The following is a 111878-nucleotide window of genomic DNA, read 5'->3' on the forward strand; positions in this document are numbered from 1 at the left end:
ACAGGACCGTGAAACGACTCTACGCCGATGATAGTGCGGATTGCCCGTGTGAAAGTAGGTAATCGTCAGGCTCCCCAGCAGTGAACAGAAACCCCACCCCCAAAAGGTGGGGTTTCTGCGTTTACGGAAGTGCTGAGATCACTATATAAGTGAGAACCTTGGGTTTGGGACGGTCAAGCAAGTCTTGACAACAAGCGGTTGTTCCCCCATAATCATCAGTTCTCTACGGAGGGGTGCCCGAGTGGCTAAAGGGGGCAGACTGTAAATCTGTTGGCTTACGCCTACGTTGGTTCGAATCCAACCTCCTCCACCATATATAAGTTGTAGCAGTTGTTGGGAATCCATGAATTCTTGCGGGTGTAGCTCAATGGTAGAGCAGAAGCCTTCCAAGCTTACGACGAGGGTTCGATTCCCTTCACCCGCTCCAGCAACGCAGAAGTAGCGCCCATGTGGCTCAGTGGTAGAGCACTCCCTTGGTAAGGGAGAGGTCGGCAGTTCGATCCTGCCCATGGGCACCAGAAGTACTCGGTGATTGTTTGCGCCCGGCGCAACGTACGGAAAAATCCTCTTAGGAGTCGAAAATGGCCAAGGGTAAGTTTGAGCGGACCAAGCCGCACGTGAACGTCGGCACGATCGGTCACGTTGACCACGGCAAGACCACGCTGACGGCAGCGATCACGACGGTTCTGACGCAGAAGTTTGGCGGCGAAGCGAAGGCATACGACCAGATCGACGCGGCGCCGGAAGAAAAGGCGCGTGGTATCACGATCAACACGGCACACGTCGAGTACGAAACGGCGAACCGCCACTACGCACACGTCGACTGCCCGGGCCACGCTGACTATGTGAAGAACATGATCACGGGCGCGGCGCAGATGGACGGCGCGATCCTGGTGTGCTCGGCAGCAGACGGCCCGATGCCGCAAACGCGTGAGCACATCCTGCTGGCGCGCCAGGTTGGCGTTCCGTACATCATCGTGTTCCTGAACAAGTGCGACATGGTGGACGACGCCGAGCTGCTGGAGCTGGTCGAGATGGAAGTTCGCGAACTTCTGTCGAAGTACGACTTCCCGGGCGACGACACGCCCATCATCAAGGGTTCGGCCAAGCTGGCGCTGGAAGGCGACAAGGGCGAGCTGGGCGAAGTGGCGATCATGAACCTGGCCGACGCGCTGGACACGTACATCCCGACGCCGGAGCGCGCCGTGGACGGTACGTTCCTGATGCCGGTGGAAGACGTGTTCTCGATCTCGGGTCGTGGCACGGTGGTGACGGGTCGCGTTGAGCGCGGCGTCGTCAAGGTCGGCGAAGAAATCGAAATCGTCGGTATCAAGCCGACGGTGAAGACGACCTGCACGGGCGTGGAAATGTTCCGCAAGCTGCTCGACCAGGGTCAGGCAGGCGACAACGTCGGTATCCTGTTGCGCGGCACGAAGCGTGAAGACGTGGAGCGTGGCCAGGTTCTGGCGAAGCCGGGTTCGATCAACCCGCACACGCACTTCACGGCTGAAGTGTACGTGCTGAGCAAGGACGAAGGTGGCCGTCACACGCCGTTCTTCAACAACTATCGTCCGCAGTTCTACTTCCGTACGACGGACGTGACGGGCTCGATCGAGTTGCCGAAGGACAAGGAAATGGTCATGCCGGGCGACAACGTGTCGATCACGGTGAAGCTGATTAACCCGATCGCGATGGAAGAAGGTCTGCGTTTCGCAATCCGCGAAGGCGGCCGTACGGTCGGCGCAGGTGTGGTTGCCAAGATTCTCGAGTAACGCCAGATAGTTCTCGTTAATCGGTAGTTTCGGGGTTGGCGGTGTGTCGTCAACCCTAAATGGTTTAGGGGCATAGCTCAACTGGCAGAGCGTCGGTCTCCAAAACCGAAGGTTGGGGGTTCGATTCCCTCTGCCCCTGCCAACTCTTGCGTCGTATGTGGCGCTTCGTTAAGGTGTTATGGCGAATCCTTCCGTCGAAACTGTAAATACATCCGGCGACAAGTTGATACTCGTTGCAGGCGTATTGTTGGTCTTGGCCGGGTTTGTGGGGTTCTTCTGGCTCAATGGCCAGGAATGGTACATCCGCGGAGCTGCCTTGGCTGTTGGTGCAATCGCGGGTGTTGCAGTCGGTCTTCTCTCTGCGCCTGGCAAGGGTTTCATCGCTTTCGCCAAAGACTCGTACAAAGAAGTCCGTAAGGTTGTTTGGCCTACTCGCAAAGAGGCTACCCAGACCACGCTCGTAGTGTTCGGCTTCGTGTTTGTTATGGCGATCTTTCTGTGGGTTAGTGATAAATCCATCGAATGGGCGATTTTCTCGGCGATTCTGGGTTGGAAATGATATGAGCGATACTCCGGCATCCCCGAGCGGCAAACGTTGGTACGTGGTGCACGCCTACTCCGGCATGGAGAAGAGCGTGCAACGTGCGCTTCAGGAGCGCATCGAGCGTGCTGGCATGCAAGATCAGTTTGGTCAAATCCTCGTTCCGACTGAAGAAGTGGTCGAGGTAAAAGGCGGTCATAAATCGGTGACCGAACGTCGCTTTTTCCCAGGCTACGTGCTTGTGGAAATGGAAATGACGGACGAAACGTGGCATCTCGTGAAGAACACGGCCAAGGTGACGGGCTTCGTTGGCGGTGCACGTAATCGCCCGAGCCCGATTTCCCCGCGGGAAGTCGAGAAAATCATGTCGCAAATGCAGGAAGGCGTGGAGAAGCCGCGCCCGAAGACCCTGTTTGAAGTAGGCGAGATGGTGCGGGTGAAGGACGGTCCATTCACGGATTTCAATGGCAGCGTCGAAGAAGTGAATTACGAAAAGTCGCGCGTCCGTGTTTCCGTTACAATTTTCGGCCGCGCAACGCCGGTCGAACTGGAATTCGGCCAAGTCGAAAAGTTGTAATCCAAAATTCTACGGGGCGCACCAACTGGTGCGTTCCGTATTTCGCGCTTACGGTCCGCGTAATGGCCGTTGAGGAGCGTCAGTAACCAATTTCCGGCGAACGCGCGCTACTACTCACTGAGCGTTCGCATGTACCCGTGTGACGTTCCAAAGAGGTTTTCCACATGGCAAAGAAAATCATCGGCTTTATCAAGCTGCAGATTCCTGCAGGTAAAGCCAACCCGTCGCCGCCGGTCGGTCCGGCGCTGGGCCAGCGCGGCCTGAACATCATGGAGTTCTGCAAGGCGTTCAACGCGCAGACTCAAGCACTGGAACCGGGTCTGCCGATTCCAGTCGTGATCACCGCGTTTGCTGACAAGAGCTTCACGTTTGTCCTGAAGACGCCGCCGGCTACGGTCCTGATCAAGAAGGCAGCGAAGATCGACAAGGGTTCGAGCAAGCCGCATACCGACAAGGTCGGCAAGATCACCCGCGCTCAAGCTGAAGACATCGCCAAGACCAAGATGCCCGATCTGACGGCAGCTGATCTGGACGCAGCGGTTCGTACGATTGCTGGTAGTGCCCGCTCGATGGGCATCACCGTGGAGGGCGTGTAAATGGCTAAGCTTTCGAAGCGTCTGCAAGCATTTGCAGCCAAAGTTGATCGTCAGAAGCTGTACCCGATCGATGACGCTCTGTCGCTCGTGAAGGAATGCGCAAGCGCGAAGTTTGACGAATCGATCGACGTCGCAGTGCAACTCGGCATCGACGCGAAGAAGTCGGACCAAGTAGTTCGTGGCTCGGTCGTGCTGCCGGCTGGTACCGGCAAGTCGGTCCGCGTCGCAGTGTTCGCGCAAGGCGAAAAGGCCGAGCAAGCTCGCGCAGCTGGCGCAGAAGTCGTCGGTATGGAAGACCTGGCTGAGCAGGTCAAGGCTGGCAAGCTGGACTTCGACATCGTGATTGCTTCGCCGGACACAATGCGCGTAGTCGGTACGCTGGGTCAGATCCTCGGCCCGCGCGGCCTGATGCCGAACCCGAAGGTCGGCACGGTTACGCCGGACGTCGCGACTGCAGTGAAGAACGCCAAGGCTGGTCAGGTGCAATTCCGTGTCGACAAGGCCGGTATCATCCACGCGACCATCGGCCGTGCTTCGTTCGAGCCGACGGCTCTGCGTAGCAACCTGAACGCTCTCGTCGAAGCGCTGCAAAAGGCAAAGCCGGCAACGAGCAAGGGTGTCTACCTGCGCAAAGTTGCGGTGTCGAGCACGATGGGTGTTGGCGTTCGCGTCGACCAGGCATCGATCGCAGCACAGTAAAAATTCATCGCCTCGACGAGCGTCGGGGCGGTTTTATGGGCTTTGGGCGGTTGCGAGGTGGCAGTTTGGATCGCGCAACCGGTTGTCAAAGACCGTTGGCGGGCACGCAGCAGGTAGGCGAGTCCTTAATGTAAAGCCAACGCAGATGGCGAACCCGAAAAGGTTTTGTAGTGATGAAACCGTTGGATGTCCGCAGTGATGTGGGCCTCGGACGGTCGAAATACTCCTGACTGGTCGGACGCCGTTATTGAACGCGGTACACAAGGCGCACGCTGCGTGTATCGAATCTGGAGGTTAACCGTGCCACTCAACAAAGAAAGCAAGCAGGCCGTCGTCGCTGAGGTTGCCGCGCAAGTCGCGAAAGCCCAGACCGTGGTTCTGGCTGAGTATCGTGGGATCACGGTTGGCGATCTGACCAAGCTGCGCGCGAAAGCGCGTGAGCAACAGGTTTACCTTCGCGTGTTGAAGAACACGCTGGCGCGCCGCGCTGTCGAAGGTACCCCGTTCGCTCCGCTGGCAGAGCAGATGACTGGCCCCCTGATCTACGGCATCTCGGAAGATGCAATTGCTGCTGCTAAGGTCGTCAATGACTTCAGCAAGAGCAATGACAAGTTGGTCATCAAGGCTGGCTCCTACGAAGGCAACGTGATGGACAAGGCAGGCGTGCAAGCGCTGGCCAACATCCCGAGCCGCGAGGAACTGCTCTCCAAGCTGTTGTTCGTTATGCAAGCTCCTGTTTCCGGCTTTGCGCGCGCTTTGGCCGCGCTGGCGGAAAAGAAGCAGGGCGAAGAGTCCGCTGCTTAACGTTCTTCAGCCGAGCGTAATTGATCGCTAGCTGTATCCGAATTCAATTTAGGAGTATTTCAAATGGCAATCGCAAAAGAAGACATCCTCGAAGCCGTAGGCTCGATGTCGGTTCTGGAACTGAACGAGCTGGTTAAGGCGTTCGAAGAAAAGTTTGGCGTGTCGGCAGCTGCTGTTGCAGTGGCAGGCCCGGCAGGCGGCGGCGCTGCCGCTGCTGCTGAAGAGCAAACCGAATTCACGGTCAACCTGACGGAAGTCGGCGCGAACAAGGTTTCGGTCATTAAGGCTGTTCGTGAACTGACGGGTCTCGGCCTGAAGGAAGCGAAGGACCTGGTCGACGGTGCACCGAAGCCTGTTAAGGAAGCGGTACCGAAGGCTGCTGCTGAAGAAGCCAAGAAGAAGCTGGAAGAAGCCGGCGCGAAGGCTGAAATCAAGTAAGTTTCAGCGCGCTGTGCGAAGGCTGGCGGTTTTGCACCGCCGGCCTTTTTGTGCTTTGTGGGAGCCGCGTTTATGCCGGGCTGTTTCGGCAAAAACGACTCCCAGAAGCCAAAGAAAACCGCCATCGGCAACATTGACCGGCGTTTCTCTTTGTCTTCTGAAGCGACTGCAGAAGGCAAGTTTGGTCGGGTAGCGGGCAACACAGGCATCCGCTGCCGTCAGCCAGCGGTTGGTAGAGGCCAACCACCAAGCTTCTAGGCTCGTTCAAGCCATCGGACGGCCATCGGGTCTCAGTCGGTGAACACTCGGGTTGTCTCATCTAGGTATCCTGCCTCGACAACAATGCCCGCCGTGATTCGGAGATCGTATGCAATATTCCTTCACCGAGAAGAAGCGTATTCGCAAGAGTTTTGCGAAGCGCCCCATCGTTCACCAAGTACCTTTCCTGCTGGCTACCCAGCTTGAATCATTCAGCACGTTTCTGCAAGCAGACACGTCGTCTACGCAACGTAAGCCGGAAGGCCTGCAAGCTGCGTTTACCTCCGTTTTCCCGATTGTTTCGCATAACGGGTTCGCTCGTCTAGAGTTCGTCAGCTACATGCTGTCGCCGCCGGCATTCAACATCAAGGAATGTCAGCAGCGTGGTTTGACGTACTGCTCGGCGCTGCGCGCGAAAGTGCGTCTGGTGCTGCTCGACAAGGAATCGCCGAGCAAGCCGGTCGTCAAGGAAGTGAAGGAACAGGAAGTGTACATGGGCGAAATTCCGCTCATGACGCCGACCGGTTCGTTCGTCATCAACGGCACTGAACGTGTGATCGTTTCGCAGCTGCACCGTTCGCCGGGCGTGTTCTTCGAGCACGACAAGGGCAAGACGCACAGCTCGGGCAAGCTGCTGTTCTCGGCACGTATCATTCCTTACCGCGGTTCGTGGCTCGACTTCGAGTTCGACCCGAAGGACGTGCTGTACTTCCGCGTCGACCGTCGCCGCAAGATGCCGGTCACGATTCTGCTGAAGGCAATCGGCCTCACGCCGGAACAGATCCTCGCAAACTTCTTCGTGTTCGACAATTTCACGCTGATGCCGGAAGGCGCACAGATGGAATTCGTGCCGGAGCGTCTGCGTGGTGAAGTCGCGCGTTTCGACATCACGGACCGTGATGGCAACGTGATCGTCCAGAAGGACAAGCGGATCAACGCGAAGCACATTCGCGACCTCGACAACGCGAAAACCAAGTTCATCTCAGTCCCGGAAGACTATTTGCTCGGCCGCGTGCTGGCGAAGAACGTCGTCGACGGCGACACCGGTGAAGTCATTGCCAACGCGAACGACGAAATCACCGAAACCGTCCTCGAGAAGCTGCGCGAAGCGAAGATCAAAGACATCCAGACGCTCTACACGAACGATCTGGATCAAGGTCCGTACATCTCGTCGACGCTGCGTATCGACGAAACCGCGGACAAGATGGCCGCTCGCATCGCGATCTACCGCATGATGCGTCCGGGCGAACCGCCGACCGAAGAAGCGGTCGAGGCGCTGTTCAACCGTCTGTTCTACAGCGAAGACGCATACGACCTGTCCAAGGTGGGTCGTATGAAGTTCAATCGTCGCGTGGGTCGCGACGAGATCGTCGGACCGATGACGCTGCAAGACGACGACATCCTCGCAACGATCAAGATTCTGGTCGAACTGCGTAACGGCAAGGGCGAAGTGGACGATATCGACCACTTGGGCAATCGCCGTGTGCGTTGCGTCGGCGAACTGGCGGAAAACCAGTTCCGCGCCGGTCTCGTGCGTGTCGAACGTGCTGTGAAGGAACGCCTCGGCCAGGCCGAAAGCGAAAACCTGATGCCGCACGACCTGATCAACTCGAAGCCGATTTCGTCGGCGATTCGCGAGTTCTTCGGTTCGTCGCAGCTGTCGCAGTTCATGGACCAAACGAACCCGCTGTCGGAAATCACCCACAAGCGCCGCGTGTCGGCACTTGGCCCGGGCGGTTTGACGCGTGAGCGCGCCGGCTTTGAAGTCCGCGACGTGCACCCGACTCACTACGGTCGTGTGTGCCCGATTGAAACGCCGGAAGGTCCGAACATCGGCCTGATCAACTCGCTCGCACTGTACGCGCACCTGAACGAATACGGCTTCCTCGAAACGCCGTATCGCAAGGTCGTGGACAGCAAGGTGACCGATCAGATCGACTACCTGTCGGCGATCGAAGAAGGTCGTTACGTGATCGCTCAGGCGAACGCGGCGGTCGCTGCCGACGGCTCGCTGACCGACGAACTGGTGTCGTCGCGTGAAGCTGGCGAAACGCTGATGGTCACGCCGGACCGCATCCAGTACATGGACGTGGCGCCGTCGCAGATCGTGTCGGTGGCTGCCTCGCTGATTCCGTTCCTCGAGCACGATGACGCGAACCGCGCGTTGATGGGTTCGAACATGCAGCGTCAGGCTGTGCCGTGTCTGCGCCCTGAAAAGGCCGTGGTCGGTACGGGTATCGAGCGCACGGTGGCGGTCGACTCGGGTACGACGGTTCAGGCGTTCCGCGGCGGTGTCGTGGATTACGTGGACGCAGGCCGTATCGTGATTCGCGTGAACGACGACGAAGCGGTTGCGGGCGAAGTCGGTGTCGACATCTACAACCTGATCAAGTACACGCGCTCGAACCAGAACACGAACATCAACCAGCGTCCGATCGTGAAGATGGGCGACAAGGTTGCGCGCGGCGACGTGCTGGCTGACGGCGCATCGACCGATCTGGGCGAACTCGCGCTCGGCCAGAACATGCTGATCGCGTTCATGCCGTGGAACGGCTACAACTTCGAAGACTCGATTTTGATCTCGGAGAAGGTAGTTGCTGACGACCGCTACACGTCGATCCACATCGAAGAACTGAACGTCGTGGCTCGTGACACGAAGCTCGGACCGGAAGAAATCACGCGCGACATTTCGAATCTCGCGGAAGTACAGCTCGGCCGTCTCGACGAGTCGGGCATCGTGTACATCGGCGCGGAAGTCGAAGCGGGCGACGTGCTCGTGGGCAAGGTCACGCCGAAGGGCGAAACCCAGCTCACGCCGGAAGAAAAGCTGCTGCGCGCGATCTTCGGCGAGAAGGCCTCGGACGTGAAGGACACGTCGCTGCGCGTGCCCTCGGGCATGAGCGGCACGGTCATCGACGTGCAAGTGTTCACGCGTGAAGGCATTCAGCGCGACAAGCGCGCGCAACAGATCATCGACGATGAACTGAAGCGCTATCGCCTCGACCTGAACGACCAGCTGCGCATCGTGGAAGGCGACGCGTTCCAGCGTCTCGCACGTATGCTCGACGGCAAGGTCGCGAACGGCGGTCCGAAGAAGCTCGCGAAGGGTACGAAGATCGAACAGGCTTACCTGGAAGATCTGGACCACTACCACTGGTTCGACATCCGCCTCGCGGACGAAGAAGCAGCGGCACAGCTCGAAGCGATCAAGAACTCGATCGAAGAGAAGCGTCACCAGTTCGATCTGGCGTTCGAAGAAAAGCGCAAGAAGCTCACGCAGGGCGACGAACTGCCGCCGGGCGTGCTGAAGATGGTCAAGGTGTATCTGGCAGTCAAGCGCCGTCTGCAACCTGGCGACAAGATGGCTGGCCGTCACGGTAACAAGGGTGTGGTGTCGAAGATCGTTCCGATCGAAGACATGCCGTATATGGCCGATGGCCGTCCGGCTGACGTCGTTCTGAACCCGCTCGGCGTGCCGTCGCGGATGAACGTGGGTCAGGTTCTCGAAGTGCATCTGGGTTGGGCCGCGAAGGGTCTGGGCTGGCGTATCGGCGAAATGCTGCAGCGTCAGGCGAAGATCGAAGAACTGCGCGAATTCCTGACGAAGATCTACAACGAGTCGGGCCGTGCCGAAGAGCTGGACAGCTTCACTGACGACGAAATCGTCGAACTGGCGAAGAACCTGCGCGAAGGCGTGCCGTTCGCCACGCCGGTGTTCGACGGTGCGACGGAAGAAGAAATGTCGCGCGCGCTGGATCTGGCATTCCCGGACGACATCGCGAAGAACCTCGGCATGACGCCGTCGAAGAATCAGGTGCGTCTGTACGACGGCCGCACGGGCGAGATGTTCGAACGTACGGTGACGGTCGGCTACATGCACTACCTGAAGCTGCACCACCTGGTCGACGACAAGATGCACGCGCGTTCTACGGGCCCGTACTCGCTCGTGACGCAGCAGCCGTTGGGCGGTAAGGCGCAGTTCGGTGGCCAGCGTTTCGGTGAAATGGAAGTGTGGGCGCTCGAAGCGTACGGCGCATCGTACGTGCTGCAGGAAATGCTGACGGTGAAGTCGGACGACGTGACGGGCCGGACCAAGGTGTACGAGAACCTAGTCAAGGGCGATCACGTGATCGATGCAGGCATGCCGGAATCCTTCAACGTGTTGGTGAAGGAAATCCGCTCGCTGGGTATCGACATCGACCTCGACCGCAACTAATCGGACTACTGGAGAGAAGCGATGAAAGCTTTGCTCGATCTATTCAAGCAAGTCCAACAACCTGAAGTTTTTGACGCGATCAAGATCGGTCTGGCCTCGCCGGACAAGATCCGTTCGTGGTCTTTCGGTGAAGTGAAGAAGCCGGAAACCATCAACTACCGGACGTTCAAGCCGGAACGCGATGGCCTGTTCTGCGCGAAGATTTTTGGTCCGATCAAGGACTACGAATGCCTTTGCGGCAAGTACAAGCGCCTGAAGCACCGTGGCGTGATCTGCGAGAAGTGCGGGGTCGAAGTGACGCTGGCGAAGGTGCGTCGCGAACGGATGGGCCACATCGAACTGGCCTCGCCGGTTGCGCACATCTGGTTCCTGAAGTCGCTGCCGTCGCGTCTGGGCATGGTGCTCGACATGACGCTGCGCGACATCGAACGCGTGCTGTACTTCGAAGCATATGTGGTGATCGATCCGGGCATGACGCCGCTGAAAGCGCGGCAGATCATGACCGAAGAGGATTACTACAACAAGGTCGAAGAGTACGGTGACGAATTCCGTGCCGAGATGGGCGCGGAAGGCGTTCGCGAGCTGCTGCGCGCGATCAACATCGACGAACAGGTCGAGATGCTGCGCACCGAACTCAAGAACACGGGCTCGGAAGCGAAGATCAAGAAGTACGCGAAGCGCCTGAAGGTGCTCGAGGCTTTCCAACGCTCGGGCATCAAGCCCGACTGGATGGTGCTCGAAGTGCTGCCGGTGCTGCCGCCGGAACTGCGTCCGCTCGTGCCGCTGGATGGCGGCCGCTTCGCGACGTCGGACCTGAACGACCTGTATCGCCGCGTGATCAACCGTAACAACCGGTTGAAGCGTCTGCTCGAACTGAAGGCGCCTGAAATTATCGTCCGCAACGAAAAGCGGATGCTGCAGGAAGCCGTCGATTCGCTGCTCGATAACGGCCGTCGCGGTAAGGCGATGACCGGTGCGAACAAGCGTCCGCTGAAGTCGCTCGCTGACATGATCAAGGGTAAGGGCGGTCGTTTCCGTCAGAACCTGTTGGGTAAGCGCGTGGACTACTCGGGCCGTTCGGTGATCGTGGTCGGCCCGACGCTCAAGCTGCATCAGTGCGGTCTGCCGAAGCTGATGGCGCTCGAACTGTTCAAACCGTTCATCTTCAACAAGCTGGAAGTGATGGGTGTGGCTACCACCATCAAGGCTGCGAAGAAGGAAGTCGAGAACCAGACGCCGGTGGTGTGGGACATCCTCGAAGAGGTGATCCGCGAGCATCCGGTCATGCTGAACCGTGCGCCGACGCTGCACCGTCTTGGCATTCAGGCTTTCGAGCCGGTGCTGATCGAAGGTAAGGCGATCCAGCTGCACCCGCTCGTTTGCGCGGCGTTCAACGCCGACTTCGACGGTGACCAGATGGCTGTTCACGTGCCGCTGTCGCTGGAAGCGCAGATGGAAGCGCGCACGCTGATGCTGGCGTCGAACAACGTGCTGTTCCCGGCCAACGGCGATCCGTCGATCGTGCCGTCGCAGGATATCGTGCTCGGTTTGTACTATGCGACCCGCGAGGCAGTGAACGGCAAGGGCGAAGGCCTGACGTTCACGGGCGTTTCGGAAGCGCTGCGAGCCTACGAGAACAAGGAAGTCGAGCTCGCCTCGCGCGTCAACGTGCGGATCACCGAAATGGTCCACAACGAAGACACGTCGGAAGGTGCGCCGGCATTCGTGCCGAAGATCACCCTGTACGCGACGACCGTCGGCCGCGCAATCCTGTCGGAAATTCTGCCGCCGGGCCTGCCGTTCTCGGTGCTGAACAAGCCGCTGAAGAAGAAGGAAATCTCGCGTCTGATCAACACCGCATTCCGCAAGTGCGGTCTGCGCGAAACGGTGATTTTCGCCGACCAGTTGATGCAATCGGGCTTCCGTCTGGCAACGCGCGCTGGCATCTCGATCTGCGTGGACGACATGCTCGTGCCGCCGCAGAAGGAAGTCATCGTCGGCGACGCCGCGAAGAAGGTGAAGGAATACGACCGTCAGTACATGTCCGGTCTCGTCACCGCGCAGGAACGCTACAACAACGTGGTTGACATCTGGTCGGCGACGTCGGAAGCGGTCGGCAAGGCGATGATGGAGCAGCTCTCGACGGAACCGGTAACGGACCGCGACGGCAACGAAACGCGTCAGGAATCGTTCAACTCGATTTACATGATGGCGGACTCGGGTGCGCGTGGTTCCGCGGTTCAGATTCGTCAGCTGGCCGGTATGCGTGGCCTGATGGCGAAGCCGGACGGCTCGATCATCGAGACGCCGATTACGGCGAACTTCCGCGAAGGCCTGAACGTGTTGCAGTACTTCATCTCGACCCACGGTGCACGTAAGGGTCTGGCTGATACGGCACTGAAGACGGCGAACTCGGGTTACCTGACGCGACGTCTGGTCGACGTGACGCAGGATCTGGTGGTGGTCGAGGACGATTGCGGTACGTCCAACGGCGTCGCCATGAAGGCGTTGGTCGAAGGCGGTGAAGTCGTCGAAGCTCTGCGTGACCGTATTCTCGGTCGCGTGGCGGTGGCTGACGTCGTTAATCCGGAATCGCAGGAAACGCTGTACGAATCGGGCTCCTTGCTCGACGAAGACGCGGTCGAAGAAATCGAACGCCTCGGCATCGACGAAGTGCGCGTGCGTACGCCGCTCACGTGCGAAACGCGTTACGGTCTGTGCGCAGCCTGCTATGGCCGCGACCTGGGCCGTGGCTCGCTGGTGAACGTCGGTGAGGCAGTCGGTGTGATCGCTGCTCAGTCGATCGGTGAACCGGGCACGCAGCTCACGATGCGTACGTTCCACATCGGTGGTGCGGCGTCGCGTGCGGCAGTGGCTTCGTCGGTTGAAGCTAAGTCGAACGGTACGGTGCGTTTCACGGCGACCATGCGTTACGTCACCAACGCGAAGGGCGAGCAGATCGTCATCTCGCGGTCGGGCGAAGCGATGATCACCGACGACCACGGCCGCGAGCGCGAACGTCACAAGGTGCCGTACGGCGCGACGCTGTTGCAACTGGACGGCGCGCAGATCAAGGCCGGCACGCAACTGGCGACGTGGGATCCGATGACGCGTCCGATCATCACCGAATACGGTGGCACGGTGAAGTTCGAAAACGTCGAGGAAGGCGTGACCGTGGCGAAGCAGATCGACGATGTGACCGGTCTGTCGACGCTGGTCGTGATCGACGTGAAGCGTCGCGGTTCGCAAGCTTCGAAGACGGTGCGTCCGCAGGTCAAGCTGCTCGATGCGAACGGCGAAGAAGTCAAGATCCCGAACACCGAGCATTCGGTGCAGATCGGCTTCCAGGTCGGGGCTCTGATCACCGTGAAGGACGGTCAGCAAGTGCAGGTCGGTGAAGTGCTCGCACGTATCCCGACTGAATCGCAGAAGACGCGTGACATTACCGGCGGTCTGCCGCGTGTGGCGGAACTGTTCGAAGCACGTTCGCCGAAGGACGCAGGTATCCTGGCGGAAGTCACGGGTACGACGTCGTTCGGTAAGGACACGAAGGGCAAGCAGCGTCTCGTTATCACGGACCTCGAGGGCAACCAGCACGAGTTCCTGATCGCGAAGGAAAAGCAGGTTCTGGTGCACGATGGTCAAGTCGTCAACAAGGGCGAAATGATCGTCGACGGGCCGGCGGATCCGCACGACATCCTGCGTTTGCAGGGCGTCGAAGCGCTGTCGCGTTACATCGTGGACGAAGTGCAGGACGTGTACCGTCTGCAAGGCGTGAAGATCAACGACAAGCACATCGAAGTGATTGTTCGTCAGATGCTGCGCCGCGTGCAGATTACGGACAACGGCGATACGCGTTTCATCCCGGGCGAACAGGTCGAGCGGTCGGATATGCTCGACGAAAACGACCGTATGATCGCGGAAGACAAGCGTCCGGCAACGTACGAAAACGTGTTGCTCGGTATCACGAAGGCGTCGCTGTCGACCGATTCGTTCATCTCCGCGGCGTCGTTCCAGGAAACGACCCGCGTGTTGACCGAAGCGGCGATCATGGGCAAGCGCGATGACCTGCGTGGTCTGAAGGAAAACGTGATTGTCGGCCGTCTGATTCCGGCCGGTACGGGTCTCGCGTTCCACAAGGCACGCAAGAGCAAGGAACTGTCCGACCGCGAGCGTTTCGATCAGATCGCAGCGGAAGAGTCGTTCGAATTCGGTACGCCGGAAACCCCGGCCGCCGAACAGCAGCACTCAGGCGAGTAAGTCCCGGCGGCGCAAGCCGCTTGGGGCGCTAGCCAGCGAAGCCGCTCAGTTTCGACTGAGCGGCTTTTTTTATGCGCCTCTTTCTTGCGCGACTTTGCGGATTCTTAGGCCGGATGGCTAACGTTGTCGTAAAGCGCGGGCGCAGCACGAATGCGTTGGTAAAATTCGTGTCACCGGCTTTTGGCTGCTTCTCTCAAATTCATGTCCCGTCCGCTCCAGATCCTCAACGAAGTCTTCGGCTATCCCGCATTCCGAGGGCAGCAGGGCGAAATTGTCGAGCACGTCGCCGGCGGCGGCGATTGCCTCGTGCTGATGCCGACGGGCGGCGGCAAGTCGTTGTGCTATCAGATTCCGTCACTGGTGCGGCGCGAAGGGGGCTTCGGCACCGGCATCGTCGTGTCGCCGCTGATCGCGCTGATGCAGGATCAGGTGGCCGCGCTCACCGAAGTCGGCGTGCGCGCGGCGTATCTGAACTCCACGCTGTCGAGCGCGGAGGCGATGGCCACCGAGCGGGCGCTGCGCGAGGGCGAGATCGACCTGCTTTATGTGGCGCCGGAACGTCTGATGACGCCGCGTTTCCAGGAGTTGCTGGAGCGCACGCGCATCGGCTTGTTCGCGATCGACGAGGCGCATTGCGTGTCGCAATGGGGGCACGATTTCCGGCCCGAATATATTCAACTGTCGGTGCTGCATGAGCGCTTTCCGAACGTGCCGCGCATCGCACTTACCGCTACCGCGGACGCGATCACGCGCGACGAAATCATCCATCGCCTGGCGCTTGATGACGCACGAATCTTCGTGTCGAGCTTCGACCGGCCGAACATCCGCTATCGCATCGCCGAAAAGGACAATGCGCGCGCGCAGTTGCTGGACTTCATTCGCGCCGAGCATTCGCGGCCGGACGGCACCACCGACGCCGGTGTCGTCTATTGCCTGTCGCGCCGCAAGGTGGAAGAAACCGCGGAGTGGCTTAAAGAAAAGGGGATGCGCGCGCTGCCGTATCACGCCGGCATGGAGTTCGAGATTCGCCAGAAACATCAGGAGATGTTCCAGCGCGAAGAGGGCATCGTGATGTGCGCGACCATCGCGTTCGGCATGGGCATCGACAAACCCGACGTGCGCTTTGTCGCTCACCTCGACTTGCCGAAGAGCGTCGAAGGCTACTACCAGGAAACCGGCCGTGCCGGCCGCGACGGCATGCCGGCGAACGCATGGATGGCCTACGGTCTCGGCGACGTCGTGCAGCAGCGCAAGATGATCGACGAGTCCGATGCCGACGACGCCCATAAGCGCGTCCAGACCAGCAAACTCGACGCGCTGCTCGGCCTGTGCGAGGCAGCGACTTGCCGGCGCGTTCGGCTGCTCGGCTATTTCGGCGAACCCAGCAAGCCGTGCGGCAACTGCGACAACTGTCTCGAACCGCCGGCAACCTGGGACGCGACGCGCGAGGCTCAAATGGCGCTGTCCTGTGTGTTCCGCGCGCAGCGGGCAAGCGGTTTCAACTTCGGCGCCGGCCATCTGATCGACATTCTGCGCGGCAATCGCAGTGAGAAGATCATGCAGCGCGGTCACGAGAAGCTGACCACGTTCGGCATCGGCGCGACGCTCGGAGAGCCGGAGTGGCGCGCGGTGTTTCGCCAGTTGGTGGCGTTCGGCTATTTGACGGTCGACCACGAAGGCTTTGGCTCACTCGTGCTGACCGAAGCGAGCAAGCCGGTGCTCAAAGGCGAGCAGAACGTGACGATGCGCCGCTACGTGAAGCCGACCCGCACCCGGCAATCGTCCGGCCGCACCAGCGAGCGCGCTGATCCGACAATCGGTATGGGGCCACGCGAACGGGCCCGCTGGGAGCGTCTGCGTGCCTGGCGCACCGAAACGGCGAAGAGCGACGGCGTGCCGGCCTACGTCATCTTCCACGATGCGACGCTGGCGGAAATTGCCCGCAATGGCCCCGATTCCATTGAGGATTTGCGCGGCATTCCGGGCATGGGCGCCCGTAAACTCGACCGTTTCGGCGACGAATTGCTGGAAGTGGTCGCTGCGGACTGAGCATTCCGGAAGTGCCGGGGAAGGTCGGCAGGGGTGCGAAACATCGCAAGCTGTTGACTCCCTTAGCATTTTCGGAATATTATGCTAGGTTCCGGTTCTTGGAATGCATGCGAGTGAATCCAATTCACGTACTTGCAACCCATCCGGAAGTTCGATGCGCAATGTTTCTGCTTTGCCCGGAAACAGATGCGTCGATTTTGTTCAATTTCAGGAATAAACAATGCCAACCATCAATCAACTGGTTCGCAAAGGCCGCGCGTCGGAAACGACGAAGAGCAAGAGCCCGGCTTTGCAGGACTGCCCCCAGCGTCGCGGCGTGTGCACCCGTGTGTACACCACGACGCCGAAGAAGCCGAACTCGGCACTCCGTAAGGTCGCAAAGGTGCGCCTGACGAACGGCTTCGAAGTCATTTCGTACATCGGTGGTGAAGGCCACAACCTGCAGGAACACTCGGTCGTGCTGATTCGCGGCGGCCGTGTGAAGGACTTGCCGGGTGTGCGTTACCACATGGTTCGCGGCTCGCTGGATACCCAGGGCGTCAAGGATCGTAAGCAGGCTCGCTCGAAGTACGGTGCGAAGCGTGCCAAGGCTGGCAAGTAATTAGCCGGTCAGTAGTTTCAGGTCGCCTGCAAAGGCGGTAATAGCGGTGGTGCCGGAATCGCCGGTGCTGTCGAGTAAGTGGTCACCCGACCAGGCTGGTAAGTCTTGAAGATGAATCGGGTTAGTTGGTGGCCGCGGGGCTAAAGTTAGCTCCAACTGAAAAGGTAAAGGAAGAAACATGCCGCGTCGTCGCGAAGTCCCCAAGCGGGAAGTGTTGCCGGATCCGAAGTTCGGTAACGTTGATGTAGCTAAGTTCATGAACGTGCTGATGCTCTCCGGCAAGAAGTCGGTTGCCGAGCGTATCGTGTACGGCGCTTTCGAACAGATCCAGACCAAGGGTGGCAAGGACCCGCTGGAAGTGTTCACGGTAGCGCTCAACAACGTCAAGCCGGTGGTCGAAGTGAAGAGCCGCCGCGTTGGTGGTGCGAACTATCAGGTTCCGGTCGAAGTGCGCCCGTCGCGTCGTATGGCATTGGCGATGCGTTGGCTGCGTGAAGCCGCGAAGAAGCGCAGCGAGAAGTCGATGGCCCTGCGTCTGGCAGGTGAACTCTCCGAAGCGGCCGAAGGCCGTGGCGGCGCAATGAAGAAGCGCGACGAAGTTCACCGGATGGCAGAAGCCAACAAGGCGTTCTCGCACTTCCGTTTCTAAGCTTCCCGAACCCGGGTTTAGCGGAGAAAACGGAAAGAAATTCCGGGCGGGTGCGCTTACAAAGCGCCTCGCCCGTTTGTGTTACAGCGCGATGGGTATTTTCTCGCATCGCGTCATCCCAATAGAGGATCAAAGTGGCTCGCAAGACACCTATCGAGCGCTACCGTAACATCGGTATTAGCGCTCACATCGACGCCGGCAAAACGACGACGACCGAGCGCATCCTGTTCTACACCGGCGTGAACCACAAGATTGGCGAAGTTCACGACGGCGCTGCCACCATGGACTGGATGGAGCAGGAGCAGGAACGCGGTATCACGATCACGTCCGCTGCTACCACGGCGTTCTGGAAAGGCATGGCCGGCGACCGCGCTGAGCACCGCATCAACATCATCGACACCCCGGGCCACGTCGACTTCACGATTGAAGTCGAGCGCTCGATGCGCGTGCTCGACGGCGCGTGCATGGTGTACTGTGCTGTGGGCGGCGTGCAGCCCCAGTCGGAAACCGTGTGGCGTCAGGCTAACAAGTACAAGGTTCCCCGCCTCGCGTTCATCAACAAGATGGACCGTACCGGCGCGAACTTCTTCAAGGTCTATGACCAGCTCAAGCTGCGTCTGAAGGCAAACCCGGTTCCGGTCGTGGTGCCTATCGGCGCTGAAGAAAACTTCACGGGTGTCGTCGATCTGCTGAAGATGAAGGCGATCATTTGGGACGACGCGTCTCAAGGCACGAAGTTCTCGTACGAAGAAATCCCGGCGGAACTGCTTGCCTCGTGCAACGAGTGGCGCGAAAAGATGGTCGAGGCGGCTGCTGAGTCGAGCGAAGACCTGATGAACAAGTACCTGGAAGAGGGCGAGCTCTCTGAAGCGGAAATCGTCAAGGGTCTGCGCGATCGTACGATCGCTTGCGAAATCCAGCCGATGCTGTGCGGCACCGCGTTCAAGAACAAGGGCGTGCAACGGATGCTGGACGCCGTGCTCGACTTCCTGCCGTCGCCGATCGACATCCCGCCGGTTACCGGCGAGCTGGAAAACGGCGAGCAAGGTGAGCGCCGCGCTGCTGACGACGAAAAATTCTCGGCACTGGCTTTCAAGATCATGACCGACCCGTTCGTCGGCCAGCTGATCTTCTTCCGCGTGTACTCTGGCGTTGTGAATTCGGGCGACACCGTGCTGAACGCGACCAAGGACAAGAAGGAACGTCTGGGTCGTATTCTGCAGATGCACGCGAACCAGCGCGAAGAAATCAAGGAAGTCCGCGCAGGCGACATCGCTGCTGCGGTCGGCCTGAAGGACGCAACGACTGGCGACACGCTGTGCGATCCGCAAAGCCCGATCGTGCTCGAACGCATGATTTTCCCGGAGCCGGTGATTTCGCAGGCTGTTGAGCCGAAGACGAAGCCTGACCAGGAAAAGATGGGTCTGGCGCTGAACCGTCTGGCACAGGAAGATCCGTCGTTCCGCGTTCAAACGGACGAAGAATCGGGTCAAACCATTATTTCGGGCATGGGCGAGCTCCATCTGGAAATTCTGGTTGACCGTATGAAGCGCGAATTCGGCGTGGAAGCGACCGTCGGCAAGCCGCAGGTTGCTTATCGCGAAACGATTCGCGGCAAGGCGGAAGACGTTGACGGCAAGTTCGTCAAGCAGTCGGGTGGTCGCGGCCAGTACGGTCACGCGGTCATCACGCTCGAGCCGAACGAGCAAGGCAAGGGCTACGAGTTCCTCGACGAGATCAAGGGCGGTGTGATTCCGCGTGAATACATCCCGGCAGTCGACAAGGGTATTCAGGAAACGCTGAAGGCTGGCGTACTGGCAGGTTTCCCGGTCGTTGACGTCAAGGTTCACCTGACGTTTGGTTCGTACCACGACGTCGACTCGAACGAAAATGCGTTCCGCATGGCCGGTTCAATGGCGTTCAAGGAAGCAATGCGTAAGGCTCAGCCGGTCATCCTCGAACCGATGATGGCCGTCGAAGTCGAAACGCCGGAAGACTACATGGGCAACGTGATGGGCGACCTGTCGGGTCGTCGCGGTATCGTTCAGGGCATGGACGATATGGTCGGCGGCGGCAAGATCGTTCGCGCCGAAGTGCCGCTGTCGGAAATGTTCGGTTACTCGACGTCGCTGCGTTCGCTGACCCAAGGTCGTGCAACGTACACGATGGAGTTCAAGCACTACTCCGAAGCACCGCGTAACGTGTCGGAAGCGATCATCAACGCCAAGTCGAAGTAATCGCGCGGCAAAGTCATTCAACGATTAACTTTTTGAAAGAAGAGAAACATGGCTAAAGGTAAATTCGAACGGACCAAGCCGCACGTGAACGTCGGCACGATCGGTCACGTTGACCACGGCAAGACCACGCTGACGGCAGCGATCACGACGGTTCTGACGCAGAAGTTCGGCGGTGAAGCGAAGGCATACGACCAGATCGACGCGGCGCCGGAAGAAAAGGCGCGTGGTATCACGATCAACACGGCGCACGTCGAGTACGAAACGGCGAACCGCCACTACGCACACGTCGACTGCCCGGGCCACGCTGACTATGTGAAGAACATGATCACGGGCGCGGCGCAGATGGACGGCGCGATCCTGGTGTGCTCGGCAGCAGACGGCCCGATGCCGCAAACGCGTGAGCACATCCTGCTGGCGCGCCAGGTTGGCGTTCCGTACATCATCGTGTTCCTGAACAAGTGCGACATGGTGGACGACGCCGAGCTGCTGGAGCTGGTCGAGATGGAAGTTCGCGAACTTCTGTCGAAGTACGACTTCCCGGGCGACGACACGCCCATCATCAAGGGTTCGGCCAAGCTGGCGCTGGAAGGCGACAAGGGCGAGCTGGGCGAAGTGGCGATCATGAACCTGGCCGACGCGCTGGACACGTACATCCCGACGCCGGAGCGCGCCGTGGACGGTACGTTCCTGATGCCGGTGGAAGACGTGTTCTCGATCTCGGGTCGTGGCACGGTGGTGACGGGTCGCGTTGAGCGCGGCGTCGTCAAGGTCGGCGAAGAAATCGAAATCGTCGGTATCAAGCCGACGGTGAAGACGACCTGCACGGGCGTGGAAATGTTCCGCAAGCTGCTCGACCAGGGTCAGGCAGGCGACAACGTCGGTATCCTGTTGCGCGGCACGAAGCGTGAAGACGTGGAGCGTGGCCAGGTTCTGGCGAAGCCGGGTTCGATCAACCCGCACACGCACTTCACGGCTGAAGTGTACGTGCTGAGCAAGGACGAAGGTGGCCGTCACACGCCGTTCTTCAACAACTATCGTCCGCAGTTCTACTTCCGTACGACGGACGTGACGGGCTCGATCGAGTTGCCGAAGGACAAGGAAATGGTCATGCCGGGCGACAACGTGTCGATCACGGTGAAGCTGATTAACCCGATCGCGATGGAAGAAGGTCTGCGTTTCGCAATCCGCGAAGGCGGCCGTACGGTTGGCGCAGGTGTTGTTGCCAAGATTCTCGAGTAAAATCGAGAATTGGACTTGCAGTAAGTGGTGCCCGGAGCCGGGCGCCGGCCCCGGCGGGCATCCGGCTCTACGTTCTTTTTCTATCTGGCGGCGCAATACCGCCTCGCTCTTTCCAAGGAATTGTCATGCAGAACCAGAAAATCCGCATTCGCCTGAAGGCTTTCGACTATCGCCTGATCGATCAATCGGCAGCTGAGATCGTCGATACGGCCAAGCGGACTGGCGCAATCGTTCGTGGTCCGGTGCCCCTGCCGACCCGGATTCAACGCTTCGACATCCTGCGTTCGCCGCACGTCAACAAGACGTCGCGCGATCAGCTCGAAATCCGTACGCACCAACGCCTGATGGACATCGTCGATCCGACGGACAAGACCGTCGACGCGCTGATGAAGCTCGATCTGCCGGCTGGCGTGGACGTTGAAATCAAGCTGCAGTAAGGCTTTCAAGGGTTGTCCGGGTCGCCGGACAACGCTAAGTCATTGATTGCTTGCGGAAAACGAAAAGCCTCGCTATAATGCAAGGCTTTTCGCGCATTTGCGCAAAAAAGTCGGTGTGCTGCAGCGTGATTTCACGCCAGAAACGGCACCGGCATTTTGTAAATTAGCCCCGACCAATCGCAGTCGGGAATGGAGAAAACGATGAGCCTTGGACTCGTAGGTCGCAAGGTTGGCATGACCCGTATCTTCACGGCAGAAGGGGATTCGATTCCCGTTACCGTGCTGGACGTGTCCGACAACCGCGTGACGCAGATCAAGACTGTTGAAACCGACGGCTACACGGCCGTGCAGGTTGCATTCGGTACGCGCCGTGCATCGCGCGTGACGAAGCCGTTGGCCGGTCATCTCGCCAAAGCCGGTGTTCAAGCCGGTGAAATCCTCAAAGAATTCCAGATCGATTCCGCCAAGGCTGCCGAGTTGTCGAACGGCACCGTGGTCGGTCCCGACCTGTTCGAAGTAGGCCAGAAGGTCGACGTGCAAGGCGTGTCGATCGGTAAGGGCTACGCCGGTACCATCAAGCGTTACAACTTTGCATCCGGCCGTGCATCGCACGGTAACTCGCGCTCGCACAACGTGCCGGGTTCGATCGGTATGGCGCAGGATCCGGGTCGTGTTTTCCCGGGTAAGCGCATGACCGGTCACATGGGTGACGAAACGGTAACGGTGCAAAACCTCGAAATCGCTCGTATCGACGCTGACCGCAAGCTGTTGCTGGTCAAGGGCGCCGTTCCGGGTGCGAAGGGTGGCAAGGTATTCGTTACGCCGGCCGTGAAGACGCGTGCCGTGAAAGGAGCGAAATAATGGAACTTAAGCTCCTGAATGCCAATGGTCAGGAAGGTGCAGGCGTTAGCGCGTCGGACGTCGTGTTCGGCCGCGATTACAACGAAGCCCTGATTCACCAGGTAGTGGTGGCGTATCAAGCGAATGCCCGTAGCGGCAACCGCGCGCAGAAGGATCGTGAGCAAGTCAAGCACACGACCAAGAAGCCGTGGCGCCAGAAGGGTACGGGCCGCGCCCGTGCCGGTATGTCGTCGAGCCCGTTGTGGCGCGGCGGTGGCCGGATCTTCCCGAATTCGCCGGAAGAAAACTTTTCGCACAAGGTCAACAAGAAGATGCATCGCGCAGGTCTCTGCTCGATCTTCTCGCAGCTGGCCCGCGAAGGCCGTATCTCGGTGGTCGACGAGCTGACGCTCGAAGCGCCGAAGACGAAGCTGCTGGCCGAAAAATTCAAGGCGATGGGTCTCGACTCCGTGCTGGTGATTACCGACACGGTTGACGAAAACCTGTACCTCGCGTCGCGCAACCTCGCCCATGTGGCGGTTGTCGAGCCGCGTTACGCCGACCCGCTGTCGCTGATCTACTTCAAGAAGATCCTGATCACGAAGGCTGCGGTCGCCCAGATCGAGGAGTTGCTGTCATGAGCGAGATTCGCAAGAACGATCATCGTTTGATGCAGGTCCTGCTCGCGCCGGTGATCTCCGAAAAGGCGACGCTGGTGGCCGACAAGAACGAGCAAGTTGTGTTCGAAGTCGCGCCCGATGCCACGAAGCAGGAAGTGAAAGCTGCAGTCGAGCTGCTGTTCAAGGTGGAAGTCAATTCCGTCAACGTGCTGGTCTCGAAGGGCAAAGCCAAGCGCTTTGGCCGCTTCATGGGCAAGCGCAAGGACGTGAAGAAGGCATACGTCTGCCTGAAGCCCGGCCAGGAAATCAACTTTGAAGCGGAGGCCAAGTAATCATGGCAATCGTTAAAGTTAAGCCGACTTCGCCGGGCCGCCGCGCGATGGTCAAGGTGGTCAACAAGGATCTGCATAAGGGCAAGCCGTTCGCAGCGCTGCTCGACTCGCAGTCCTCGACTGCCGGCCGTAACAACAACGGTCACATCACCACGCGTCACAAGGGTGGTGGTCATAAGCATCACTATCGTGTCGTCGATTTCCGTCGCACGAAGGATGGCATTCCGGCCAAGGTCGAACGTCTCGAGTACGATCCGAACCGTAGCGCGAACATCGCGCTGGTTCTGTACGCAGACGGCGAACGCCGTTACATCATCGCTCCGAAGGGTATTACCGTCGGTCAGCAACTGATGTCGGGTTCGGAAGCGCCGATCCGCGCAGGCAACACGCTGCCGATCCGCAACATTCCGGTCGGTACGACGATCCACTGCATCGAAATGCTGCCGGGCAAGGGCGCGCAAATGGCGCGTTCGGCTGGTACGTCGGCGATGTTGCTGGCTCGTGAAGGCATCTACGCACAGGTCCGCCTGCGCTCGGGTGAAATCCGCCGCGTTCACGTTGAGTGCCGCGCGACGATTGGTGAAGTTGGCAACGAAGAGCACAGCCTCCGTCAAATCGGTAAGGCTGGCGCGAACCGCTGGCGCGGTATCCGCCCGACGGTGCGTGGCGTTGCAATGAACCCGGTCGATCACCCGCACGGTGGTGGTGAAGGCAAGACGGCTGCAGGTCGCGATCCGGTGAGCCCGTGGGGCACGCCTGCTAAGGGTTATCGCACCCGCAGCAACAAGCGCACGACGAGCATGATCGTCCAGCGCCGTCACAAGCGTTAAGGAGTAGGCAATGGCACGTTCTGTAAAAAAAGGTCCGTTCTGCGACGCCCATTTGCTGAAGAAAGTTGAGGCGGCAGCAGCTTCGCGGGATAAGAAGCCGATCAAAACCTGGTCGCGTCGCTCGACGATCCTCCCGGATTTCATCGGTCTGACGATCGCCGTTCACAACGGCCGTCAACACGTTCCGGTGTACATCTCGGAAAACATGGTCGGCCACAAGCTTGGCGAGTTTGCATTGACCCGGACGTTCAAGGGTCACGCAGCCGACAAGAAGGCTAAGAAATAAGGGGCTCATGATGGAAGTGAAAGCAATTCATCGCGGTGCCCGCATCTCGGCGCAGAAAACGCGCCTTGTGGCTGACCAGATCCGCGGTTTGCCGGTCGACAAGGCGCTGAACGTTCTGACGTTCTCGCCGAAAAAGGCTGCGGGAATCGTGAAAAAGGTCGTGCTGTCGGCGATCGCGAATGCGGAGCATAACGAAGGCGCCGATATCGATGAGCTCAAGATCACGAGCATCTACATCGACAAGGCTGCGTCGCTCAAGCGTTTCACCGCTCGCGCAAAAGGCCGCGGTAACCGCATCGAGAAGCAATCCTGTCACATCACTGTGACGGTCGGGAATTAAGGGGTCATACGATGGGACAGAAAATTCATCCGACTGGCTTCCGTTTGGCCGTCAGCCGCAATTGGGCGTCGCGTTGGTACGCGAACAACAACAATTTCGCGGCGATGTTGCAGGAAGACATCGGTGTTCGTGAATACCTGAAGAAGAAGCTGAAGAACGCGTCCGTCGGCCGCGTTGTGATCGAGCGTCCCGCAAAGAACGCGCGCATCACGATTTTCAGCTCGCGTCCGGGTGTCGTGATCGGTAAGAAGGGTGAAGACATTGAACTGCTGAAGTCCGAGCTGCAAAAGCGCATGGGCGTTCCGGTTCACGTCAACATTGAAGAAATCCGCAAGCCGGAAACCGATGCGCAACTGATCGCTGATTCGATCACGCAACAGCTCGAGCGCCGGATCATGTTCCGCCGCGCGATGAAGCGTGCGATGCAAAACGCCATGCGTCTGGGTGCTCAAGGCATCAAGATCATGAGCGCCGGCCGCTTGAACGGTATCGAAATCGCCCGTACGGAATGGTATCGCGAAGGTCGCGTGCCGCTTCATACGCTGCGTGCGGATATCGACTACGCAACGTCGGAAGCAAAGACGACGTACGGCATCATCGGCGTGAAGGTGTGGGTCTACAAGGGCGACACGCTCGGCCGCAACGACGCACCGGTGGTTGAAGAAGTCGCCGAAGAAAAGCGTCCGCGCCGCAACGCACGTCCGGGTGGCGATCGTCGCCCGCGTCGCGATGGTGAAGGTGGTGGCCCGGCAGGTGCACGCCGCGGCGCTCCTCGTCGTGCTGGCGGTGCCGGCGGCGACGGGAAGACTGGAGAATAACGATGCTGCAACCGAAACGCAGAAAGTATCGCAAAGAGCAGAAGGGTCGTAACACCGGTATTGCTACCCGCGGCAACGCGGTGTCGTTCGGTGAGTTCGGCCTGAAGGCTGTCGGTCGTGGTCGCTTGACCGCGCGCCAGATTGAAGCGGCACGTCGTGCAATGACGCGTCACATCAAGCGTGGTGGCCGCATCTGGATCCGCATCTTCCCGGACAAGCCGATCTCGCACAAGCCGGCTGAAGTACGTATGGGTAACGGTAAGGGTAACCCTGAGTACTACGTCGCAGAGATTCAACCGGGCAAGATGCTGTACGAAATGGACGGCGTAACCGAAGAGCTGGCACGCGAAGCGTTCCGTCTGGCTGCAGCTAAGCTGCCGCTGAAGACGACGTTTATCGTGCGTCAGCTCGGCGCCTAAGGAGCAAATGATGAAGGCTTCCGAACTTCACCAGAAAGATCAGGCCGCGCTCAACAAGGAGCTGTCGGACCTGCTGAAGGCGCAATTCGGCCTGCGCATGCAACTCGCGACACAGCAGCTCACCAACACGAGCCAGCTGAAGAAGGTCCGTCGCGACATCGCACGTGTGCGGACCGTCCTGACTGAGAAGGCGAACCAGAAATGAACGATAGCGTAAAAACCTCGCTCAAGCGGACGCTGGTCGGCAAGGTCGTCAGCAACAAGATGGACAAGACGGTCACCGTGCTGGTCGAGCACCGCGTGAAGCACCCGATCTACGGCAAGTACGTTGTGCGTTCGAAGAAGTACCACGCGCACGACGATGCGAACACGTACAACGAGGGCGATCTCGTTGAAATCCAGGAAACGCGTCCGATTTCGAAGACGAAAGCTTGGGTTGTGGCTCGCCTGGTCGAGGCTGCTCGCGTCATCTGACGCCGCAAAGTTGTAGAAGTAATTGAAATCGCAGTAAGTTTCGCTTGCAAGACCGGGATTGTGTGATATGATCTCGGTCTTCCCTCTTTTATGGGAGCCCCGTCGCGGGCGAAGTTGGTGGGGGAAGCGGTTCGGGCGCCAGCCTGTTCCGAAGGATTCACCGGATTGCGATGGCGGGTTTCGTTTGCCGTCGCTGCTGTTCTAACCCAAGCAGCCGATTGGCTGACGGGACCAAGACTGACCGGGTACGCCATGGTGGTGTGACCGGATTAAGTTGGGAAAGATAAACCATGATCCAGACCGAAACTCGGCTTGAAGTGGCCGACAACACGGGTGCGCGTGAAGTCATGTGCATCAAGGTGCTCGGCGGCTCGAAGCGTCGTTATGCCAGCATTGGCGACATCATCAAGGTGACCGTCAAAGAAGCAACGCCGCGCGGGCGCGTGAAGAAGGGCGAAATTTATAACGCCGTGGTGGTTCGCACCGCCAAGGGCGTGCGCCGTCAGGACGGCTCGCTGATCAAGTTCGATGGCAACGCCGCTGTGTTGTTGAATGCGAAGCTCGAACCTATTGGCACCCGTATTTTCGGGCCTGTCACGCGCGAGTTGCGCAGCGAACGATTCATGAAGATCGTTTCGCTGGCACCTGAAGTGCTGTAAGGAGTCGCGATGAACAAGATTCGCAAAGGTGACGAAGTTATCGTCATCACCGGCAAAGATAAAGGCAAGCGCGGCGTCGTGCTGTCCGTAGGTGAGGGCAAGGTTGTTGTCGAGGGTATCAACCTCGTCAAGAAGCATGTCAAGCCGAACCCGATGAAGGGTACGACGGGCGGTGTGGAAGCCAAGACGATGCCGCTGCAAATTTCGAACGTCGCATTGGTCGACGCGAATGGCAAGGCGTCGCGTGTAGGCATCAAGGTCGAAGGAGACAAGAAGGTCCGTTTCCTTAAGACGACCGGTGCCGAGCTGAGCGCCTGACGCTGCGGAGTAAAAAAATGGCTCGTTTGCAAGAGTTTTACAAAGAAAAGGTTGTACCCGGCCTCATCGAGAAGTTCGGTTACAAGTCCGTGATGGAAGTGCCGCGTATCACCAAGATCACCCTGAACATGGGCCTTGGCGAAGCGATCGCTGACAAGAAGATCATCGAAAACGCCGTTGGCGACCTGACGAAGATCGCTGGCCAGAAGCCGGTGATCACGAAGGCACGCAAGGCAATCGCTGGCTTCAAGATCCGTCAGGGCTATCCGATCGGTGCAATGGTCACGTTGCGTGGTCAGGCAATGTACGAATTTCTGGACCGTTTCGTGACGGTTGCGCTCCCCCGTGTGCGCGACTTCCGTGGCGTGTCGGGTCGTGCGTTCGACGGTCGCGGCAACTACAACATCGGTGTGAAAGAGCAGATCATTTTCCCCGAAATCGACTACGACAAGATCGACGCACTGCGTGGGCTGAACATCAGCATCACGACGACTGCGAAGACCGACGACGAAGCAAAGGCTCTGCTCGCCAGCTTCAAGTTCCCGTTCAGAAACTGAGGTTACCGTGGCTAAACTGGCACTGATCGAACGTGAAAAGAAGCGTGCTCGCCTCGCTGCTAAATACGCTCCCAAGCGTGCAGAGTTGAAGGCGATCATTGGCGATATGAGCAAGTCGGACGAAGAGCATTACGCAGCACGTCTGGAACTGCAACAACTGCCGCGCAACTCTAACCCGACCCGTAAGCGCAACCGCTGCGCAATTACTGGTCGTCCGCGCGGTACGTTCCGTAAATTCGGGCTGGCGCGTAACAAGATTCGCGAAATCGCGTTCCGCGGCGAGATCCCTGGCCTGACCAAGGCGAGCTGGTAATAGGAGAAACGTAAATGAGTATGAGTGATCCTATCGCCGATATGCTGACTCGCATCCGCAATGCGCAGATGGTTGAGAAAGTTTCGGTGACTATGCCCTCGTCGAAAGTCAAGATTGCGATTGCGCAGGTCCTGAAGGACGAAGGCTATATCGATGATTTCGCAGTGAAGTCCGAAGGTGCGAAGTCTGAATTGAACATCGTGTTGAAGTACTACGCTGGCCGTCCGGTCATCGAACGCATTGAGCGCGTTTCGAAGCCTGGTCTGCGCGTGTACCGCGGCCGTAACGACATCCCCGTGGTCATGAATGGCCTCGGCGTGGCAATCGTGTCGACGCCGAAGGGCGTGATGACGGACCGCAAAGCGCGTGCAACGGGCGTTGGCGGCGAAGTCATCTGCTACGTCGCTTAAGGCCGAAAGGAGAGAAACATGTCTCGAGTAGGTAAAAGCCCGATCGCGCTGCAAGGCGCAGAAGTGGCCCTGAGCGACGAACGCATTACCGTCAAGGGCCCGCTGGGTACGATTTCGCAGGCTGCCAACAGCCTGGTGAAGGTGGTGAACGACAACGGCACGCTGAAGTTCGAGCCGGTTGACGAAAGCCGCGAAGCGAATGCGATGTCGGGCACGATGCGCGCACTGGTTGCGAACATGGTGAACGGCGTGACGAAGGGTTTCGAGCGCAAGCTGACGCTGGTTGGCGTCGGTTACCGCGCACAAGCGCAAGGCGACAAGCTGAACCTGTCGCTGGGTTTCTCGCACCCTGTGGTGCACCAGATGCCGGAAGGCGTGAAGGCTGAAACCCCGACGCAAACCGAAATCGTGATCAAGGGGATCAATAAGCAACAAGTTGGCCAGGTCGCTGCAGAAGTGCGCGGCTATCGTCCGCCGGAGCCCTACAAGGGCAAGGGTGTGCGTTACGCCAATGAGGTTGTGATCCTCAAAGAAACGAAGAAGAAGTAAGGGTGCGCAATCATGGATAAGACTCAATCTCGCCTGCGCCGCGCTCGTCAGACGCGTATCAAGATCGCTGAGCTGCAGGTCGCGCGTCTCGCCGTGCATCGCACGAACACGCACATCTATGCGCAAGTGTTCTCGCCGTGCGGCACCAAGGTGCTCGCCAGCGCGTCGACGCTCGAAGCCGAAGTGCGTGCGCAACTGGCTGATCAGACGGGCAAGGGCGGCAACGTCGCTGCAGCGACCCTGATCGGCAAGCGCATCGCAGAAAAGGCTAAGGCTGCCGGCATCGAATCCGTCGCCTTCGATCGTTCGGGTTTCCGTTACCACGGTCGCGTGAAAGCGCTGGCTGATGCGGCGCGCGAAGCCGGACTCAAGTTCTAAGGGAAGAATTCGTCATGGCAAAGATGCAAGCGAAAGTTCAGGCTGACGAACGCGACGACGGCCTTCGTGAAAAAATGATTTCGGTCAACCGCGTGACCAAGGTCGTGAAGGGTGGCCGGATTCTCGGCTTCGCCGCACTGACCGTGGTTGGCGACGGTGATGGCCGCGTCGGTATGGGCAAGGGCAAGGCGAAGGAAGTGCCGGTCGCTGTTCAGAAGGCGATGGAACAGGCTCGCCGCAACATGTTCAAGGTGCCGCTTAAGAACGGTACCCTGCAACACGAAGTGCATGGTAAGCACGGCGCATCGATGGTTCTCCTCGCTCCGGCGAAGGACGGTACCGGTGTGATCGCTGGCGGTCCGATGCGCGCAGTGTTCGACGTGATGGGCGTGCAGAACGTTGTGGCCAAGAGCCACGGTTCGACGAACCCGTACAACCTCGTTCGTGCAACGCTCGACGGTCTGCGCAAGCAGTCGACGCCGGGTGATATCGCGGCGAAGCGCGGCAAGTCCGTCGAAGATATTCTGGGCTAAGGTGGACACCATGTCTGATAAAACTGTCAAGGTCCAGCTCGTCAAGAGCCTGATCGGCACCCGTGATACGCACCGTGCAACAGTGCGTGGCTTGGGCCTGCGCCGACTCAACTCGGTTAGCGAGTTGCAGGACACGCCGGCTGTGCGCGGCATGATCAACAAGGTTTCGTACCTCGTTAAGGTCATCAGCTAAGCGGCTGACCAGGACTCAAGGAGTTGATAATGGAATTGAATAACCTGAAGCCGGCTGAAGGCGCGAAGCACGCTAAGCGTCGCGTTGGTCGCGGTATCGGCTCCGGCCTCGGCAAGACCGCTGGCCGTGGTCACAAGGGTCAGAAGTCGCGTTCGGGCGGCTTTCACAAGGTTGGCTTCGAAGGCGGTCAAATGCCGCTGCAACGTCGCCTGCCGAAGCGTGGCTTTACCTCGCTGACGAAGGAATTCGTCGGTGAAGTGCGTCTCTCGGATCTGGAAAAGCTGCCGGTCGACGAAATCGATCTGCTGGCTCTGAAGCAAGCCGGCCTGGTTGGCGAGCTGATCAGGAGCGCCAAGATCATCGCGACGGGCGAGCTGAAGCGCAAGGTCGTTGTGAAGGGTCTGGGTGCGACGAAGGGTGCGCGCGCTGCTATCGAAGCAGCCGGCGGCTCTTTTGCCGAGTAACGAGCAAGTTTTTTGCCGTCACTAGCATTTGCATCGGAGAAGGTACTTGGCTAACAGCCCGAGTCTCGCAAAACCCGGTCGCAGCGCGGCGAAGTTCGGCGATCTGCGTCGGCGGGCAGTGTTCCTGCTGCTGGCGCTGATCGTCTACCGAATCGGCGCGCACATTCCGGTGCCGGGTATTGACCCGGACCAACTGGCGAAGTTGTTCCAAAGCCAGTCGGGCGGCATCCTTGGCATGTTCAACATGTTTTCGGGTGGCGCACTTTCGCGGTTCACGATTTTCGCGCTGGGGATCATGCCGTATATTTCGGCGTCGATCATCATGCAGTTGCTGGCGATTGTTTCGCCGCAGCTGGAAGCGCTGAAAAAGGAAGGGCAGGCGGGTCAACGGAAGATTACGCAGTACACGCGTATCTTTACTGTCCTGCTGGCGACGTTCCAGGCATTCGGCATCGCCGTCGCACTGGAAAATCAGCCGGGCCTGGTGATTGATCCGGGGATGGTGTTTCGGTTGACGACGGTCGTGACGCTGGTGACCGGCACGATGTTCCTGATGTGGCTGGGTGAGCAGATCACGGAGCGCGGGCTTGGGAACGGTATCTCGATCATCATTTTCGGCGGTATTGCGGCGGGTTTCCCGAACGCAATCGGTGGGCTTTTCGAATTGGTGCGAACCGGGTCGATGAGCATCATCTCTGCAATTATCGTGGTCGCGCTGATTGCTGCTGTGACGTATCTGGTGGTGTTCATCGAACGCGGCCAGCGCAAGATCCTTGTGAACTACGCCAAGCGGCAAGTCGGTAACAAGATTTACGGCGGACAGTCTTCGCATCTGCCGCTGAAGTTGAACATGTCGGGCGTGATTCCGCCGATCTTTGCATCGTCGATCATTCTCTTCCCGGCAACCATCCTGAACTGGTTTAGTTCGGGGTCGCGTACCAGCTGGTTCGCAGACACGTTGCACAACGTGGCCGAAGCCATCAAGCCCGGTCAACCGGTGTACGTGTTGCTGTACGCGTTGGCGATCGTCTTCTTTTGCTTCTTCTACACCGCACTGGTGTTCAACAGCAGGGAAACGGCCGACAACCTGAAAAAGAGTGGCGCTTTCGTCCCAGGTATCCGCCCGGGCGATCAAACTGCGCGATACATCGACCGCATCCTCACGCGTCTGACGCTGGCCGGTGCGATCTACATCGTGTTTGTTTGTCTGCTACCCGAGTTTCTGGTGCTGCGCTGGAACGTGCCGTTTTATTTTGGTGGAACGTCGCTGCTGATCATTGTCGTCGTCACAATGGATTTCATGGCGCAGGTGCAGTCGTACGTTATGTCGCAACAGTATGAATCGCTGCTGAAGAAAGCTAATTTCAAAGGCGGCGGCGTCCCGATGCGTTGAAAGGACTTATGGCCAAAGACGATGTTATCCAGATGCAGGGTGAAGTCATCGAAAACCTGCCTAACGCTACCTTCAGGGTGAAGCTGGAAAACGGCCATGTCGTATTGGGACACATATCCGGCAAGATGCGGATGCATTACATCCGAATTTTGCCGGGCGACAAGGTGACGGTTGAATTGACGCCTTACGATCTGTCGCGTGCGCGGATCGTGTTCCGGGCGAAGTGATTTGAAAAAAGGGTAATATCATGAAAGTGATGGCATCGGTTAAGCGCATTTGCCGCAATTGCAAGATCATCAAGCGCAAAGGCGTTGTGCGCGTGATTTGCAGCTCTGATCCGCGCCACAAACAGCGTCAAGGCTGAACGCCGCGCTTTTGCTTGCGCTTTTTGTTTGAGGAAAAACAATGGCTCGTATCGCAGGGGTTAACATCCCGAATCACCAGCATACTGAAATCGGCCTGACGGCTATTTACGGTATCGGCCGCACGCGCTCGCGCGACATTTGCGTCGCTGCTGGTGTGGCATTTTCGAAGAAGGTCAAAGACCTGAACGACGCAGACCTCGAAAAGCTGCGTGAAGAAGTCGGCAAGTTCATCGTTGAAGGCGATCTGCGCCGTGAAACGACGATGAACATCAAGCGCCTGATGGATCTCGGCTGCTACCGTGGCGTGCGGCATCGTAAGGGCTTGCCCCTGCGCGGCCAACGTACGCGTACGAATGCCCGTACGCGCAAGGGTCCGCGTCGTGCAGCGCAATCGCTGAAGAAGTAAGCGGAACTGACAGTTACAGGAAAACGTAATGGCTAAGGCTTCGAACAACTCCGCGGCGCAACGCGTTCGCAAGAAGGTCAAGAAGAACGTCGCCGAGGGCGTGGTTCACGTTCACGCGTCGTTCAACAACACCATCATCACGATCACCGATCGTCAAGGCAATGCTCTTGCCTGGGCAACGTCGGGTGGTCAGGGCTTCAAGGGTTCGCGTAAATCGACCCCGTTTGCAGCTCAGGTGGCAGCCGAATCGGCAGGCCGCGTGGCGATGGAATACGGCGTGAAGAACCTCGAAGTGCGGATCAAGGGCCCCGGTCCTGGCCGTGAGTCGGCGGTGCGCGCGTTGCATGGTCTTGGTATCAAGATCACCGCGATCTCCGACGTGACCCCGGTCCCGCACAACGGCTGCCGTCCGCCGAAGCGTCGTCGTATCTAAGACGCTAGTTTTGCGAGCGCCTGTTGCCGCCCAGCGCGGCGGCAGGCTGCTTGCGCTATTGAATTGACTAAGCCCACCGTTCGACCCAAAGGGTTCGGACTAGCGCGAATGGGTATGTTCGCGTGATTAATCATAGAAGGAATCAACGTGGCACGTTATATCGGCCCTAAGGCCAAGCTGTCCCGCCGTGAAGGCACTGACCTCTTCCTGAAGAGCGCCCGTCGTTCGCTCGCCGACAAGTGCAAACTTGACAGCAAGCCCGGCCAACATGGCCGCACCTCGGGTGCGCGTACGTCCGACTACGGCACGCAGCTGCGCGAAAAGCAAAAAGTGAAGCGCATCTATGGTGTGCTCGAGCGTCAATTCCGCCGTTACTTCGCTGAAGCCGACCGCCTGAAGGGCAACACGGGTGAAAACCTGCTGCAGTTGCTCGAATCGCGTCTGGACAACGTCGTGTACCGCATGGGTTTCGGCTCGACGCGCGCTGAAGCACGTCAGCTCGTGAGCCACAAGGCGATCATGGTGAACGGCGTCGTGTCGAACATCCCGTCGATGCAAGTGAAGGCAGGTGACGTCGTCGCTGTGCGCGAACAGAAGAAGAAGCAGGCTCGTATTCTCGAAGCGCTGTCGCTGGCTGAGCAAGGCGGTCTGCCGAGCTGGGTCGCGGTCGACTCGAAGAAGTTCGAAGGCACGTTCAAGCAGAAGCCGGAACGCAGCGACATCGCTGGCGATATCAACGAAAGCCTGATCGTCGAATTGTATTCGCGGTAATCGGATTAACGGCCGGGGCACCCTGATTGCGTTGCGCAAGGGGGCGTCTCGGCTGTTTATTTTCAGGTTGTTACCGGTCAGCCTTATCGGTGTAACGAGCCGAGGGTATTGAAAAGGAAAACCTATGCAAACCAGTTTGTTGAAGCCCAAGATCATCGCAGTTGAATCGCTTGGCGAGAGCCACGCGAAAGTGGTCATGGAACCGTTTGAACGCGGTTACGGCCACACCTTGGGTAACGCGCTCCGGCGCGTGCTGCTGTCGTCGATGGTGGGCTATGCGCCGACCGAAGTGACGATCGCAGGCGTCGTACATGAGTATTCGACGCTCGACGGTGTGCAAGAGGATGTGGTCAACCTGTTGTTGAACCTGAAAGGCGTCGTGTTCAAGCTGCATAACCGTGATGAAGTGACGGTTACGCTGCGCAAGGACGGCGAAGGCGTTGTCACCGCAGGCGACATCGAACTCGCGCACGATTGTGAAGTGATCAACCCCGATCACGTGATCGCGCATCTGTCGAAGGGCGGTAAGCTCGACGTGCAGATCAAGGTGGAAAAGGGCCGCGGTTATGTGCCGGGCAACGTGCGCCGTTATGGTGAAGACTCTGCCAAAATCATCGGTCGCATCGTCCTGGACGCGTCGTTCTCGCCGGTACGCCGCGTGAGCTACGCAGTTGAAAGCGCTCGCGTCGAACAGCGCACCGACCTCGACAAGCTCGTGATGAACATCGAAACCAACGGTGTGATCTCGCCGGAAGAAGCGATCCGTCAATCGGCTCGCATTCTGGTCGATCAGCTGTCGGTGTTCGCGGCACTGGAAGGTACCGAAGCAACGGCAGAAGCGCCGTCGCGTGCGCCGCAGATCGATCCGATCCTGCTGCGTCCGGTTGATGATCTCGAATTGACGGTTCGTTCCGCGAACTGCCTGAAGGCCGAGAACATTTACTACATCGGCGACCTGATCCAGCGTACGGAAAACGAGCTGCTCAAGACGCCGAATCTGGGCCGCAAGTCGCTGAACGAAATCAAGGAAGTCTTGGCGTCGCGTGGTTTGACGCTCGGTATGAAGCTCGAAAACTGGCCGCCGGCAGGTCTGGACAAGTAAGTCGAGCTAATCCGGGACAGAGCCCGCCGCTGAACTGGCAATGACGCGGATTTTCCTTTAAAATCCGCGTCTTGTCTTTTTTCACTACCGGCCCGTGCACTCACTACTTTCGGGTAGATCGAGAGCGATAGAAGAGCTGGACCAAAACTTTGAATCGAAGGAATTAACATGCGTCACCGTCATGGTTTGCGGAAACTGAACCGCACGAGCAGCCACCGTCTGGCAATGCTCCGTAATATGTCGAACTCGTTGATCGAGCACGAAGTCATCAAGACCACGCTGCCGAAGGCGAAGGAACTCCGTAAAGTTGTCGAGCCGCTGATCACGCTCGGCAAGAAGCCGTCGCTGGCAAATCGTCGTCTGGCGTTCAACCGCCTGCGCGACCGTGACTCGGTCACGAAGCTGTTCGAAGTTCTCGGCCCGCGTTACGCTACCCGTCCGGGCGGCTACCTGCGCGTCCTGAAGTTCGGCTTCCGCGTCGGCGACAACGCACCGATGGCACTGGTCGAACTGCTCGACCGTCCGGAAGTTGAAGAAGTTGAAGTGCAAGAAGCTGAGTAAGCTTTTTAGCATCGAGAAAGAGCCAGGCGCACAGCCTGGCTTTTTTGTTTGTGGCAAGCCATGCGCTGCGACAGTCGTTCGCTGTAACCAAATGCCGCATCCGCGCTTCGGCGGCGGACTGCGTCGCCCCAAGGCCAGGTGATACGATATCGGCACCTGAATCGTGCGTCGCGGGAGTTTTTTGTGAGTGTGAATGTGACCTTGATTCTGACTACGGTGCCGGATGCAGCCGTGGCTCAGAAGCTCGCCGCAGATGCTCTGGCCGCGCGGTTGTGTGCTTGCGTGACCCAACTGGGTAGTGTGCAGTCGAGCTATCACTGGCAGGGGGCGATCGAAACAGCGCAGGAGCTGCAGCTGCTGTTCAAGACGAGCGCCGCCCGCGCGCTGGAGCTCGAGCAGTTCATTCTGGCTCACCATCCCTACGACACGCCGGAAATCCTCTCATGGCAAGCGACGGCATCAGCCGCGTACGGCCAGTGGATCACTGTTGAAACCCAACGTCCTCTCCATGTTTAACGGTCTCGACCGACGCGCGCGCCATGCGCTGCGCATCGTATTTTTCCTGCTCGGCTGTGTAGCACTGGTGCAGTTCGGCACGCTTGCCCGTGCCGCGGACGACTTCCTCGATCCAGCCGTTGCGTTCAAATTCAGCGCGGCCGAGAAGCCCGGTGAAGTTGTCGTGACGTACAAAATCGCCGACGGCTACTACATGTACCGCGAACGCTTCGCTTTTGCGACGCGCAACGGCACGGCCACGATCGGCGAGCCGCAGCTGCCGGCCGGTCACATCAAGTTCGATCAGACTTTCAATAAGAACGTCGAAACCTACCGCAATGAACTGGTGATCCGGATTCCGGTCAAGCAGGCGGCGGGGCCGTTCGATCTGGCTGTGACGTCGCAGGGCTGCGCCGATGCTGGCATTTGCTATCCGCCGATGGAGCGCGTCTACCACGTGAGCGGCGCGGCCTTGCAGCCCGCCGGGGCCGCGGCGGCTCCTGCAGCCACGCAGCAATCCGCCGCGGCCGACGAGCCGTGGTACGAGCGGGCCACGAGCGCCGATTACGCGCAATCGCTGCTCCAGCGTGGCGGTTTCTTCGCGATCATCGGACTGTATTTTGTCGCTGGCGCCGTGCTCAGTCTGCTGCCGTGCTCGTATCCGATGATTCCGATTCTGTCAGCGATCATCATCGGCGAAGGCGCGCGGGTGACGCGCGCGCGCGGTTTCGCGTTGTCACTGGCGTATGTGATCGGCATGGCGCTCGTGTACACGGCGCTCGGCGTCGTGGCGGCGCTCGTGGGGCAGAGCCTGGGCGCATGGTTGCAGAATCCTTGGGTACTCGGCGCGTTCGGAGTCCTGCTGACGGTTTTTGCGCTGACGCTGATCGCGGGTTTCGACATTGCGCTGCCTCAACGTTGGCGGGACGGTGTGTCGCGTGCATCGACGGCCCGCTCGGGCGGCAAGTTCGCCGCGGTCGCCGTGATGGGCGCGTTGTCCGCGCTGGTGGTCGGCGCGTGCATGACCGCCCCGCTTTTCGCCGTGCTGGCATTCATCGCGCACGCCGGCGACGCCTTGCTCGGCGGTGCGGCGCTGTTCTCGATGGGCCTCGGGCTCGGCGTGCCGCTGCTGATCGTGGGTCTTGGCGCCGGCACGCTTCTTCCGCGCGCGGGTGCGTGGATGGATGGCGTCAAGGTGTTCTTCGGCGTCGTGCTGCTTGCCGCCGCGCTGTGGATCGTTTGGCCGGTGCTGGGCGCGGTTGCGACGATGTTGCTGAGCGCGCTCTGGTTGCTGGTCGCCGCAGCCTCGCTCGGGTTGTTCGCGGCGCAGACTGCCGGTGCCTCCATCTGGCGCAGGCTTGGCCGTGGGATCGGCGCGGCGTTGGCCGTTTGGGCGGCGGTATTGCTGGTTGGGCTTGCAGCCGGATCCTCCGATCCGCTGCGACCGCTTGCCGTGTTGGCGGCGCGAGGCGGAGAGGCTGCCGTCACCAACGGCACCAACCAAACCGCTGCGGCGCCGCAGAGCGAGCTGACATTTGCCCCGATCCGCTCGTCGAATGAACTCGATCAAGCCGTCAAGACAGCGGCGCAGCCCGCTATGCTCGATTTCTACGCGGACTGGTGCGTGAGTTGCAAGGAGATGGAGAAATTCACCTTTAGCGACCCGCGCGTTCAGGCGAAATTGAAGCAGATGAACCTGCTCCGAGCCGATGTTACCGCGAACAACGCCGACGATCAAATGCTGCTCAAGCGCTTCAGCCTGTTCGGTCCGCCGGGAATCATTTTCTTCGATCAGGGGGGAAAGGAAGTGTTGCGAGTGGTGGGCTATGAGTCTGCGGATAAGTTCTTGCGCACGCTAGATCGGGCGGGTGCTTCGGGGGCTTAACAGTCAGCAACTTGCCGACGCGCGCAGCACGTAAGCGGCAATGTCCTACGCGTGCGCGCAAGGATCGCTACGTCACGCACCACACTGCCGCGCGGGAACCACGAAAGCATTTGCATCGCTCGGTCAAAAGCGAACTGATGCAATTGACATCACGCCCCAAAAAAAAACGGAGGCGCGACTCAAAGGTCCGCCTCCGTTTTTCTCAACACTTGACAAGCTACCGCCAACAGGCTGCGCTTCAGCTTACTTCTGCGAGCGCAACATCCGTGCGGCATCCAGCGCGAAATACGTCAGAACCCCGTCCGCGCCAGCCCGCTTGAACGCCAGCAACGATTCCATCATGACCTTGTCATGATCCAGCCAGCCGTTCTGCGCGGCCGCTTTCAGCATCGCGTATTCGCCGCTGACCTGGTACACGTAGGTCGGGAACTGGAACTCGTCCTTCACGCGACGGACGATGTCCAGATACGGCATGCCCGGCTTGACCATCACCATGTCCGCGCCTTCGTTGATGTCCGCTTGCACTTCGCGCAGCGCTTCATTCGAGTTGGCCGGGTCCATCTGATAGGTCATCTTGTTGCTCTTGCCGAGGTTCGTCGCGGAACCGACGGCATCGCGGAACGGGCCGTAGAACGCCGACGCGAACTTGGCCGCGTAAGCCATGATGCGCGTATGGATGTAATCCTCGCTTTCGAGCATTTCGCGGATCGCGCCGATGCGGCCGTCCATCATGTCCGACGGTGCGACGATGTCGACGCCCGCCTCAGCCTGCGCACGCGCCTGGTCGACGAGGATCTCGACGGTCTCGTCGTTGATCACATACCCGGCTTCGTCGAGCACGCCGTCCTGGCCGTGACTCGTGTACGGATCGAGCGCGACGTCGGTGAGCACGCCCAGCTCGGGGAAATTCTTCTTCAGCTCGCGAACCGCGCGCGGGATCAGGCCGGCCGGATTGGTCGCCTCGCGGCCGTCGGGTGTCTTCAGCGACGGCTCGATCGCGGGGAACAGCGACAACACGGGCACGCCCAGTTCGACGCATTGCTCGGCGACGCCCATCAGCAGATCGACCGACACGCGTTCGACGCTCGGCATCGACGGCACGGCTTGCCGCACGTTCGTGCCTTCGACGATGAACACGGGGTAGATCAGATCGTTGGTGGTGAGGATGTTTTCGCGCATCATGCGACGCGAGAAGTCGTCACGGCGCATGCGGCGCGGACGGTAGTGCGGGTAGAAGCTCATATCGGATCGAAGCTCGTGGATGTGTGGAGTGGACAAGTAAGCCTGCCTCCGCTCCCGGAAACTTTTCGAGACAATGGTATATCATACCGATCGAGCAAGGCGCCTTGCGCTGACCTCCCCGCTTCTCCTCCCTGAGCGGGTGCCTGTCGTTTTTTTCGATTAGGCTGTTTGACCCGCCGTTCGATCGGCGGGTTTTTTTATGGGGGCCGGAAATGGCGATTTCGCCTATCGAAGCCGGGCAGCCGCGCTTATTGCGCGGGGTCCGTATCGCCCTTTGCGTCGGGGATTAGCCAGCTTTCGATCAGTTCGTGCGCTTCGTCGATCCCGATGCGCTTGAGCGCCGAAAACAGTTGTGCACTCAGTTCGCCCTGGTAGCCGGCAGCGCGATATTCAGCGAGACCTTTCTGCGTGGCGCGCAACGCGTTCACGCACTCTTGGCGCGTCAATTTGTCGCATTTGGTCAGTAGCGCGTGAATCGGCTTGCCAGTCGGCGCGAACCACTCGATCATGCGCCGGTCCAGATCGGTCAACGGGCGGCGCGAGTCCATCATCAGAATCATGCCGCGCAGTTGCGAGCGCGATTGCAGGTAGGTGGACAGCAGTGCTTCCCAGTGAGCCTTGGCCGCGCCCGGCACTTCCGCGTAACCGTAGCCCGGCAGGTCAACCAGATGCGCGGTCGGCTCGTCGGCCTTGCCCACCGAAAAATAGTTGATGTGCTGCGTGCGTCCCGGCGTCTTACTGGCGAACGCCAGCCGCTTCTGATTGCACAGGATATTGATGGCCGTCGATTTGCCCGCGTTCGACCGTCCCGCGAAGGCGATCTCGGGTTGCGCGGTGGCCGGCAGATCGCGCAGGTGATTGACGGTCGTGAAAAAACGGGATTGGTGGAGCAGGAAGGACATGATCAGGCCAGGATTCGAGACGCCGGGGAACCCGGAGTGGGGACGGGTCAAGCCCGACTGGCGTCTTAGCGATTAGCGAGTTATTGTACAATACGATGGTTTACTGAAAACCTGAGGGGGCCGGCCCGCGTGCCTTGGCGGCTCCTGGCGGTCACTCGGTCGCCGTCGTATTTTGCAAAACCTCTAAAATCCCACAAGACGAGACAGGGTGTGCGAATGAATCGACTGAGCAAGACTCTGATGGTGCTTCATGTAGCGGCAGGTCTTTCAGGTTTGGCAATTCAGGCGCGAGCAGCAGAACCGGCAAAGCCGGACGTCAATCGGGGGCAGGCAATCGCGGTGCAGGTGTGTGCGTCATGTCACGGCGCAGACGGCAACAGTGCCGGCGGCGCGTATCCGAAGCTGGCGGGCCAGCATCCCGAGTATCTCGTCAAGCAGCTCAAGGACTTCAAGATTCAGCCGGGCGCAAAGCAGCCCGCGCGCAACAATGCGATCATGGCGGGCATGGCCGCGGCGCTCTCCGAACAGGACATGGTCAACGTCGCTGCCTATTTCGCTGCGCAGACCCCGAAACCAGGCTATGCGCACAACAAGGACACCGTCGCGCTCGGCCAGAAGATTTATCGAGGCGGGGTCGCCGACAAGGGCGTGCCGGCGTGCGCCGCCTGCCACGGGCCGACTGGTCAGGGGATTCCGTCACAGTTCCCGCATCTGTCGGGGCAGTGGGCGGAGTATTCGGTGACGCAGCTGGCCGCGTTCACGCAAGGTCCGGGCGCGCGCAACAACAACGAGGCGATGCATGCCATTGCGTCGCGTCTGTCGGACAGCGAAATCAAAGCTGTGGCCGATTACATCGCGGGTTTGCGTTAAGAGTCCGCGCGCAAGTGCAACCGGCCCCTCAAGGCCGGTACAAAACAAGAAAAGGGTGAGGGCGTCGCGAGTTCGACGGCCCTTCACCCTTTTTTGCTGTTCAGTCGGAGTATGAATGAGCGTCACCACGTCGGGTTTGCAGTCGAAGTCGAGCAATCGCGTCATTCGCAGCGTCGTCGAAGTATTGAGTTCGATGCGTTTCGCGATTGCGCTGCTCGTGATTCTGTCGATCGCCAGCATCATCGGCACCGTCCTCACGCAGGACGATCCGTATCCCAACTACGTCAATCAGTTCGGCCCGTTCTGGGCGGACATCTTTCGCGCGCTGAGCCTGTACACGGTGTACAGCTCCTGGTGGTTCATGCTGATTCTCGGCTTCCTGATGGTGTCGGTGTCGCTGTGCCTGATCCGCAATGCGCCTAAGATGCTCGCCGACGCGAAAAGCTGGAAGGACAAGGTCCGTGAAGGCAGCTTGCGTGCGTTCCACCACAAGGGTGACTTTGCGGTGCACGGCACGCGCGCGCACACCTCGGCGGTGCTCGCGAAACTCTCGGCCCGGCTCGGCTACAAGTTCGTCACGCGTGAGTCGGAAGGCGCCACGCTGATCGCCGCCAAGCGCGGCGCGTTGACCAAATTCGGCTACATCTCCGCTCACCTTGCGATCGTCGTGATCTGCGTCGGCGGCCTGCTCGACAGCAATTTGCCGATCAAGCTGCAAATGTGGCTGTTCGACAAATCGCCAATCCGCGCGAACACGGTGATCAACGAGATTCCGCCGGAGCATCGCCTGTCGCAGTCGAACCCGACTTTCCGCGGCTATGCATGGGTGCCGGAAGGCCAGCATGTGTCGACGGCGATCCTGAACCAGCCGGACGGCTCGCTGATTCAGGACTTACCGTTCTCGATCGAACTGAACAAGTTCATCGTCGACTACTACTCGACCGGCATGCCGAAGCTGTTCGCGAGCGACATCGTCGTGGTCGATCACAAGACGGGCGCGCGCGTGCCGGCGCGCGTCGAGGTGAACAAGCCGTTCGAATACGACGGCGTGTCGATTTATCAGTCGAGCTTCCAGGACGGCGGCTCGCAGATGCAGATGACCGCCTACCCGATGTCCGGTGGGAGCGCGAAGACCGCGCCGTTCGGCGGCACGATCGGCGGCAATGCGCCGCTTAGCACGGCCACGCCGCTCGCCGACGGCCAGACGGTCGAATTCACCGATTTCCGCGCGATCAACGTCGAAAATATCTCCAACGGCAGCGGACAGACCGATGCCCGTGGCGTCGCCGCGCATCGCTCGCTGAAAGAAGCGTTCGACGAGCGCCTCGGCTCCGGCGCGAAGAGCTCGAAACCGCTCGATCTGCACAACGTGGGTCCCTCGGTGCAGTACAAGGTGCGCGACAAGGACGGCCAGGCGCGCGAGTACAACAACTACATGCTGCCGGTGGACGTCGCGGGCGAGAAGATGTTCCTTGCCGGCATGCGCTTGAATCCGGACGATCCGTTCCGCTACCTGCGTATTCCCGCCGACAGTGGCGGCACAGTCAAGGAATGGATGAACCTGCGCGCCACGCTCGAAGATCCGGCGATGCGCGCGGCGGCCGCACACCGTTTCGCGCAGCGCTCGGTGCCGGGTTCGAATGCCGAACTGCAACAGCATCTCGAAGAAAGCGCGCTGCGTGTGCTGACCCTTTTTGCAGGCGCGGACAGCAGCACCAAACTGCCGAACGGCCAGGTGCTCGGCGGATTCCAGGCGATTGCCGGCTTTATCGACCATTCGGTGCCGAAAGGCGAGCAGGAGAAGGCTGCGGGCCTGCTGCTGCGGATGCTGGAAGGCGCGACGTGGGATCTGTGGCAACTGTCCCGCCAGCGGCTCGGCGAGCCCGACGCGCAGGCGAACGCGGAGGCGAGCCGCTTCGTCCAAAGCTCGATCAATGCGATATCCGACAGCTTTTTGTATGGATCGCCGGTTTACTTGCAGCTTGACTCCTTCAAGCAGGTGCAAGCTTCGGTATTTCAGTTGACGCGCGCGCCGGGCAAAAAAGTCGTGTATCTTGGCAGCTTGCTTCTCGTATTGGGCATCTTTTCGATGTTCTACGTGCGCGAACGGCGTCTCTGGTTCTGGCTTAAAGACACCGATCACGGCACGCATGTCGTCATGGCGATGTCGAGTGCGCGCAAAACGCTCGATTTCGAAAAAGAGTTCGTTCAGACGCGCGACGCCGTTGGCGCCGCGCTGGGCGCGAAGCTCATCGAAGCAGCCGACGCCGCCGGCGCCTCCAGCAAGCCCGGCAATGCTGGCGGACCGTCCGCAAGCTCACAAGATTCGACCCGATAAGATCATGGACTTGACTCAGGTTTCTTCATCCTCACCCTCGCGGCCCGACAAATCGTTCGCCAGCGAGATGCTCAACGTCGCGCAGTACGACGAGCGGCCGTTTCTGAAGAGGCTCGGCATCGTCGACTGGCTGTTCGCCGTGGCGATGGTCGCGGGCGCCGGGTTTGCGCTGTCGCGCTACTACCCGTTCATGAACTACTACGACAAGCTGGTGCTGGTGTGCGCGGTGCCGGTGTTCGTCGTTCTAGGCTGGCGCTGGAAGCCGGTGCGTCCGTTGATGGTGGGAATCGCGGCGCTGTCGCTGCTGGCGATCCAGATCTACCACGGCGATCTCAGCCGCGCGGATAACGCGTTCTTCCTCAAGTATTTCCTGTCGAGCCAATCCGCGATTCTGTGGATGAGCGCGCTCTTCGTGTTCGCCACCGTGTTCTACTGGATCGGCCTCGTGTCGCGCTCGCCGACCGGCGCGGCGATCGGCTCCAAGATGACGTGGGCCGCGGTGGTGATGGGCTTCGTCGGCATGATGGTGCGCTGGTACGAGTCGTACCTGATCGGCGCGGACGTCGGCCATATTCCCATCTCGAACCTGTACGAAGTGTTCGTGCTGTTCAGCCTGATTACCGCGCTGTTCTATCTGTACTACGAGCAGCACTACAACACCCGCGCGCTCGGCGCGTTCGTGCTGCTGGTGATCAGCGCCGCCGTCGGCTTCCTGATGTGGTACTCGGTCGCGCGCGACGCGCAGCAGATCCAGCCGCTGGTTCCCGCGCTGCAAAGCTGGTGGATGAAGATTCACGTGCCGGCAAACTTCATCGGCTATGGCAGCTTTGCGCTGTCGGCAATGGTCGGCGTCGCGTATCTGGCGAAAGAGCGTGGCATGCTGGTGGACCGCCTGCCGGCGCTCGACGTGCTCGACGACCTGATGTACAAGTCGATCGCCGTCGGCTTCGCGTTCTTCACGATCGCAACGATTCTCGGCGCGCTGTGGGCTGCGGAAGCATGGGGCGGCTACTGGAGCTGGGACCCGAAGGAAACCTGGGCGCTGATCGTCTGGCTGAACTACGCGGCCTGGCTGCACATGCGTCTGATGAAGGGGCTGCGCGGCGCGGTCGCGGCATGGTGGGCGCTGACCGGCCTGCTCGTGACGACCTTCGCTTTCCTCGGTGTCAACATGTTCCTGTCGGGGCTGCATAGCTACGGCAAGCTGTAAGATCCGCCGTTCTGGCCCGACCAAGAACCGCCGTGTGCTTTGCACCGGCGGTTTTTTTATAGCTGGTGGAATATTGGCTGCATCCAATGTGTTCGTTATGAGGGTACCTATGGATGACTGGACGAACGCCAGGACGAGCGATCATCAATATGGCCGCGTCGGATACACAAACCGATGGGCCGGCAAGGAGCAGCACGATGTGGATCAAGCGAAGTGACAGAAGGCGACTCGTCGGCGACGACATCGCGCGCAGCGAAATCACGCCGCAGCGCGTTTTCGAGAACCGGCGGCGCGTATTGCAAGCGGCCGGCGCGGCGGCGCTCGGCGGTTTGATCGGCGGGAGCGGCGAGGCGCTGGCGGCCTACACGTCGCCGGACCCGAAGGCGCAGAAACTGGCGGCGAAGACCAACACCAATTTTGTCGCGCTCGATAGGATCACGCCATTCAAGGACATCACAACATACAACAACTTCTACGAGTTCGGCACCGACAAGAGCGATCCCGCGCATAACGCGGGGACGTTGCGGCCGCATCCGTGGAAGGTGAGCGTCGAGGGTGAGATCAAGAATCCGAAGGTGTACGACATCGACGAACTGCTGAAGCTCGCTCCGCTCGAAGAGCGTGTGTACCGGCTGCGCTGTGTCGAAGGATGGTCGATGGTGATTCCGTGGATCGGCGTGCCGCTGTCGGAGTTGATCAAGCGCGTGCAGCCGACCGGCAATGCCAAATACGTGCAGTTCATCACGTTGGCCGATCCGTCGCAAATGCCGGGCCTTTCGACGCCCGTGCTCGACTGGCCGTATTCCGAAGGGCTGCGCATGGACGAAGCGATGAACCCGCTGACGCTGCTGACGATGGGGCTCTACGGCCAGGTGCTGCCCAATCAGAACGGCGCGCCGGTGCGCGTCGTTGTGCCGTGGAAATATGGATTCAAGAGCGCGAAGTCGCTGGTGAAGATCCGCTTTCTCGACAAGCAGCCGCCGACCAGCTGGAACACATATGCGTCGAATGAATACGGCTTCTATTCGAACGTGAATCCGAACGTCGATCATCCGCGCTGGAGCCAGGCAACCGAACGGCGCATCGGCGAAGACGGCTTCTTCACGCCCAAGCGCAAAACGCTGATGTTCAACGGCTACGGCGATCAGGTTGCGTCGCTTTATCAGGGCATGGATCTGAAGAAGAATTTCTGAGGCACGTTGATGGCTTCCGATACACAACCCGTTGTCCAGCCAAGGCGCACGATGCCGCGAGGGCAGGATTCCGCGCCCTCAGCGCCAGCGACGGCAACCGCAAACAAACGTGCCGCGGGCGGCGCGCGTTGGATTGCGCCCGCCAAAATCGCGGTGTTTATCGCGGCGTGGTATCCGCTCGCGCGCATCGTGTTGTTCGGCGTGACCGACCGGCTCGGTGCGAATCCGATCGAGTTCATCACACGCTCGACCGGTCTGTGGACGCTCGTGTTTCTCTGCATCACGCTGGCCGTCACGCCGTTGCGTCGATTCACCGGTGTCGCCGCGTTCGTGCGTTTTCGCCGCATGCTCGGGCTCTACACGTTCTTCTACGCGACGCTGCATTTCACCACTTACCTCTGGTTCGACAAGTGGTTCGACGCGGCGGCCATTCTGAAGGACATTGGCAAGCGCCCGTTCATCACCGTGGGCTTCGCGGCTTTCGTGTTGCTGATCGCGCTGGCCGCGACGTCACCGCGCGCGATGGTGCGCAAGCTCGGCCGCCGCTGGCAGACGTTGCATCGCGCGATCTATGCGATCGGTGCGCTGGCGATCCTGCACTTCTGGTGGATGAAGGCGGGCAAGCACGATTTGCTGCTGCCGAAGATCTATGGCGCGATTATGGTGGCGTTGCTGGGGTGGCGACTGATCGTATGGCTGCGTGAGCGAAGATTGAAGCCGCGATGAGGAGTGTCGCGTGCGCCGGTGCGAAGCAACGCGCGTAAATAGAAGAAGGCGATGCCGCGGTTCACACCACGGCATCGCCTTTTTTTCGTGCTGCCCAAGGAGCCTTTTGCGTAGGCGCTAACGTTTACACCGGCAAGATCGTTTCGCCCGCAAACAGTTGCTTGACCTCTTCGCGTGCGCGAACTACATGCGCGTGTGTACCATCGACCATCACCTCGGCCGCGCGCGGACGCGTGTTGTAGTTGGAACTCATCACGAAGCCGTATGCGCCGGCCGAGCGGATCGCCAGTAGATCGCCGGGTTCGACCGCCAACAGGCGTTCGCGGCCGAGCCAGTCGCCGCTTTCGCAAACCGGGCCGACCACGTCGTACACATGAGCCGGCACGTCGCGCCTGGCCACCGGATCGATCGCGTGATAAGCGTCGTACATCGCGGGGCGCGCGAGATCGGTCATCGCTGCGTCGACGATCACGAAATTCTTTTCCGCGCCCGGCTTCAGAAATTCGACGCGCGTGAGCAGCACGCCCGCGTTGCCGACCAGCGAGCGGCCCGGCTCGAAATAAACTTCGCGATGGCCATGACCGCGCGCTTCGATACGATCCAGCACGGTGCGCACGAACGCGCCGATTTCCGGCGGGGTTTCGTCGTCGTAGGTGATGCCCAGACCGCCGCCCACATCGACGTGACGAATCGTCACGCCGTCCTGCTCGATCTGCTCGACGAGGTCCAGCACCTTGTCGACTGCATCGAGATAGGGCGCGACTTCGGTGATCTGCGAACCGATATGGCAGTCGATGCCGACTACCTCGAGATTCGTCATCGCCGCGGCGGCCTGATACGTGGCGCGCGCTTCTTCGAAAGCGACGCCGAACTTGTTCGACTTCAGGCCCGTGGAAATATACGGATGCGTTTTCGCATCGACGTCCGGATTCACGCGCAACGACACCGGCGCCTTCTTGCCCATGTCGGCCGCAACCGCATTCAGGCGATCGAGTTCGGGAATCGATTCGACGTTGAAGCATTTGACGCCGGCCGCGAGCGCCTCGCGCATCTCGTCCGCGTGCTTGCCGACGCCGGAAAACACGGTGTTTTCTGCTTTGCCGCCGGCAGCCAGCACGCGCGCCAGTTCGCCGGCCGACACGATGTCGAAGCCGGCGCCGAGGCGCGCGAACACGTTCAGCACCGCGAGATTGCTGTTGGCCTTGACGGCCACGTGCACGCTCGCGCGACGGCCCGCGCATGCGCCGGCATACGCGTTCCATGCTTCGGTGAGCGCGGCGCGCGAATAGACGTACAGCGGCGTGCCGAACTGTTCGGCGAGGGAGGCGGCGGACACGCCTTCGGCGTGCAATACGCCGTCGACGTAGTCAAATGCGGATCGAGTCATGCGAAAGTCTTATTGAACGGGGGTGACGGCGGAGGCAGGCAGCGGGGCCGCGGTACCGGATGCAGCGGAAGCGGGCGGCGTGGCGAGTTCGGTTTCCGGCGCCAGCGAGAGCGGCGTGCCCGAGGTATCCGGTACGGTGCTCATGTCGGTGGCGGTGTCCGACGCGGCATGCGCTTCGTCCGCCGGCGGCGTTTGCGTACGATGAGCGGGCGGGGCCGGTAGCGGCGGCACGGTGGGCAAGTAGAGCGAGCCGCGTTGCCCGCAACCGGCGAGCGAACCACTGAGTGCACAACCTGCGAGAATGGTTAAAACCGCTACAATCGCGCGGCCGGGCGCCGCCGCGCGCATCCGAGATACGACTCGCATGACTGTCCCTGAATAAATAATCGATGGAGTTTAGCATGTCCGATAGTGATTACCTGACCCGCGCGGAGGCCGCGCTAGCCGCCATCGAACGCGCGCTCGACGACACCGATGCCGACATCGAACTCGAACGCAGCGGCAACGTGCTGACGCTCGAATTCGCGAATCGCTCGAAGATCATCGTCAACCTCCAGCCGCCGATGAGCGAGATCTGGATCGCGGCGAAGGCGGGTGGTTTTCACTTCCGGTTCGTCGATGGCGAATGGCGCGACACGCGCAGCGGCAACGAGTTTTTTGCGGCGCTGTCGGAGTATGCAACGCAGCAGGCTGGCGAGCCGGTGCGTTTTACGGCGTAACAGGAGCGGCCCTGGCCGGCGAGCGTCACGCTCGCACAGCCACTTGCGCACGGGCGTGAGTGCTCGAAACCGAGCGCGGCCCTATAGCCCGAATCAAACGCTCAAAACAAAACCGCCGCGCATCTCTCGAGCGCGGCGGTTTTGCTTTTTCCAGCGGCAGACGAAGCTTCAGTGTCCGCGGAACAAGTTCATGATGTCCTGCTTCTCCTGTTCGCCGACCTGCTGGGGCGCTGCCGCCGCGGCGCTTGCCTCGGCGTCCAGCGTCGCCTGACTGACGCCGACCGTCGCGATGAAACCGTGCCCCGGCGTGAAGTCGTCGAAATATAGCTCCGAACCGATTTCGGTCACGTCGTCGGGACGAGCCATCTTGAACTCCGGCACGCCCTTGAGCGCGCGCCCCATGTACTCGATCCACACCGGCAACGCGAGGCCGCCGCCGGTTTCCTTGTCGCCGAGACTGCGCGGATTGTCGTAGCCGATCCACGCGATCGCCGTGAGCGTGTGCTGATAACCGGCAAACCATGCGTCGCGCGAATCGTTGGTCGTGCCGGTCTTGCCGGCGAGATCGGTGCGCTTGAGCACGTTGGTCTTCGCACCCGTGCCGCGTTGCGCGACGCTTTGCAGCAAGCTGTTCATCACGTACGCATTGCGCGGCTCGATCGCGTGCGGCGCGCTTTGCGCGGCCACCAGCGGCTGCGCGTGGGCGACCACGATGCCGCGCTGATCCGTGACTTCGGCGATCAGATACGGATTGACCCGGTAGCCGCCGTTCGCGAACACCGAGAACGCACCCGCCATCTGCAACGGCGTAACGAGACCCGCGCCGAGCGCCATCGGCAGATAAGCGGGGTGACGCTCCGCGTCGAAGCCGAAACGCGTGATGTACTGCTGCGCGTATTTCGTGCCGATCTGGTTCAGGATGCGGATCGACACCAGGTTCTTCGACTTCTGCAGCGCGGTGCGCATCGTCATCGGACCATCGAAACCGCCGCCGTAGTTCTTCGGCTCCCACGCCTGGCCACCGGTTTCGGCGGCGCTGAAAAAGAGCGGCGCGTCGTTGATCACCGTGGCCGGCCCGAGTCCCTTTTCGAGCGACGCCGAATAGATGAACGGCTTGAAGCTCGAACCCGGCTGACGCCATGCCTGGGTCACGTGATTGAACTTGTTCTTGTTGAAGTCGAAGCCGCCGACCAGCGCACGAATCGCGCCGTCTTGCGGAATGATCGAAATGAATGCGCCTTCCACTTGCGGCAATTGCGTGATCGACCAGTCGCCGTCGTCGTTCTTCACGAGCCGGATGATCGCGCCGGGCCGCACACGTTGATTCGGCTGTGCGCGCGCATTGAGCGCGGCTTGCGCGAAGCGCAGGCCGTCGCCCTGGATGGTCGCGACGTTGCCGTCGATGAACGTGGCCTGCACCTGTTTCGGGCTCGCCGCGGTGACGACGGCGGCGATGATCTCGCCGTTGTCCGGATGCTCGAGCAACGCGTCGTCGATCGCCTGCTCGCGGTCCTGCGCATCGGACGGCAGTTCGATGAACGCCTCCGGGCCGCGATAGCCATGGCGGCGTTCGTAGTCCATCAGACCTTTGCGCAGCGCGTGGTAAGCGACGTCCTGATCGGCGGAGTCGATCGTGGTCACGACGTTCAGGCCGCGCGTGTACGCTTCTTCGCGATACTGCGCGTACATCATCTGCCGCACCATCTCCGCGATGTACTCCGCGTGCACGCTGAATTCCTTGCCTGCGCCCTTGACGACGAGCGGCTGTCGGCTCGCCTCGTCGTATTGTTCCTGGGTGATGTAGTGCAGTTCGTACATGCGCTGCAGGATGTACTCCTGCCGCACCTTCGCGCGCTTCGGATTGACGACCGGGTTATACGCGGAGGGCGCCTTCGGCAGACCGGCCAGCATGGCCGACTCGGCCAGCGTCAGATCTTTCAGGTCCTTGCCGAAGTAGACACGCGCCGCGCTTGCGAAACCGTATGCGCGCTGACCGAGATAGATCTGATTCATGTACACCTCGAGAATCTGATCTTTCGTCAGCTTCGACTCGATCTTGTAGGCGAGCAGCATCTCGTAAATCTTGCGCGTGTAGGTCTTTTCGCTCGACAGGAAGAAGTTGCGCGCCACCTGCATCGTGATCGTGCTGGCGCCCTGCGTGGCGTGGCCGTTGGTCAGCGCCACGAAGCCGGCGCGCGCGATGCCGGTGAGGTCGACGCCGCCGTGATCGTAGAAGCGCGCATCTTCGATCGCGAGGATCGCCTTCTTCAGACTATCTGGCACGTCCTGGAAGTGCACGATGTCGCGCCGCTCCTCGCCGAATTCGCCGATCAGCACATGGTCGGCCGTGTAGATGCGCAGCGGCACCTTCGGACGATAGTCGGTCAGGGCGTCGAGCGAGGGCAGGTTCGGCGTTGCGACGACGAGCGCATAACCGAGCACCAGCAGCACGCACACAATGCCTGCGACGATCAGTCCGAAAAAGCCAACGATGAGCTTGAGCCAGAGCGGGCGTTTGCGCTTCTGAGGCGCGGGCGGCGGGGACGTGGGAGACGTTGATTGCATATGTGCACCAAAAAACAGTCCCGCGATTATAGCCGCCTCGCTTTTGAGCTTTCGGCGTGCTTACGGACAGGGCTCGACACGTTCGCGTGCGCGGTGCGGGAATGACTTCACTGTAGTCGCTTTGATCGCACGTCGGGCCCCTGTTGCTCAACGTTAGCCATTCGGCTGAGTGTCGCGCAGCGCCGCGGCTACGCACAATTCTCCTTCGTAACTCGCGTTCGAATGGTTCGTCGCGTGAGGCAGAGGGAGGGCGTGTTGATGTTCAAAAGTTCGTGGCTTCAGACAGTGCATTCAGGCCGGCAGCGGTTTGCCGCCGGGATCGATGTGGGTTCGCAAAACGTGCGTCTGGTCGTGGTGAGCCAGCGCTCGCGCGCACGCGGCGCTTTGTATCTCGAGTACCTCAGGACCGTGCCGCTGCACGCCGGCGCGATGGCCGGCACCGAAATCGCCGACCGCCAGGCGGTGGCGCGTGCGTTGCGCGACGCGTTTGTCGGTCTGCCGCGTGCGTGCGCAACTCACGCGTTGCGCTGCGCGATGGCGGTGCCCGCGTCGGCCACGTTGACTACCACGGTGCCGCTCGCGCGGCTCCCGGCGCAAAGCCGTTGCGGGGAAGACGGCGGGCCGGCGCTGGCCGAACTGGAGCCTGCGGTGATGGGCGAGGCGGAGCGCATCGCCGGTCTCGAAAGGCACGCGCTGGCGGTCGACTGGTTTGTCGATGAAACGCCGGCGCCGGTCCGCACCGTGAAGATCGCCGCCACTGCGCGCCAGCATCTCGAAGCGCGCATGGAATGCGCGGCGACTGCTGGCATCTCGCTTACCGCCGTCGACGGCGAACCGCATGCGGCGTTGCGCGCCATGCGCTACGCGGCATGCCGCGAACTCGATCAGCACGAGCCGTATGCGGCATTGTGGATCGGCACGGACGGCGTGTACGGATGGCGCATCGTCGACGACAGCATCGCCGGCGAAATGCGTTATCCGGCGCCGGAGCATGCCGACCTGGCCGACGCGCTGCGCGATCTCGTCCACGGACCCGTGCTCGACTGCGCCTTGGTGAGCGGCGAAATCGATCTCCTCGAAGGCGTGGGCTTCTCGCTGGCGGATATCGCGGACGTGTTGGGCTGCACGGTGCTGCCGTTCGAATGCGCCGCGCTGGGCGGTCTCGTGCGGCCACTCTGCGATGAGTTGCTGCATGAGCCCGCCGGTGCGGTGGCGTTCGGGCTTGCGTTGCGCGGGGTGCTCGAATGAAGCGCGGCCTTTTGCTTTTGCGCGCAGCCGGTCCGAACGCGTCGGCTGCGTCGCGCGGTACGCGCTTCGTTCAGCCGTGGCTCGGCGGCTTCAATCCGCTGCCCTACCGGCAACGTAATGCGCGGCTCGCGCGGCAGGCTCGTGTGCGCGAATGGCTGGCCGCAGCGCTCGCCGGATGTGCCGCCATCCTCGCGTTGGCCGCGTGGCAGGCGTTCGAGAAGGCACGGCTCGATGCGCAGCGTGCGTCGTTCGAGCGGTCCGTCATGCAATTGAGCGCGCCGCTCGCGGAGCACGCGAAATTGCTCCGCGCACAAGACGAGCAGCGCGAAAACGCGGCGCGTGCGGCGAGCCTGTCCGAGCCGCTCCAGCATCTGCTCGACCTGCTCGAAGCGCTGAGTGTCGAACCGGGCGACGGCGTGGTGTTGCGCCAGTTGCGTCAGCGCGAGCACGAGACGGAGTTGCTGGCGACGTCGCGCAGCCATCTCGCGTCGGCCGAGTGGCTCAAGCGTCTGAGTTCGATTCGCAGCGTGAAGGGGGCGGAGATGAACGACCTGCATCGTCCGGCGACACGCGGCAGCGCGCGAGGAGATGAAAGCGTGAGCGGTCCGGTCGAGTTCGGCGCGCGCTTGCGTTGGGATGATCCAGCGCCGAAAGCCGCTAAGAGAGCTGGATCCCCGGCGGCGGGGCCCTTGAAGTCCGAACCATCAGGAGGTGCAAAATGAGTACGACCTTTTTCGAATCGGGCGGCACGGCACGCCCCAAACTCTTCCTTTCCCAATGGCTGAATCGGCTGCGCGTGCCGCTCGATGCATGGAGCCGGCGCCGCCGTTGGGCGGTCGCGCTGCTGATCTTTGCGCTGGTGTTTGGCCTTGGCGCGCATGGCTGGATCGTCGCCGATCTCGGCGGAGTCGAGACGAGCCGCGCGGCGTTGGCGGTGAGCGTTCAGCATCTCTCGGACGCGAGGCGCGCGCTTGCGCAATTGCCCTTGCTGCGTCGTGCCGCGGCGGCCACGCCGGTCGCGCCGGTTGTCCCGTCGACCGCGCCGTGGAGCTCCGCGGACGACGTGCGCATCGTCTCCGAGCTGGCCGCGCAGAGTGGCGTCGCTTTGCTTGCAGTCGAGCCCGGCGTCGGCAAAGGCGAGGGCGTCGAAAGCATGCGCCCTTTGCAGTTCACCGCGCAAACGGACTTCGTCCACCTGATGGCGTTTCTGCATGGACTGTCGGACCTGCCAGTGCTGATCGTTCCCGTCGACGCCACCGTCAAACAGGACGCTGCGCTGTCGGTGAGCGCAACACTGCGCGTGTTCAGCGCGCTGCGGCCGGTGTCCGCGAATGACGCGGCACGCGTGCTTGACAACGCGAGCCTCGATTCGGACGACGACGAGGAGGTCGTGTTCTTCGACCCGTTTTTGCAGCCGCAGATGCGCGCAGCCGGCGAACTGCCCGATGTTTCGCAATTGCGTCTGGTCGGCGTGCTGTCCGATCGCACGCACGGCTTGGCCTTGCTCGATACGCCAGACGGCGTAGCCACCGTCGAGAAGGGACAGCAGCTTGGCGCGGAACGCGTGACGAAGCTCGATACGCTCGGCATTACGCTCGCCAAAAATGGCACGACGCGCACGCTCGCGCTGGCGGAGGCTTCGTGATGAGCCGCGCAACGCCGTTGCCGACCAGGTCCTCACGGGTTGGCACTCATGCTTCTCCTGGAGTGAGCGTGTACCGCTGCATTCGAGTGTGTGTCGGCCTGTATGTCAGCGCTGCACTAAGCACCGGTATTGCGCGGGCTGCGCTGCCGCCGCTGCCAAGCCACATGCCGCTCGACGACGCCGTCGCGCCAGCCGACAGCATGTACGGCGCAGCCCCGTTGCCGCGCGCTCAGTCCAGCGAAGTGCCGAACCCGTTTCGCGACGATGTGGCAGACGACCCAGGCGTGTCACGACCGGCCGCGCCATCTGGCAATGTCAATGCGGACGACTTCGCCGCCGCCGTCGAAGGTTCGGTGCCGCTTGGCAAGCAATCGGCCGCTCCGGCTCTTGACGATGCTGGCGGCTCCAGTGCGCTCGAAGGTCCGCCGGTGCCGCTGCCGCCGCGCATGCGCCTGAGCGATGGGCCGAAAAATACCGCCGACGCCGCGATCGCCGCACTCCCCGCCGACGACAAACCGATCTCGCTGAACTTCCAGCGGGCCGAACTCGGCGCCGTGCTCAAGGCGTTCGCGGAGTTCACGGGGCTGAACTTCGTCGCGAGCGAGCGGGTGCGCGGCGCGGTTTCGCTGCGGCTCGACAGGGTGCCGTGGCGCACCGCGTTCGATACCCTGCTCGACGTCAACAACCTGGCGATGGAGCGTCACGGCAACGTGATCTGGGTCGCGCCGATGGCGGATCTGGCCGCACGCGAGCGGCAACGCTTCGAAGCGCATGCGCGGGCCGCCGATCTCGAACCGCTCGCAAGCCGCACGTTCGAACTGCACTACGCGCACGCCGAGGACGTGCGGCGTCTCCTGACCGGCTCCGGCACCCAGCGCGTGCTATCCAAGCGCGGCGCCGTGACCGCCGACCCGCGCACCAATCTGCTGTTCGTGACCGATCTCGCTGGACGGCTGGAGCAGATTGCGGCGCTGCTCGGTTCCGTTGACCGCCCGACCCGTCAGGTGCTGATCGAAGCGCAGATCGTCGAGGGCGACTACGGCTTTTCGCGCAATCTCGGCGTGCGGCTCGCGCTGGCGGCCACCAGCACGGACGGTACGGCGAAGGGCTTGCGCGGCGGCACGGACGGCACGGTCTACGACCTGGCCGCCCGGCCGATTTCCGGCTTCGACGCCGCCACTGCCGGCTTGACGCTGTTCGCAGCCGGCGCGACGCGGCTGCTGAACCTGGAGTTGAGCGCGCTCGAAACCGAAGGACACGGGAAAATTGTTTCGAGTCCGCGGGTCGTCACCGCGGACCGGATGAAAGCGGTGGTCGAGCAGGGCACCGAGCTGCCGTATCAGGCCAAGGTGGGGCAGGGCGTGTCGGGCGTGCAGTTTCGCCGTGCCACGCTCAAACTGGAGGTCGAGCCGCAAATCATGCCGGATGGCCGGGTGGTGCTGGACCTCGATGTCGCCAAGGACAGCGTCGGCGAGCAGACCGACGCCGGGCCCGCTATCAACACCAAACACGTGCAAACGCGCGTCGAAGTGGAAGATGGTGGTACGGTGTCGATCGGCGGAATTTACGCGACCGACAACCGGGACGATGTGACCAGGGTGCCTGTCCTGGGCAAAATACCGGTTTTGGGCGCGCTTTTTCGCAATCGGGCGCATCGCGACGCGCGCAGCGAGCTGGCTGTTTTCATCACGCCGCGCGTCGTTCCGATAAATTAGGGGCAGGCTGCTGCCGCTCGCCAGCCGCGGCGCGCAGGCTCGACAAGGCAGCCGCTTTGCCAGTAAGCTGCGGCACGAACCATACCGGATTAGCCAGAGGACACCGTTGCAAGCGCGGGACGCACACGCCAATGTATTTTTTGTAGGGCTCATGGGGGCAGGGAAAACCACCGTGGGCCGGGCCATTGCGCGCCGTCTCGATCGCCCGTTCTTCGATTCCGATCATGAAATCGAGGCGCGCACGGGTGCGCGCATTCCGGTGATCTTCGAGCTGGAAGGTGAAGCGGGCTTCCGCGAGCGCGAGGCCAGCGTGATTGCCGAGCTGACCGGGCGCGACAATATCGTGCTGGCGACCGGCGGCGGCGCGGTGCTGCGGCCGGAAAACCGCGCAGCGTTGCAGAACAACGGCGTGGTGATCTATCTGCGCGCCAATCCTCACGATCTGTGGCTGCGCACGCGGCGCGACAAGAATCGCCCGCTTTTGCAGACGGAAGACCCCAAGGCACGCCTCGAAGCGCTCTATGAAGTGCGCGATCCGCTCTACCGCGAATGCGCGCATTTCGTGATTGAAACCGGCCGGCCCTCAGTCAACGGACTCGTCAACATGGTTCTGATGCAGCTCGAGATGGCCGGCGTCGCCAAACATCCTGCGTCATAATGGACCGTATGATTACCGTCAACGTCGAACTGGGCGAACGCGCCTACCCTATCCACATCGGTGCCGATCTGATCGGCCAGACCGCGCTGTTCGCGCCGCACATCGCCGGCAGTTCGGTCACCATCGTCACGAACACCACGGTCGATCCGCTCTACGGCGACGCGCTGCGCGCCGCGCTGGCGCCGCTCGGCAAACAGGTGTCGACGGTCGTGTTGCCGGACGGCGAGGCGCACAAGAACCTCGAAACGCTGAACCTGATTTTCGACGCGCTGCTCGGCTCGCGCGCCGATCGCAAGACCACGCTCATTGCGCTGGGCGGTGGCGTGATCGGCGACATGACGGGTTTTGCCGCCGCCTGCTATATGCGCGGCGTGCCGTTCATTCAGGTGCCTACTACCTTGCTGTCGCAGGTGGATTCGTCGGTGGGCGGCAAGACCGGCATCAATCATCCGCTCGGCAAGAATATGATCGGCGCGTTCTACCAGCCGCAGGCGGTGATCGCCGACATCGGCGTGTTGCGCACGCTGCCCGCGCGTGAACTGGCTGCGGGCGTCGCGGAAGTGATCAAGACCGGCGCGATTGCCGACGCCGATTTCTTCAGCTGGATCGAAGCCAACATCGAGGCGCTGAATCGCTGCGAACCCGCTGCGCTGATCGAGGCGGTCAAGCGCTCGTGCGAAATCAAGGCGTCGGTGGTGGCGCGCGACGAACGCGAAGGCGGACTGCGCGCGATCCTCAACTTCGGCCACACCTTCGGCCACGCCATCGAGGCCGGCCTCGGCTACGGCGAGTGGCTGCACGGCGAGGCGGTCGGCTGCGGGATGGCAATGGCGGCGGATCTGTCCGTGCGCATGGGCTATCTCGACGAAGCGGCGCGCCGGCGTCTGGTCGACGTGATCGTCGCCGCGCATTTGCCGACTCGCGCGCCCGCGCTCGGCCAAGCGCGTTACGTCGAACTCATGCAGGTCGACAAGAAGGCGGAAGCCGGCGCGATCAAATTCATTCTGCTGAAGCGTTTCGGTGAGACGCTGATCACCCAGGCGCCCGACGCCGAGGTGCACGCCACGCTGGCCGCCGCTGTCTAGAGCACGACGAAGCAATTCCAGCCACGCATCACGCACCAGCGTCACGAGGCGCCGCCCATGTTTCGGAGAACCCGGTGACTGACAGGCGCAGCGACGATGTACAGCATGACCCTGCGGCAGGCATGGCGGCGATCGCCGTGCCGACGCAGGAGGCATTCGAAGCGCATCTCGCGCCCTACGCGGCTCATTCCGCCCAGTCGCGCGGCCGGCGTTATTCCGAAGCCGCGCCCAGCGCGCGCAGTGAATTCCAGCGGGACCGTGACCGCATCGTCCACTCGACGGCGTTCCGCCGGCTCGAATACAAAACCCAGGTGTTCGTGAATCACGAGGGTGACCTGTTTCGTACGCGCCTGACCCATAGTCTCGAAGTCGCACAGATCGCGCGTTCGGTTGCTCGTAATCTGCGCATGAACGAAGACCTCGTCGAAGCCATTTCACTTGCCCACGATCTCGGCCATACGCCGTTCGGCCATGCCGGGCAGGACGCGCTGAACGAATGCATGCGCGAGCACGGCGGTTTCGAGCACAACCTGCAAAGTCTCGCGGTCGTCGACGACCTGGAGGAGCACTACGGTGCATTCAATGGCCTGAACCTGTGCTTCGAGACGCGCGAGGGCATCCTCAAGCATTGCTCGCGGGACAACGCACGGCGGCTCGGCGCGCTGGGCGAGCGCTTTCTCGAAGGACGGCAGCCGTCGATCGAAGCGCAGATCGCCAATGTCGCCGACGAGATTGCGTACAACAATCACGATGTCGACGACGGTTTGCGCTCGGGTTTGCTCACGATCGAGCAGCTTGCCGAAGTGGAGTTATGGCAGACGCACTACGACACGGCGCGCCGCGACTTTCCGCAAATCGAAGGGCGCAGGCTGATCCATGAGACGGTGCGCCGCATCATCAATACGCTGATCGTCGATCTGATCGATACGACCAAGTTGAATCTGGTCCGCTACGCACCGGCTTCGCTGGACGCCGTGCGCGCAGCGCCTGCGCTCGTCGCCCACAGCGATGCCATTGCCGCGCAGGCGGCGACGCTCAAGCGCTTCCTCTTCAAGAACCTGTATCGCCATTACCGCGTGATGCGCATGGCCAATAAGGCGCGTCGCGTCGTGGTCGGCCTGTTCGACGCGTTCACGGAAGATCCGCGGCTGTTGCCGCCCAGCTATCAAGCGGTGGACGAGGCGCAGCAATCACGGCTGATCGCTCACTACATCGCGGGCATGACGGATCGCTATGCGGTGAAGGAATATCAGCGGCTATTCGTGATCGACGACAACTAGGCGGCGCGAGCGCGCGTCTGCCTCCCGCATGCGGGCAGCGGATGGCACCGCTGCGCAGTGCCATCGCACTCCGGCTATCACGATCAACGAAGACACGATCAAGACCGCCAAAACAATGGCGGCCCCGTCGTCGCCATCACCTGGCCTTGTGCAACTCAGCGCAACCGCGACGCGAACAGCGCGCCCGCGATCAGCGCAACGCCGCCGACGATCGCGATCGTCTGCCACGGATTTTCGTGCACGTAATGGTCGGCGTCGGAGATCGCGACTTCCGCACGTTCGCGTACGGCCTCGCGAGTATCGTTCAGCCGCGAGCGCGCCGCATCGAGTTGTTTGCGAATCTTGCCGCGCAATGCCACGGCGTCGGCCTGTGTGCCGTCTGCCAGCGTGGATTCGAGTTCCGACAACAGCGTGCGTAACTCGCCCGCAATGTCTTCGGCCGCGTGACGGCTGTGGCGAGCGATGCGCCGCGCACGGCGGCTAGTACTGGTCCAGGATTCGCCGAGAGCGTCTCTCGTATTCGGAAGTGCTGTCATGGTCGCTCCGTCAGTGAGGTGAAAAGGGTCCCACGCGTTGTCACGCCAGTCGTCACCTTGCCACGAATACACGGCGGCGCGGTGTAACGCGGGAAACACCCTGTGGACGCAACTTCGGTGCCAAACCCGCAAGCCTCTGCGCACATGGACGCAGGTCAAGCACCGTCCGCAGATATTGCACGAGCCGACGCCCGTCCGGGTCAAAATTACAAATGCTCACGTCTTCCCGCCGCGCACGCCTTCACCTGCGCCCGCACAATGAAAAACGCCGTCATCGGAGTGATGACGGCGTTGTCCAAGCCACGAAAATTCGACTACCCTACCTCTACAGCCCCCATTTTTCACGAAGCGTTAGAAACGGTAACCGATGTTGACGTAGGAAACGATCGGGTTCAGCTTGATCTTGGTTTGCGATTGCACGTTCAGCGTGCCGACCGGCGTGGCGGCTGCGGTGTTCAGCTTGGCGGTCGTGCTGAGCGGCAAGTAGGAGATCGACACACCCGCGAACCAGTGCTGGTTGAACGCGTACGTGAAACCGGCATTAAACACCGGCGCCCACGAACTATCCGTTGAGACGCTGGTCGGACCATGCAGAACGTTAGCTTCGAATGCGCTGTTGGTGATCTTTTCGTCGGTGAACCAGATGCGGCTCACACCGATGCCGAGATACGGACGGAATGTGGCGGTCGGGGCATTGAAGTAGTACTTGAGCAGCAGAGTCGGGCTCCACTGTTTTGCCTGGCCGAGCTTGCCGAATTGTTCGAGGCTGCCGGAGCCGTTCAGATCGAAAGACGGCGGGTAGCCGATAACGAATTCAGTTGCGATGTGATCTGTGACGAAGTAGCCGGCAGTAATACCGATCGTGTCGGCCGCACTGAGTTTTGCGCCGGTGTTGGGTTCGGTGATGTTGGTCGGGCTGCCGCCAATGCTTGTCACGGTCAACGGGTCGCTGCTCGATTGAGGCGAAAGATGGAACCAGCCCGTCGTGACGAAAAAGCTGCCGGCCGACTGTGCGTGCGCTGCCGTTGTCATGCAGACTAGCGCCGCCATCCCCGTTACGGCCTGTTTTAATTTCATATGTGCTCCTCCAAAAAAGGCCCGCTCATTATGACGAGAACGTTTGAAACAAACCATACGCTGCGGTTAGAGCTTTCTCCCTAAGCGCCGCGCGGTTTCTGGCTTCGCCGCTCCACGCCGAACCTTGGGCGCATGCGGTTCTTCGGACCTTCGGGTATGTACCAACGCGACTATCGGATACTCCAGCATGGCACGGCTTGCACGTCTTTATGTCCCTGACCAGCCGCAGCACGTCATCCTCCGCGGGCTCGATCAGCAGCCCGCATTCGTCGACGACCAGGACTACGAACTCTTCATCGATTGTCTGAAAGCTGCTTCGCGCGACCATCACTTATCGATCCACGCGTATGCATTGATGCCGGGCGCCGTGCAGCTGCTCGTCACGCCCACCGAGGAGTCGAGCCTGCCGAAAGCGATGCAGGCGGTTGGGCGTCGCTACGTCGCGCACTTCAATCGACGCTACGCGCGCCGCGGCACGCTGTGGGAGGGCCGCTACCGGGCCACGGTGATCGAGGGCGAGCGCTACTTCCTGCTGGCGAGCCGCGTCGTCGAGATGTGTCCGGTGCGCGCGCAACTCGTCAGCGCGCCGGAGGACTATCGCTGGTCGAGTTACCGGCATCACATCGGTCTCACGCTCGACAGCCTGATTACCGACCACCCCTTGTACTGGTCGCTTGGCAATACGCCGTTCGAGCGGCAGCGCGCGTATCGCGAGTTATGCGAACAGCCGCTCGACGAGCGCGAAGCCAGTCAGCTCCAGCAGGCCACGCTGAAAGGCTGGGTTCTGGGCAGCGACACCTATCGGGAATGGGCGGCGCGGGCCGCAAACCGGCGCGTTTCACCGCTGCCGCGCGGCCGGCCGCGCAAGGTGCGCGAGACGCCGCATACGCCATAAAGCGTTTCGCATCAAAGGGCTACATGGAAACGGCATGTCAGATGCCGTTTTCTTTTGCCCGTTTTTGATGTGGCACCAATAAAAATAGACCGCAATGCACCAATTTGATAATCGGGGTCCGATCATTACGTTTTATTTGCTATTCCATTGATTCGTCGCGTATATTCCGAATTCCGGCGTTTTTGATACGCGCAGCGCGCCGCTCGGAAACGCCGTCGCGGTTGCAACGCAAACTGCGGCAATAGAAAAACGGTTTAACGGCCTGTCCGGCCTCCTCACAGACGGTGTCCCCATGAACGACCACCAGCAACCGATTCACCCGGTTCCCGCCGCGCAAGGTCTGTACGACCCGCAAAACGAACATGACGCCTGCGGCGTCGGCTTCGTCGCTCACATCAAGGGCCAGAAAAGCCACGAGATCGTCCAGCAAGGGCTGAAGATTCTCGAGAACCTCGACCACCGGGGCGCTGTCGGCGCCGATCCGCTGATGGGCGACGGCGCGGGCATCCTGATCCAGATCCCGGACGGCTTCTATCGCGATGAAATGGCCAAGCAGGGCGTGACGCTGCCGCCGAACGGCGAATACGGCGTCGGCATGGTGTTCCTGCCGAAGGAACACGCATCGCGCCTCGCCTGCGAGCAGGAACTGGAGCGCACGGTGAAGGCCGAAGGCCAGGTCGTGCTGGGCTGGCGCGACGTCCCGGTCGACCACTCGATGCCGATTTCGCCCACCGTGAAGGCGAGCGAGCCGCTGATCCGCCAGATCTTCATCGGCCGCGGCAAGGACATCATGGTGACCGACGCGCTCGAGCGGAAGCTGTACGTGATCCGCAAGACCGCGAGCCACCGCATCCAGGCGCTCAAGCTCAAGCACGGCAAGGAATACTTCGTGCCGTCGATGTCGGCGCGCACGGTGGTGTACAAAGGCCTGCTGCTGGCCGGCCAGGTCGGCGTGTATTACCGCGACCTGCAGGACGAGCGCACCATCTCGGCGCTGGCGCTGGTGCACCAGCGCTTCTCGACCAACACGTTCCCGGCGTGGGAGCTGGCTCACCCGTACCGCATGATCGCCCACAACGGCGAAATCAACACGGTGAAGGGCAACGTCAACTGGCTGAACGCCCGCACCGGTGCGATCGCGAGCCACGTGCTCGGCGACGATCTGCCGAAGCTGTGGCCGCTCATCTATCCGGGCCAATCGGACACCGCGTCGTTCGACAACTGTCTCGAACTGCTCGTGATGGCCGGCTACCCGCTCGTCCACGCCATGATGATGATGATCCCGGAAGCCTGGGAGCAGCACACGCTGATGGACGACAACCGCCGCGCGTTCTACGAATACCACGCCGCGATGATGGAACCGTGGGACGGCCCCGCCGCGATCGCGTTCACCGACGGCCGCCAGATCGGCGCGACGCTCGACCGGAACGGTCTGCGTCCGGCGCGCTACATCGTCACCGACGACGACCTGGTCATCATGGCGTCGGAAGCGGGCACGCTGCCGATCCCCGAGTCGAAGATCGTCAAGAAGTGGCGCCTGCAGCCGGGCAAGATGTTCCTGATCGACATGGAACACGGCCGCATCATCGACGACAAGGAACTCAAGGACAACCTCGCGAACGCCAAGCCGTACAAGAGCTGGATCGACGCGGTCCGGATCAAGCTCGACGAGATCGAGCCGAAGGCCGAAGACGTCGTGACGGAACGCCGCGAAGCCGCTGCCTTGCTGGATCGTCAGCAGGCGTTCGGCTACACCCAGGAAGACCTCAAGTTCCTGATGGCGCCGATGGCGCAAGCCGGCGAAGAAGCCGTCGGCTCGATGGGCAACGACTCGCCGCTGGCGGTCATGTCCAACAAGAACAAGACGCTCTATCACTACTTCAAGCAGCTGTTCGCACAGGTGACGAACCCGCCGATCGACCCGATCCGCGAAAACATGGTGATGTCGCTGGTGTCGTTCATCGGTCCGAAGCCGAACCTGCTGGACACGAACAACATCAACCCGCCGATGCGTCTCGAAGTGTCGCAGCCGGTGCTCGACTTCAAGGACATCGCGAAGATCCGCGCGATCGATCAGTACACGGGCGGCAAGTTCAGCTCGTATGAACTGAACATCTGCTATCCGGTGGCCTGGGGCAAGGAAGGCATCGAAGCGCGTCTCGCGTCGCTGTGCGCGGAAGCCGTCGATGCGGTCAAGTCCGGCTACAACATGCTGATCGTGTCGGACCGCAAGACCGACCGCGACAACGTCGCGATTCCGGCGCTGCTGGCTACCGCCGCGATTCACACGCACCTCGTGCAGCAAGGTCTGCGCACGAGCACGGGTCTGGTCGTCGAAACCGGCTCGGCGCGTGAAACGCACCACTTCGCGCTGCTGGCGGGCTACGGCGCCGAAGCCGTGCACCCGTACCTCGCGATGGAAACGCTCGGCCAGCTCGCGGCCGGCCTGAAGGGCGACCTGTCGGCGGACAAGGCGGTCTACAACTTCACCAAGGCAGTCGGCAAGGGCCTGCAGAAGGTCATGTCGAAGATGGGCATTTCGACCTACATGTCGTACACCGGCGCGCAGATTTTCGAAGCGGTCGGCCTGGCTGAAGACCTCGTGCAGAAGTACTTCAAGGGCACGTCGTCGAAGGTCGGCGGCATTGGTCTGTTCGACGTCGCGGAAGAAGCGATCCGTCTGCATCGCGATGCGTTCGGCGACAACCCGATCCTCGCGAACATGCTCGACGCGGGCGGCGAGTACGCGTACCGCGTGCGCGGCGAAGAACACATGTGGACGCCGGATGCGATCGCCAAGCTGCAACACTCGGCGCGCAGCAACTCGTACCAGACGTACAAGGAATACGCGCATCTGATCAACGATCAGACCAAGCGTCACATGACGTTCCGCGGCCTGTTCGAATTCAAGTTCGACCCGACCAAGGCGATTCCGCTCGACGAAGTCGAACCGGCGAAGGAAATCGTCAAGCGTTTCGCGACCGGCGCGATGTCGATGGGCTCGATCAGCACCGAAGCGCACGCCACGCTGGCGGTCGCGATGAACCGCATTGGCGGCAAGTCGAACACCGGCGAAGGCGGCGAGGACGCGAACCGTTACCGCAATGAACTGCGCGGCATTCCGATCAAGAACGGCGACACGATGAAGTCCGTGATCGGCGACGAAGTGGTCGTCGATATTCCGCTGAAGGACGGCGATTCGCTGCGTTCGCGCATCAAGCAGGTGGCGTCGGGCCGTTTCGGCGTGACGGCGGAATACCTCGCGTCGGCTGATCAGATCCAGATCAAGATGGCGCAGGGCGCGAAGCCGGGCGAAGGCGGTCAGTTGCCGGGCCACAAGGTGTCGGACTACATCGGCAAGCTGCGCTACTCGGTGCCGGGCGTCGGTCTGATCTCGCCGCCGCCGCACCATGACATCTACTCGATCGAAGATCTCGCGCAGCTGATTCACGACCTGAAGAACGTGAACGCGTCGTCGAGCATCTCGGTGAAGCTGGTGTCGGAGTCGGGCGTCGGCACAGTGGCCGCGGGTGTTGCGAAGGCGAAGGCCGATCACGTCGTGATCGCAGGCCATGACGGCGGCACGGGCGCGTCGCCGCTGTCGTCGATCAAGCATGCGGGCACGCCGTGGGAACTGGGTCTCGCGGAAACGCAGCAAACCCTGGTGCTGAACCAGTTGCGCGGCCGTATCCGCGTCCAGGCCGACGGTCAGATGAAGACCGGCCGCGATGTCGTGATCGGCGCGCTGCTCGGCGCGGACGAGTTCGGCTTCGCGACGGCGCCGCTCGTCGTCGAAGGCTGCATCATGATGCGCAAGTGCCATCTGAACACCTGCCCGGTCGGCGTCGCGACGCAAGATCCAGTGCTGCGTGCGAAGTTCAATGGCCAGCCGGAACACGTCGTGAACTTCTTCTTCTTCGTTGCGGAGGAAGCGCGCGAGATCATGGCGCAACTCGGTATTCGCAAGTTCGACGACCTGATCGGCCGCGCCGAACTGCTGGATACGAAGAAGGGCATCGAGCACTGGAAGGCGAAGGGTCTCGACTTCTCGCGCGTGTTCTATCTGCCGCAAGTGCCGGCTGAAGTGGCGCGCAAGCACGTGGACGTGCAGGACCACGGCCTCGACAAGGCACTCGACCACACGCTGATCGAGAAGGCGAAGGCGGCGATCGAGAAGGGCGAACACGTTTCGTTCATCCAGCCGGTGCGCAACGTGAACCGCACGGTCGGCGCGATGCTGTCCGGCGCGATCGCGAAGAAGTACGGCCACGACGGCCTCGCCGACGACTCGATTCACATCCAGTTGAAGGGCACCGCGGGCCAGAGCTTCGGCGCATTCCTCGCGAAGGGCGTCACGCTGGACCTGGTCGGCGACGGCAACGACTACGTGGGCAAGGGCCTGTCGGGCGGCCGCATCATCATCCGTCCGACCAACGATTTCCGCGGCAAGTCGGAAGAGAACATCATCTGCGGCAACACGGTGATGTACGGCGCGATCGAAGGCGAATCGTTCTTCCGCGGCGTTGCGGGCGAGCGGTTCTGTGTGCGTAACTCGGGCGCGACGGCGGTTGTCGAAGGCACGGGCGACCACGGTTGCGAATACATGACGGGCGGCACGGTGATCGTGCTCGGCGAAACGGGCCGTAACTTTGCGGCCGGCATGTCGGGCGGCATCGCGTATGTGTTCGATCCGGACGGCACGTTCGCGAGCAAGTGCAACAAGTCGATGGTCGCGCTCGATCCGGTCTTGCAACAGGCCGAACAGGAACGCACGGTCGACAAGGGCCTGTGGCACTGCGCGACAACCGACGAAGCGCTGCTCAAGGGTCTCATCGAGCGTCACTTCCAGTTCACCGGTTCGCCGCGTGCCAAAGCGCTGCTCGAAAACTGGGATGCGTCGCGCCGTCAATTCGTGAAGGTGTTCCCGACCGAATACAAGCGCGCGCTGGGCGAGTTGGCTGCGAAGAAGGCGAGCAAGGAAGTGCTCGCCGCTTGACAGACCAGACTTGACGGACCAGACGCAGTCAGCCGGCTGCGTCGCCCGCAGACGTCACATTTAGCCGTACCCGCCGCCGCTCGATGATTCGACGCACGGCGGGTGTAGATCACCCCACCTGATACAGATAGAGAAGAGAACCACATGGGCAAGGCAACCGGTTTTCTCGAGTTCGAACGCCGCCACGAGGCGTACGAAGCTCCGCTCACGCGTGTGAAGCACTACAAGGAATTCGTCGCGGCGCTGACTGACGACGAAGCGAAGATTCAAGGCGCGCGTTGCATGGACTGCGGCATTCCGTTCTGCAACAACGGCTGCCCGGTGAACAACATCATCCCGGACTTCAACGACCTGGTGTTCCATCAGGACTGGAAGAACGCGATCGAAGTGCTGCACTCCACGAACAACTTCCCGGAGTTCACGGGCCGCATCTGCCCGGCGCCGTGCGAAGCAGCCTGCACGCTCGGCATCAACGACGACCCGGTCGGCATCAAGTCGATCGAGCACGCGATCATCGATAAAGCCTGGGCCGAAGGCTGGGTGGCGCCGCAACCGCCGAAGCACAAGACCGGCAAGAAGGTCGCCGTGGTCGGTTCCGGCCCCGCGGGTCTGGCCGCCGCGCAGCAACTCGCGCGCGCGGGGCACGATGTCACGGTGTTCGAGAAGAACGACCGCATTGGCGGCCTGTTACGTTACGGTATTCCCGACTTCAAGCTGGAAAAGTGGCTGATCGACCGCCGCATGCGCCAGATGGAAGCCGAAGGTGTGACGTTCCGCGCCAACGTGTTCATCGGCAAGGAAGGTTCGCTGCCGGAGTACATCGGCAACACGGCGAAGGAAACCATCACGCCGGCTGAGCTGAAGGAACAGTTCGACGCGGTGGTGATCGCAGGCGGTTCGGAAATGCCGCGCGATCTGCCGGTGCCGGGCCGCGAACTGGAAGGCGTCCACTACGCGATGGACTTCCTGCCGCAGCAGAACAAGGTCAACGCAGGCGACAAGGTGCAGAACCAGTTGCTCGCGAAGGGCAAGCATGTGGTCGTGATCGGCGGAGGCGATACGGGTTCGGACTGCGTGGGCACGTCGAATCGTCACGGCGCGAAGAGCGTCACGCAATTCGAGCTGCTGCCGCAACCGCCCGAAGAAGAGAACAAGCCGCTCGTGTGGCCGTACTGGCCGATCAAGCTGCGCACGTCGTCGTCGCATGACGAAGGCTGCGAGCGCGACTGGTCGGTTGCGACCAAGCGCCTCGAAGGCAAGAACGGCAAGGTCGAGAAGCTGATCGCCGCGCGTGTCGAATGGAAGGACGGCAAGATGCAGGAAGTGCCGAACTCGGAGTTCGAAATGAAGGCCGATCTGGTGCTGCTCGCAATGGGCTTCACGCAGCCGGTGTCGCCGGTGCTCGAAGCGTTCGGCGTCGACAAGGATGCACGCGGCAACGTGCGCGCGTCGACCGAAGGCGACAAGGCGTATTACACGTCGGTGGACAAGGTGTTCACCGCGGGCGATATGCGTCGCGGCCAGTCGCTGGTGGTGTGGGCGATCCGTGAAGGCCGTCAGTGCGCACGTTCGGTTGATGCGTTCCTGATGGGTCATTCGGAACTGCCGCGCTAAAACGTCTCCGGCCGGTTGCGCCGGTTGATTGCGCCGTGGTTTGGCGTGACGGGCGGAAACCGGTCACTGCTTGCAGGAAGAGGTGGAGACGACAATGTGCCGCAGATCGGCACATAAGCGGTACATCGAAGCGGTGAAAAACAAAGCCGGGCCACCCGAGAGGGTGGACCCGGCTTTTTAACGTCCGGCGGATCGCGTGCGTGGCGCAAGCGCGCCGTTACTTCCGATACCGCGCCAACGTGAGCCCTTCGAGATCGATCTCCGGCTCGCGCTGCGCGACCAGATCCGCGACCACGCGCCCCGAGCCCATCGACATCGCCCAACCCGTCGAGCCGTGCCCGAGGTTCAGCCACAGATTGTCCACGCCCGATGGACCGAGCAGCGGTGCGCCATCGGGTGTCATCGGACGGCGGCCGACCCAGAAATGCGCGGACGTGGGATTGGCCGCGTGCGGGAACCAGTCGCCAAGTACTTTCAGCAACGTTTGCAGCGCCTGCTCGCGCAAGGTGGTTTGGCGATTGCCCAGTTCCGCCGTGCCCGCCACCCGCAAGTTGTTGCCGAAGCGGGTGATCGCCGTTTTCAGGGACTCGTCCATCAGCGCGGCGCGCGGCGCTTTCTCTTCATCAATGATGGGCAGCGTCGCCGAATAGCCCTTTACCGGATAGAGCGGCACTTTTACGCCGAGCGCTGCAAGCAGCGGCGCGCTATCGACGCCCAGCGCCACCACCACTGCATCGGCTGGCAATGTCTCGTGACCGCGCTCGCTTTCGATACGCACACCGCGCACCGCACCCCCTTGCACGTCGAGCGACGTGACGCGGGTATCGAAGCGAAAGCGCACGCCGTTACGCTCGCAGATTGCGCGCAGTTCGCGGGTGAAGCGGGCGCAATCGCCGGCTTCGTCGTTGGGCAGATAGAGGCCGGAGAGCGGCGCCTGACGCGCCCAACGCAAGCCCGGTTCGATCTCAGTACACTGCGCGGCGCTGACTTCCCGATGCACGATGCCCGCATCGCGCAACACCGCGAGCGCCGGTTGCGCGAGTTCGACGTCGTACTCGCTGCGAAACAGTTGCAGATAACCTTGGCTGCGACCGTAATCGAACGGATGGCGGCCGCGAAACTCGTGCAGGCATTCGCGGCTGTAGTAAGCGATGCGCTGCATCCGCTGCTTGTTGACGCGAAAACGCTCGAGCTCGCATTCGCGCAGCCAGCGCGCGATCCAGCGCCATTGAGCGGGATCGAACGTGGGGCGGAAGATCAGCGGCGAGGCCGGCTTAAACAGGTATTTGAGAATCTTCGCGGGCATGCCCGGCGCGGCCCACGGCGTTACGTAGCCCGGCGCGATCACGCCGGCGTTGCCGAAACTGGTGGAGAGCGCGACGTCCGGTTCGCGCTCGATCACCGTGACATCGCAGCCGTGCTGGCGCAGGTAAAAGGCGCTGGCGACGCCGATCACGCCGCCGCCGAGTACGATTGTTTTCATGAGTATGTGCTGCGGATTCAGGCTGCGGAGCGGATCGTGCCGAGCACCTTGCCCTTGGTCTCCGGCAAACACAGCGCGGCGACGATCACGAGCAGATATCCCGAGCCGGCAACGAGGCCCATCGCCTTCACGAGCGTCATGGACTGCGACAGCGTGCCGACCAGAATCGGAAAGAACGAGCCGAGCCCGCGCCCCAGGTTATAGCAGAAGCCTTGGCCCGATCCGCGTATCTCGTTCGGATAAAGCTCCGACAGATACGCACCCACGCCCGCGAAAATCCCTTGCACGACAATCCCGAGCGGAAAGCCGAGCGCGAGCATCATCATGTCGGTGACCGGCAGCATCGTGTAGACCATGCCCAGCACGAACGAGCCGATCGCGAACAGCACGAACGACGCGCGTCGGCCGATCCTGTCGCACAGAATCGCGCCGACGATATAGCCGGTGAACGACCCCACGATCAGCACGATCAGATAGCCGCTGGTGTTGAACACCGACAGATGGCGCACGGTCTTCAGATAGGTCGGCAGCCACGTGGTGATCGCGTAATAGCCGCCGAGCATGCCGGTGCACAGCACGCTGCCGAGCAGCGTGGTCCTCACGTGCGCGGCCGAGAAGATCTGCATGAAGTGCGAGGTGTCGAAGCCGCTTGCGCGCGCGCGGCGCGTTTCGAGGTAGATCTCCGGATCGCTCACGTTGCGCCGGATATAGATGATCCACGCCGCGGGCAACAGGCCGACCCAGAAGCACGCGCGCCATGCGTACTGTTCCGGCAGCAGCGCGAAGGCCGCCCAATAGACGATGGCCGCCGCCGCCCAGCCGAACGACCAGCTGCTCTGCACGGTGCCGACGGCTTTGGCGCGATGCTGCGGCGAGCGGATGGTTTCGGCCATCATGATCGTCACGACCGACCATTCACCGCCGAAGCCGATGCCTTGCAGCGTCCGCGTGGCGAGCAGTTGCCAGAACGACTGCGTGAAGCCCGACAGAAAGGTGAAGATCGCGAAGGTGGCGATGGTCCATTGCAGCACGCGGATGCGGCCATGGCGGTCGGCGAGAATGCCGGCAAGCCAGCCGCCTAGCGCCGACGAGATCAGCGAACTGGTGGCGATCAGGCCCGCTTCGCTTTTGGTCATCCCCCACGTCGCGATCAGCGTCGGAATGAGGAACGAGTAGATCATGAAGTCGAAGGCATCGACTGCGTAGCCGCCGAAGCCGGCGTAAAGCGTGCGGCGCTCGCGCGGGGACAGCTCGGCGAACCATTGGACAGAAGCCATGTTGTGTTGTGGTCTCCAGGTCTTTCTGCCTGCGGGGCTTGTTGGAAAGGTGTCCGTATTCTACGGGGATGCGGCGTCGCGAGGCCAGGTGTGGTCAAAAATGGCGACCGGCGGTAAGAGCCGATAAGACGCGATAAGCGCCGATAAGAGACGAAAGCGCGTGGAAACCGGCTTGAAAGATGCCGACACCACCGGTCCGCCGCTCGCGCCGTCGTCAGTGGGCCAGTGCGGTGCGCGCGTTCCCTTACCAACTACTACTATGTAACGCAAAACATATTGGCCACCGTTAAACTGCGGCCGCAGCGTCGATGCTGCGAACAACCTTCCCACGTCCGCGCCAGCCACGCCTCATGCACGCAACCGCGAAAACCAGCTCGCCATTCCGCCGCTCTGCGAGCCCGATCGCGAGGGCAAGTCACCACACGCTCGACGCCATTTCCGCGTCGCGCCGCGGCTTCCTCAAGGGCTCCGCCAGCGTGGTGCTGGCATCCGGTCTGGGCAGCACGCTTCTTTCCGCGTGCGGCGGCGGCCTCGACGCCGATCTGCCGGAAACGCCACACCTGGCGTCGGTCAGCAACTTCCGCGATCTGGCGGGCGTCGGCGCAGGCTACCTGACTGTCGACGGCAAACGGGTGCGCCGTGGCGCCTTCTATCGGGCGAATGTGCTGACACTGAGCAGCGCCGACCAGGCGTCGATCGACAAACTCGGCATCGCATCGGTCTACGATCTGCGCACGCCGGGCGAAATCGCGCGAACCGACGATGTGCTGCCGGGCGGTGCGATCGCGCAGACGCTCAACGTACTCGGCATCAGCGACTTCGTCACGCCCGTGCTGGACACGGCCGACGCCGCCGTCGCGTTCATGGAATCGCAGGCTCGCGCGTATGTGACCGGCGCCGCGCAGCGCGCCGCGTACGGCACGCTGCTCACGCATCTGGCCGAGGGCGCCGGCGCGCAGTTGTTTCATTCGAACGCGGGTAAGGATCGCGCGGGCTGGGTCGCGGCGCTGCTGCTCAGCATCGCCAACGTGCCGCTCGACGTGATCACGCAGGACTATCTGCTCAGCAACACTTATCTGGTGGCGTCGATCAACGCGCAAACCGAGACCCTGCGCACGCAGGACGGCGAGGCCGCCGTGACGATCCAGATGCCTTTGCTGGAAGTTCAGGAGGCTTATCTGCAAGCCGGCTTCGACCAGGTGCAGTCGAGCTACGGCACGATGGCGAACTATCTGACGCGCGGCCTCGGCATGCCGCAAACGACGATCGACATGTTGCGCAGCCGGCTCGTGAGCTGAAGCGCGCCGCAGCCCAAGCCCAAGGCAAAAAAAAGTCCGCCCCAAGTAACTGGGCGGACAGAGAAGGGCGGCATCGAGGTTGCCGTGCGTGACTATAAGTCCGCGGCCGTCGCGATAATTCATCCTGTAAGGGAAGGTAAGCGCCCTCGTTGGCCGATCCGCTTTCCACTACGCCGGTGTCGCGTCGACCGGCAATTCGATCCGCACTTCCAGCCCGCCTTGCGCGTGATTGCCCACCTGACAACGTCCGCCGCGATCGTGCGCGAGTCGCGCGACGATCGCGAGGCCGAGGCCGCAATGGCCTTCGCCGCCGCGCGCGGCGTCGAGCCGCACGAACGGCTTCATCGCGGCCGCAATGCGGTCGTCGGGAATGCCGGAGCCGTGGTCGCGCACGCTGATGATCCAATGCCGGTCGGTGCGCGCGGTGCCGATCTCCACCGGCGGCGTGCCGTGCTCGAGCGCGTTGTCGACGAGGTTCGTCACCAGCCGGTCGAGCAGCGTGCGCGGCAGCGCGAATCTTGGCCCAGCGCGCAGATCGAGCGTGAACAGCGGGGTTTCGGCGCTGTCGCCGGAGGAAAACTGTTCCTGCAAAAACTCGTCGACTTCGACCGGCGGCCCGGCGTCGGCGGACTGTCCGGCGAATTCGAGGAACTGCTGGACGATGTTGGTCAGCGAATCGACATCGCGGATCAGACCCGCGCGCTCGTTCTCCGCCACCAGCACGCTCGCGCGCAACTTCAGGCGCGTCAGCGGCGCTTTCAGATCGTGCGCGACGCCGGCCAGCATCACGGCCTGGTCGTCGCCGGCTTCGTTCAGGCGCCGCATCATGTCGTTGAACGAACCGATCAGATCGCGCAGTTCGCGTGGGCCTTGCACGGTCACCGGGTCCGGCCGGCCGCCCGAGCCGAACGCGCGCGCGGCGTCGGCGACGCGCGACAGCGGCCGCTGCATCTGCCACACCGCGAACAGCGACAGGATCAGCGCCGCGAGCAGCATCGACGCGCCTTCGACGACAAAACGCGGGCGCGGCGGCACGTCGACCGGCACGACCACCCAGTTCGACTTGCCGGGGAACAAAACCCAAAGCTGCGGCGGGCGCACGTCGTCGACGGCGATCTGCGTGCCGGGCGGCAGGTTCTCGCGCAATTGCCGGCTCAGTTGGACCAGCGGACGCATCGTGGGCGTGTGCAGATGCACGCTCGCCGGCATGTTCCAGGTGGGGACGAGATGCACGCGCATCGCGGGCGCGAGCGCGGCGCCCTTCATCGGCTCGCCGTTGACGGCTTGCAGCACCAATAGAAGCCCGCGTGCGAAGCCGTCGATCTCATGGCGCGGCGGCTGCATCACGACCAGCACGAACCAGCCGGCTTGAATCGCGAACAACACCGCTGCCGACAGCAACGCCATTCTGCCGAACAGCGTGTTCAGCGGATTTTTCATGCGCCTGGCGTGGCCTCGCCGGAGAAGGGTGTGCCGTCAGCGTCGGGCACGAACACGTAGCCTTTGCCGCGCACGGTCTGCACGTAGCAGGGATTGGACGGATCGTCTTCGATCACGCGGCGCAGGCGCCAGATCGGCACGTCGAGACTGCGGTCGCGGAAGGCGAGGTTGTCGCGGTGCACGAGATCGTGAATCAGCACGCGCGACAACACCTTGTACGGGTTGTTCACGAAGATCTTCAGGAGCGCGAATTCACTGTCGCGCAACGGCAGCTTCGTATCGTCGCGCGACAGCGAACGGGTCGCGAAGTCGAGTTCGAACGGGCCGAACCGATAGCGCTTGCGGGCTTCCGGCGCACTGGTGGTGCACGGCCCGCGCCGGCGCAACACGGTGTGGATGCGCGCGAGCAGTTCGCGCGGGTCGAACGGCTTGGTCAGATAGTCGTCCGCGCCGAGCGACAGGCCGACGATGCGGTCGGCCACCGTGCCGCGCGCGGTCACGAAAATTACCGGGATGTCGTCGCCGGCGGCACGCAGCGCGGTGAGCGCGCGCAGGCCGTCGGTGTTCGGCATCATGATGTCGAGCACGACGACCGATGGCCGTTCACGCTCTAGCCGGCGCTGGAGATGGGTGCCGTCGTGCAGCACAGACGCGTCGAAACCGTTCGATTGCAGAAACTTGCATAGCAAATCGCGTACGACCGGATCGTCGTCGACGATAAGGACCTGTGGATTCATGGCGAAATTCTAGACTGGCGCGCACGGCGCGCGGCTGACTCTTTTCTTACCAATGCTTACGATGCGCCGCGCCGCTTTCGCCGACTCCCGGCTCAGGCCCACCATTGAGGGCTCACAGCATATTTCAGATCGGCCGCATTGGGCCGCGCGCTCCATGGCGCGGAAATCGTGTCATAGGGTCGGAGTGCTCTGCGGAAAAATATTTGGCAGGCAATGGGAAGCGCTGGCAAGCGCTCGGAACGGCTCGTAAGAACCGCCGGAAAGCGCGCTTTGCTTCGTGCATCGCGAGTGCGGGTGCGGCGGGATGATTCGTCGTGCAGTACATCGCGCCGCATGCCGGAGACCGCCTCGATGCGTCGGGCCACAGGCCGGCGGCGTGAAACCGAAACCCACCGCCACACGAGGCTCATCATGACCATTTCAGGCAACCTCAGTTCCACCCCATTCTCTTCGCTCGCGTCCACACCGGCGGCGGAAAAACCCGCGACCGCCAGCAAGCCGGGCGGCATCGCTCAGCCGCAGGAGGGCGCCACCGCGGAGCGGCCGTCGTTGCCGACCGGGCTCGTCGGCCATCACGTCAATACGACCGCCTGACCCGGCGAGGCCCGTGTGTCGACCTCGAGAAATTCTGACCGCTTCATCCGTGTCGCTGCGTGGTTGACGCTCGGCGCGGCGCTGCTGCCGCTCGGCGGCTGCGCCGTCGCCGCGCTGCCGTGCCGGCTGACTTCGGCCACGCTGAAAATCATCCCGGTCGTCGGCCATGCCGCGTCCACGCCATTCGATATGTGTGCCTCCGCCATCGACTGAATCATGACTCTCATACGGATTGCCTGCGTGCTGGCGCTGCTGGGCGGCGTCGTTCCGGTGGCCGCTCACGCGCAGCGCGTCGCGCGCGACGCAAAGGCGGCCAGCGCCGCGTCGAACAACGCATCCGGCGACGCGCACCGGCGCTCGCCTGATGCGCCGTTCGCTTTCCGCGGTGTCGCGCTCGGCATCACGCTCGACGAATTCCGCGCCGGCTCGACCGTGCGCGCGACGCCGCTCGGCAGCGTCCCGGTTTGCGAGACCGACGTGCAGGCGGGCGCGCTCGGCATGCGGCTGAAATCTCGCGACAGTCTGACGGTCGCGTGCCGCTGGGCGCATCGGGAGGACGACCGCTGGGCGCTGTCGCAAGCGGTGGTCGACGGCGCACCTGCGCTGGAGCACGTGCTGCGCTTCGCGCGCACCGACGCGCAGAGCGCGTTGCATCTGTACGAGATTTCGTTCGTGATCGACGAGATCACCGCCGAGGACTTGCGCGACGCGCTCGCGGACCGGTACGGGCCGCCGCGCCTCGCGACGCGGAACGTGTCGTCGCCGGGCGCGCTGCCGATGTATGTGTGGGAAAACGCGGTCAGTTCGATCACGTTGTGCTTTCTGCCGGGCAGCCGCAACGGCACGCTCACGTATCTGCTGAAGGGCTCGGACGCGTGGGTGAAGTCGGTCGTGCGGCAATGGCAGGCGAGCGGCGCCGAGGCGGGGTGATGAGCAAACCTGATGAATGGCGCGCCACGCCCGCACAACCCATTTTGAACCCGGCCGACCCGGCCTGTCCCGCCAAGGAGCACGCATGAGCGCGCTACGTCTGACTGTCGCGCTAGTCGCCACGGTTTGCCTCGCGGCTTGCGCGAGCCATCAGCAGAACTCGATCGTCGATACGCCGATGGCGCCGCCGCTCGCCTCGGCGCCGCTGAACGTCAACACGCAAGGCGCGATCTATCAGGCGGGCACGCCGCTGCTACTCTATGAAACGCCGCGCGCCCAGCATATCGGCGATGTGCTGACGATCCGCCTCGCGGAATCGTATAGCGGCAACAACAGCTCGACCGCCGCGGCGAGTCGCGCGAGCAGCATCACTGCCGACGCCGCCGATCACTCCAGCAACGCCGCCGCACGCCTCGCGCGGCTGTTCAACATCGGCTCGGCGAGCACGGAATACAAAGGGCAGGGCAGTCTCACCGACGCCAGCGGCATGAGCGGCACGCTGGCCGTCACCGTGATCGGCACGATGTCGACCGGCAACCTGGTGGTGTCGGGCGAGAAGGTGATTGCGATGAGCGGCAACCGCGACCGCTTGCGGCTGTCGGGTATCGTCAATCCTAAGGATATCGAAGCGGGTAACTTCGTCGCGTCGAGCAAGGTCGCGAACGCGCGCATCGAGCAGGCCGGCGTGGGCATGGTGTCCGACTCCACCACGATGGGCTGGCTGCAGAGAATGTTCCTCAGCGTGCTGACGTTCTGAGGCCGGGCGGCGCGCGATGCAACGTACCGCCTGCATCGCTCGTCGCCCGTCACACACACCGCGTTAGCTCAGCGACGCGCTGCGCTCGGCTGCGCCGATCTCGCCGTCCGGCACGAAGACATAGCCGCGTCCCCATACCGTTTGCACATAGCGCGGCTCGGACGGGTCCACTTCGATCAGCCGGCGCAGACGCCAGATCGACACGTCCAGACTGCGATTGCGATGCGCCTCGCTATTGCCGTGCAATTTCTCCAGCAACTGCGCGCGTGTGAGCACGGTCATCGCGTGGGTGACGAACACCTTGAGCATCGCGAATTCGCTCGAACGCAGCGGGATGCGCTCGCCGTCGCGGCGCAATTCGCGCGCCGGGAAATTCACTTCGAAACGCCCGAAATGATACGGTGCACGCTGCTCCGGCGCGCCCGGCGCAATTGCGCCGCGCCGGCGCAGCACCGTGCGAATCCGCGCGACCAGCTCGCTCGGTTCGAATGGCTTGCCGAGATAGTCGTCGGCGCCGAGTTCGAGTCCGATCACGCGGTCGATCGGATCGGCGCGCGCGGTCAGCAGGATCACGGGAATATCGTCGCCGGCGACGCGCAATGCGCGCAGCGCGCTTATGCCGTCGAGCTCCGGCATCATGATGTCGAGCACGATCAGCGCGGGACGCTCTTCCTGCAATTTGCGCTGCAGCGCCATGCCGTGTTCGAGCGTGGCGACTTTGAAGCCACGCCCCTGTAGATATTCGCTGACGAGCTCACGGACGACGGCGTCGTCGTCGACGACAAGAATGGTTTGGTTCATTCAGGTCATCTTAGTGATCCGCGCGGGCGCCGAAAAGCGCGCGAGGCTTTCGAATTCTTTCCCGTGTAAGACGACGCAAGCAACGACCCAAGGAGCGCGCGCTCAATTCGCCTGCGACGTTTGAATGGTCTGCATTGGCTGCCGCCCGAAGTCGGTCTGATCGACCACCATCCGGTCGATCAGACCACTGAGCTTGGTCGACGCGGACGAGAAGCGGTCGGTGTTGAGGCCACCGGTCTGATAGCGGGCCGTGACGAGAATGCGGCCGTCCTGGATCAGCGTCAGATCGATGATCGACAGGTACTGGACCGATTCGTCGCTGAACGAACGGCGGCCGTAGTCGATCGCGGCGTTGTATACGAGCCGCGCCTCGCAGCCGGCGGGCGAGGTGCCCGGATTGTAGACGTCCGAACGAATGCCGCGCCGTTCGAGCGCGAGTTGCAGCGCGGGCACGAAATCGCCGACCGACACCATCTGGTTCACCTCGATGCAGACGTGGTGCAGGTCGGCCGGCCGGCCGTTGACGAAGGTCGGCGACGAATAGTTCGCCGCGATCGCGTAGCCGGCCTGAATCACCGAACCGGTGGCGTCGGCCGCCTGAATCAGAGTCCACGCGCAGCCGTTCAGGCCGAACGCCAGCGACGCGGCGACGGCCAGCCACGCGCAGGGCCGCCGCAATCTGACCCACGCGGCCCGAGGGGCTCGCGTGAAAGCATAAGCGTGCATGCTCGGCGTGAAGGTCATGAGACGGTGCCTGGTGGCGGTCAGGGGATGCGGCGGCTCGCAACGGACAGCGGCGATGAATCCCACGCTCAGCGCGTGATGCGCAGGCGCAATTCGTTTTGCCCTTGCACGCTTGCCGTGACGCTGACGCGCCGGTCGGCGGTGGTCACGATGAAATGCTGACGCGTCGGCGTGTTGACGTCGTGCACGATGTTCGGGAAGCACGCCGCGATGTCGGCGCCGAATTCTTCGAGCGGATCGTTGACCACGCCGTCGGCTTGCCAGTGCGCGCGCCAGTGGCAATCGTATGCGTGCGTGTTGGCGCGGCAGTCGTCGGCGTTCGAGAGGCCCGGCAATTGCGCGGCGGGTTGCGTGCGCAACTGCTTGAAATCGGCCGCGCCGACGATGTGCGTGAGCGCGGGGCAAACATCCGCAGGCTCGGCCGGCGAGGTGGCTTGCGCTGCGTGCGCGGCGCTCGCGAGCAGCAAGGCTGCGCCGAGAGCGAGCGCGGCGCGCTGGGTCAAAGCATGGGAGCGGCGATCGAATGACATGGGCGGAGAGTCCAGTAGCGGTGAATGACGTTGGGGCCGACGCGTGGTACGGCCCGCACGACTATCGTCGCTGCCGGCAGGCATTTTCAAAGGGCGGAACAGCTTGGCCGCTTCGCAAATGCTTGCGAATTCTTCTCGCGTGTTTCAGGGACTTGCGTTGTGTTGCCGTGCGGCGGGTGATGAGTGCGCGGGTGTGTCGCGCGTCGTTGCGTGTCTGTGTGCAATGCGACGATCGCCGTGGCGGTGTTTCGCGCATTGGATCGGCGCGCGTGAGGCTCGCCGGGTTGTCGCGCCGGATGGCTCGCTGCGGGCCTGGGCCACGCTCAGCCGAGCGTCAGCCCGCCGTCGACGTGAATCACCTGGCCGGTGATGTGGCGCGCTTCGTCGGAGAGCAGGAACGCGATCAGCGCAGCGACATCCGCGGGCTCGGCGACGTGGCCGAGCGGCGTTGCTTCGGCGGCGCGGGCCCACACCGATGCGTTATCGGCACTCGGCCCACGATCTTTGCGGGTGTACCCAGGCGCCACGCAATTGACCGTCACGCCGTGCGGCGCGAGTTCGGCGGCGGCGGTTTTCGCCAGCGATTCGAGCGCCGCTTTCGCCGCCGCCGTGGCGGCAAACGGCACATCCGCGCGATAGCGGTGCGCGACGAACGAACTCAGCGCGATCACGCGGCCGCGTTTCGACGTTTCGAATGCGGGGGTGGCGCGTTTGACGAGCGCAGCGAACGCGGCCGGCATCGCGGCGAACGCCGCGCCGAACGTGTCGGGGTCGAGGGCGGCGAGCGTCTGACGCTGCGCATGTCCGGCGTTGGCGACCAGTTGATCGAGTGCGCCGAAGCTCGCGAGGGTTTGGTGGACCAGATGCTCGGCGGCGCCGCGTTCGGCGAGATCGCCGAATACCGTCGCGCAGCTTGCGCCCTTCGCGTCGCACTCGGCGGCGACATCGGAGAGACGCTGGCGGGCGGCGGCGTCGGCGCCACGTGCGTGCAGCATCAGTGCCGAGCCCGGCGCGGCGATGCGCCGCGCGAGCGCCGCGCCGATGCCGGAACCCGCGCCGGTAATCAGCACGACGCGCGCGGGGCCGGCGCCGCTTGCGTTGCTGTTATCGCCCGCGCTCATACTCAGGCCGCGACCGCTTCGCCGGAGCGTTCGACGTCGAGCGTTTCGTCGTGGAACGCAGCCAGCGATTCGCGATGCGCGACGCTGACAATCGCCGCCTTCGGCAACCGCTCCGTAAACATGCGATAAAGACGCGCTTCGTTTTCTGCATCGAGCGCGCTGGTGGCTTCATCGAGGAACAGGTAGTCGGGCTTGTGCAGCAGCACGCGCGCGGCGGCGAGGCGCTGCTGTTCGCCCGGCGACAGAATGCGCGTCCAGTGTCCCGATTCCTTCAGACGGTCGGCGTACTCCGACAGGTGGCAGGTGACGAGCGCTTCGCGGCACTCGTCGTCGCTGTAGGCGTCGGCTGCGGACGGATAGGCGAGCGCCGCCTTGAGCGTGCCGATCGGCATGTAGCTGACCTGCGGGATGAACATCATGCGCGCGTTGACCGGCGCGTCGATCGAGCCGTCGCCGAACGGCCACAGGCCGGCGAGCGCGCGCATCAGCGTGCTCTTGCCCGAGCCGGAGGGACCGCGCACCAGCCAGCGTGAACCCGGCTGAATAGCGATATCGCGAATACGGGACAGCGGGTTGCCGTTCGGCAACGCGAGTTTGAGGCCGTCGGTGGAAAGCTGATCGGAATCGACGAAATGCAGATTGATGCCGCCATGCTCGGTGGCCGGCGAGACCGATTCCTTCAGGCGCGGCGCATGGACGACGCGCCCGAATTCGCGCAACCGGTTCACGGTGGCACGCCATTCGACGAGGCTCGCGTAACTATTGATGAACCACGAAAACGAATCGCTGACGGTGCCGAATGCACTCGAGATCTGCATCAGCACACCGAACGTGAACGCGCCTGCGAAGTAGCGGGGCGCGGCGACAACCAGCGGAAAGATGATCGCGATCTGGCCGTAGAAGCTCAGCACGAAGGTGAGCCGCTTCGTGTACTTCATCACCTGCCACCAGTTGTCGCGGATGCGATGGAACAGCGAGTGGGCGTTCGTCTTCTCGGTATCCATGCCGTTGTAGAAGGCGATCTGCTCGGCGTTCTCGCGCAGACGGATCAGGCCGAAACGGAAATCGGCCTCGACTTTCTGCGCCTGGTAGTTGATCGACACGAGCGGATGGCCGACCTTCTGGATGATGAGCGAACCGACCACCGCGTACAGCGCCGCGGCCCACACCATGTAGCCGGGAATCTGCAGCGGCATGCCGCCGAGCGAGATGGTCAGCGCGCCAGCCAGCGACCACAGGATCGTGATGAACGACACGAGCGTGACGATCGTGGACAGCAAGTCCAGCGTCAGCGACAGGGTGGTGGTGGCGAACGATTGCAGGTCGTCGCTGATCCGCTGGTCGGGGTTGTCGGCGAGCCGGTCGCGCTCGATCCGGTAGAAGGCGCTGTCGTGCAGCCACTCGTTCAGGTAGCGCGTGGTCAGCCACTGGCGCCAGCGGAAGCCGAGCATCTGGCGCAGATAACGCCCATACACCGCGAGGATGATGAAGCCGAACGCGAGTCCCGAGAACACCATCAGCAGGTGCGGGAAATCGTGCACGTTCTTGGTTTGCAGCGCGTTGTAGAAGTCGGCGCTCCAGCGGTTCAGGCGCACGTTGATCCACACGACGAGCAGGTTCATCACGATGATCGCGATGAGCAGACCCCACGCCGTCTTGCGTTCTTCGGAGACCCAATAAGGTTTGATCAGGCTCCAGGCGGAGACTTTTTCGTCGGCCGGCAGCGCGGGGCTGGCAGAGATGTTTGATGTCATGAGCGTCCTGATGAAGTGCTGGCCCGAAGTGCTGATCCGAAGCGCCTGCCCATGCGGGCCGGCCCATGTCGGGCTGTCCCGCTGAGGACCGGCCCATCCTCGGGGCCGCCCTGCAACGGGGGTGCGGTACTTGCCGGACGTCGGGTTCGGCGAACGCGCGTCCGGGCGAGCGCCCGATTCTGGCGTGACGCCCTTAAGCGAGAATTAATTTTCGCTTAAGGGCCTCACGTCGATGCCGCCGCCTGCGCGTGCCGGCATGCGAGCCGTCCACACCACGCTTGTTGCGGCATCCGGTCCCGGCATTGTGCCAGAGCGCCGAGGCCGCTCGCATCGACGCGCAGAAACAAGGCGCCGGATCAAACTCCGGCCGGGCGTGCAAGCGGCTGGTTTGCGGGCGCCGCGCCTTTTATGGTCTAATGGCCTGCGACGAAACAGGGGTGCTTCGCCCACAGGCGGCGTGATTTTCACACCGCGGCGGCGAGGCTGAGAGAGACCCTTTGCACCCGATCCGGGTAATACCGGCGCGGGAAGTTTCCGGAAGCAGCCAGTCTTCCATTCCCCGCCGGGCGGCGTCCGTACTTCGGTACGCGCGTATCGTCCGGCCGGCTTCACCCGCCGGTTTCGTCCTGGGTACGTGCGTTTTTTTGCCGTACGGAAAGGACTCGATGACCGCCTATTCTTCAGATATGTGTTTTGCTCTTCGCCACGGCGCCGTCGGCGCGTCGTGCTTTAGCCTTGCTTGCCGCCGCGAGCCGGAGTGGGAGTGCGCGCGATGAACCGTCCCGCACAACCCGATTTCGCCGTCCTCGGCGGCGGTCTCTGCGGCCGGCTGGTCGCGTGGCGGCTGGCCGGGCAAGGACATCGCGTGGCGCTTTACGAGCGCGGCGACGCCGCTGGTTCGCAGGCCGCCGCGTGGGTCGCCGCGGCAATGCTGGCGCCGCTGGCCGAAGCCGCCAGCGCCGAGTTGCTGATTACGCGGCTCGGCGCGAGTTCGCTTGATAGCTGGCCGCAAGTGCTGGCCGAGTTGCCCGAGCCGGTGTTCTTCCAACGTAACGGCACTCTGGTCGTGTGGCATCACGCCGACCGTACCGAAGCGCCGCTGTTTGAGCGCCGGGTGCGCTCGAACGCGCCGGCCGAATTGCTCGACGGCGGTTTCGTGACGCTGGCGGGCGCGCAGGTAGGCGCCGCTGAGCCTGCGTTGGCAGGTCGCTTCAATCAGGGCTGGCTGCTGCCGCGCGAGGGTCAGCTGGACAACCGCCAGGTGCTGGCCGCGCTGGCCGCCGGCCTTGCGCAGCGCAGTGTCGAAACACACTGGAACACGCCCGTCGACGATCACGCGCCGCCGCCCGCGCGCGTCACGATCGACTGCCGGGGCCTCGGCGCGAAGCCAGTGCTGCCCACGCTGCGCGGCATTCGCGGCGAAGTCGCGCGCGTGCATGCGCCCGGAATCAACCTGACGCGCCCGGTGCGGCTGCTTCATCCGCGCTATCCGCTCTATATCGCGCCGAAGCAGAACGACCTCTACGTGATCGGCGCAACCGAAGTCGAAGGCGAGGACATGTCGCCGGTCAGCGTGCGCTCGGCGCTCGAACTGCTGAGCGCGGCGTTTTCCGTGCATCCAGGCTTCGGCGAGGCGCGCATCCTCGAACTGAATTCGCAGTGCCGCCCGACCTTGCCGGACCACCGTCCGGCGCTCATGTGGGACGGCGCGCTGACGCTGCGCGTGAACGGCTTGTATCGACACGGCTACATGATCGCGCCCGAGGTCGCCGACGAAGCCGTGCGCTTTGCGTCGGCGCTGCTCGACGGCCGCATCGCCGATGCCGACGCGTTCGCCGACTGGCGCCGCGACGCGCGCTGGAGCGAGCTTTTCCAACTGGATTCCGCGCGGGAGCCGGCATGAGCGTTGCGCGCCGTGCTGCTTTCGCCATCGATTGAACCGTATTCGAACACCATGGACATTCATATCAATCAGAAGCCGTTGTCGCTGCCCGAAGGCGCGACTGTTGCCGATGCGCTCGCCGCGTACGGCGCGCGGCCGCCGTTCGCGGTCGCGCTGAACGGCGATTTCGTCGCGCGCACCCAGCATGCCGCGCGCGCGCTGCAGCCGGGCGACCGGCTCGATGTCGTGCAACCCGTCGCCGGCGGCTAAGCGCCGCCCGCCACGCATTGCCGGAGACCAGGATGATGCAAATGACTTCCCCCCAAACCGCCGACGCGCTCACGCTGTACGGCCAGACTTTCGCGAGCCGCGTGCTGCTCGGCACCTCGCGTTATCCATCGCTGCAGTCGCTGTCGGATTCGATCGACGCGGCGCGGCCCGGCATGGTGACCGTCGCACTGCGCCGGCAGATGAACGAAGGCGGCGCCGAAGCCGGCTTCTTCGATCTGCTCAAGCGCCACGGCGTGCCGCTGCTGCCGAACACGGCGGGCTGCCTGACCGTCGGCGAGGCCGTGGCCACCGCGCACATGGCGCGCGAGATCTTCGAAACCGACTGGATCAAGCTCGAACTGATCGGCGACGACTACACGCTGCAGCCCGATCCGGTCGGCCTGATCGAAGCGGCCGCGCGGCTCGTCAAGGACGGCTTCAAGGTGCTGCCTTATTGCACCGAAGATCTGGTGATCGGCCGGCGTCTGCTGGACGCGGGTTGCGAAGCGCTGATGCCGTGGGGCGCGCCGATCGGCACCGGCAAGGGCGTGATCAATCCGTACGGGCTGCGCGTGCTGCGCGAGCGGCTGCCGGACGTGCCGCTGATCGTCGACGCCGGGCTCGGCGTGCCGTCGCATGCGGCGCAGGTGATGGAGTGGGGCTTCGACGGCGTGCTGCTGAACACCGCGGTATCGCAGGCCACACACCCCGACGCGATGGCGCGCGCCTTTGCGCTGGGCGTCGAAGCGGGGCGCCAGGCCTATCTGGCGGGACCGATGGCCGAGCGCGAAAGCGCGCACGCGAGCACGCCGGTAGTCGGCATGCCGTTCTGGCATCAAGACGGGAGCGCCGCATGACGCAAACACTGGCATTGAAGGACCGCGACCTGTTCTGGCCGCCCGCCGACGAACTCACCGAAGCCACCGAGCGGATCCGCGCGCGCCTCGGCGACTGGCCGCCGACCCATGCGCCGTGGCGCATCTGCCTGACCGCGCCGGACGAACCCAACGGCGGCGACCTGATCGTGATCGCGGACGCGCAGCAGCATGGCGAGCAGGTCGCGCGCTGGCTGGTGCAGGGCGCTGGCGTGATCGAGGCGGCGGAGAACAAGGCCACGCTGCATCTGGGCGGCGAGAAGTACCGCCTCGAAGGCCATCTGGCGGAAGACTGGATCGCCGCGCTGGCCGCTTTCCTCGATTGCGGGTTCGATCCGCACGATGCGCTGGTGCTGGCCCTTGCGTGGCGCGACGGCGACGAAACCCGCGCCGACGACGCCTTTCCGGCCGATCTCGCCCGTTTTCCGCGTCTCGCCGGTTTGCCGACCGCGCCGGCGCAGGCGTTCGCGCGCTGCCCTGAGCGCCTCGGTTTGTACCCGGTGCTGCCGAGCGCCGAGTGGGTCGAACGGGTAGTGGGCTTCGGTGTGAAGACGGTGCAACTGCGCCGCAAATCGGCCGAACCCGCCGACGAACTGAAGCGCGAAATCGCCCGCTGCGTGGCCGCCGGCCGCGCGCACGACGCCCAGGTGTTCATCAACGACCACTGGCGGGCCGCGCTCGAAGCGGGCGCGTACGGCGTGCACCTCGGCCAGGAAGACGTGCATACCGCCGACCTGTCCGCGCTGGCCGCAGCCGGCGTCCGGCTGGGTCTGTCAACGCACGGTTTCTACGAGATTCTGAAGGCGCTGCATTTCCGGCCGAGCTACATTGCATTGGGCGCAGTGTTCCCGACCACGACCAAGGTCATGCCGACCGCGCCGCAGGGCCTCAAGCGTCTGGCCCGCTACGTGCGGTTGCTGGACGGCGTCGTGCCGCTGGTGGCGATCGGCGGGATCGACCTGCAGGTGCTGCCCGACGTGCTGGCGACCGGCGTCGGCTGCGCGGCGGTGGTGCGCGCCGTGACGGAAGCGGTCGATCCTGCGGCCGCCGTTTCTGCGTTGCAACAAGGGTTTACGCGATAATGGTCAGGCATCGTTAAGGGACTGGGCGCTTCACGGCAACTTTTGCATGATGGCCCTATAATTCGGCCTTCCGTGTAAAAGGACTGTCAGTTTCGTGTCTTCCTCCCCCGAGACCTTACTCGAGCTGCGCGACGTCGACTTCGGTTACGGCGACCGGCTTGTCCTGTCGAACCTGAACCTGCGCTTCAAGCGCGGCCAGGTCGTCGCGGTCATGGGCGGCTCGGGTTGCGGCAAGACCACGGTGCTGCGTCTGATCGGCGGCTTGGTGCGCGCGCAGCGCGGTCAGATCCTTTTTCAGGGCCAGGATGTCGGCCAGCAGACGCGCGACGGGCTTTATGCGCTGCGCCGCAAGATGGGCATGCTGTTTCAGTTCGGTGCGCTGTTTACCGACATGTCGGTGTTCGAAAACGTCGCCTTCACCCTGCGCGAGCACACCGACCTTCCCGAAGAATTGCTGCGCGACCTCGTGTTGATGAAGCTCAACGCGGTCGGTTTGCGCGGCGCGCGCGACCTGATGCCGTCGGAGATTTCGGGCGGCATGGCGCGACGTGTGGCGCTGGCGCGTGCAATCGCCCTCGACCCCGAACTGATGATGTACGACGAGCCGTTCGCCGGTCTCGATCCCATTTCACTCGGCATCACCGCGAACCTGATCCGCGCGTTGAATCAGGCGCTCGGCGCCACCTCGATCCTCGTCACGCACGACGTGCCGGAATCGTTCGCTATCGCGGATTACGTCTACTTTCTCGCCAACGGCGGGGTGCACGCCGAGGGCACGCCGGCCGAACTGCGCGCATCGACCGATCCGACGGTGCGGCAGTTCATCGACGGCGCGCCGGACGGCCCATTCAAATTCCACTATCCGAGCAACGCGCCGCTGGCGGCGGACTTCGGCATCGGCGGAGGCCAGTCATGATCAGTGCGATTGGTCGCTCGGTGATCAGCGGGCTGGGCACGGCCGGCTACGCCACGCGATTTTTCTTCCGGCTGCTGCTCGAATTCTTCCCGCTGCTGCGCCGTCCGCGCCTTGTCACGAAGCAGATCCACTTCGTGGGTAATTATTCGCTGGTGATCATTGCCGTGTCGGGGCTGTTCGTCGGCTTCGTGCTCGGCTTGCAGGGTTATTACACGCTGAACCGCTACGGCTCCGAACAGGCGCTGGGGCTGCTGGTCGCGCTGTCGCTCGTGCGCGAACTCGGACCGGTGGTCACGGCGCTGCTGTTCGCCGGCCGGGCCGGCACATCGCTGACGGCCGAGATCGGTTTGATGAAGGCGGGCGAGCAACTGACCGCCATGGAAATGATGGCCGTCGACCCGGTCAAGGTCGTGGTCGCGCCGCGCCTGTGGGCCGGCATTATCGCGATGCCGGTGCTTGCCGCCATCTTCAGCGCGGTCGGCGTGCTGGGCGGCTACGTGGTGGGCGTGCTGCTGATCGGCGTCGATGCCGGCGCGTTCTGGTCGCAGATGCAAAGCGGCGTGGATGTGTGGCGCGATGTCGGCGCCGGGGTCGTCAAGAGCGTGGTGTTCGGCCTCGCGGTCACGTTCGTGGCGCTGTTTCAAGGCTATGAAGCCAAGCCGACGCCGGAAGGCGTCTCGCGCGCGACGACCAAGACCGTCGTGTATGCGTCGCTGGCGGTGCTCGGCCTCGATTTTCTGCTGACCGCATTGATGTTCAGCTAAGTCCGCGCTGCACGTTTTCCGCCGGCGGCGCGTCTCGCGCTGCGCGGGGAACGTCGACGGCGTGGCGGATTCACTTTGGGATGACGATGAAAAAGACTGTTCTCGACTTCTGGGTCGGCCTGTTCGTGGTGTTGGGTTTCGTGGCGTTGCTGTTTCTCGCGCTGAAGGCCGGCAACATGAGCTCGTTGTCTTTCCAGGCAACCTACCCGGTCAAACTCAAGTTCGACAATATCGGCGGCCTCAAGGCGCGCGCGCCGGTGAAGAGCGCGGGCGTGACGGTCGGCCGGGTCGCCTCGATCGGCTTCGACAGCAACGCGTATCAGGCGGTCGTCACGATTGATCTCGACAAGCAGTATCAGTTTCCGAAGGACACCTCGGCGAAGATCCTTACCTCGGGTCTGCTCGGCGAACAGTACATCGGACTCGAACCCGGTGGCGACACCGAAATGCTGAAGGCCGGCGACACGATTGCGATGACGCAATCGGCGATCGTGCTGGAAAATCTCATCGGTCAGTTCCTCTATAGCAAGGCCGCAGATTCCGGGGCGTCGAAGCCCGCTGCCGCAGCGCCCGCACGGGCGGCTCCGGCACCGGGTATGCCCGCCTCCGGCGCCGCGGGCCAATAAGGAGAACAAGCATGCAGACCTCACGCATCGAGGGCGCGCGCGCCTTCCAGCTAGGCAAGGTGGCGGTGGCGGCCGTGCTGCTCGCCGGCTGCACGACCGTGCAGACGCCGACCAAGGGCGACCCGTTCGAAGGCTTCAACCGCACGATCTTCACGGTCAACGACAAGATCGACCAATACGCGCTGAAGCCGGTCGCCAAAGGCTACGTGTGGGCCACCCCGCAGCCGGTGCGCGACAGCGTGACGAACTTCTTCTCGAACATCGGCGACGTCTACATCGCGGCGAACAACTTGCTGCAGTTGAAGATCACAGACGGCGTGCAGGACATCATGCGGATCGTGATCAACACGGTGTTCGGCGTCGGCGGGCTGTTCGACGTCGCGACGCTCGCGAAGCTGCCCAAGCACGAGAACGACCTCGGCCTGACGTTCGGCCACTACGGCGTGCCGCCGGGGCCGTATCTGGTGCTGCCGCTATTTGGGCCGAGCACCGTGCGCGACGCGGTCGGCTCGGTCGGCAACTACTATGTGAACCCGCTGAGCTACATCGATCCGCCGGGTCTGAGCTGGGGGCTGTATGGTCTGAACATCGTCAACGTGCGCGCCAACCTGCTGGGTGCGAGCGACGTGCTGGAAGGCGCCGCGCTCGACAAATACTCGTTCGTGCGTAACGCGTATCTGCAACGTCGCCAGTATCTGCTGTCGGACGGCCGGCGTTCGGCGACGCTGCCGAATTACGATCAGGAAGCGCCGCTGCCGAAATACGAGGACGTCGACTCCGGCGCGGCCGCCGCGCCGGCCGGCGCCGTCACCGGCACCGCGGGTGCCGCCGCGAAGGCGGCCGCGGCCTCCGGCACCGCTGTGGCGACGCCGCCGCAGGGTGAGCCGGCCGCCGCGCCGGAACCCGCATCGGGCGCCACTGAAACGCCGCCGTTGGACCTCAACGGCGGTCCCGAAACGACGCAGATTCCGGCCGGGCAACTGGTGCCGCCCACGCGTTTCAATTTTCCGTCCTTCAAATTGCACTAAGTGTGAAGCCGTAACAGATCGATACGACTCTCGCAGTTTGCGCATGGATTGCCGTCGAACTCGCGTGTTAAGGTCCGCTCCAACGCTTGCACTATTTTTGAGGCTAGGTTCGATATGAAAAAATTCTTCCTGATTCCGTTGTTTGCCGCGTTGTTCTCGTTCGCCAGCGCCGGTGCATCGGCGCAAACCGTCGACACGAATTCGCCGGACGGCATGGTCAAGACCGTCACCCAGCAGGTGATCGATGCGATCCGTGGCGACAAGTCGATTCAGCAAGGCGACATCTCGCACATCACGCGTCTGGTCAACGAAAAGATCCTGCCGTACACGGATTTCCGCCGCACCACGCAACTGGCGATGGGCCGCAACTGGCGCACGGCCACGCCCGAGCAGCAGAGCCAGGTGGTCGAGCAGTTCAAGACGCTGTTGATCCGCACGTACTCGGGCGCGCTTGCGCAGGTGCGCGATCAGGAGATCCAGTACAAGCCGTTCCGCATGAACCCCGACGACACCGATACGGTGGTGCGCTCGGTCGTGATGAACAACGGCTCGCCGATCGAACTCGACTACCGTCTGTACAAGACGCCGCAAGGCTGGCGCGTGTATGACATCAACGTGCTCGGCGCATGGCTGATCCAGGCGTATCAGCAGCAGTTCAACGAGCAGATCCAGCAGAAGGGCGTGGATGGACTGATCCAGTTCCTCACGCAGCGCAACCAGCAACTCGCCGCAGGCAAGCAGTCGTGAGCGAACTGCTGACTCCCGTCGCCAACCGCTTCGAAAGCGGCGGGACATTGACCCACGCGAGTGCGAAAGCCGCGCTCGCGGCGGGTTTGCAACGCATCGAGGCGGGCGCGGGCAGCGTGGACTGCGCGCCGCTCGTGCAATTCGACTCGTCCGCGCTGGCCGTGCTGCTCGCGTGGAAGCGTGCCGCTCAGACTCGCGGCGTCGAATTCGTGATCGTCAATCTGCCGGCTGGTCTTGCCAGTCTCGCGCAAGCCTACGGCGTCGATACCCTCCTGTGTCGACCGGCGTTAGCGCTTTAGCGCTTACTCCGGTCCCACGCAACCTGGTTGCGTCGGCGCGACATTGACGCTGCATTGAGCTGGTAAGCGCGTCGCTTCCAATCCCCCTGCCTCAGGCGAGGCCTCTGGTTTTTGCCCTATAATCAAACGTTTTTTGGGGCGGCTAACCGGCCCCAATTCCGTTCCTTTCCAGCATTTGCGCGCCCACTCCGGGCTCCTTTAGGCGCCGCGACGCACGCGGTCCACAGTCATGTCAGCCATAGAAATTCGTAACGTCAAGAAGCGCTACAAGGACTTGCAGGCGCTCAAGGGCGTCAGCCTCACGGTCGAAGAAGGCGAGTTCTTCGGTCTGCTCGGTCCGAACGGCGCGGGCAAGACGACGCTCATCAGCATCCTCGCGGGCCTCGCTCGCGCCGATGAAGGCAGCATCGCAGTGCGCGGCCATGACGTCGTGGACGATTTCCGCCATGCGCGCCGCGCGCTCGGCGTCGTGCCGCAGGAACTCGTGTTCGACCCGTTCTTCACCGTGCGCGAAACCTTGCGCATCCAGTCCGGCTACTACGGGCTGCGCAACAACGACGCGTGGATCGACGAGATCATGGCCAATCTCGACCTCACCGACAAAGCCGACGCCAACATGCGCGCGCTGTCGGGCGGCATGAAGCGCCGCGTGCTGGTTGCGCAGGCGCTGGTGCACCGGCCGCCGGTGATCGTGCTCGACGAGCCGACCGCGGGCGTCGACGTCGAACTGCGTCAAACGCTGTGGAAATTCATCTCGCGTCTGAACCGCGAAGGCCACACCATCGTGCTGACCACGCACTACCTGGAAGAAGCCGAGTCGCTGTGTGACCGCATCGCGATGCTGCGGCGTGGCGAAGTGGTCGCGCTGGATCGCACCAGCACGCTGTTGCAACGCTTTGCCGGCATGCAACTGTTCGTGCGGTTCGCGCAGGGCGTGCTGCCAGTCGAACTGCGTCCGCTCGAAGCGGAGAGCGGCGCCGGCAACGGTAACGGCCGCCAGCATCTGCTGCGCCTGTCGAGCTACGACGAAGTCGAGCGGATTCTCGCGCAGTGCCGTGCGGCGGGCTGTACATTCGAAGAAATCGAGGTCCGCAAGGCCGACCTCGAAGACGTGTTCGTTCAGGTGATGAACGGTCCGGAAGTGATCGAGGGGCTTGCATGAGCGGTTTCCGTACGCTGTTTTACAAGGAGCTTCTGCGTTTCTGGAAGGTGTCGTTCCAGACCGTGCTCGCGCCGGTCATCACCGCGCTGCTTTATCTGACCATCTTCGGCCACGCCCTGCGCGACCACGTGCAGGTCTATCCGGGTGTCGAATACACGAGCTTCCTGATCCCGGGTCTCGTGATGATGAGCGTGTTGCAGAACGCGTTCGCGAACAGCTCGTCGTCGCTGATCCAGTCGAAGATCACCGGCAACCTGGTGTTCGTGCTGCTGCCGCCGCTGTCGCACTACGAGATGTTCGGCGCCTATGTGCTCGCCGCCGTTGCGCGCGGGCTGGCGGTCGGCTTCGGCGTGTTCATCGTGACGATCTGGTTCGTGCCGGTCAGCTTCACAGCGCCGCTCTACATCATTCTGTTCGCGATTTTCGGCGCGGCGATTCTCGGCACGCTCGGGTTGATCGCCGGCATTTGGGCCGAGAAGTTCGATCAGCTTGCTGCGTTCCAGAACTTTCTTATTATGCCGCTCACGTTCCTCTCGGGCGTGTTCTACTCAACGCACACGCTGCCCGCGGGGTGGCGCGAAGTGTCGCGGCTCAATCCTTTTTTCTACATGATCGACGGCTTTCGCTACGGCTTCTTCGGGATGTCGGATATCAATCCGCTCGTGAGCCTCGCAATCGTCGCCGGTTTCTTCGTGGTGCTGGCCGTGGTGGCGATGCGCATGCTCGCTTCCGGCTACAAACTGCGCCACTGATCAGGAGCTTCTCTCATGTTGCCGACTCCCGAACAGGTCAAGCAATACATTGCGGCTGGTCTCGCTTGCCAGCATCTCGAAGTCGAAGGCGACGGCCAGCATTTCTTTGCGACCATCGTCTCGCCGAGCTTCGAAGGCAAGCGTCTGATCCAGCGCCATCAACTCGTGTATGCGGCGCTCGGCGACCGCATGCGTGAAGAAATCCACGCGCTCAGCATGAAGACGCTGACGCCCGCCGAATGGCAGAACGCGTAATCTGGAAATTTAGTGCGAATTACTCAAGAAGGACGCGACGCCGGTAGCGGCGCGTCGAACACGGTCAATGCAGCCCCGGCCGAAGTCCGGGTCAATCAGGAACTGACAGGCATGGATAAACTCGTCATTGAAGGTGGCTACCCGCTGTCGGGTGAAGTTGTCGTCTCGGGTGCGAAGAACGCGGCGTTGCCGATCCTGTGCGCGGGTCTGCTCAGCGCGGAGCCGGTGCATCTGGAGAACGTGCCTGATCTGCAGGACGTGCGCACGATGCTCAAGCTGCTCGCCCAGATGGGTGTGCGCATCGAGAGCGGCGAAGGGCGCGTGGCGCTCGACGCGTCGAAGGTCGACAACGTCGTCGCGCCGTACGAAATGGTCAAGACCATGCGCGCGTCGATCCTCGTGCTCGGCCCGCTGGTCGCGCGCTTTGGTCATGCGCGGGTGTCGCTGCCGGGCGGCTGCGCGATCGGCGCCCGTCCGGTCGATCAGCACATCAAGGGCCTGCAGGCGATGGGCGCCGAGATCACGATCGAGCACGGCTTCATCGAAGCACGCGCGAAGCGCCTGAAGGGCGCGCGCATCGTCACCGACATGATCACCGTGACGGGAACGGAAAACCTGCTGATGGCGGCGGTGCTGGCCGAAGGCGAAACGGTCATCGAGAACGCGGCGCGTGAGCCGGAAGTCGGCGACCTCGCGCATCTGCTGGTCGCGATGGGCGCGCAGATTGAAGGCATCGGCACGGATCGCCTGGTGATCCAGGGCGTCGACAAGCTGCACGGCGCGAAGCACACCGTGATTCCGGACCGCATCGAAGCCGGCACGTTCCTGTGCGCGGTGGCGGCGGCCGGCGGCGACGTCACGCTGCGGAAGGTGCGTCCGCTGATTCTCGAAGCGGTGACCGAAAAGCTGCGCGAAGCCGGCGTCACGATCGAAGAGGGCGACGACTGGATGCGCGTACGCATGGACAAGCGTCCGGCCGCCGTCACGTTCCGCACCTCCGAATACCCCGCGTTCCCGACCGACATGCAGGCGCAGTTCATGGCGCTGAACACGATCGCGGACGGCACCTCGCAGGTCGTCGAAACGATCTTCGAGAACCGCTTCATGCACGTGCAGGAATTGAACCGCCTCGGCGCGAGCATCACGATCGACGGCAACACCGCGCTCGTGAACGGCGTCGACAAGCTGTCCGGCGCGATGGTGATGGCCACCGATCTGCGCGCGTCCGCGAGTCTCGTGATCGCCGCGCTGCGCGCCGAAGGCGAGACGTTGATCGATCGCATCTATCACCTGGATCGCGGCTACGACCGGATGGAGACCAAGCTCAACGCGATCGGCGCAAAGGTGCGCCGCGTGTCCGGGAGCCACGCATGAGTTCGATGCCGCAAACGTCGTCGTCGCCGGCGGTGAGCGCGCCGCTTACGCTGGCTTTGTCGAAAGGGCGTATCTTCGAAGAAACGCTGCCGCTGCTCGCCGCAGCCGGCATCGAAGTCGCCGAAGATCCTGAAACCTCGCGCAAGCTCATCCTGCCGACCACCGACGCCAACCTGCGCGTAATCATTGTGCGCGCCACCGACGTGCCGACCTATGTCGAATACGGCGCGGCCGACTTCGGCGTGGCGGGCAAGGACGTGCTGCTCGAGCATGGCGGCAGCGGGCTGTATCAGCCGGTCGACCTGGATATCGCGCGTTGCCGGATGTCGGTTGCGGTCGCGGCAGGTTTCGATTATGCGAACGCGGTGCGCCAGGGCGCCCGCTTGCGCGTGGCGACCAAGTACGTTGAAACCGCACGTGAGCATTTTGCCGCCAAGGGCGTGCATGTCGACCTGATCAAGCTGTACGGTTCGATGGAACTGGCCCCGCTGGTGGGCTTGGCCGATGCGATCGTCGACCTGGTGAGTTCAGGCAATACCTTGCGCGCCAACAATCTTGTCGAGGTGGAGGAAATCATGCAGATTTCGTCGCGCCTCGTCGTGAACCAGGCGGCGCTCAAGCTCAAGCGCGCCGCGTTGCGGCCGATTCTCGACGCGTTCGAACGCGCGTCGAAAGCTGACTCCGCCGTGGCCTGATAGTGTTAGTGTGACCCCGCTGTAAAAAGCGCGCCTTACCGAAACGGATACTGTATGTCTATCAAGATTCGCAAACTCGATTCCACCGCTCGCGACTTCCAGAAGTCGCTGCATGCGGTGCTCGCGTTCGAGGCGAGCGAAGACGAAGCAATCGAGCGCTCGGTCGCGCAGATTCTGAACGACGTGAAGGCGCGCGGCGACGCGGCGGTGCTCGAGTACACGAACCGCTTCGACCGACTCGATGCGAAGAGTATCGCTGCGCTCGAATTGCCGATGTCCGAGCTGGAAGCCGCGCTCGAAGGCCTGGGGCCGAAGCGCCGGGCCTCGCTCGAGGCGGCGGCGGCGCGCGTGCGCGGCTACCACGAAAAGCAGAAGATCGAGTGCGGCAGCCATAGCTGGCAGTACACGGAAGCGGACGGCACGGTGCTCGGCCAGAAGGTCACGCCGCTCGATCGCGCGGGCATCTACGTGCCGGGCGGCAAGGCGGCGTATCCGTCGTCGGTGCTGATGAACTCGATTCCGGCGCGCGTGGCCGGCGTGCGTGAAATCGTCATGGTCGTGCCAACGCCGGATGGCGTGAAGAATCCGCTAGTGCTGGCGGCCGCGCTGCTGGGCGGCGTGGATCGCGTTTTCACGATCGGCGGCGCGCAGGCGGTGGGCGCACTGGCCTACGGCACACAGACCGTGCCCGCGGTCGACAAGATCTGCGGCCCCGGCAACGCGTATGTCGCGTCGGCCAAGCGTCGCGTGTTCGGCACGGTCGGGATCGACATGATCGCCGGGCCGTCGGAAATCCTCGTGCTGTGCGACGGCACCACCGACCCCCGCTGGGTCGCGATGGACCTGTTCTCGCAAGCCGAGCACGACGAGCTTGCTCAATCCATCCTGCTGTGCCCGGACGACGCGTTCATCGCCCGCGTGCATGACGCGATCAACGAATTGCTGCCGACCATGCCGCGCCAGGACGTAATCCGCGCGTCGCTCGAAGGCCGCGGCGCGCTCATCAAGGTACGCGACATGGCGGAAGCCTGCGCGATCGCCAACGACATCGCGCCGGAACACCTCGAAATCTCAGCGCTGGAGCCACATCAGTGGGGCCAGCTGATCCGCCACGCCGGCGCGATCTTCCTCGGCCGCTATACCAGCGAGAGTCTCGGCGACTACTGCGCGGGACCGAATCACGTGCTGCCAACGTCTCGTACCGCACGGTTCTCGTCGCCGCTCGGCGTCTATGATTTCTTTAAGCGCTCCAGCGTGATCGAAGTCAGCGCGGAAGGTGCACAGACGCTCGGCGAGATCGCCGCCGAGCTCGCGTATGGCGAAGGCCTGCAGGCGCACGCCCGCAGCGCGGAATACCGGATGCGGCAAAACAGCAACGATCGCAGCTAGAAGCAGCGCGGCGCGGCGCGCCTGACGGGGAAGCGAAGCAGGCGGGCAGCGACCCGGCGCCGGCTAACTTCTCGCGACGGATTGTGCGCGCGACCGTTCACGTTCGCGTTCGTAAAGACCATAGAGACCAACCAGGGCGGCCGATGCGCCGCCGATGCCCGGCCGGCATCTTCCTCGCGGCCCGGTCCACAGAGCTATGACGACACCTCAAGACATCATCCGCCGCGACGTGCTCGCGATGACGAGCTATCCGGTTCCGGACGCCACGGGCTACATCAAGCTCGACGCGATGGAGAATCCGTTTCCACTGCCGCCTGACCTGGCCGCGCATCTCGGCGAGCATCTGGCCGGCGTGGCGCTGAACCGCTATCCGGCGCCGCGCCCGGACGCGCTGATCGAAAAGATCAAGCGCGTGATGGGCGTGCCGACCGGCTGCGAGGTGCTGCTCGGCAACGGCTCGGATGAAATCATCAGCCTGGTGTCGATCGCGTGCGCGAAGCCGGGCGCCAAGGTGCTCGCGCCGGTGCCGGGTTTCGTGATGTATCAGATGTCTGCGAAGCTGGCGAATCTCGAATTCGTCGGCGTGCCGTTGAACGCGGATTTCACGCTCGACACCGAAGCGATGCTCGCGGCAATCGCGGAGCATGAACCGGCGATCATCTACCTCGCGTATCCGAACAACCCGACCGGCACGCTGTTCGACGCCGCCGACATGGAACGCATCATCGCCGCGGCCGGCAAGAGCCTGGTGGTGATCGACGAGGCGTATCAACCGTTCGCGCAGCAAAGCTGGCTGCCGCGCGCCGACGCGTTCGATAATGTGGTCGTGATGCGCACGGTGTCCAAGCTCGGCCTTGCCGGCATCCGCCTCGGCTACCTGGTCGGCAAACCCGCGTGGCTGACCGAGTTCGACAAGGTGCGGCCGCCGTATAACACCAATGTGCTAACGCAGGCCGCCGCCGATTTCCTGCTCGACCACGTCGACGTGCTCGACGCGCAAGCCGCGCAACTGCGCCAGGAACGCACGAAACTCGCGCAAGCGGTGGCCGCGCTGCCGGGCGCCGAGGTGTTCCCCAGCGCCGGCAACTTCCTGCTGGTGCGCGTGCCCGACGCATCCGTGCTGTTCGAAACCCTGCTCACCGCACGGGTTCTGATCAAAAACGTGAGTAAAATGCATCCATTGCTGGCTAATTGCGTGCGTTTGACCGTCGGTTCGCCGGAAGAAAACGCGCAGTTGCTCGCCGGACTGAAACTCGTGCTGCACTGAGCGGCCTGCCGTTTCCCATCCCTACACTACTATCGCTTTCTAGCTAGATTCGAGGAATTACCATGCGCCTTGCGGAAGTCGTTCGCAACACCAGCGAAACGCAGATCCGTGTGAAGATCAATCTGGACGGCACCGGTCAGCAGAAACTGGCCACCGGCGTGCCGTTTCTGGATCACATGCTCGACCAGATCGCACGGCATGGCCTGTTCGACCTCGAAATCGAAGCGCATGGCGACCTGCATATCGACGACCACCACACGGTCGAAGACACCGGCATCACGCTCGGCCAGGCCGTCGCGAAGGCGATCGGCGACCGCAAGGGCATCCGCCGTTACGGCCATTCCTACGTGCCGCTCGACGAAGCGCTGTCGCGCGTCGTGATCGATTTTTCCGGCCGTCCGGGCCTCGAGTTCCACGTGCCGTTCACGCGCGCGCGCATCGGCACGTTCGACGTCGATCTGTCGATCGAGTTTTTCCGCGGCTTCGTCAATCACGCCGGCGTCACGCTGCACGTCGACAACCTGCGCGGCCTGAACGCTCATCATCAGATGGAAACGGTGTTCAAGGCGTTCGGCCGTGCGTTGCGCATGGCCACTGAAATGGACGAGCGCGCGGCCGGGCAGATTCCGTCGACCAAGGGCAGCCTTTAGCCGAAGCAAGCCGTTCACCTTTAGACGACTCATCGACCAAAACCGCGCGTCGGCCAACCGTCGTTCGGCGCTGGACATCACCGTCGATGAATTGACGGCGTCGCCGCCAAACTTGAAATGAAAACTTCGATAGCGATTGTGGATTACGGAATGGGCAACCTGCGTTCGGTTGCTCAGGCATTGCGCAAGGCCGCGCCGGAAGCGGACGTGGCGATCGTCGACCGGCCGGAGGCGATCCGCGCGGCCGACCGCGTGGTGCTGCCTGGCCAGGGTGCGATGCCCGACTGCATGCGCAGTCTCGGTGAGTCCGGCCTGCAGGAAGCGGTGATCGAGGCGTCGCGCAACAAGCCGTTGATGGGCGTATGCGTCGGCGAGCAGATGCTGTTCGACTGGAGCGCCGAGGGCAATACGCCGGGTTTGGGCCTGCTGCCCGGCAAGGTGCTGCGCTTTGACCTGGAAGGCCAGGTGCAGGACGACGGTTCGCGTTTCAAGGTCCCGCAAATGGGCTGGAACCGCGTGCGCCAGGCGCAGCCGCATCCGCTGTGGGACGGCGTCGCCGATAACGCGTTCTTCTATTTCGTGCACAGCTACTACGTGCAGCCGGACAATGCCGCCCACACCTCGGGCGAAACGGTGTACGGTGTGCCCTTTACCTCGGCGGTGGCGCGGGATAACATCTTTGCCACCCAATTCCACCCGGAAAAAAGCGCCGAAGCCGGGCTGCGCGTGTATCGCAACTTCGTGCACTGGAACCCGTGAGCGCTTTTCTTCATCCCGCTGTCGCGCGCCATTCCGCCATGAGCGGAGCGGTTGCCGCGCGCCGCAACCGCAGCACCACGATTTCGCTCCCACAGGGCGCTCCGCAAGGGCGTCGAAAGAGTTGTACTAAACTAGCGAAACGGCGTTTCTGCCGACTGGCTCACCAGCCGCTGCCGCCGACCTTCAACCCCTTCCCAGACAACACCCGATTGCTATGCTGCTGATTCCCGCCATCGACCTGAAAGACGGTCAGTGTGTACGCCTCAAACAAGGCGATATGGACCAGGCGACGATATTCTCCGAGGAACCGGCGGCGATGGCCCGACATTGGGTCGACCGTGGCGCCCGCCGTCTGCACCTCGTCGATCTGAATGGCGCGTTCGCCGGCAAGCCGAAGAACGAAGACGCGATCCGGGCGATCATCGAGGAAGTGGGCGGCGAGATCCCCGTGCAATTGGGCGGCGGGATCCGCGACCTGAACACGATCGAGCGCTATCTGGACGACGGCCTGTCCTACGTGATCATCGGCACGGCGGCGGTGAAGAATCCGGGCTTTTTGCAGGATGCGTGCACGGCGTTCGGCGGCCACATCATCGTCGGGCTGGATGCGAAAGACGGTAAGGTCGCGACCGACGGCTGGAGCAAGCTGACCGGACACGAAGTGGCCGATCTCGCGCGCAAGTTCGAGGACTACGGCTGCGAGTCGATCATCTACACCGATATCGGGCGCGATGGCATGCTGCAAGGCATCAACATCGAAGCGACGGTGCGCCTCGCGCGCGCGGTGAAGATTCCGGTGATTGCGAGCGGCGGCCTGTCGAACCTCACCGACATCGAGTCGCTGTGCGAAGTCGAAGACGAAGGCATTGAAGGCGTGATCTGCGGCCGGGCGATCTACTCCGGCGATCTCGACTTCGCGGCGGCGCAGACGCTCGCGGACCGGTTGCGCGAATCGGACGACGCCTGAGTCATTCCGGACTCGCGCCTCGGGCGCCGCGCCGGCTGGATCGTGCGGTGTCCAGAGCGGGCGCGACGTTCCGTTCCGGCAGCGCGCCGAGCCGCAGGGCCGTGACTCACTCGCGGCGCGACGCGGCTCATCGCGCCGGCACTGTGCCGCAAGCCTCGCGCAAGCGGCCTCATTAGCGGTATTGGCAGAATTGCAAGATCATGGCTCTAGCTAAACGCATCATCCCCTGTCTCGACGTCACGGCTGGACGCGTGGTCAAGGGCGTCAACTTCGTCGAACTGCGCGATGCGGGCGACCCGGTCGAAATCGCCCGCCGCTACGACGACCAGGGCGCCGACGAACTCACCTTCCTCGACATCACCGCCACCTCCGACCAGCGCGATCTGATCCTGCCGATCATCGAAGCGGTCGCCTCGCAAGTATTCATTCCGCTGACGGTCGGCGGCGGCGTGCGCGCCGTCGAAGACGTGCGGCGCCTGCTGAATGCGGGTGCGGACAAGATCAGCATGAACTCGTCGGCGGTCGCGAATCCGCAGCTCGTGAAGGACGCCACGGACAAATACGGCTCGCAGTGCATCGTCGTCGCGATCGACGCCAAACGTGTCTCCGCGGACGGCGAGCCACCGCGCTGGGAAGTCTTCACGCACGGCGGCCGTAAGGCCACCGGTCTGGAAGCGGTCGAATGGGCACGCAAGATGGCCGAGCTCGGCGCCGGCGAAATCCTGCTGACCAGCATGGACCGCGACGGTACGAAGAGCGGCTTCGACCTTGCGCTGACGCGCGCGGTGTCGGATGCGGTGCCGGTTCCGGTCATCGCGTCGGGCGGCGTGGGCAATCTGCAGCATCTGGCCGACGGCATCAAGACCGGCCACGCCGATGCGGTGCTCGCCGCGAGCATCTTCCACTACGGCGAATACACGGTGGGCGAGGCCAAGCGCTTCATGGCCGATCAAGGTATTTCGGTGAGGTTGTGACGTGGTGAATCCCTCGGCAGTGAATTGGCTCGACAAGGTCAAGTGGGACGCGAACGGCCTCGTGCCGGTGATCGCGCAGGAAGCGTCGACCAACGACGTGCTGATGTTCGCGTGGATGAACCGCGAAGCATTGGCGAAGACCATTGAAACCGGCCGCGCGGTGTACTTCTCGCGCTCGCGCCAGCGTTTGTGGTTCAAAGGCGAAGAGTCCGGCCACGTGCAGCACGTGCACGAAGTGCGGCTCGATTGCGATGAAGACGTCGTGCTGCTGAAAGTGGAGCAGGTGTCGGGCATCGCGTGTCACACCGGCCGCCACTCGTGCTTTTTCCAGAAATTCGAAGGCTCGGTGGACGAGGGCGACTGGCTCGCCGTCGATCCCGTGCTGAAAGACCCCGAACACATCTACAAATGACGCAATCCACGCAAACCACGTCGTCCAACCCCGCGCCCACCGCCGACACCCTGCTGCGCCTCGCGGCGATCATCGACAGCCGCAAGGGGGGCGATCCGGATGTCTCGTACGTGTCGCGCCTGTTTCACAAGGGCGACGACGCGGTGCTGAAGAAGATTGGCGAAGAAGCCACCGAAGTCGTGCTGGCCGCCAAAGACGCGCGCCACGGCGGTGCGCCGAAGGCGCTGGTCGGCGAGGTTGCGGACCTGTGGTTTCACTGCCTCGTGATGTTGTCGCATTTCGATCTGAGTCCGACCGACGTGCTCGCCGAACTCGAGCGCCGGGAAGGCCTGTCGGGTATCGAGGAGAAGGCGCTGCGCAAGAGCCGCGAGCGCGAGCAGAACGGCGATTGACCGACCCTGGTTGAAGTCGCGAGCATCGGCGCCCACATTGCACTGAGCGCATCTTCGGGAGGACGCAAGCATGGAACAGTCGCACGAGAGCTATCCGCCGCCGGTTTATCGTAACGCCATGGAACCGGAGCGCGAACGCAGCCTGCGCACGCTGACTCACGTGCTGTACGCGCTGTACGCGGTCCACTGGCTGACGGGCGGCCTGACGATCCTGATCGCGATCATCATCAACTACGTGAAGCGGGCCGATGTGGCGGGTACGCCGTACGAAGCCCACTTCGAGTGGCAGATCCGTTCTTTCTGGATGTGTCTGCTCGGCTACGTGATCGGCGCCATGCTGCTGCTGGTGGTGATTGGCATTCCGGTGCTATGGGCCGTCAGCATCTGGATGTTGTACCGTATTATTAAAGGCTGGCTGTATCTGTACGATAACAAGCCGCTTGCGAATCCGCGTGGCTGGGTCTGAGTCATGCTGGCCCGTTCATCGGGTCCGGCTTGACGCTCGCCGTGCCACGCTTTGCGCTCCAGTCATACCGCGTCAGGAATACGATGAGTCACGACCCGAATTGCCTTTTCTGCAAAATCGCCGCCGGCGAGATCCCGTCGACCAAAGTCCATGAAGACGAAGAGTTTGTTGCCTTCCGCGACATCCGTCCGGCGGCCGAAACGCATGTGCTGGTGATTCCGCGCAAGCACATCGCCACGCTGTCGAACTGCACCGAAAGCGATACGCCGCTGCTTGGTAGAATGTTAGTTTTGGTGGCGCGTCTGGCCGATCAATTGGGCGTGGCCTACGCAGGCGGTCAAACGGGCTTTCGCACGGTAATCAATACCGGTCCGGGCGGCGGTCAGGAGGTGTATCACCTGCACGCGCACATTCTTGCGGGACCGCGCCCATGGCAGCGAATGGGTTGACGGAAAAAACGGGGTCGCGGACTTTGCTGCGACTTTTGGTCGGAGACAATGGCGCGGCCGTCGTTTTTGCGCCTTTGTAATAACGCCGACGCGGTCGTCCGGCCACAATGCTAAGGTGGGTGTGCCACCGGTCGAATCGGAACAGCCAGCGGTATCGTATAGGTGAAGCGTCAGCGCTTCAAATCACGCCGCCAGGCGCACGAAATTTACCGCATCGCGGTGCGGTGTCGGGGTTAAGGAGAGCAGTCATGGGTTCATTGAGCATTTGGCATTGGTTGATCGTGTTGTTGATCGTCGCACTCGTGTTCGGCACGAAGAAGCTGCGCAATATCGGCACTGATCTGGGCGGCGCGGTGAAGGGCTTCAAGGAAGGCATGAAGGAAGCCGAAACGCCGGCTGGCGACGCGCAGCAGCAGCGCGAACTGCCGCGCAATGGCGCGGTGGATGTGGAAGCGAAAGAAAAGACGCCGCGTTCCGGCGATTTCCGCTAAGCCGCGGCTGATCCGCGTTACTGACGGACATTCCACTTCATGCTGGACCTCGGTCTAACCAAGATGGCGCTGATCGGCGTCGTCGCGCTGGTCGTACTCGGACCTGAGCGCCTGCCACGCGTCGCCCGCACGGCTGGCGCGCTGTTCGGCCGCGCGCAGCGGTATATCAACGACGTGAAGTCCGAAGTCACGCGCGAAATCGAACTCGACGAATTGCGTCGCATGAAGACCGAGTTCGAAACAGCGGCGAGCAATGTCGAAACCTCCGTTCAGGACAATCTGCGCAAGCACGAAAGCGAATTGAACGAAGCGTGGAACAGCGGCACTTCGGTGTCGCCGAGCATTGCCGGCGGCGCGCTCGAAGACGTCGGCAATTCGTCGTGGCCGAGCAGCACGCCGGCTGCAGCGCCCAAGCGCAAGAACTGGCGTGTCAAGCAGAGCGCCATGCCGACCTGGTACAAGCGCGCAACCACGCGTCGTACGCGCGTGCAGTCGGGTGCTGCGCGCGTCGCGCGGCATACGCCTGCCACCATGCGTCGTCCAACGCGGTTCTTCTGATGATCAGAACGACAATCCCTAACCGAGGGCCGGTGTGAGCGACCCCCAGCAATCCCAGGACGAAGGCACTGAAGAGACCTTCATTTCCCACCTCGTTGAATTGCGCGACCGCATCATCCGCGCGGGCCTTGCCGTCATCGTGGTGTTCATCGGGCTCGTGTATTGGGCGCCGGACATTTTCAAGCTGCTGGCGCGCCCGCTGATGCAGAATCTGCCGAAGGACGGCAAGATGATCGTCACCGACGTCACCGGCTCGTTCTTCGTGCCTATGAAGGTGACGATGCTGGTCGCTTTTGTGATCGCGTTGCCGGTTGTGCTGTACCAGATCTGGGCGTTCGTCGCGCCGGGGCTTTATCAGCACGAGAAGAAGCTGGTGGGGCCGCTGGTGGCGAGCAGCTATACGCTCTTTCTGTGCGGCATGGCGTTCGCGTATTTCGTGGTGTTCCCGACCATCTTCCGTGTGATGGCGCATTACAACGCGCCGCTCGGCGCGGAAATGACCACCGACATCGACAATTACCTGAGCTTCGTGCTGACCATGTTCATTGCGTTCGGCGTGACGTTCGAAGTGCCGATCGTCGTCGTGCTGCTGGTTCGCATGAACGTGCTGACCATCAAGAAGCTCAAGGAAATTCGTCCGTATGTGATCGTCGGCGCGTTTGTGATTTCGGCTGTGGTGACGCCTCCGGATGTGTTCTCGCAGCTGATCCTGGCGATTCCGCTGATCGTGCTGTATGAGGCGGGGATCATTGCAGCGCGGCTCTTCGTCAGCAAGCAGCCAGCGGCGATCGAGGATGCGAGTCCGCCGTCGAGTTGATATAGCGCTTGGCGTTTTGCGCGAAACGGCAGACAAACAAAAAGGGCAGTCCAGTGATGGACTGCCCTTTCGTTTTGGTTTCGGCTCATTGGCCACGCTATCTGACTATGGCGGCTCGCGCAGTATTGCGTCTCGCCTCAACCGCCTTCCTCGTCCGGCTGATCGCCGCCGTTTTCTTCGGCGGGTTGCTTCGGCGGCGGCGGACGCTTGCCGATGGTCACGTCCAGATCGACCGTGTGGCCTTTGCGTACCAGATGCACCTTCGCAGCCGTGCCCGGCTTGATCTGTGCGATGACGTTCAACAAGCGCGTGGTGTCGGTGATCTCCTGGCCGTTCACGCTCATCAGGATGTCGCCCGGCTTGATGCCCGCACGGTCGGCCGGCCCGTTCTTCAGCACGCCCGCGACGATCGCGCCCGACTTCTGGTCGAGCCCGAACGACTCGGCGATCTCCGGCGTCACGTCCTGCGGCTCGACGCCGATCCAGCCGCGCGTGACCGAGCCGGTGGTGATGATGCTTTCCAGCACGCTGCGCGCCGTCGACACCGGGATCGCAAAGCCGATGCCGAGCGAGCCTCCCGAGCGCGAATAGATCGCGGTGTTGATGCCGAGGAGGTTGCCGTTCACGTCGACCAGCGCACCGCCCGAATTGCCGGGATTGATCGCCGCGTCGGTCTGGATGAAGTTTTCGAACGTATTGATGCCGAGGTGATTGCGCCCGAGCGCGCTGACGATGCCCATCGTCACCGTCTGGCCGACGCCGAACGGATTGCCGATCGCCAGCACGATATCGCCCACGCGCGTCTGGTCCATGCGGCCGAGCGTGATGGTGGGCAGGTTGGTCATGTTGACCTTCAGCACAGCCAGATCCGTTTCGGGATCGATGCCGATCACCTTCGCATTGGTGGTGCGGCCATCGGCCAGAGCGATTTCGATCTGGTCGGCGCCGTCGACGACGTGCTGGTTCGTTAGAATGTAACCTTCCGAACTCACTATCACCCCGGAGCCGAGGTTGGATGCCGGTTGCTCCTGCTGCTTGCGTTTGTTCTTGTCGCCGAAGAAGTAGCGGAACAGCGGATCTTTCGCGCGCGGATCGGGCGGCAGTGAGCCATCCTTGCTTGAGAACACGTTGACGACCGCGGGCATGGCCTTTTGCGCGGCGTCCGCATAGGACGTCTGGGCTGGCCCGCCGCCGATGCCTGGCGCCACTTCCCGCAGGGCGACGATCGGTTCGGCGAGTTGCTTGCCGAATTGCCCTTGACGCTGGAGCCACTGCGGTTTGAGAGTCGCAATGATGAACATCAGCGCCAACAGCACGGTCACCGCTTGGGCAAAGAACAGCCAAAAGCGTCTAAGCATCTGAAGACTAGAGGATTATATGGATCGGATCGAACTTGAATTGTACTTGAACAATCTTCTTGAAACCGCGCGCTTCAAGGACTATTGCCCCAATGGATTGCAGGTCGAAGGGCGTCGCCGGATCAACAAGCTCGCGACCGGTGTGACCGCGTCGGTGGCCTTCCTGGAGGCAGCGCTCGACTGGGGCGCGGACGCCGTGCTGGTCCATCACGGCTACTTCTGGCGCAACGAAGCGCCGCAGATCACCGGCCGCAAACATGCGCGCCTGAAACTGCTGATCGGCAACGACTTGAACCTGTTCGCGTATCACCTGCCGCTCGACGACCATCCCGAGTTCGGCAACAACGCGCAGATCGGCGAAAAGATGGGCTGGATCAGCGACGCGCGTTTCGGCGAAAACAATCTGGGCTGGCTCGCCACGTTTCCGATGCCGATCACGCTTGCGCACTTCACCGCGCAGATCGAACAGACGCTCGGCCGCACACCGCTCGTGTTCGGCGACCCGGATCGCGAACTACGGCGCGTGGGCTGGTGCACGGGCGCTGCGCAGGGCATGTTCGACGCGGCGATCGACGCGGGCGCCGACGTCTACCTGACCGGCGAAGTGTCGGAGTCGGTGATGCACACGTCGGCGGAAAGCGGCGTCGCGTTTCTCGCGGCCGGGCACCACGCGACGGAACGCTTCGGCGTGCAGGCAGTGGGCAAACATCTGTCCGAGCAGTTCGATATCGAACACCTGTTTATCGATATCCCTAATCCCGTTTGAATTGCGAATTGCATTGAAGAAGCAAAAGGCGCGAATAACGCAGAGGGCACTTAAAAGGAGGTGTGAAATGCTCTGCGATTCGTACGGAGAAACCCTGAGTTATCAAGGACTTCGCACGGTATTTGGCAATCGGCCCTTGTAAATGGCGACTCCATTCGCGCAAACTAGCGGCGGTAGAAGAGACGTGAAGGAAAAATCCAACTCAGAAGTGGGGCGTGTGATGCGAGACAAAGAAGATGAACGCGTCGACGGCAGCCGCCGGAACTGGCTGGTAGCGACGACCGTAGCAGGTGGCATAGGAGGCGTTGCCATTGTCGTACCCTTTGTTAGTTCGTTTGCACCATCTGAAAGGGCCAAGGCAGCAGGTGCCCCGGTCGAAGTCGATTTCAGCAATCTCAAGCCCGGCGACATGATGACTGTCGCCTGGCGTGGCAAGCCGGTGTGGATCATCAACCGCACCGACAGAATGCTCGCCGATGTCCAGAAAGCCGATAACCAGGTAGCGGACCCCCACACCACGAATCCCTTCTCGATGCCGTTGCCGGACTACTGCAACAACGAATTCCGTTCACGCGCCGAGAACAAGCATCTTTTAGTCGCCGTCGCCGTGTGCACCCATCTGGGCTGCACGCCGACGCCGCGCTTCCAGGAGGGCGCGCAGCCCAATCTTCCGGACGACTGGCCAGGCGGCTTCCTGTGCCCGTGCCACGGCTCGACTTACGACATGGCCGGCCGCGTCTTCAAGAACAAACCTGCGCCGCAGAACCTCGACATCCCGCGCTTCATGTTCACGTCGGCCACCGGCCTCGTGATCGGGAAGGACGAGAAAGGAGAAGCGTAATGGCGATGGACCACGAAGTAGAGACGACCGGGCTGGCCGGCTGGATCGACCGGCGCTTTCCCATGACGTCCACCTGGAAGAAGCACGTTACCGAGTACTACGCGCCGAAGAACTTCAACTTCTGGTACTTCTTCGGTTCGCTCGCGTTGCTGGTGCTGGTCAATCAGATCGTCACCGGCATCTTCCTCACGATGAACTACAAGCCCGACGCGACGCTCGCGTTCTCGTCGGTCGAGTACATCATGCGCGAGGTGCCGTGGGGCTGGCTGATCCGTTATATGCACTCCACGGGCGCGTCGATGTTTTTCGTCGTCGTGTATCTGCATATGTTCCGCGGGCTGATGTACGGCTCGTATCGCAAGCCGCGCGAACTGGTGTGGATTTTCGGCTGCTTTATTTTCCTGAGCCTGATGGCGGAGGCGTTCTTCGGCTATCTGCTGCCGTGGGGACAGATGTCGTTCTGGGGCGCGCAGGTGATCGTCAATCTGTTCTCGGCGATTCCGTTCATCGGCCCCGATCTGTCGCTGTGGATTCGCGGCGACTACGTCGTCTCGGACGTGACGCTCAATCGCTTCTTCGCCTTTCACGTGATCGCGATTCCGCTGGTGCTGATCGGGCTGGTGATCGCCCACCTGGTCGCGCTGCATGAAGTGGGGTCGAACAACCCGGACGGCATCGAGATCAAGGCGAAGAAGGGCCCGGACGGCATCCCGCTCGACGGCATCCCGTTCCACCCGTACTACTCGGTGCATGATTTCATGGGCACGTGTGTGTTTCTGGTGATCTTCGCGGCGATCATCTTCTTCGCGCCGGAAATGGGCGGGTACTTCCTCGAAGCCAACAACTTCGTGCCCGCCAATCCGCTGCAAACGCCGCCGGAAATCGCGCCGGTCTGGTACTTCACCGCCTTCTACGCGATGCTGCGCGCCACCACCGATCCGTTCAAGATCGTGCTGATGATCGTGATCGCACTGCTCGGCCTGCTCGCGCTGGTGCGCGCGCGCGGCAAGTGGAAGCCCGGCTTGCCGGTGCTCGCGGTGTTGGTGATTCTGGCGATGGCGTTCACCGAATCGAAGTTCTGGGGCGTGGTGGTGATGGGCAGCGCGGTGATCTCGCTGTTCTTCCTGCCCTGGCTCGACCGCTCGCCGGTCAAGTCGATTCGTTACCGGCCGTTTTTTCACAAGGTGTTCTACGGGATTTTCGTGCTCGCTTTCCTGACGTTGGGCTTCCTCGGCACTAAACCGCCGTCGCCAGCCTCCACGCTGATTGCTCAGGTGTGTGCGTTGATCTACTTCGCGTTTTTCCTCGGTATGCCGTTCTGGACGCGGCTTGGCACGTTCAAGCAGCCGCCCGAACGGGTGCGGTTCAAGCCTCACTAATCGCGAGCCAGGAGAACACGCAATGAAAAAACTGCTTTCGACGTGCGCGCTGATCGGCGCGACACTGCTCGCGGTGCTGACCGCCCCGGCTTACGCGGACGAGAATTTCCCTCTCGACCGCGCGCCGGATAACGCGGAGAATTTCGCTTCTTTGCAGCACGGCGCGCAATTGTTTGTAAACTACTGCCTGAATTGCCACAGCGCGAACCTGATGCGCTACAACCGGCTGACCGACCTCGGCATCACGCCGAGCGAAATTCAGGCGAACCTGCTGTTCACCACCGACAAGGTCGGCAACACGATGACCGTGGCGATGCGCCCGGACGACGCGAAAGCGTGGTTCGGCGCGACGCCGCCGGACCTGTCGGTGGAAGCCCGGGCGCGCGGCAAGGATTGGCTCTACACGTATCTGCGCACTTTTTATCGCGACGATACGCGGCCGACCGGCTGGAACAATCTGGTGTATGAGAACGTGGGCATGCCTCACGTGCTGTGGCAGCTTCAGGGGCAACGTGCAGCGAAGTTCGGTGACGAAACCGACGAAAAAACCGGCGAGACGGTACACAAATTTGTCGGCTTCCAGCAGCTCACTCCGGGGACGATGTCGCCGGTAGATTATGATTCTGCTGTGGCCGACCTCGTGTCGTACCTGTCATGGATGTCCGAACCGACGCAGAAAACCCGCAAACAGCTTGGCGTGTGGGTGCTGCTGTTCCTCGGTATCCTGAGCTTTTTCGCCTGGCGACTGAACGCTGCGTACTGGAAACATATCAAATAATCACGCCGTCACACGGTGTGGGGCTGGCGCCAGGAAAAACCTGCTGAACGGTTTTTCCGCGCGCTGGCCCTTCAGCTTTTTGAGGAAACGTAAACATGATGGTTCTGTATTCCGGCACAACTTGCCCGTTCTCCCAGCGTTGCCGGCTGGTGTTGTTCGAAAAGGGCATGGACTTCGAAATCCGCGACGTCGACCTGTTTAACAAGCCGGAAGACATCGCCGTGATGAATCCGTACGGTCAAGTGCCGATTCTCGTCGAACGGGACCTGATTCTGTACGAATCGAACATCATCAACGAGTACATCGACGAGCGCTTCCCGCATCCGCAACTGATGCCGGCTGATCCGGTGCAGCGCGCCCGCGCGCGCCTGTTCCTGCTGAACTTCGAGAAGGAGCTGTTCGTGCACGTCGGCACGCTCGAAAATGAAAAGGGCAAGGCCGCCGAGAAGAATCACGAAAAGGCCCGCCTCGCGATCCGCGATCGCCTGACGCAGCTCGCGCCGATCTTCCTGAAGAACAAGTACATGCTCGGCGAAGAGTTCTCGATGCTCGACGTCGCGATCGCGCCGCTGCTGTGGCGTCTGGACCACTACGGTATCGAGCTGTCGAAGAACGCCGCACCGCTGATGAAGTACGCCGAGCGCATTTTCAGCCGCCCGGCTTACATCGAAGCGCTGACGCCTTCGGAAAAGGTGATGCGCCGTTGAGTTTGGCTTTGGGGTGAGGGCGCCGCACGCTTGTGCGGGCCCCCGTCCGTAAGAGGACTGTTGATGCAAGAAATTTCCACCAAGCCTTATCTGTTGCGCGCGCTGTACGAGTGGTGCACGGATAACGGCTACACGCCGCACATCGCGGTCCGGGTCGACAACCAGACGCGTGTGCCGCGCCAGTTCGTGCGCGACAACGAAATCGTGCTGAACATCAGCTTCGAGGCGACCAGCCAGCTGCAGATGGGCAACGAGTGGATCGAGTTCAGCGCGCGTTTCTCCGGCAAGTCGCACAAGATCGAAGTGCCGGTCGCCAATATTCTCGCGATCTATGCGCGCGAAAACGGGCAAGGAATGGCGTTCCCGGTCGAGTCGGCGGGCGGCGAAGCGCAGGACTCCGGCGCCGATGCGGAACTGGCGGATGAGACCGATGCGCCGGCTGCGCCGCGTGCGGTCGAGACGTCGCCGGCGACCGATGCGGCTGCCGCGAAGGCCGAAAGTGCGACGGACGGCTCCCAGCCCGACGACGATGGATCGAAAGGTGGCGGAAGGGCTCGCCTTAAGATCGTGAAATGAAGTAGAATCACGGCCTCATGCCGGCTTAGCTCATCAGGTAGAGCGCTTGACTTGTAATCATGAGGTGGCGGGTTCGAGTCCTGCAGCCGGCACCAGAAGTACGAAACGGGGTTTCTGTTCAGTCAGAAACCCCGTTTTTTATTTACGCCGCCGTTAGTCGTTGCAATCGGCGTGTGATTATTAAATCGCGCGCGTATTCGTGAAGTAAATAAGCCTGAATGCGTTAATGCGAATGACGCAGTGACGTCGATAAAGCGTTGAGAAAAATGAGTTACGGACAGAGAAATGTCCGCAACTAAATAATTATTCTTCGGGTGGGCGCTGTGCAAGCTGACATGCCGCGCCGCTGTTGATCTCTCAGGTTCTCTTGGTCAGCCGTATTCCTGCTTTTGAGAACTATACCGAGCCGTTCTGGAGCTGTCTATTTTCTGATCGTGAGGCCCGCTGAAACCCGGTATCGAGCAATAGCAAATCAACGGGGTTATTTATTCATTTAGCATATTTTCAGAAGCCAAGACGACTGCGTTCGATCGTGCGGGGATCGAGCCATTGCTAAATCGGGCACGGTGAAACTGGCGATTGGCTCAGCGTTTTCAGTCGGAAGGCGGTCCGCCGATCGAGGAAAACGGCGCAGCGGCACCGATGGCCGCAGCGTCGGTGAGGCCGCAAGCGGGCCAAAATCACCATATCTCTTTCACCTTGTCGATAGTAGACTTTTTTGTCCACATTTCCTGCGCCTATCGTCTGCAAAGCAGAGCCACAGGCGAATAGCCCACCGCGAACCGTTACGACAGAGGTACTATTCGGGCGTCAGTCGGCATCGCTATCAAAGTACCCCGGCGGGCAACGCCCCCGACGACGCGGATTCTCATCGCGTCACTCCTGCAACACCAATCCCACCTCACCATGACCAGCCCTGCAACCATTACCTGGCCCGAAGCCGACGGCCCTCGCACCGCGCGTTGGCGTTCCGAGGCGGCCGTGCCGCCGCCCAAACGCGTGGTCGTCGCCGATGACCGGACTACCGCCGACTCGGCCTACCGTCTCGCCTGCGAAGGAACGGCGCTGTTGTGGAACGGCGACTTCCAGAACGCTCGCCAACTTCTGCAGGCGGTCACGCGACGGCTCGAGCGCAAACCGCGCAAGCAGGGCGAAACGCCGATCGATGCGTTCAACTTGCATCGGCAGGCACAGTCGCAGCGCGCCCGCACGCTCGGCATGATCCTGATTCCACTCGACGCCGCCTACGGTATTCCGCTGCGCCGTGCGCCCGACGTGCAGCAGGCGTGCATCGAAACCTACGGGCCGTCCGCCGACGAAGCGTCGGTCGTGTCGCTGCGCGAACTGCTCGGACTGATTGGCGCGCATGAGTGGCGCAAGAAGGGAGTCGAGATTCTGGCACTGGGCGATCGCATCCATCCGCACTACGGCGTGTTTTCGCCGGTGCGCGGGGAATATGTCGATCTCGTTGCGCGCACGCCGCTGCCGTCGCTGAACAAGGCGTTCGATATCGGTACGGGCACAGGCGTGTTGTCCGCGCTGCTGGCCAGGCGCGGCGTGAAGAAAATCGTCGCCACGGACCAGGACCCGCGAGCACTCGCCTGTGCGCGCGAGAACATCGCGCGTCTTGGCTACGACCAGCAAGTTGACGTGGTGCAGGCGGATCTGTTT

Annotated in this window: 118 protein-coding genes, 5 tRNA genes and 1 riboswitch (1 of these 124 running past the window's edge); of the genes, 106 read left to right on the plus strand and 17 right to left on the minus strand. The window is 62.2% G+C overall.

From position 1 onward, the window contains the following. Positions 1-227 precede the first annotated feature (227 nt). From FVF58_RS27430 to dsbD, 49 genes are all read left to right on the plus strand, one after another. Positions 228-313 (plus strand) — tRNA-Tyr (locus FVF58_RS27430). A gap of 40 nt (positions 314-353) precedes the next feature. Further along, positions 354-427 (plus strand) — tRNA-Gly (locus FVF58_RS27435). 16 nt (positions 428-443) lie between these two features. After that, positions 444-518 (plus strand) — tRNA-Thr (locus FVF58_RS27440). A gap of 63 nt (positions 519-581) precedes the next feature. Continuing rightward, complete coding sequence (tuf, locus tag FVF58_RS27445) at positions 582-1772, plus strand: elongation factor Tu (protein ID WP_149672963.1); 1191 nt, start codon at positions 582-584, stop codon at positions 1770-1772. A gap of 66 nt (positions 1773-1838) precedes the next feature. Next, positions 1839-1914, plus strand: a tRNA-Trp gene (locus FVF58_RS27450). 36 nt (positions 1915-1950) lie between these two features. Continuing rightward, positions 1951-2331 (plus strand): preprotein translocase subunit SecE, encoded by a 381-nt coding sequence (secE, locus tag FVF58_RS27455; protein ID WP_149672964.1) that lies wholly within the window; start codon positions 1951-1953, stop codon positions 2329-2331. A 1-nt stretch (position 2332) separates the two neighbouring features. Further along, the gene (nusG, locus tag FVF58_RS27460; protein ID WP_007180147.1) at positions 2333-2890 is read left to right on the plus strand and encodes a transcription termination/antitermination protein NusG; all 558 of its coding nucleotides are present in this window, start codon (positions 2333-2335) and stop codon (positions 2888-2890) included. Between the two features lie 164 nt (positions 2891-3054). Beyond that, the gene (rplK, locus tag FVF58_RS27465) at positions 3055-3486 is read left to right on the plus strand and encodes a 50S ribosomal protein L11 (protein WP_007180146.1); all 432 of its coding nucleotides are present in this window, start codon (positions 3055-3057) and stop codon (positions 3484-3486) included. Then, entirely contained in the window at positions 3487-4185 is a 699-nt protein-coding gene (rplA, locus tag FVF58_RS27470) for a 50S ribosomal protein L1 (protein WP_149672965.1), read from the plus strand. Between the two features lie 300 nt (positions 4186-4485). Next, the gene (gene rplJ / locus FVF58_RS27475; protein ID WP_149672966.1) at positions 4486-4989 is read left to right on the plus strand and encodes a 50S ribosomal protein L10; all 504 of its coding nucleotides are present in this window, start codon (positions 4486-4488) and stop codon (positions 4987-4989) included. Positions 4990-5052: 63 nt separating this feature from the next. Next, a complete protein-coding gene (rplL, locus tag FVF58_RS27480; protein WP_149672967.1) occupies positions 5053-5427 on the plus strand; it encodes a 50S ribosomal protein L7/L12 in 375 nt (124 codons plus the stop codon). A 367-nt stretch (positions 5428-5794) separates the two neighbouring features. Continuing rightward, positions 5795-9901, plus strand: coding sequence for a DNA-directed RNA polymerase subunit beta (gene rpoB / locus FVF58_RS27485; protein ID WP_149672968.1), 4107 nt, complete (start codon positions 5795-5797; stop codon positions 9899-9901). Positions 9902-9922: 21 nt separating this feature from the next. Continuing rightward, complete coding sequence (gene rpoC, locus FVF58_RS27490) at positions 9923-14161, plus strand: DNA-directed RNA polymerase subunit beta' (protein WP_149672969.1); 4239 nt, start codon at positions 9923-9925, stop codon at positions 14159-14161. Between the two features lie 201 nt (positions 14162-14362). Next, positions 14363-16210, plus strand: a complete 1848-nt coding sequence (gene recQ / locus FVF58_RS27495; protein ID WP_149672970.1) for a DNA helicase RecQ — start codon at positions 14363-14365, stop codon at positions 16208-16210. A gap of 220 nt (positions 16211-16430) precedes the next feature. After that, the gene (rpsL, locus tag FVF58_RS27500) at positions 16431-16811 is read left to right on the plus strand and encodes a 30S ribosomal protein S12 (RefSeq protein ID WP_006998493.1); all 381 of its coding nucleotides are present in this window, start codon (positions 16431-16433) and stop codon (positions 16809-16811) included. Positions 16812-16989: 178 nt separating this feature from the next. Next, positions 16990-17460: a 30S ribosomal protein S7 gene (gene rpsG / locus FVF58_RS27505; RefSeq protein ID WP_006053291.1), complete on the plus strand. Its 471-nt coding sequence runs from the start codon at positions 16990-16992 to the stop codon at positions 17458-17460. 134 nt (positions 17461-17594) lie between these two features. Beyond that, the gene (gene fusA / locus FVF58_RS27510; protein ID WP_149672971.1) at positions 17595-19697 is read left to right on the plus strand and encodes an elongation factor G; all 2103 of its coding nucleotides are present in this window, start codon (positions 17595-17597) and stop codon (positions 19695-19697) included. Between the two features lie 48 nt (positions 19698-19745). Then, positions 19746-20936: an elongation factor Tu gene (gene tuf / locus FVF58_RS27515; RefSeq protein WP_149672963.1), complete on the plus strand. Its 1191-nt coding sequence runs from the start codon at positions 19746-19748 to the stop codon at positions 20934-20936. A 125-nt stretch (positions 20937-21061) separates the two neighbouring features. Continuing rightward, positions 21062-21373: a 30S ribosomal protein S10 gene (gene rpsJ / locus FVF58_RS27520; protein WP_006998489.1), complete on the plus strand. Its 312-nt coding sequence runs from the start codon at positions 21062-21064 to the stop codon at positions 21371-21373. Between the two features lie 201 nt (positions 21374-21574). Next, entirely contained in the window at positions 21575-22234 is a 660-nt protein-coding gene (gene rplC, locus FVF58_RS27525; protein WP_149672972.1) for a 50S ribosomal protein L3, read from the plus strand. Next, entirely contained in the window at positions 22234-22854 is a 621-nt protein-coding gene (rplD, locus tag FVF58_RS27530; protein WP_007180136.1) for a 50S ribosomal protein L4, read from the plus strand. Before rplC ends, rplD begins: the two co-directional genes overlap by 1 nt. Further along, on the plus strand, positions 22851-23165 hold the full coding sequence (gene rplW, locus FVF58_RS27535; RefSeq protein ID WP_007180135.1) for a 50S ribosomal protein L23: 315 nt from the start codon (positions 22851-22853) through the stop codon (positions 23163-23165). Before rplD ends, rplW begins: the two co-directional genes overlap by 4 nt. 2 nt (positions 23166-23167) lie before the next feature. Further along, a complete protein-coding gene (gene rplB, locus FVF58_RS27540) occupies positions 23168-23995 on the plus strand; it encodes a 50S ribosomal protein L2 (RefSeq protein WP_149672973.1) in 828 nt (275 codons plus the stop codon). 10 nt (positions 23996-24005) lie between these two features. Next, the gene (gene rpsS, locus FVF58_RS27545; protein ID WP_004199273.1) at positions 24006-24281 is read left to right on the plus strand and encodes a 30S ribosomal protein S19; all 276 of its coding nucleotides are present in this window, start codon (positions 24006-24008) and stop codon (positions 24279-24281) included. Between the two features lie 7 nt (positions 24282-24288). Continuing rightward, complete coding sequence (gene rplV, locus FVF58_RS27550; protein ID WP_007180133.1) at positions 24289-24621, plus strand: 50S ribosomal protein L22; 333 nt, start codon at positions 24289-24291, stop codon at positions 24619-24621. A gap of 11 nt (positions 24622-24632) precedes the next feature. Continuing rightward, complete coding sequence (rpsC, locus tag FVF58_RS27555; protein ID WP_012434570.1) at positions 24633-25439, plus strand: 30S ribosomal protein S3; 807 nt, start codon at positions 24633-24635, stop codon at positions 25437-25439. A gap of 2 nt (positions 25440-25441) precedes the next feature. Continuing rightward, positions 25442-25858 carry a 50S ribosomal protein L16 gene (rplP, locus tag FVF58_RS27560; RefSeq protein WP_042329259.1) on the plus strand — a complete coding sequence of 139 codons (417 nt, stop codon included), beginning with the start codon at positions 25442-25444 and terminating at the stop codon, positions 25856-25858. A gap of 10 nt (positions 25859-25868) precedes the next feature. After that, positions 25869-26063, plus strand: a complete 195-nt coding sequence (gene rpmC / locus FVF58_RS27565) for a 50S ribosomal protein L29 (RefSeq protein WP_007180130.1) — start codon at positions 25869-25871, stop codon at positions 26061-26063. After that, positions 26060-26332, plus strand: a complete 273-nt coding sequence (gene rpsQ / locus FVF58_RS27570) for a 30S ribosomal protein S17 (protein WP_007180129.1) — start codon at positions 26060-26062, stop codon at positions 26330-26332. Before rpmC ends, rpsQ begins: the two co-directional genes overlap by 4 nt. A 290-nt stretch (positions 26333-26622) precedes the next feature. After that, positions 26623-26991: a 50S ribosomal protein L14 gene (gene rplN, locus FVF58_RS27575; protein WP_006052212.1), complete on the plus strand. Its 369-nt coding sequence runs from the start codon at positions 26623-26625 to the stop codon at positions 26989-26991. 9 nt (positions 26992-27000) lie between these two features. Next, entirely contained in the window at positions 27001-27309 is a 309-nt protein-coding gene (gene rplX / locus FVF58_RS27580; protein WP_042329258.1) for a 50S ribosomal protein L24, read from the plus strand. Between the two features lie 17 nt (positions 27310-27326). Further along, entirely contained in the window at positions 27327-27866 is a 540-nt protein-coding gene (gene rplE / locus FVF58_RS27585; protein ID WP_149672974.1) for a 50S ribosomal protein L5, read from the plus strand. A 7-nt stretch (positions 27867-27873) separates the two neighbouring features. Further along, positions 27874-28179, plus strand: a complete 306-nt coding sequence (gene rpsN / locus FVF58_RS27590; protein ID WP_006052215.1) for a 30S ribosomal protein S14 — start codon at positions 27874-27876, stop codon at positions 28177-28179. Between the two features lie 14 nt (positions 28180-28193). Further along, on the plus strand, positions 28194-28589 hold the full coding sequence (rpsH, locus tag FVF58_RS27595; protein WP_027199076.1) for a 30S ribosomal protein S8: 396 nt from the start codon (positions 28194-28196) through the stop codon (positions 28587-28589). Between the two features lie 18 nt (positions 28590-28607). After that, positions 28608-29138: a 50S ribosomal protein L6 gene (gene rplF / locus FVF58_RS27600; protein ID WP_028199570.1), complete on the plus strand. Its 531-nt coding sequence runs from the start codon at positions 28608-28610 to the stop codon at positions 29136-29138. 12 nt (positions 29139-29150) lie between these two features. Further along, positions 29151-29516, plus strand: coding sequence for a 50S ribosomal protein L18 (rplR, locus tag FVF58_RS27605; RefSeq protein ID WP_006052218.1), 366 nt, complete (start codon positions 29151-29153; stop codon positions 29514-29516). A gap of 14 nt (positions 29517-29530) precedes the next feature. Beyond that, positions 29531-30049: a 30S ribosomal protein S5 gene (gene rpsE, locus FVF58_RS27610; protein WP_006052219.1), complete on the plus strand. Its 519-nt coding sequence runs from the start codon at positions 29531-29533 to the stop codon at positions 30047-30049. Between the two features lie 10 nt (positions 30050-30059). Then, the gene (gene rpmD, locus FVF58_RS27615; protein WP_149672975.1) at positions 30060-30242 is read left to right on the plus strand and encodes a 50S ribosomal protein L30; all 183 of its coding nucleotides are present in this window, start codon (positions 30060-30062) and stop codon (positions 30240-30242) included. A gap of 29 nt (positions 30243-30271) precedes the next feature. Continuing rightward, entirely contained in the window at positions 30272-30706 is a 435-nt protein-coding gene (gene rplO, locus FVF58_RS27620) for a 50S ribosomal protein L15 (RefSeq protein WP_075303261.1), read from the plus strand. A gap of 46 nt (positions 30707-30752) precedes the next feature. Further along, positions 30753-32099: a preprotein translocase subunit SecY gene (secY, locus tag FVF58_RS27625; RefSeq protein ID WP_149672976.1), complete on the plus strand. Its 1347-nt coding sequence runs from the start codon at positions 30753-30755 to the stop codon at positions 32097-32099. Between the two features lie 8 nt (positions 32100-32107). After that, positions 32108-32326: a translation initiation factor IF-1 gene (infA, locus tag FVF58_RS27630; protein WP_004521905.1), complete on the plus strand. Its 219-nt coding sequence runs from the start codon at positions 32108-32110 to the stop codon at positions 32324-32326. A 20-nt stretch (positions 32327-32346) separates the two neighbouring features. Then, positions 32347-32463 carry a 50S ribosomal protein L36 gene (gene rpmJ / locus FVF58_RS27635; RefSeq protein ID WP_004199844.1) on the plus strand — a complete coding sequence of 39 codons (117 nt, stop codon included), beginning with the start codon at positions 32347-32349 and terminating at the stop codon, positions 32461-32463. Between the two features lie 41 nt (positions 32464-32504). Next, positions 32505-32870, plus strand: a complete 366-nt coding sequence (rpsM, locus tag FVF58_RS27640; protein ID WP_006052223.1) for a 30S ribosomal protein S13 — start codon at positions 32505-32507, stop codon at positions 32868-32870. Positions 32871-32898: 28 nt separating this feature from the next. Beyond that, entirely contained in the window at positions 32899-33303 is a 405-nt protein-coding gene (gene rpsK, locus FVF58_RS27645) for a 30S ribosomal protein S11 (protein ID WP_006052224.1), read from the plus strand. Positions 33304-33450: 147 nt separating this feature from the next. Beyond that, positions 33451-34074 carry a 30S ribosomal protein S4 gene (gene rpsD / locus FVF58_RS27650; protein ID WP_011490048.1) on the plus strand — a complete coding sequence of 208 codons (624 nt, stop codon included), beginning with the start codon at positions 33451-33453 and terminating at the stop codon, positions 34072-34074. A gap of 124 nt (positions 34075-34198) precedes the next feature. Beyond that, the gene (locus tag FVF58_RS27655) at positions 34199-35176 is read left to right on the plus strand and encodes a DNA-directed RNA polymerase subunit alpha (protein WP_149672977.1); all 978 of its coding nucleotides are present in this window, start codon (positions 34199-34201) and stop codon (positions 35174-35176) included. Positions 35177-35344: 168 nt separating this feature from the next. Then, a complete protein-coding gene (gene rplQ / locus FVF58_RS27660; protein WP_006052227.1) occupies positions 35345-35737 on the plus strand; it encodes a 50S ribosomal protein L17 in 393 nt (130 codons plus the stop codon). 183 nt (positions 35738-35920) lie between these two features. Continuing rightward, entirely contained in the window at positions 35921-36253 is a 333-nt protein-coding gene (gene cutA, locus FVF58_RS27665) for a divalent-cation tolerance protein CutA (protein WP_149672978.1), read from the plus strand. Beyond that, the gene (gene dsbD, locus FVF58_RS27670; protein WP_149673088.1) at positions 36246-38117 is read left to right on the plus strand and encodes a protein-disulfide reductase DsbD; all 1872 of its coding nucleotides are present in this window, start codon (positions 36246-36248) and stop codon (positions 38115-38117) included. Before cutA ends, dsbD begins: the two co-directional genes overlap by 8 nt. A 243-nt stretch (positions 38118-38360) precedes the next feature. Here dsbD and hemB read toward each other — a convergent pair whose 3' ends face one another. Together hemB and yihA are read right to left on the minus strand one after the other, a co-directional pair. Continuing rightward, entirely contained in the window at positions 38361-39359 is a 999-nt protein-coding gene (gene hemB / locus FVF58_RS27675) for a porphobilinogen synthase (RefSeq protein WP_149673089.1), read from the minus strand. Between the two features lie 248 nt (positions 39360-39607). After that, positions 39608-40261 carry a ribosome biogenesis GTP-binding protein YihA/YsxC gene (gene yihA, locus FVF58_RS27680; RefSeq protein ID WP_149672979.1) on the minus strand — a complete coding sequence of 218 codons (654 nt, stop codon included), beginning with the start codon at positions 40259-40261 and terminating at the stop codon, positions 39608-39610. Between the two features lie 216 nt (positions 40262-40477). On the opposite strand from yihA, the gene FVF58_RS27685 reads away from it, so the two are divergent. From FVF58_RS27685 to msrQ, 5 genes are all read left to right on the plus strand, one after another. Continuing rightward, entirely contained in the window at positions 40478-41131 is a 654-nt protein-coding gene (locus FVF58_RS27685) for a c-type cytochrome (RefSeq protein ID WP_149672980.1), read from the plus strand. A gap of 115 nt (positions 41132-41246) precedes the next feature. Further along, positions 41247-43469 carry a cytochrome c biogenesis protein ResB gene (locus FVF58_RS27690; RefSeq protein WP_149672981.1) on the plus strand — a complete coding sequence of 741 codons (2223 nt, stop codon included), beginning with the start codon at positions 41247-41249 and terminating at the stop codon, positions 43467-43469. A 4-nt stretch (positions 43470-43473) separates the two neighbouring features. Continuing rightward, positions 43474-44679 carry a c-type cytochrome biogenesis protein CcsB gene (ccsB, locus tag FVF58_RS27695; protein WP_149672982.1) on the plus strand — a complete coding sequence of 402 codons (1206 nt, stop codon included), beginning with the start codon at positions 43474-43476 and terminating at the stop codon, positions 44677-44679. A gap of 197 nt (positions 44680-44876) precedes the next feature. After that, positions 44877-45872 (plus strand): protein-methionine-sulfoxide reductase catalytic subunit MsrP, encoded by a 996-nt coding sequence (msrP, locus tag FVF58_RS27700; RefSeq protein WP_149672983.1) that lies wholly within the window; start codon positions 44877-44879, stop codon positions 45870-45872. A gap of 9 nt (positions 45873-45881) precedes the next feature. Continuing rightward, entirely contained in the window at positions 45882-46598 is a 717-nt protein-coding gene (msrQ, locus tag FVF58_RS27705) for a protein-methionine-sulfoxide reductase heme-binding subunit MsrQ (protein WP_149672984.1), read from the plus strand. Between the two features lie 124 nt (positions 46599-46722). On the opposite strand, the gene lysA is transcribed toward msrQ, so the two are convergent. Next, positions 46723-47985, minus strand: coding sequence for a diaminopimelate decarboxylase (lysA, locus tag FVF58_RS27710; protein WP_149672985.1), 1263 nt, complete (start codon positions 47983-47985; stop codon positions 46723-46725). 9 nt (positions 47986-47994) lie between these two features. After that, a complete protein-coding gene (locus FVF58_RS27715) occupies positions 47995-48351 on the minus strand; it encodes a lipoprotein (protein ID WP_149672986.1) in 357 nt (118 codons plus the stop codon). Between the two features lie 35 nt (positions 48352-48386). Here FVF58_RS27715 and cyaY point away from each other — a divergent pair, with 35 nt between their 5' ends. Continuing rightward, a complete protein-coding gene (gene cyaY, locus FVF58_RS27720; protein ID WP_149672987.1) occupies positions 48387-48704 on the plus strand; it encodes an iron donor protein CyaY in 318 nt (105 codons plus the stop codon). Positions 48705-48872: 168 nt separating this feature from the next. On the opposite strand, the gene FVF58_RS27725 is transcribed toward cyaY, so the two are convergent. Next, positions 48873-51269, minus strand: coding sequence for a penicillin-binding protein 1A (locus tag FVF58_RS27725; RefSeq protein WP_149672988.1), 2397 nt, complete (start codon positions 51267-51269; stop codon positions 48873-48875). A 255-nt stretch (positions 51270-51524) separates the two neighbouring features. Between FVF58_RS27725 and pilM the strand changes: the two genes are divergently transcribed. The 7 genes from pilM (at position 51525) to FVF58_RS27760 (ending at position 58900) form a co-directional block, all read left to right on the plus strand. Next, the gene (pilM, locus tag FVF58_RS27730) at positions 51525-52517 is read left to right on the plus strand and encodes a type IV pilus biogenesis protein PilM (protein WP_149673090.1); all 993 of its coding nucleotides are present in this window, start codon (positions 51525-51527) and stop codon (positions 52515-52517) included. Further along, positions 52514-53239: a fimbrial assembly protein gene (locus FVF58_RS27735; protein ID WP_149672989.1), complete on the plus strand. Its 726-nt coding sequence runs from the start codon at positions 52514-52516 to the stop codon at positions 53237-53239. Before pilM ends, FVF58_RS27735 begins: the two co-directional genes overlap by 4 nt. Continuing rightward, the gene (locus FVF58_RS27740; RefSeq protein WP_149672990.1) at positions 53236-54162 is read left to right on the plus strand and encodes a hypothetical protein; all 927 of its coding nucleotides are present in this window, start codon (positions 53236-53238) and stop codon (positions 54160-54162) included. Before FVF58_RS27735 ends, FVF58_RS27740 begins: the two co-directional genes overlap by 4 nt. Before the next feature lie 164 nt (positions 54163-54326). Then, positions 54327-55877 carry a type IV pilus secretin PilQ gene (locus FVF58_RS27745; RefSeq protein WP_425468976.1) on the plus strand — a complete coding sequence of 517 codons (1551 nt, stop codon included), beginning with the start codon at positions 54327-54329 and terminating at the stop codon, positions 55875-55877. Between the two features lie 106 nt (positions 55878-55983). Next, positions 55984-56535: a shikimate kinase gene (locus tag FVF58_RS27750; protein WP_149672992.1), complete on the plus strand. Its 552-nt coding sequence runs from the start codon at positions 55984-55986 to the stop codon at positions 56533-56535. Then, positions 56535-57620, plus strand: coding sequence for a 3-dehydroquinate synthase (gene aroB, locus FVF58_RS27755; RefSeq protein ID WP_149672993.1), 1086 nt, complete (start codon positions 56535-56537; stop codon positions 57618-57620). The genes FVF58_RS27750 and aroB overlap by 1 nt, the downstream gene beginning before the upstream one ends. 74 nt (positions 57621-57694) lie before the next feature. After that, positions 57695-58900, plus strand: a complete 1206-nt coding sequence (locus tag FVF58_RS27760) for a deoxyguanosinetriphosphate triphosphohydrolase (protein ID WP_149672994.1) — start codon at positions 57695-57697, stop codon at positions 58898-58900. A gap of 155 nt (positions 58901-59055) precedes the next feature. Here the strand turns inward: FVF58_RS27760 and FVF58_RS27765 are convergent, their stop codons facing one another. Together FVF58_RS27765 and FVF58_RS27770 are read right to left on the minus strand one after the other, a co-directional pair. Then, positions 59056-59436 (minus strand): ElaB/YgaM/YqjD family protein, encoded by a 381-nt coding sequence (locus FVF58_RS27765; RefSeq protein ID WP_149672995.1) that lies wholly within the window; start codon positions 59434-59436, stop codon positions 59056-59058. Between the two features lie 351 nt (positions 59437-59787). Continuing rightward, positions 59788-60513: an OmpW/AlkL family protein gene (locus FVF58_RS27770; protein ID WP_149672996.1), complete on the minus strand. Its 726-nt coding sequence runs from the start codon at positions 60511-60513 to the stop codon at positions 59788-59790. A gap of 187 nt (positions 60514-60700) precedes the next feature. Here FVF58_RS27770 and FVF58_RS27775 point away from each other — a divergent pair, with 187 nt between their 5' ends. The 3 genes from FVF58_RS27775 (at position 60701) to FVF58_RS27785 (ending at position 68018) form a co-directional block, all read left to right on the plus strand. Further along, positions 60701-61408 (plus strand): transposase, encoded by a 708-nt coding sequence (locus tag FVF58_RS27775; RefSeq protein ID WP_149672997.1) that lies wholly within the window; start codon positions 60701-60703, stop codon positions 61406-61408. A 292-nt stretch (positions 61409-61700) separates the two neighbouring features. Then, on the plus strand, positions 61701-66404 hold the full coding sequence (locus FVF58_RS27780) for a glutamate synthase-related protein (RefSeq protein WP_149672998.1): 4704 nt from the start codon (positions 61701-61703) through the stop codon (positions 66402-66404). A 144-nt stretch (positions 66405-66548) separates the two neighbouring features. Beyond that, positions 66549-68018, plus strand: a complete 1470-nt coding sequence (locus tag FVF58_RS27785; RefSeq protein WP_149672999.1) for a glutamate synthase subunit beta — start codon at positions 66549-66551, stop codon at positions 68016-68018. Positions 68019-68235: 217 nt separating this feature from the next. Here FVF58_RS27785 and FVF58_RS27790 read toward each other — a convergent pair whose 3' ends face one another. Both FVF58_RS27790 and FVF58_RS27795 read right to left on the minus strand, forming a co-directional pair. Continuing rightward, complete coding sequence (locus FVF58_RS27790; RefSeq protein WP_149673000.1) at positions 68236-69501, minus strand: D-amino acid dehydrogenase; 1266 nt, start codon at positions 69499-69501, stop codon at positions 68236-68238. Positions 69502-69518: 17 nt separating this feature from the next. Further along, on the minus strand, positions 69519-70778 hold the full coding sequence (locus tag FVF58_RS27795; protein ID WP_149673001.1) for an MFS transporter: 1260 nt from the start codon (positions 70776-70778) through the stop codon (positions 69519-69521). 350 nt (positions 70779-71128) lie between these two features. Here FVF58_RS27795 and FVF58_RS27800 point away from each other — a divergent pair, with 350 nt between their 5' ends. Then, positions 71129-72076 (plus strand): tyrosine-protein phosphatase, encoded by a 948-nt coding sequence (locus FVF58_RS27800; RefSeq protein ID WP_149673091.1) that lies wholly within the window; start codon positions 71129-71131, stop codon positions 72074-72076. Positions 72077-72244: 168 nt separating this feature from the next. Here the strand turns inward: FVF58_RS27800 and FVF58_RS27805 are convergent, their stop codons facing one another. Then, positions 72245-73516 carry an ATP-binding protein gene (locus FVF58_RS27805; protein ID WP_149673002.1) on the minus strand — a complete coding sequence of 424 codons (1272 nt, stop codon included), beginning with the start codon at positions 73514-73516 and terminating at the stop codon, positions 72245-72247. Further along, a complete protein-coding gene (locus FVF58_RS27810; RefSeq protein WP_149673003.1) occupies positions 73513-74253 on the minus strand; it encodes a response regulator in 741 nt (246 codons plus the stop codon). The genes FVF58_RS27805 and FVF58_RS27810 overlap by 4 nt, the downstream gene beginning before the upstream one ends. Before the next feature lie 411 nt (positions 74254-74664). On the opposite strand from FVF58_RS27810, the gene FVF58_RS27815 reads away from it, so the two are divergent. The 4 genes from FVF58_RS27815 (at position 74665) to FVF58_RS27830 (ending at position 76534) form a co-directional block, all read left to right on the plus strand. Further along, on the plus strand, positions 74665-74847 hold the full coding sequence (locus FVF58_RS27815; RefSeq protein ID WP_149673004.1) for a hypothetical protein: 183 nt from the start codon (positions 74665-74667) through the stop codon (positions 74845-74847). Between the two features lie 45 nt (positions 74848-74892). Next, entirely contained in the window at positions 74893-75060 is a 168-nt protein-coding gene (locus tag FVF58_RS27820) for a DUF6726 family protein (RefSeq protein ID WP_342802415.1), read from the plus strand. Between the two features lie 3 nt (positions 75061-75063). Next, a complete protein-coding gene (locus tag FVF58_RS27825) occupies positions 75064-75777 on the plus strand; it encodes a hypothetical protein (protein WP_149673006.1) in 714 nt (237 codons plus the stop codon). Positions 75778-75862: 85 nt separating this feature from the next. Further along, on the plus strand, positions 75863-76534 hold the full coding sequence (locus tag FVF58_RS27830; RefSeq protein ID WP_149673007.1) for a flagellar basal body L-ring protein FlgH: 672 nt from the start codon (positions 75863-75865) through the stop codon (positions 76532-76534). 63 nt (positions 76535-76597) lie between these two features. Here the strand turns inward: FVF58_RS27830 and FVF58_RS27835 are convergent, their stop codons facing one another. The 5 genes from FVF58_RS27835 to FVF58_RS27855 form a co-directional block, all read right to left on the minus strand. After that, positions 76598-77335, minus strand: a complete 738-nt coding sequence (locus FVF58_RS27835; RefSeq protein WP_149673008.1) for a response regulator — start codon at positions 77333-77335, stop codon at positions 76598-76600. A 102-nt stretch (positions 77336-77437) separates the two neighbouring features. Continuing rightward, positions 77438-78079, minus strand: coding sequence for a hypothetical protein (locus FVF58_RS27840; RefSeq protein ID WP_149673009.1), 642 nt, complete (start codon positions 78077-78079; stop codon positions 77438-77440). A 68-nt stretch (positions 78080-78147) separates the two neighbouring features. Next, positions 78148-78609 carry a hypothetical protein gene (locus FVF58_RS27845; RefSeq protein ID WP_149673010.1) on the minus strand — a complete coding sequence of 154 codons (462 nt, stop codon included), beginning with the start codon at positions 78607-78609 and terminating at the stop codon, positions 78148-78150. Between the two features lie 323 nt (positions 78610-78932). Next, positions 78933-79730: an SDR family NAD(P)-dependent oxidoreductase gene (locus FVF58_RS27850; RefSeq protein WP_149673011.1), complete on the minus strand. Its 798-nt coding sequence runs from the start codon at positions 79728-79730 to the stop codon at positions 78933-78935. A 2-nt stretch (positions 79731-79732) separates the two neighbouring features. Next, positions 79733-81484 (minus strand): ABC transporter ATP-binding protein/permease, encoded by a 1752-nt coding sequence (locus tag FVF58_RS27855; RefSeq protein ID WP_149673012.1) that lies wholly within the window; start codon positions 81482-81484, stop codon positions 79733-79735. A gap of 423 nt (positions 81485-81907) precedes the next feature. Beyond that, positions 81908-82031, plus strand: a riboswitch (TPP riboswitch). Positions 82032-82256: 225 nt separating this feature from the next. Between FVF58_RS27855 and FVF58_RS27860 the strand changes: the two genes are divergently transcribed. From FVF58_RS27860 to tatC, 28 genes are all read left to right on the plus strand, one after another. Next, positions 82257-83387, plus strand: a complete 1131-nt coding sequence (locus FVF58_RS27860) for an FAD-dependent oxidoreductase (RefSeq protein WP_149673013.1) — start codon at positions 82257-82259, stop codon at positions 83385-83387. 51 nt (positions 83388-83438) lie between these two features. Next, on the plus strand, positions 83439-83636 hold the full coding sequence (gene thiS / locus FVF58_RS27865; protein ID WP_121315856.1) for a sulfur carrier protein ThiS: 198 nt from the start codon (positions 83439-83441) through the stop codon (positions 83634-83636). A 41-nt stretch (positions 83637-83677) separates the two neighbouring features. Next, positions 83678-84493 carry a thiazole synthase gene (locus FVF58_RS27870; RefSeq protein WP_149673014.1) on the plus strand — a complete coding sequence of 272 codons (816 nt, stop codon included), beginning with the start codon at positions 83678-83680 and terminating at the stop codon, positions 84491-84493. Next, positions 84490-85593, plus strand: a complete 1104-nt coding sequence (thiE, locus tag FVF58_RS27875; protein ID WP_149673015.1) for a thiamine phosphate synthase — start codon at positions 84490-84492, stop codon at positions 85591-85593. Before FVF58_RS27870 ends, thiE begins: the two co-directional genes overlap by 4 nt. Positions 85594-85687: 94 nt before the next feature. Beyond that, entirely contained in the window at positions 85688-86509 is an 822-nt protein-coding gene (locus tag FVF58_RS27880) for an ABC transporter ATP-binding protein (RefSeq protein WP_149673016.1), read from the plus strand. After that, the gene (gene mlaE, locus FVF58_RS27885) at positions 86506-87273 is read left to right on the plus strand and encodes a lipid asymmetry maintenance ABC transporter permease subunit MlaE (protein ID WP_149673017.1); all 768 of its coding nucleotides are present in this window, start codon (positions 86506-86508) and stop codon (positions 87271-87273) included. The genes FVF58_RS27880 and mlaE overlap by 4 nt, the downstream gene beginning before the upstream one ends. An 86-nt stretch (positions 87274-87359) precedes the next feature. Then, positions 87360-87899 carry an outer membrane lipid asymmetry maintenance protein MlaD gene (mlaD, locus tag FVF58_RS27890; RefSeq protein WP_149673018.1) on the plus strand — a complete coding sequence of 180 codons (540 nt, stop codon included), beginning with the start codon at positions 87360-87362 and terminating at the stop codon, positions 87897-87899. 11 nt (positions 87900-87910) lie between these two features. Continuing rightward, on the plus strand, positions 87911-88927 hold the full coding sequence (locus tag FVF58_RS27895) for an MlaA family lipoprotein (RefSeq protein ID WP_149673019.1): 1017 nt from the start codon (positions 87911-87913) through the stop codon (positions 88925-88927). Between the two features lie 114 nt (positions 88928-89041). Further along, the gene (locus tag FVF58_RS27900) at positions 89042-89674 is read left to right on the plus strand and encodes an MlaC/ttg2D family ABC transporter substrate-binding protein (RefSeq protein WP_149673020.1); all 633 of its coding nucleotides are present in this window, start codon (positions 89042-89044) and stop codon (positions 89672-89674) included. After that, positions 89671-89973 (plus strand): STAS domain-containing protein, encoded by a 303-nt coding sequence (locus FVF58_RS27905; RefSeq protein ID WP_149673021.1) that lies wholly within the window; start codon positions 89671-89673, stop codon positions 89971-89973. The genes FVF58_RS27900 and FVF58_RS27905 overlap by 4 nt, the downstream gene beginning before the upstream one ends. A gap of 229 nt (positions 89974-90202) precedes the next feature. Next, on the plus strand, positions 90203-91135 hold the full coding sequence (locus tag FVF58_RS27910; RefSeq protein WP_149673022.1) for an ABC transporter ATP-binding protein: 933 nt from the start codon (positions 90203-90205) through the stop codon (positions 91133-91135). Continuing rightward, positions 91132-91887 carry an ABC transporter permease gene (locus FVF58_RS27915; protein ID WP_149673023.1) on the plus strand — a complete coding sequence of 252 codons (756 nt, stop codon included), beginning with the start codon at positions 91132-91134 and terminating at the stop codon, positions 91885-91887. Before FVF58_RS27910 ends, FVF58_RS27915 begins: the two co-directional genes overlap by 4 nt. Positions 91888-91902: 15 nt before the next feature. Then, the gene (locus FVF58_RS27920) at positions 91903-92142 is read left to right on the plus strand and encodes a BolA family protein (RefSeq protein ID WP_006052280.1); all 240 of its coding nucleotides are present in this window, start codon (positions 91903-91905) and stop codon (positions 92140-92142) included. A gap of 18 nt (positions 92143-92160) precedes the next feature. Beyond that, on the plus strand, positions 92161-93516 hold the full coding sequence (murA, locus tag FVF58_RS27925; protein WP_425468977.1) for a UDP-N-acetylglucosamine 1-carboxyvinyltransferase: 1356 nt from the start codon (positions 92161-92163) through the stop codon (positions 93514-93516). Beyond that, positions 93513-94211: an ATP phosphoribosyltransferase gene (hisG, locus tag FVF58_RS27930; protein ID WP_149673024.1), complete on the plus strand. Its 699-nt coding sequence runs from the start codon at positions 93513-93515 to the stop codon at positions 94209-94211. Before murA ends, hisG begins: the two co-directional genes overlap by 4 nt. Before the next feature lie 54 nt (positions 94212-94265). After that, positions 94266-95600 (plus strand): histidinol dehydrogenase, encoded by a 1335-nt coding sequence (gene hisD / locus FVF58_RS27935; protein WP_149673025.1) that lies wholly within the window; start codon positions 94266-94268, stop codon positions 95598-95600. A 196-nt stretch (positions 95601-95796) separates the two neighbouring features. Beyond that, complete coding sequence (gene hisC / locus FVF58_RS27940) at positions 95797-96867, plus strand: histidinol-phosphate transaminase (protein WP_149673026.1); 1071 nt, start codon at positions 95797-95799, stop codon at positions 96865-96867. A gap of 62 nt (positions 96868-96929) precedes the next feature. Next, the gene (gene hisB, locus FVF58_RS27945; protein WP_094778339.1) at positions 96930-97517 is read left to right on the plus strand and encodes an imidazoleglycerol-phosphate dehydratase HisB; all 588 of its coding nucleotides are present in this window, start codon (positions 96930-96932) and stop codon (positions 97515-97517) included. 117 nt (positions 97518-97634) lie between these two features. Beyond that, positions 97635-98276 carry an imidazole glycerol phosphate synthase subunit HisH gene (hisH, locus tag FVF58_RS27950; RefSeq protein ID WP_149673027.1) on the plus strand — a complete coding sequence of 214 codons (642 nt, stop codon included), beginning with the start codon at positions 97635-97637 and terminating at the stop codon, positions 98274-98276. Positions 98277-98490: 214 nt separating this feature from the next. Beyond that, on the plus strand, positions 98491-99243 hold the full coding sequence (hisA, locus tag FVF58_RS27955) for a 1-(5-phosphoribosyl)-5-[(5-phosphoribosylamino)methylideneamino]imidazole-4-carboxamide isomerase (RefSeq protein ID WP_012434504.1): 753 nt from the start codon (positions 98491-98493) through the stop codon (positions 99241-99243). A 200-nt stretch (positions 99244-99443) separates the two neighbouring features. Next, complete coding sequence (hisF, locus tag FVF58_RS27960; RefSeq protein ID WP_149673028.1) at positions 99444-100217, plus strand: imidazole glycerol phosphate synthase subunit HisF; 774 nt, start codon at positions 99444-99446, stop codon at positions 100215-100217. A 1-nt stretch (position 100218) separates the two neighbouring features. Next, entirely contained in the window at positions 100219-100629 is a 411-nt protein-coding gene (gene hisI, locus FVF58_RS27965; protein WP_188130947.1) for a phosphoribosyl-AMP cyclohydrolase, read from the plus strand. Next, positions 100626-101021 carry a phosphoribosyl-ATP diphosphatase gene (locus FVF58_RS27970; protein ID WP_149673029.1) on the plus strand — a complete coding sequence of 132 codons (396 nt, stop codon included), beginning with the start codon at positions 100626-100628 and terminating at the stop codon, positions 101019-101021. The genes hisI and FVF58_RS27970 overlap by 4 nt, the downstream gene beginning before the upstream one ends. Before the next feature lie 70 nt (positions 101022-101091). Beyond that, positions 101092-101487, plus strand: coding sequence for a DUF4870 family protein (locus FVF58_RS27975; RefSeq protein ID WP_149673030.1), 396 nt, complete (start codon positions 101092-101094; stop codon positions 101485-101487). Between the two features lie 83 nt (positions 101488-101570). Next, positions 101571-101936, plus strand: a complete 366-nt coding sequence (locus FVF58_RS27980) for a histidine triad nucleotide-binding protein (RefSeq protein WP_149673031.1) — start codon at positions 101571-101573, stop codon at positions 101934-101936. A gap of 248 nt (positions 101937-102184) precedes the next feature. After that, a complete protein-coding gene (tatA, locus tag FVF58_RS27985) occupies positions 102185-102427 on the plus strand; it encodes a Sec-independent protein translocase subunit TatA (protein WP_149673032.1) in 243 nt (80 codons plus the stop codon). 39 nt (positions 102428-102466) lie between these two features. Then, positions 102467-102985 carry a Sec-independent protein translocase protein TatB gene (gene tatB, locus FVF58_RS27990; protein ID WP_149673033.1) on the plus strand — a complete coding sequence of 173 codons (519 nt, stop codon included), beginning with the start codon at positions 102467-102469 and terminating at the stop codon, positions 102983-102985. Positions 102986-103019: 34 nt separating this feature from the next. Next, complete coding sequence (gene tatC, locus FVF58_RS27995; protein WP_149673034.1) at positions 103020-103802, plus strand: twin-arginine translocase subunit TatC; 783 nt, start codon at positions 103020-103022, stop codon at positions 103800-103802. Between the two features lie 137 nt (positions 103803-103939). Here the strand turns inward: tatC and FVF58_RS28000 are convergent, their stop codons facing one another. Beyond that, positions 103940-105160 (minus strand): Do family serine endopeptidase, encoded by a 1221-nt coding sequence (locus tag FVF58_RS28000; protein ID WP_149673035.1) that lies wholly within the window; start codon positions 105158-105160, stop codon positions 103940-103942. A gap of 19 nt (positions 105161-105179) precedes the next feature. Here FVF58_RS28000 and FVF58_RS28005 point away from each other — a divergent pair, with 19 nt between their 5' ends. From FVF58_RS28005 to FVF58_RS28040, 8 genes are all read left to right on the plus strand, one after another. Then, the gene (locus FVF58_RS28005; protein ID WP_149673036.1) at positions 105180-105926 is read left to right on the plus strand and encodes a Nif3-like dinuclear metal center hexameric protein; all 747 of its coding nucleotides are present in this window, start codon (positions 105180-105182) and stop codon (positions 105924-105926) included. 220 nt (positions 105927-106146) lie between these two features. Then, on the plus strand, positions 106147-106767 hold the full coding sequence (petA, locus tag FVF58_RS28010; protein WP_149673094.1) for a ubiquinol-cytochrome c reductase iron-sulfur subunit: 621 nt from the start codon (positions 106147-106149) through the stop codon (positions 106765-106767). Further along, on the plus strand, positions 106767-108146 hold the full coding sequence (locus FVF58_RS28015) for a cytochrome b (RefSeq protein ID WP_149673037.1): 1380 nt from the start codon (positions 106767-106769) through the stop codon (positions 108144-108146). The genes petA and FVF58_RS28015 overlap by 1 nt, the downstream gene beginning before the upstream one ends. 22 nt (positions 108147-108168) lie before the next feature. After that, entirely contained in the window at positions 108169-108924 is a 756-nt protein-coding gene (locus FVF58_RS28020) for a cytochrome c1 (protein WP_149673038.1), read from the plus strand. Positions 108925-109019: 95 nt separating this feature from the next. After that, positions 109020-109631, plus strand: a complete 612-nt coding sequence (locus FVF58_RS28025) for a glutathione S-transferase N-terminal domain-containing protein (RefSeq protein ID WP_006052302.1) — start codon at positions 109020-109022, stop codon at positions 109629-109631. A gap of 63 nt (positions 109632-109694) precedes the next feature. Then, a complete protein-coding gene (locus FVF58_RS28030; protein ID WP_149673039.1) occupies positions 109695-110207 on the plus strand; it encodes a ClpXP protease specificity-enhancing factor in 513 nt (170 codons plus the stop codon). A gap of 19 nt (positions 110208-110226) precedes the next feature. Continuing rightward, positions 110227-110302: transfer RNA gene (locus FVF58_RS28035), tRNA-Thr, on the plus strand. Between the two features lie 811 nt (positions 110303-111113). Next, positions 111114-111878 carry the 5' portion of a methyltransferase gene (locus tag FVF58_RS28040; RefSeq protein ID WP_149673040.1) on the plus strand. The gene runs 360 nt beyond the window's last position, so the window shows 765 of its 1125 coding nt (coding positions 1-765); its start codon is at positions 111114-111116; its stop codon lies beyond the right edge, outside the window.

The sequence above is a fragment of the Paraburkholderia panacisoli genome, assembly GCF_008369935.1.
Taxonomy (GTDB): Bacteria; Pseudomonadota; Gammaproteobacteria; order Burkholderiales; family Burkholderiaceae; genus Paraburkholderia; species Paraburkholderia panacisoli.

Excerpts from the sequence above, each read along its gene's own strand:
- petA (WP_149673094.1), top strand. The coding sequence starts at position 106,147 with ATGCGAGACAAAGAAGATGAACGCGTCGACGGCAGCCGCCGGAACTGG.
- thiS (WP_121315856.1), top strand. The coding sequence starts at position 83,439 with ATGGACATTCATATCAATCAGAAGCCGTTGTCGCTGCCCGAAGGCGCG.
- mlaE (WP_149673017.1), top strand. The coding sequence starts at position 86,506 with ATGATCAGTGCGATTGGTCGCTCGGTGATCAGCGGGCTGGGCACGGCC.
- FVF58_RS27830 (WP_149673007.1), top strand. The coding sequence starts at position 75,863 with ATGAGCGCGCTACGTCTGACTGTCGCGCTAGTCGCCACGGTTTGCCTC.
- yihA (WP_149672979.1), bottom strand. The coding sequence starts at position 40,261 with ATGTCCTTCCTGCTCCACCAATCCCGTTTTTTCACGACCGTCAATCAC.
- rpsM (WP_006052223.1), top strand. The coding sequence starts at position 32,505 with ATGGCTCGTATCGCAGGGGTTAACATCCCGAATCACCAGCATACTGAA.
- rpsE (WP_006052219.1), top strand. The coding sequence starts at position 29,531 with ATGGCAAAGATGCAAGCGAAAGTTCAGGCTGACGAACGCGACGACGGC.
- mlaD (WP_149673018.1), top strand. The coding sequence starts at position 87,360 with ATGAAAAAGACTGTTCTCGACTTCTGGGTCGGCCTGTTCGTGGTGTTG.
- FVF58_RS27805 (WP_149673002.1), bottom strand. The coding sequence starts at position 73,516 with ATGAAAAATCCGCTGAACACGCTGTTCGGCAGAATGGCGTTGCTGTCG.
- rplD (WP_007180136.1), top strand. The coding sequence starts at position 22,234 with ATGGAACTTAAGCTCCTGAATGCCAATGGTCAGGAAGGTGCAGGCGTT.
- FVF58_RS27715 (WP_149672986.1), bottom strand. The coding sequence starts at position 48,351 with ATGCGAGTCGTATCTCGGATGCGCGCGGCGGCGCCCGGCCGCGCGATT.
- FVF58_RS27910 (WP_149673022.1), top strand. The coding sequence starts at position 90,203 with ATGTCAGCCATAGAAATTCGTAACGTCAAGAAGCGCTACAAGGACTTG.
- cyaY (WP_149672987.1), top strand. The coding sequence starts at position 48,387 with ATGTCCGATAGTGATTACCTGACCCGCGCGGAGGCCGCGCTAGCCGCC.
- rplE (WP_149672974.1), top strand. The coding sequence starts at position 27,327 with ATGGCTCGTTTGCAAGAGTTTTACAAAGAAAAGGTTGTACCCGGCCTC.
- rpmJ (WP_004199844.1), top strand. The coding sequence starts at position 32,347 with ATGAAAGTGATGGCATCGGTTAAGCGCATTTGCCGCAATTGCAAGATC.
- rplX (WP_042329258.1), top strand. The coding sequence starts at position 27,001 with ATGAACAAGATTCGCAAAGGTGACGAAGTTATCGTCATCACCGGCAAA.
- nusG (WP_007180147.1), top strand. The coding sequence starts at position 2,333 with ATGAGCGATACTCCGGCATCCCCGAGCGGCAAACGTTGGTACGTGGTG.
- FVF58_RS27785 (WP_149672999.1), top strand. The coding sequence starts at position 66,549 with ATGGGCAAGGCAACCGGTTTTCTCGAGTTCGAACGCCGCCACGAGGCG.
- FVF58_RS27770 (WP_149672996.1), bottom strand. The coding sequence starts at position 60,513 with ATGAAATTAAAACAGGCCGTAACGGGGATGGCGGCGCTAGTCTGCATG.
- rpmC (WP_007180130.1), top strand. The coding sequence starts at position 25,869 with ATGAAGGCTTCCGAACTTCACCAGAAAGATCAGGCCGCGCTCAACAAG.
- rpsK (WP_006052224.1), top strand. The coding sequence starts at position 32,899 with ATGGCTAAGGCTTCGAACAACTCCGCGGCGCAACGCGTTCGCAAGAAG.
- FVF58_RS27915 (WP_149673023.1), top strand. The coding sequence starts at position 91,132 with ATGAGCGGTTTCCGTACGCTGTTTTACAAGGAGCTTCTGCGTTTCTGG.
- FVF58_RS27780 (WP_149672998.1), top strand. The coding sequence starts at position 61,701 with ATGAACGACCACCAGCAACCGATTCACCCGGTTCCCGCCGCGCAAGGT.
- FVF58_RS27855 (WP_149673012.1), bottom strand. The coding sequence starts at position 81,484 with ATGACATCAAACATCTCTGCCAGCCCCGCGCTGCCGGCCGACGAAAAA.
- FVF58_RS27980 (WP_149673031.1), top strand. The coding sequence starts at position 101,571 with ATGAGTCACGACCCGAATTGCCTTTTCTGCAAAATCGCCGCCGGCGAG.
- rpmD (WP_149672975.1), top strand. The coding sequence starts at position 30,060 with ATGTCTGATAAAACTGTCAAGGTCCAGCTCGTCAAGAGCCTGATCGGC.
- dsbD (WP_149673088.1), top strand. The coding sequence starts at position 36,246 with ATGTTTAACGGTCTCGACCGACGCGCGCGCCATGCGCTGCGCATCGTA.
- FVF58_RS28030 (WP_149673039.1), top strand. The coding sequence starts at position 109,695 with ATGCAAGAAATTTCCACCAAGCCTTATCTGTTGCGCGCGCTGTACGAG.
- FVF58_RS27655 (WP_149672977.1), top strand. The coding sequence starts at position 34,199 with ATGCAAACCAGTTTGTTGAAGCCCAAGATCATCGCAGTTGAATCGCTT.
- FVF58_RS27970 (WP_149673029.1), top strand. The coding sequence starts at position 100,626 with ATGACGCAATCCACGCAAACCACGTCGTCCAACCCCGCGCCCACCGCC.
- FVF58_RS27815 (WP_149673004.1), top strand. The coding sequence starts at position 74,665 with ATGACCATTTCAGGCAACCTCAGTTCCACCCCATTCTCTTCGCTCGCG.
- msrQ (WP_149672984.1), top strand. The coding sequence starts at position 45,882 with ATGGCTTCCGATACACAACCCGTTGTCCAGCCAAGGCGCACGATGCCG.
- FVF58_RS28015 (WP_149673037.1), top strand. The coding sequence starts at position 106,767 with ATGGCGATGGACCACGAAGTAGAGACGACCGGGCTGGCCGGCTGGATC.
- rplA (WP_149672965.1), top strand. The coding sequence starts at position 3,487 with ATGGCTAAGCTTTCGAAGCGTCTGCAAGCATTTGCAGCCAAAGTTGAT.
- tuf (WP_149672963.1), top strand. The coding sequence starts at position 582 with ATGGCCAAGGGTAAGTTTGAGCGGACCAAGCCGCACGTGAACGTCGGC.
- rplF (WP_028199570.1), top strand. The coding sequence starts at position 28,608 with ATGTCTCGAGTAGGTAAAAGCCCGATCGCGCTGCAAGGCGCAGAAGTG.
- hisH (WP_149673027.1), top strand. The coding sequence starts at position 97,635 with ATGAAAACTTCGATAGCGATTGTGGATTACGGAATGGGCAACCTGCGT.
- FVF58_RS27840 (WP_149673009.1), bottom strand. The coding sequence starts at position 78,079 with ATGACCTTCACGCCGAGCATGCACGCTTATGCTTTCACGCGAGCCCCT.
- rpoC (WP_149672969.1), top strand. The coding sequence starts at position 9,923 with ATGAAAGCTTTGCTCGATCTATTCAAGCAAGTCCAACAACCTGAAGTT.
- rplP (WP_042329259.1), top strand. The coding sequence starts at position 25,442 with ATGCTGCAACCGAAACGCAGAAAGTATCGCAAAGAGCAGAAGGGTCGT.
- hisF (WP_149673028.1), top strand. The coding sequence starts at position 99,444 with ATGGCTCTAGCTAAACGCATCATCCCCTGTCTCGACGTCACGGCTGGA.
- rpsG (WP_006053291.1), top strand. The coding sequence starts at position 16,990 with ATGCCGCGTCGTCGCGAAGTCCCCAAGCGGGAAGTGTTGCCGGATCCG.
- FVF58_RS27895 (WP_149673019.1), top strand. The coding sequence starts at position 87,911 with ATGCAGACCTCACGCATCGAGGGCGCGCGCGCCTTCCAGCTAGGCAAG.
- FVF58_RS28000 (WP_149673035.1), bottom strand. The coding sequence starts at position 105,160 with ATGCTTAGACGCTTTTGGCTGTTCTTTGCCCAAGCGGTGACCGTGCTG.
- FVF58_RS27835 (WP_149673008.1), bottom strand. The coding sequence starts at position 77,335 with ATGAACCAAACCATTCTTGTCGTCGACGACGACGCCGTCGTCCGTGAG.
- infA (WP_004521905.1), top strand. The coding sequence starts at position 32,108 with ATGGCCAAAGACGATGTTATCCAGATGCAGGGTGAAGTCATCGAAAAC.
- thiE (WP_149673015.1), top strand. The coding sequence starts at position 84,490 with ATGACGCAAACACTGGCATTGAAGGACCGCGACCTGTTCTGGCCGCCC.
- recQ (WP_149672970.1), top strand. The coding sequence starts at position 14,363 with ATGTCCCGTCCGCTCCAGATCCTCAACGAAGTCTTCGGCTATCCCGCA.
- FVF58_RS27795 (WP_149673001.1), bottom strand. The coding sequence starts at position 70,778 with ATGGCTTCTGTCCAATGGTTCGCCGAGCTGTCCCCGCGCGAGCGCCGC.
- FVF58_RS27735 (WP_149672989.1), top strand. The coding sequence starts at position 52,514 with ATGAAGCGCGGCCTTTTGCTTTTGCGCGCAGCCGGTCCGAACGCGTCG.
- FVF58_RS27825 (WP_149673006.1), top strand. The coding sequence starts at position 75,064 with ATGACTCTCATACGGATTGCCTGCGTGCTGGCGCTGCTGGGCGGCGTC.
- hemB (WP_149673089.1), bottom strand. The coding sequence starts at position 39,359 with ATGAGCTTCTACCCGCACTACCGTCCGCGCCGCATGCGCCGTGACGAC.
- hisD (WP_149673025.1), top strand. The coding sequence starts at position 94,266 with ATGTCTATCAAGATTCGCAAACTCGATTCCACCGCTCGCGACTTCCAG.
- rpsC (WP_012434570.1), top strand. The coding sequence starts at position 24,633 with ATGGGACAGAAAATTCATCCGACTGGCTTCCGTTTGGCCGTCAGCCGC.
- ccsB (WP_149672982.1), top strand. The coding sequence starts at position 43,474 with ATGGACTTGACTCAGGTTTCTTCATCCTCACCCTCGCGGCCCGACAAA.
- rplV (WP_007180133.1), top strand. The coding sequence starts at position 24,289 with ATGATGGAAGTGAAAGCAATTCATCGCGGTGCCCGCATCTCGGCGCAG.
- FVF58_RS27685 (WP_149672980.1), top strand. The coding sequence starts at position 40,478 with ATGAATCGACTGAGCAAGACTCTGATGGTGCTTCATGTAGCGGCAGGT.
- rplB (WP_149672973.1), top strand. The coding sequence starts at position 23,168 with ATGGCAATCGTTAAAGTTAAGCCGACTTCGCCGGGCCGCCGCGCGATG.
- rplN (WP_006052212.1), top strand. The coding sequence starts at position 26,623 with ATGATCCAGACCGAAACTCGGCTTGAAGTGGCCGACAACACGGGTGCG.
- rpsS (WP_004199273.1), top strand. The coding sequence starts at position 24,006 with ATGGCACGTTCTGTAAAAAAAGGTCCGTTCTGCGACGCCCATTTGCTG.
- FVF58_RS27870 (WP_149673014.1), top strand. The coding sequence starts at position 83,678 with ATGACTTCCCCCCAAACCGCCGACGCGCTCACGCTGTACGGCCAGACT.
- FVF58_RS27745 (WP_425468976.1), top strand. The coding sequence starts at position 54,327 with ATGCCGCTCGACGACGCCGTCGCGCCAGCCGACAGCATGTACGGCGCA.
- tatA (WP_149673032.1), top strand. The coding sequence starts at position 102,185 with ATGGGTTCATTGAGCATTTGGCATTGGTTGATCGTGTTGTTGATCGTC.
- hisC (WP_149673026.1), top strand. The coding sequence starts at position 95,797 with ATGACGACACCTCAAGACATCATCCGCCGCGACGTGCTCGCGATGACG.
- FVF58_RS27800 (WP_149673091.1), top strand. The coding sequence starts at position 71,129 with ATGCACGCAACCGCGAAAACCAGCTCGCCATTCCGCCGCTCTGCGAGC.
- FVF58_RS27920 (WP_006052280.1), top strand. The coding sequence starts at position 91,903 with ATGTTGCCGACTCCCGAACAGGTCAAGCAATACATTGCGGCTGGTCTC.
- FVF58_RS27765 (WP_149672995.1), bottom strand. The coding sequence starts at position 59,436 with ATGACAGCACTTCCGAATACGAGAGACGCTCTCGGCGAATCCTGGACC.
- tuf (WP_149672963.1), top strand. The coding sequence starts at position 19,746 with ATGGCTAAAGGTAAATTCGAACGGACCAAGCCGCACGTGAACGTCGGC.
- tatB (WP_149673033.1), top strand. The coding sequence starts at position 102,467 with ATGCTGGACCTCGGTCTAACCAAGATGGCGCTGATCGGCGTCGTCGCG.
- FVF58_RS27860 (WP_149673013.1), top strand. The coding sequence starts at position 82,257 with ATGAACCGTCCCGCACAACCCGATTTCGCCGTCCTCGGCGGCGGTCTC.
- aroB (WP_149672993.1), top strand. The coding sequence starts at position 56,535 with ATGGACCGTATGATTACCGTCAACGTCGAACTGGGCGAACGCGCCTAC.
- rpoB (WP_149672968.1), top strand. The coding sequence starts at position 5,795 with ATGCAATATTCCTTCACCGAGAAGAAGCGTATTCGCAAGAGTTTTGCG.
- rplK (WP_007180146.1), top strand. The coding sequence starts at position 3,055 with ATGGCAAAGAAAATCATCGGCTTTATCAAGCTGCAGATTCCTGCAGGT.
- hisA (WP_012434504.1), top strand. The coding sequence starts at position 98,491 with ATGCTGCTGATTCCCGCCATCGACCTGAAAGACGGTCAGTGTGTACGC.
- msrP (WP_149672983.1), top strand. The coding sequence starts at position 44,877 with ATGTGGATCAAGCGAAGTGACAGAAGGCGACTCGTCGGCGACGACATC.
- rplO (WP_075303261.1), top strand. The coding sequence starts at position 30,272 with ATGGAATTGAATAACCTGAAGCCGGCTGAAGGCGCGAAGCACGCTAAG.
- FVF58_RS27790 (WP_149673000.1), bottom strand. The coding sequence starts at position 69,501 with ATGAAAACAATCGTACTCGGCGGCGGCGTGATCGGCGTCGCCAGCGCC.
- FVF58_RS27725 (WP_149672988.1), bottom strand. The coding sequence starts at position 51,269 with ATGCAATCAACGTCTCCCACGTCCCCGCCGCCCGCGCCTCAGAAGCGC.
- rplQ (WP_006052227.1), top strand. The coding sequence starts at position 35,345 with ATGCGTCACCGTCATGGTTTGCGGAAACTGAACCGCACGAGCAGCCAC.
- rpsL (WP_006998493.1), top strand. The coding sequence starts at position 16,431 with ATGCCAACCATCAATCAACTGGTTCGCAAAGGCCGCGCGTCGGAAACG.
- FVF58_RS27775 (WP_149672997.1), top strand. The coding sequence starts at position 60,701 with ATGGCACGGCTTGCACGTCTTTATGTCCCTGACCAGCCGCAGCACGTC.
- rpsQ (WP_007180129.1), top strand. The coding sequence starts at position 26,060 with ATGAACGATAGCGTAAAAACCTCGCTCAAGCGGACGCTGGTCGGCAAG.
- rplC (WP_149672972.1), top strand. The coding sequence starts at position 21,575 with ATGAGCCTTGGACTCGTAGGTCGCAAGGTTGGCATGACCCGTATCTTC.
- FVF58_RS27975 (WP_149673030.1), top strand. The coding sequence starts at position 101,092 with ATGGAACAGTCGCACGAGAGCTATCCGCCGCCGGTTTATCGTAACGCC.
- secE (WP_149672964.1), top strand. The coding sequence starts at position 1,951 with ATGGCGAATCCTTCCGTCGAAACTGTAAATACATCCGGCGACAAGTTG.
- rplR (WP_006052218.1), top strand. The coding sequence starts at position 29,151 with ATGGATAAGACTCAATCTCGCCTGCGCCGCGCTCGTCAGACGCGTATC.
- hisB (WP_094778339.1), top strand. The coding sequence starts at position 96,930 with ATGCGCCTTGCGGAAGTCGTTCGCAACACCAGCGAAACGCAGATCCGT.
- FVF58_RS28025 (WP_006052302.1), top strand. The coding sequence starts at position 109,020 with ATGATGGTTCTGTATTCCGGCACAACTTGCCCGTTCTCCCAGCGTTGC.
- lysA (WP_149672985.1), bottom strand. The coding sequence starts at position 47,985 with ATGACTCGATCCGCATTTGACTACGTCGACGGCGTATTGCACGCCGAA.
- FVF58_RS27845 (WP_149673010.1), bottom strand. The coding sequence starts at position 78,609 with ATGTCATTCGATCGCCGCTCCCATGCTTTGACCCAGCGCGCCGCGCTC.
- rpsJ (WP_006998489.1), top strand. The coding sequence starts at position 21,062 with ATGCAGAACCAGAAAATCCGCATTCGCCTGAAGGCTTTCGACTATCGC.
- FVF58_RS27900 (WP_149673020.1), top strand. The coding sequence starts at position 89,042 with ATGAAAAAATTCTTCCTGATTCCGTTGTTTGCCGCGTTGTTCTCGTTC.
- FVF58_RS28005 (WP_149673036.1), top strand. The coding sequence starts at position 105,180 with ATGGATCGGATCGAACTTGAATTGTACTTGAACAATCTTCTTGAAACC.
- rpsH (WP_027199076.1), top strand. The coding sequence starts at position 28,194 with ATGAGTATGAGTGATCCTATCGCCGATATGCTGACTCGCATCCGCAAT.
- hisG (WP_149673024.1), top strand. The coding sequence starts at position 93,513 with ATGAGTTCGATGCCGCAAACGTCGTCGTCGCCGGCGGTGAGCGCGCCG.
- FVF58_RS27810 (WP_149673003.1), bottom strand. The coding sequence starts at position 74,253 with ATGAATCCACAGGTCCTTATCGTCGACGACGATCCGGTCGTACGCGAT.
- FVF58_RS28020 (WP_149673038.1), top strand. The coding sequence starts at position 108,169 with ATGAAAAAACTGCTTTCGACGTGCGCGCTGATCGGCGCGACACTGCTC.
- rplW (WP_007180135.1), top strand. The coding sequence starts at position 22,851 with ATGAGCGAGATTCGCAAGAACGATCATCGTTTGATGCAGGTCCTGCTC.
- FVF58_RS27850 (WP_149673011.1), bottom strand. The coding sequence starts at position 79,730 with ATGAGCGCGGGCGATAACAGCAACGCAAGCGGCGCCGGCCCCGCGCGC.
- FVF58_RS27740 (WP_149672990.1), top strand. The coding sequence starts at position 53,236 with ATGAGTACGACCTTTTTCGAATCGGGCGGCACGGCACGCCCCAAACTC.
- rplL (WP_149672967.1), top strand. The coding sequence starts at position 5,053 with ATGGCAATCGCAAAAGAAGACATCCTCGAAGCCGTAGGCTCGATGTCG.
- FVF58_RS27690 (WP_149672981.1), top strand. The coding sequence starts at position 41,247 with ATGAGCGTCACCACGTCGGGTTTGCAGTCGAAGTCGAGCAATCGCGTC.